The 115,343-nt window shown below is 34.6% G+C and carries 99 protein-coding genes and 1 tRNA gene (2 of these 100 cut by a window edge); 44 read left to right on the top strand and 56 right to left on the bottom strand.

The window, feature by feature from the left end; genetic code table 11:
- The 3 genes in view from leuC to leuB are tightly spaced (at most 7 nt apart) and all read left to right on the top strand, a layout consistent with a single transcriptional unit that may run on beyond the window.
- Nucleotides 1-464, top strand: partial view of a 3-isopropylmalate dehydratase large subunit gene (gene leuC / locus ED556_RS03770; RefSeq protein ID WP_296319489.1) — the end only. The gene continues 919 nt to the left of window position 1, outside the view; only the last 464 of its 1,383 coding nucleotides appear in the window; its start codon lies off the left edge, out of view; it ends in the stop codon at nucleotides 462-464.
- 7 nt (nucleotides 465-471) lie between these two features.
- The gene (gene leuD / locus ED556_RS03765; protein WP_296319487.1) at nucleotides 472-1,053 is read left to right on the top strand and encodes a 3-isopropylmalate dehydratase small subunit; all 582 of its coding nucleotides are present in this window, start codon (nucleotides 472-474) and stop codon (nucleotides 1,051-1,053) included.
- Entirely contained in the window at nucleotides 1,053-2,168 is a 1,116-nt protein-coding gene (gene leuB, locus ED556_RS03760; RefSeq protein ID WP_296319485.1) for a 3-isopropylmalate dehydrogenase, read from the top strand. The genes leuD and leuB overlap by 1 nt, the downstream gene beginning before the upstream one ends.
- 57 nt (nucleotides 2,169-2,225) lie before the next feature.
- Here the strand turns inward: leuB and argH are convergent, their stop codons facing one another.
- From argH to gltB, 18 genes are all read right to left on the bottom strand, one after another.
- Entirely contained in the window at nucleotides 2,226-3,500 is a 1,275-nt protein-coding gene (argH, locus tag ED556_RS03755) for an argininosuccinate lyase (protein WP_296319483.1), read from the bottom strand.
- A 122-nt stretch (nucleotides 3,501-3,622) separates the two neighbouring features.
- The gene (locus ED556_RS03750) at nucleotides 3,623-4,687 is read right to left on the bottom strand and encodes a M20 family metallo-hydrolase (RefSeq protein ID WP_296319480.1); all 1,065 of its coding nucleotides are present in this window, start codon (nucleotides 4,685-4,687) and stop codon (nucleotides 3,623-3,625) included.
- Nucleotides 4,684-5,460, bottom strand: coding sequence for an acetylglutamate kinase (gene argB, locus ED556_RS03745; protein ID WP_296319478.1), 777 nt, complete (start codon nucleotides 5,458-5,460; stop codon nucleotides 4,684-4,686). The genes ED556_RS03750 and argB overlap by 4 nt, the downstream gene beginning before the upstream one ends.
- A gap of 90 nt (nucleotides 5,461-5,550) precedes the next feature.
- Nucleotides 5,551-6,486: an acetylornithine carbamoyltransferase gene (locus ED556_RS03740; protein ID WP_296319476.1), complete on the bottom strand. Its 936-nt coding sequence runs from the start codon at nucleotides 6,484-6,486 to the stop codon at nucleotides 5,551-5,553.
- The gene (locus ED556_RS03735; RefSeq protein ID WP_296319474.1) at nucleotides 6,486-7,613 is read right to left on the bottom strand and encodes an aminotransferase class III-fold pyridoxal phosphate-dependent enzyme; all 1,128 of its coding nucleotides are present in this window, start codon (nucleotides 7,611-7,613) and stop codon (nucleotides 6,486-6,488) included. The genes ED556_RS03740 and ED556_RS03735 overlap by 1 nt, the downstream gene beginning before the upstream one ends.
- Nucleotides 7,610-8,410, bottom strand: a complete 801-nt coding sequence (gene proC, locus ED556_RS03730) for a pyrroline-5-carboxylate reductase (RefSeq protein ID WP_296319472.1) — start codon at nucleotides 8,408-8,410, stop codon at nucleotides 7,610-7,612. Before proC ends, ED556_RS03735 begins: the two co-directional genes overlap by 4 nt.
- A 33-nt stretch (nucleotides 8,411-8,443) precedes the next feature.
- On the bottom strand, nucleotides 8,444-9,421 hold the full coding sequence (gene argC / locus ED556_RS03725) for an N-acetyl-gamma-glutamyl-phosphate reductase (protein ID WP_296319470.1): 978 nt from the start codon (nucleotides 9,419-9,421) through the stop codon (nucleotides 8,444-8,446).
- 1 nt (nucleotide 9,422) lies between these two features.
- Nucleotides 9,423-10,601, bottom strand: a complete 1,179-nt coding sequence (locus ED556_RS03720; protein ID WP_296319468.1) for an argininosuccinate synthase domain-containing protein — start codon at nucleotides 10,599-10,601, stop codon at nucleotides 9,423-9,425.
- The gene (locus tag ED556_RS03715; protein WP_296319466.1) at nucleotides 10,601-11,221 is read right to left on the bottom strand and encodes a GNAT family N-acetyltransferase; all 621 of its coding nucleotides are present in this window, start codon (nucleotides 11,219-11,221) and stop codon (nucleotides 10,601-10,603) included. The genes ED556_RS03720 and ED556_RS03715 overlap by 1 nt, the downstream gene beginning before the upstream one ends.
- Nucleotides 11,222-11,691: 470 nt before the next feature.
- Complete coding sequence (locus ED556_RS03710; protein WP_296319465.1) at nucleotides 11,692-13,284, bottom strand: NADP-dependent glyceraldehyde-3-phosphate dehydrogenase; 1,593 nt, start codon at nucleotides 13,282-13,284, stop codon at nucleotides 11,692-11,694.
- Nucleotides 13,285-13,351: 67 nt separating this feature from the next.
- The gene (gene ilvA, locus ED556_RS03705; protein ID WP_296319463.1) at nucleotides 13,352-14,620 is read right to left on the bottom strand and encodes a threonine ammonia-lyase; all 1,269 of its coding nucleotides are present in this window, start codon (nucleotides 14,618-14,620) and stop codon (nucleotides 13,352-13,354) included.
- Nucleotides 14,621-14,645: 25 nt separating this feature from the next.
- Nucleotides 14,646-14,948, bottom strand: coding sequence for an antibiotic biosynthesis monooxygenase (locus tag ED556_RS03700; protein ID WP_296319461.1), 303 nt, complete (start codon nucleotides 14,946-14,948; stop codon nucleotides 14,646-14,648).
- A 1-nt stretch (nucleotide 14,949) separates the two neighbouring features.
- The gene (gene ilvC / locus ED556_RS03695; protein WP_296319459.1) at nucleotides 14,950-16,449 is read right to left on the bottom strand and encodes a ketol-acid reductoisomerase; all 1,500 of its coding nucleotides are present in this window, start codon (nucleotides 16,447-16,449) and stop codon (nucleotides 14,950-14,952) included.
- 11 nt (nucleotides 16,450-16,460) lie between these two features.
- On the bottom strand, nucleotides 16,461-16,991 hold the full coding sequence (ilvN, locus tag ED556_RS03690) for an acetolactate synthase small subunit (protein WP_296319457.1): 531 nt from the start codon (nucleotides 16,989-16,991) through the stop codon (nucleotides 16,461-16,463).
- Nucleotide 16,992: 1 nt separating this feature from the next.
- Complete coding sequence (gene ilvB / locus ED556_RS03685; protein WP_296319455.1) at nucleotides 16,993-18,729, bottom strand: biosynthetic-type acetolactate synthase large subunit; 1,737 nt, start codon at nucleotides 18,727-18,729, stop codon at nucleotides 16,993-16,995.
- 42 nt (nucleotides 18,730-18,771) lie between these two features.
- The gene (ilvD, locus tag ED556_RS03680) at nucleotides 18,772-20,451 is read right to left on the bottom strand and encodes a dihydroxy-acid dehydratase (RefSeq protein WP_296319453.1); all 1,680 of its coding nucleotides are present in this window, start codon (nucleotides 20,449-20,451) and stop codon (nucleotides 18,772-18,774) included.
- Between the two features lie 210 nt (nucleotides 20,452-20,661).
- Nucleotides 20,662-22,128, bottom strand: a complete 1,467-nt coding sequence (locus ED556_RS03675) for a glutamate synthase subunit beta (RefSeq protein ID WP_296319451.1) — start codon at nucleotides 22,126-22,128, stop codon at nucleotides 20,662-20,664.
- Between the two features lie 2 nt (nucleotides 22,129-22,130).
- A complete protein-coding gene (gltB, locus tag ED556_RS03670; RefSeq protein WP_296319449.1) occupies nucleotides 22,131-26,642 on the bottom strand; it encodes a glutamate synthase large subunit in 4,512 nt (1,503 codons plus the stop codon).
- A gap of 560 nt (nucleotides 26,643-27,202) precedes the next feature.
- On the opposite strand from gltB, the gene ED556_RS03665 reads away from it, so the two are divergent.
- Together ED556_RS03665 and ED556_RS03660 are read left to right on the top strand one after the other, a co-directional pair.
- Complete coding sequence (locus ED556_RS03665) at nucleotides 27,203-28,261, top strand: porin (RefSeq protein WP_296319447.1); 1,059 nt, start codon at nucleotides 27,203-27,205, stop codon at nucleotides 28,259-28,261.
- Nucleotides 28,262-28,284: 23 nt separating this feature from the next.
- The gene (locus ED556_RS03660) at nucleotides 28,285-29,589 is read left to right on the top strand and encodes an ammonium transporter (protein WP_296319445.1); all 1,305 of its coding nucleotides are present in this window, start codon (nucleotides 28,285-28,287) and stop codon (nucleotides 29,587-29,589) included.
- Between the two features lie 98 nt (nucleotides 29,590-29,687).
- On the opposite strand, the gene ED556_RS03655 is transcribed toward ED556_RS03660, so the two are convergent.
- The 7 genes from ED556_RS03655 to ED556_RS03625 all read right to left on the bottom strand — a co-directional run bounded on the left by ED556_RS03655 (nucleotide 29,688) and on the right by ED556_RS03625 (nucleotide 34,227).
- Nucleotides 29,688-30,590 (bottom strand): DUF5777 family beta-barrel protein, encoded by a 903-nt coding sequence (locus tag ED556_RS03655; protein WP_296319443.1) that lies wholly within the window; start codon nucleotides 30,588-30,590, stop codon nucleotides 29,688-29,690.
- Complete coding sequence (locus ED556_RS03650; protein WP_296319441.1) at nucleotides 30,580-31,125, bottom strand: YceI family protein; 546 nt, start codon at nucleotides 31,123-31,125, stop codon at nucleotides 30,580-30,582. Before ED556_RS03650 ends, ED556_RS03655 begins: the two co-directional genes overlap by 11 nt.
- Nucleotides 31,118-31,519, bottom strand: a complete 402-nt coding sequence (locus tag ED556_RS03645) for a hypothetical protein (RefSeq protein WP_296319439.1) — start codon at nucleotides 31,517-31,519, stop codon at nucleotides 31,118-31,120. Before ED556_RS03645 ends, ED556_RS03650 begins: the two co-directional genes overlap by 8 nt.
- A 430-nt stretch (nucleotides 31,520-31,949) precedes the next feature.
- Nucleotides 31,950-32,795, bottom strand: coding sequence for a DUF5777 family beta-barrel protein (locus ED556_RS03640; protein WP_296319436.1), 846 nt, complete (start codon nucleotides 32,793-32,795; stop codon nucleotides 31,950-31,952).
- A 9-nt stretch (nucleotides 32,796-32,804) separates the two neighbouring features.
- Entirely contained in the window at nucleotides 32,805-33,203 is a 399-nt protein-coding gene (locus ED556_RS03635) for a hypothetical protein (RefSeq protein WP_296319435.1), read from the bottom strand.
- Nucleotides 33,200-33,763, bottom strand: a complete 564-nt coding sequence (locus tag ED556_RS03630; protein WP_296319433.1) for a YceI family protein — start codon at nucleotides 33,761-33,763, stop codon at nucleotides 33,200-33,202. Before ED556_RS03630 ends, ED556_RS03635 begins: the two co-directional genes overlap by 4 nt.
- A 26-nt stretch (nucleotides 33,764-33,789) precedes the next feature.
- Nucleotides 33,790-34,227, bottom strand: a complete 438-nt coding sequence (locus ED556_RS03625; RefSeq protein WP_296319431.1) for a hypothetical protein — start codon at nucleotides 34,225-34,227, stop codon at nucleotides 33,790-33,792.
- Nucleotides 34,228-34,593: 366 nt separating this feature from the next.
- On the opposite strand from ED556_RS03625, the gene ED556_RS03620 reads away from it, so the two are divergent.
- Both ED556_RS03620 and ED556_RS03615 read left to right on the top strand, forming a co-directional pair.
- A complete protein-coding gene (locus ED556_RS03620; RefSeq protein ID WP_296319429.1) occupies nucleotides 34,594-35,697 on the top strand; it encodes a LytTR family transcriptional regulator in 1,104 nt (367 codons plus the stop codon).
- 15 nt (nucleotides 35,698-35,712) lie between these two features.
- Complete coding sequence (locus tag ED556_RS03615; RefSeq protein ID WP_296319427.1) at nucleotides 35,713-36,027, top strand: hypothetical protein; 315 nt, start codon at nucleotides 35,713-35,715, stop codon at nucleotides 36,025-36,027.
- 315 nt (nucleotides 36,028-36,342) lie between these two features.
- Here the strand turns inward: ED556_RS03615 and ED556_RS03610 are convergent.
- Both ED556_RS03610 and rseP read right to left on the bottom strand, forming a co-directional pair.
- Nucleotides 36,343-36,416, bottom strand: a tRNA-Asn gene (locus tag ED556_RS03610).
- 94 nt (nucleotides 36,417-36,510) lie between these two features.
- The gene (rseP, locus tag ED556_RS03605) at nucleotides 36,511-37,863 is read right to left on the bottom strand and encodes an RIP metalloprotease RseP (RefSeq protein ID WP_366663737.1); all 1,353 of its coding nucleotides are present in this window, start codon (nucleotides 37,861-37,863) and stop codon (nucleotides 36,511-36,513) included.
- A 162-nt stretch (nucleotides 37,864-38,025) separates the two neighbouring features.
- On the opposite strand from rseP, the gene ED556_RS03600 reads away from it, so the two are divergent.
- From ED556_RS03600 to ED556_RS03585, 4 genes are all read left to right on the top strand, one after another.
- Nucleotides 38,026-38,706, top strand: a complete 681-nt coding sequence (locus ED556_RS03600) for an SCO family protein (RefSeq protein ID WP_296319425.1) — start codon at nucleotides 38,026-38,028, stop codon at nucleotides 38,704-38,706.
- 74 nt (nucleotides 38,707-38,780) lie between these two features.
- Complete coding sequence (locus ED556_RS03595) at nucleotides 38,781-39,017, top strand: FeoA family protein (RefSeq protein WP_296319423.1); 237 nt, start codon at nucleotides 38,781-38,783, stop codon at nucleotides 39,015-39,017.
- Nucleotides 39,010-41,109, top strand: a complete 2,100-nt coding sequence (feoB, locus tag ED556_RS03590; protein ID WP_296319421.1) for a ferrous iron transport protein B — start codon at nucleotides 39,010-39,012, stop codon at nucleotides 41,107-41,109. The genes ED556_RS03595 and feoB overlap by 8 nt, the downstream gene beginning before the upstream one ends.
- Complete coding sequence (locus ED556_RS03585; RefSeq protein WP_296319419.1) at nucleotides 41,109-41,246, top strand: FeoB-associated Cys-rich membrane protein; 138 nt, start codon at nucleotides 41,109-41,111, stop codon at nucleotides 41,244-41,246. The genes feoB and ED556_RS03585 overlap by 1 nt, the downstream gene beginning before the upstream one ends.
- Before the next feature lie 8 nt (nucleotides 41,247-41,254).
- Here the strand turns inward: ED556_RS03585 and ED556_RS03580 are convergent, their stop codons facing one another.
- The 6 genes from ED556_RS03580 to ED556_RS03555 all read right to left on the bottom strand — a co-directional run bounded on the left by ED556_RS03580 (nucleotide 41,255) and on the right by ED556_RS03555 (nucleotide 47,036).
- A complete protein-coding gene (locus ED556_RS03580) occupies nucleotides 41,255-41,692 on the bottom strand; it encodes a hypothetical protein (RefSeq protein WP_296319417.1) in 438 nt (145 codons plus the stop codon).
- Nucleotides 41,693-41,747: 55 nt separating this feature from the next.
- On the bottom strand, nucleotides 41,748-42,569 hold the full coding sequence (locus ED556_RS03575) for a ZIP family metal transporter (protein WP_296319413.1): 822 nt from the start codon (nucleotides 42,567-42,569) through the stop codon (nucleotides 41,748-41,750).
- A gap of 12 nt (nucleotides 42,570-42,581) precedes the next feature.
- A complete protein-coding gene (locus tag ED556_RS03570) occupies nucleotides 42,582-43,250 on the bottom strand; it encodes a metal-dependent transcriptional regulator (protein ID WP_296319411.1) in 669 nt (222 codons plus the stop codon).
- 2 nt (nucleotides 43,251-43,252) lie between these two features.
- On the bottom strand, nucleotides 43,253-43,777 hold the full coding sequence (locus tag ED556_RS03565; RefSeq protein ID WP_296319409.1) for a thioredoxin family protein: 525 nt from the start codon (nucleotides 43,775-43,777) through the stop codon (nucleotides 43,253-43,255).
- Between the two features lie 6 nt (nucleotides 43,778-43,783).
- A complete protein-coding gene (locus ED556_RS03560) occupies nucleotides 43,784-46,138 on the bottom strand; it encodes a TonB-dependent receptor (protein WP_296319407.1) in 2,355 nt (784 codons plus the stop codon).
- A gap of 94 nt (nucleotides 46,139-46,232) precedes the next feature.
- Nucleotides 46,233-47,036: a TerB family tellurite resistance protein gene (locus ED556_RS03555; protein ID WP_296319405.1), complete on the bottom strand. Its 804-nt coding sequence runs from the start codon at nucleotides 47,034-47,036 to the stop codon at nucleotides 46,233-46,235.
- Between the two features lie 190 nt (nucleotides 47,037-47,226).
- Between ED556_RS03555 and ED556_RS03550 the strand changes: the two genes are divergently transcribed.
- The 3 genes from ED556_RS03550 to ED556_RS03540 all read left to right on the top strand — a co-directional run bounded on the left by ED556_RS03550 (nucleotide 47,227) and on the right by ED556_RS03540 (nucleotide 49,088).
- Complete coding sequence (locus ED556_RS03550; RefSeq protein ID WP_296319403.1) at nucleotides 47,227-47,637, top strand: BrxA/BrxB family bacilliredoxin; 411 nt, start codon at nucleotides 47,227-47,229, stop codon at nucleotides 47,635-47,637.
- A 61-nt stretch (nucleotides 47,638-47,698) separates the two neighbouring features.
- On the top strand, nucleotides 47,699-48,433 hold the full coding sequence (locus ED556_RS03545) for a lysophospholipid acyltransferase family protein (protein ID WP_296319401.1): 735 nt from the start codon (nucleotides 47,699-47,701) through the stop codon (nucleotides 48,431-48,433).
- A gap of 4 nt (nucleotides 48,434-48,437) precedes the next feature.
- Nucleotides 48,438-49,088, top strand: coding sequence for an HD domain-containing protein (locus tag ED556_RS03540; RefSeq protein ID WP_296319399.1), 651 nt, complete (start codon nucleotides 48,438-48,440; stop codon nucleotides 49,086-49,088).
- Nucleotides 49,089-49,125: 37 nt separating this feature from the next.
- On the opposite strand, the gene ED556_RS03535 is transcribed toward ED556_RS03540, so the two are convergent.
- From ED556_RS03535 to ED556_RS03480, 12 genes are all read right to left on the bottom strand, one after another.
- Nucleotides 49,126-49,299: a hypothetical protein gene (locus ED556_RS03535; RefSeq protein ID WP_296319398.1), complete on the bottom strand. Its 174-nt coding sequence runs from the start codon at nucleotides 49,297-49,299 to the stop codon at nucleotides 49,126-49,128.
- Nucleotides 49,292-50,170 carry an AraC family transcriptional regulator gene (locus ED556_RS03530; RefSeq protein WP_296319396.1) on the bottom strand — a complete coding sequence of 293 codons (879 nt, stop codon included), beginning with the start codon at nucleotides 50,168-50,170 and terminating at the stop codon, nucleotides 49,292-49,294. The genes ED556_RS03535 and ED556_RS03530 overlap by 8 nt, the downstream gene beginning before the upstream one ends.
- A gap of 369 nt (nucleotides 50,171-50,539) precedes the next feature.
- Nucleotides 50,540-53,908 carry a VCBS repeat-containing protein gene (locus ED556_RS03525; RefSeq protein ID WP_296319393.1) on the bottom strand — a complete coding sequence of 1,123 codons (3,369 nt, stop codon included), beginning with the start codon at nucleotides 53,906-53,908 and terminating at the stop codon, nucleotides 50,540-50,542.
- Between the two features lie 6 nt (nucleotides 53,909-53,914).
- A complete protein-coding gene (locus tag ED556_RS03520) occupies nucleotides 53,915-55,225 on the bottom strand; it encodes a vanadium-dependent haloperoxidase (RefSeq protein WP_296319391.1) in 1,311 nt (436 codons plus the stop codon).
- Nucleotides 55,226-55,289: 64 nt separating this feature from the next.
- Nucleotides 55,290-56,366: a PA0069 family radical SAM protein gene (locus ED556_RS03515; protein ID WP_296319389.1), complete on the bottom strand. Its 1,077-nt coding sequence runs from the start codon at nucleotides 56,364-56,366 to the stop codon at nucleotides 55,290-55,292.
- A gap of 119 nt (nucleotides 56,367-56,485) precedes the next feature.
- The gene (locus ED556_RS03510; RefSeq protein ID WP_296319388.1) at nucleotides 56,486-57,268 is read right to left on the bottom strand and encodes an enoyl-CoA hydratase-related protein; all 783 of its coding nucleotides are present in this window, start codon (nucleotides 57,266-57,268) and stop codon (nucleotides 56,486-56,488) included.
- Between the two features lie 6 nt (nucleotides 57,269-57,274).
- Nucleotides 57,275-58,729 carry a HAMP domain-containing sensor histidine kinase gene (locus ED556_RS03505; protein WP_296319386.1) on the bottom strand — a complete coding sequence of 485 codons (1,455 nt, stop codon included), beginning with the start codon at nucleotides 58,727-58,729 and terminating at the stop codon, nucleotides 57,275-57,277.
- Nucleotides 58,730-58,788: 59 nt separating this feature from the next.
- Complete coding sequence (locus tag ED556_RS03500; protein ID WP_296319384.1) at nucleotides 58,789-59,340, bottom strand: CopD family protein; 552 nt, start codon at nucleotides 59,338-59,340, stop codon at nucleotides 58,789-58,791.
- A gap of 2 nt (nucleotides 59,341-59,342) precedes the next feature.
- Nucleotides 59,343-62,432 carry a glycosyl hydrolase gene (locus ED556_RS03495; RefSeq protein WP_296319382.1) on the bottom strand — a complete coding sequence of 1,030 codons (3,090 nt, stop codon included), beginning with the start codon at nucleotides 62,430-62,432 and terminating at the stop codon, nucleotides 59,343-59,345.
- Between the two features lie 76 nt (nucleotides 62,433-62,508).
- Nucleotides 62,509-63,873 (bottom strand): MATE family efflux transporter, encoded by a 1,365-nt coding sequence (locus ED556_RS03490; protein WP_296319380.1) that lies wholly within the window; start codon nucleotides 63,871-63,873, stop codon nucleotides 62,509-62,511.
- Nucleotides 63,873-64,913, bottom strand: a complete 1,041-nt coding sequence (hemH, locus tag ED556_RS03485; RefSeq protein WP_296319379.1) for a ferrochelatase — start codon at nucleotides 64,911-64,913, stop codon at nucleotides 63,873-63,875. Before hemH ends, ED556_RS03490 begins: the two co-directional genes overlap by 1 nt.
- Before the next feature lie 118 nt (nucleotides 64,914-65,031).
- Nucleotides 65,032-65,931: an AraC family transcriptional regulator gene (locus ED556_RS03480; RefSeq protein WP_296319377.1), complete on the bottom strand. Its 900-nt coding sequence runs from the start codon at nucleotides 65,929-65,931 to the stop codon at nucleotides 65,032-65,034.
- A 212-nt stretch (nucleotides 65,932-66,143) separates the two neighbouring features.
- On the opposite strand from ED556_RS03480, the gene hemA reads away from it, so the two are divergent.
- The 20 genes from hemA (at nucleotide 66,144) to ED556_RS03380 (ending at nucleotide 85,579) form a co-directional block, all read left to right on the top strand.
- Nucleotides 66,144-67,391 (top strand): glutamyl-tRNA reductase, encoded by a 1,248-nt coding sequence (gene hemA, locus ED556_RS03475; protein ID WP_296319375.1) that lies wholly within the window; start codon nucleotides 66,144-66,146, stop codon nucleotides 67,389-67,391.
- Nucleotides 67,384-68,958: a hydroxymethylbilane synthase gene (gene hemC, locus ED556_RS03470; protein ID WP_296319373.1), complete on the top strand. Its 1,575-nt coding sequence runs from the start codon at nucleotides 67,384-67,386 to the stop codon at nucleotides 68,956-68,958. Before hemA ends, hemC begins: the two co-directional genes overlap by 8 nt.
- A 4-nt stretch (nucleotides 68,959-68,962) precedes the next feature.
- On the top strand, nucleotides 68,963-69,988 hold the full coding sequence (gene hemE / locus ED556_RS03465) for a uroporphyrinogen decarboxylase (protein WP_296319371.1): 1,026 nt from the start codon (nucleotides 68,963-68,965) through the stop codon (nucleotides 69,986-69,988).
- A 67-nt stretch (nucleotides 69,989-70,055) separates the two neighbouring features.
- On the top strand, nucleotides 70,056-70,844 hold the full coding sequence (locus ED556_RS03460) for an EI24 domain-containing protein (protein WP_296319369.1): 789 nt from the start codon (nucleotides 70,056-70,058) through the stop codon (nucleotides 70,842-70,844).
- Entirely contained in the window at nucleotides 70,844-71,383 is a 540-nt protein-coding gene (locus tag ED556_RS03455; protein WP_296319366.1) for a GNAT family protein, read from the top strand. Before ED556_RS03460 ends, ED556_RS03455 begins: the two co-directional genes overlap by 1 nt.
- Complete coding sequence (gene hemF, locus ED556_RS03450) at nucleotides 71,373-72,275, top strand: oxygen-dependent coproporphyrinogen oxidase (protein WP_296319364.1); 903 nt, start codon at nucleotides 71,373-71,375, stop codon at nucleotides 72,273-72,275. Before ED556_RS03455 ends, hemF begins: the two co-directional genes overlap by 11 nt.
- A gap of 52 nt (nucleotides 72,276-72,327) precedes the next feature.
- Nucleotides 72,328-73,317 carry a porphobilinogen synthase gene (hemB, locus tag ED556_RS03445; protein WP_296319361.1) on the top strand — a complete coding sequence of 330 codons (990 nt, stop codon included), beginning with the start codon at nucleotides 72,328-72,330 and terminating at the stop codon, nucleotides 73,315-73,317.
- 30 nt (nucleotides 73,318-73,347) lie between these two features.
- Entirely contained in the window at nucleotides 73,348-74,223 is an 876-nt protein-coding gene (locus ED556_RS03440) for a helix-turn-helix domain-containing protein (RefSeq protein WP_296319359.1), read from the top strand.
- Nucleotides 74,224-74,315: 92 nt separating this feature from the next.
- Nucleotides 74,316-75,194 (top strand): nuclear transport factor 2 family protein, encoded by an 879-nt coding sequence (locus ED556_RS03435; protein WP_296319356.1) that lies wholly within the window; start codon nucleotides 74,316-74,318, stop codon nucleotides 75,192-75,194.
- Nucleotides 75,195-75,266: 72 nt separating this feature from the next.
- Complete coding sequence (locus ED556_RS03430; protein ID WP_296319355.1) at nucleotides 75,267-75,566, top strand: hypothetical protein; 300 nt, start codon at nucleotides 75,267-75,269, stop codon at nucleotides 75,564-75,566.
- A gap of 356 nt (nucleotides 75,567-75,922) precedes the next feature.
- Entirely contained in the window at nucleotides 75,923-77,317 is a 1,395-nt protein-coding gene (locus tag ED556_RS03425; protein ID WP_296319353.1) for a HAMP domain-containing sensor histidine kinase, read from the top strand.
- Nucleotides 77,318-77,330: 13 nt separating this feature from the next.
- The gene (locus ED556_RS03420) at nucleotides 77,331-78,017 is read left to right on the top strand and encodes a response regulator transcription factor (protein WP_296319351.1); all 687 of its coding nucleotides are present in this window, start codon (nucleotides 77,331-77,333) and stop codon (nucleotides 78,015-78,017) included.
- A 107-nt stretch (nucleotides 78,018-78,124) separates the two neighbouring features.
- Nucleotides 78,125-78,748, top strand: a complete 624-nt coding sequence (locus ED556_RS03415; RefSeq protein WP_296319349.1) for a hypothetical protein — start codon at nucleotides 78,125-78,127, stop codon at nucleotides 78,746-78,748.
- Between the two features lie 53 nt (nucleotides 78,749-78,801).
- Nucleotides 78,802-79,923 (top strand): hemolysin family protein, encoded by a 1,122-nt coding sequence (locus ED556_RS03410; RefSeq protein ID WP_296319346.1) that lies wholly within the window; start codon nucleotides 78,802-78,804, stop codon nucleotides 79,921-79,923.
- Nucleotides 79,923-80,396, top strand: a complete 474-nt coding sequence (locus tag ED556_RS03405; RefSeq protein WP_296319344.1) for a methylated-DNA--[protein]-cysteine S-methyltransferase — start codon at nucleotides 79,923-79,925, stop codon at nucleotides 80,394-80,396. Before ED556_RS03410 ends, ED556_RS03405 begins: the two co-directional genes overlap by 1 nt.
- Nucleotides 80,396-80,914, top strand: coding sequence for a DUF4442 domain-containing protein (locus tag ED556_RS03400; protein ID WP_296319342.1), 519 nt, complete (start codon nucleotides 80,396-80,398; stop codon nucleotides 80,912-80,914). The genes ED556_RS03405 and ED556_RS03400 overlap by 1 nt, the downstream gene beginning before the upstream one ends.
- A gap of 6 nt (nucleotides 80,915-80,920) precedes the next feature.
- Nucleotides 80,921-82,075 (top strand): serine hydrolase, encoded by a 1,155-nt coding sequence (locus ED556_RS03395; RefSeq protein WP_296319340.1) that lies wholly within the window; start codon nucleotides 80,921-80,923, stop codon nucleotides 82,073-82,075.
- 4 nt (nucleotides 82,076-82,079) lie between these two features.
- Complete coding sequence (locus ED556_RS03390) at nucleotides 82,080-84,500, top strand: penicillin acylase family protein (RefSeq protein ID WP_296319338.1); 2,421 nt, start codon at nucleotides 82,080-82,082, stop codon at nucleotides 84,498-84,500.
- Nucleotides 84,500-84,853: a hypothetical protein gene (locus ED556_RS03385; protein WP_296319335.1), complete on the top strand. Its 354-nt coding sequence runs from the start codon at nucleotides 84,500-84,502 to the stop codon at nucleotides 84,851-84,853. Before ED556_RS03390 ends, ED556_RS03385 begins: the two co-directional genes overlap by 1 nt.
- A gap of 12 nt (nucleotides 84,854-84,865) precedes the next feature.
- Nucleotides 84,866-85,579 carry a 3'-5' exonuclease gene (locus ED556_RS03380; RefSeq protein ID WP_296319333.1) on the top strand — a complete coding sequence of 238 codons (714 nt, stop codon included), beginning with the start codon at nucleotides 84,866-84,868 and terminating at the stop codon, nucleotides 85,577-85,579.
- A gap of 51 nt (nucleotides 85,580-85,630) precedes the next feature.
- Here ED556_RS03380 and ED556_RS03375 read toward each other — a convergent pair whose 3' ends face one another.
- Both ED556_RS03375 and ED556_RS03370 read right to left on the bottom strand, forming a co-directional pair.
- Nucleotides 85,631-90,361, bottom strand: a complete 4,731-nt coding sequence (locus tag ED556_RS03375) for an immunoglobulin-like domain-containing protein (RefSeq protein ID WP_296319330.1) — start codon at nucleotides 90,359-90,361, stop codon at nucleotides 85,631-85,633.
- A 230-nt stretch (nucleotides 90,362-90,591) separates the two neighbouring features.
- Nucleotides 90,592-96,054 (bottom strand): immunoglobulin-like domain-containing protein, encoded by a 5,463-nt coding sequence (locus ED556_RS03370; protein ID WP_296319327.1) that lies wholly within the window; start codon nucleotides 96,052-96,054, stop codon nucleotides 90,592-90,594.
- A gap of 217 nt (nucleotides 96,055-96,271) precedes the next feature.
- On the opposite strand from ED556_RS03370, the gene ED556_RS03365 reads away from it, so the two are divergent.
- The gene (locus ED556_RS03365; RefSeq protein ID WP_296319325.1) at nucleotides 96,272-97,963 is read left to right on the top strand and encodes an ABC transporter ATP-binding protein; all 1,692 of its coding nucleotides are present in this window, start codon (nucleotides 96,272-96,274) and stop codon (nucleotides 97,961-97,963) included.
- A 341-nt stretch (nucleotides 97,964-98,304) separates the two neighbouring features.
- Here the strand turns inward: ED556_RS03365 and ED556_RS03360 are convergent, their stop codons facing one another.
- The 6 genes from ED556_RS03360 to ED556_RS03335 form a co-directional block, all read right to left on the bottom strand.
- Entirely contained in the window at nucleotides 98,305-98,958 is a 654-nt protein-coding gene (locus tag ED556_RS03360; protein ID WP_296319323.1) for a CoA transferase subunit B, read from the bottom strand.
- A gap of 2 nt (nucleotides 98,959-98,960) precedes the next feature.
- Complete coding sequence (locus ED556_RS03355; RefSeq protein ID WP_296319321.1) at nucleotides 98,961-99,662, bottom strand: CoA transferase subunit A; 702 nt, start codon at nucleotides 99,660-99,662, stop codon at nucleotides 98,961-98,963.
- A gap of 109 nt (nucleotides 99,663-99,771) precedes the next feature.
- Nucleotides 99,772-102,126, bottom strand: coding sequence for a transglycosylase domain-containing protein (locus ED556_RS03350; protein ID WP_296319318.1), 2,355 nt, complete (start codon nucleotides 102,124-102,126; stop codon nucleotides 99,772-99,774).
- Nucleotides 102,127-102,128: 2 nt separating this feature from the next.
- Entirely contained in the window at nucleotides 102,129-102,626 is a 498-nt protein-coding gene (locus ED556_RS03345) for a gliding motility lipoprotein GldH (protein WP_296319316.1), read from the bottom strand.
- Nucleotides 102,610-103,794 carry a regulatory iron-sulfur-containing complex subunit RicT gene (ricT, locus tag ED556_RS03340; protein ID WP_296319314.1) on the bottom strand — a complete coding sequence of 395 codons (1,185 nt, stop codon included), beginning with the start codon at nucleotides 103,792-103,794 and terminating at the stop codon, nucleotides 102,610-102,612. Before ricT ends, ED556_RS03345 begins: the two co-directional genes overlap by 17 nt.
- Before the next feature lie 152 nt (nucleotides 103,795-103,946).
- Entirely contained in the window at nucleotides 103,947-105,011 is a 1,065-nt protein-coding gene (locus ED556_RS03335; RefSeq protein ID WP_296319312.1) for a rhodanese-related sulfurtransferase, read from the bottom strand.
- A 434-nt stretch (nucleotides 105,012-105,445) separates the two neighbouring features.
- Between ED556_RS03335 and recA the strand changes: the two genes are divergently transcribed.
- The 4 genes from recA (at nucleotide 105,446) to ED556_RS03315 (ending at nucleotide 109,039) form a co-directional block, all read left to right on the top strand.
- Complete coding sequence (recA, locus tag ED556_RS03330) at nucleotides 105,446-106,453, top strand: recombinase RecA (protein WP_296319310.1); 1,008 nt, start codon at nucleotides 105,446-105,448, stop codon at nucleotides 106,451-106,453.
- A gap of 103 nt (nucleotides 106,454-106,556) precedes the next feature.
- Nucleotides 106,557-106,964 (top strand): hypothetical protein, encoded by a 408-nt coding sequence (locus ED556_RS03325; protein ID WP_296319307.1) that lies wholly within the window; start codon nucleotides 106,557-106,559, stop codon nucleotides 106,962-106,964.
- A gap of 25 nt (nucleotides 106,965-106,989) precedes the next feature.
- Complete coding sequence (locus ED556_RS03320; RefSeq protein WP_296319305.1) at nucleotides 106,990-107,532, top strand: RNA polymerase sigma factor; 543 nt, start codon at nucleotides 106,990-106,992, stop codon at nucleotides 107,530-107,532.
- A 1-nt stretch (nucleotide 107,533) separates the two neighbouring features.
- Nucleotides 107,534-109,039: an outer membrane beta-barrel protein gene (locus ED556_RS03315; RefSeq protein WP_296319303.1), complete on the top strand. Its 1,506-nt coding sequence runs from the start codon at nucleotides 107,534-107,536 to the stop codon at nucleotides 109,037-109,039.
- Nucleotides 109,040-109,136: 97 nt separating this feature from the next.
- On the opposite strand, the gene ED556_RS03310 is transcribed toward ED556_RS03315, so the two are convergent.
- Entirely contained in the window at nucleotides 109,137-109,877 is a 741-nt protein-coding gene (locus ED556_RS03310) for a lysophospholipid acyltransferase family protein (RefSeq protein WP_296319299.1), read from the bottom strand.
- A 113-nt stretch (nucleotides 109,878-109,990) separates the two neighbouring features.
- Here ED556_RS03310 and trpS point away from each other — a divergent pair, with 113 nt between their 5' ends.
- Nucleotides 109,991-110,962: a tryptophan--tRNA ligase gene (trpS, locus tag ED556_RS03305; protein ID WP_296319813.1), complete on the top strand. Its 972-nt coding sequence runs from the start codon at nucleotides 109,991-109,993 to the stop codon at nucleotides 110,960-110,962.
- Between the two features lie 20 nt (nucleotides 110,963-110,982).
- The gene (locus tag ED556_RS03300; protein ID WP_296319297.1) at nucleotides 110,983-111,489 is read left to right on the top strand and encodes a hypothetical protein; all 507 of its coding nucleotides are present in this window, start codon (nucleotides 110,983-110,985) and stop codon (nucleotides 111,487-111,489) included.
- Here the strand turns inward: ED556_RS03300 and dprA are convergent.
- Entirely contained in the window at nucleotides 111,482-112,585 is a 1,104-nt protein-coding gene (gene dprA / locus ED556_RS03295; protein ID WP_296319295.1) for a DNA-processing protein DprA, read from the bottom strand. The genes ED556_RS03300 and dprA overlap by 8 nt on opposite strands.
- Nucleotides 112,586-112,775: 190 nt before the next feature.
- Here dprA and ED556_RS03290 point away from each other — a divergent pair, with 190 nt between their 5' ends.
- From ED556_RS03290 to ED556_RS03280, 3 genes are all read left to right on the top strand, one after another.
- The gene (locus ED556_RS03290; RefSeq protein WP_296319292.1) at nucleotides 112,776-113,714 is read left to right on the top strand and encodes an SPOR domain-containing protein; all 939 of its coding nucleotides are present in this window, start codon (nucleotides 112,776-112,778) and stop codon (nucleotides 113,712-113,714) included.
- A 102-nt stretch (nucleotides 113,715-113,816) separates the two neighbouring features.
- On the top strand, nucleotides 113,817-114,326 hold the full coding sequence (locus ED556_RS03285; protein WP_296319290.1) for an acyl-CoA thioesterase: 510 nt from the start codon (nucleotides 113,817-113,819) through the stop codon (nucleotides 114,324-114,326).
- 58 nt (nucleotides 114,327-114,384) lie between these two features.
- Nucleotides 114,385-114,600, top strand: coding sequence for a DUF6515 family protein (locus ED556_RS03280; protein ID WP_296319288.1), 216 nt, complete (start codon nucleotides 114,385-114,387; stop codon nucleotides 114,598-114,600).
- Here ED556_RS03280 and ED556_RS03275 read toward each other — a convergent pair.
- On the bottom strand, nucleotides 114,597-115,343 hold the 3' portion of the coding sequence (locus ED556_RS03275; RefSeq protein ID WP_296319286.1) for a peptidoglycan DD-metalloendopeptidase family protein. 474 nt of this gene lie beyond the right edge of the window; only the last 747 of its 1,221 coding nucleotides appear in the window; its start codon lies off the right edge, out of view — the gene reads right to left on this strand; the stop codon is at nucleotides 114,597-114,599. The two genes, ED556_RS03280 and ED556_RS03275, sit on opposite strands and share 4 nt — an antisense overlap.

Genomic DNA, 115,343 nt, shown 5'->3' with positions numbered 1-115,343 from the left:
ATAATGATGCTTCTTTCGAAAAGTCATTAGCATATATGAATTTTAAAAAAGGTGAATCTTTAATCGGTAAACCCATAAACTTTGTGTTTATAGGAAGTTGCACCAACTCTAGAATAGAAGATTTTAGACTTGCAGCGAGTTATATCAAAGGAAAGCGAAAGGCTGATAATGTAACTGCTTGGTTAGTTCCAGGATCTCAACAAGTTGCTCATCAAATACAAGAGGAAGGTCTTTTAAGCATTTTTGAAAACTCAGGTTTCGAATTACGTCAGCCAGGATGTTCTGCTTGTTTGGCTATGAATGAAGATAAAATTCCTAGAGATGAATATTGCGTATCTACATCTAACAGAAATTTTGAAGGACGTCAAGGACAAGGCTCTCGAACTATTTTGGCTAGTCCATTAGTAGCAGCAGCCACAGCAATTGAAGGAAAAATAATTGATATTACTAAACATCTAAACTAAGAACAGAATGACACCATTTAAAATAGTAACATCTCGTGCCATTCCACTTCCGGTTGAAAATATTGATACAGACCAAATTATTCCTGCGCGTTTTTTAAAAGCAACAGACAAAAAAGGATTTGGCGATAATTTATTTAGAGATTGGCGCTACGAAAAAAACGGAAGCCCTAATGACTCCTTTGTATTAAATAGTACAAAATATAGAGGTCAAATTTTAATTGCCGGAGACAATTTTGGTTGTGGCTCTAGTCGTGAACATGCAGCTTGGGCTTTAGCGGACTATGGTTTTAAGGTCATTATTTCAAGTTTCTTTGCTGATATTTTTAAAGGCAATGCTTTAAATAATGGCATGTTACCCATACAAGTCTCTGCAGATTTTTTAAAGCGTATTATAACCCATGTTGAAGAGAATCCGATTGCAGAACTTACAGTAAATCTTGAAACGCAAACTTTAGAGACTCCTGTAGGAACAGTAGATTTTGATATTGACCCATATAAAAAACTATGCCTAATTAATGGGTATGACGACATCGAATTTTTAATTAGTAAATCAGATAAAATTAAAGCCTTTGAGGCTCAATTAGACTAATGACATATAATATTGCCATATTACCAGGTGATGGTATCGGACCAGAAGTTACGGCTCAAGCAAAAAAGGCTTTAGAAGCTATAGCAGATATTTACAATCATACTTTTAAGTACAAAGAAGCGCTTATGGGCGCTATTGCCATTGATAAAACTGGCAACCCACTTCCAGAAGAAACACTTGATGCCTGTGAAGCTGCAGATGCCATTTTGTTTGGTGCTATTGGTGACCCTAAATACGATAATGATCCATCTGCTAAAGTAAGACCAGAACAAGGATTACTAAGATTACGTAAATCTCTAGGCTTGTTTTGCAACATTCGTCCTGTAAAAGCTTATGAAGAATTAATTGGTAAGTCACCTTTAAAACGTCATATCATAAGTGGCACTGATATCTCTATTTATAGAGAATTAACAGGAGGAATTTATTTTGGCGAAAAGCATTTAAGTGAAGATGGTCAAGTCGCATCAGATGGTTGTAAATATTCTGTTGAGGAAATTGAGCGCATGGCTCACCTCGCATTTAAAGAAGCCCAAAAGCGAAGAAAAAAACTCACTTTAGTTGATAAGGCCAATGTCCTAGAAACTTCTCGCCTTTGGAGAAAAACAGTAACCGCCATGGGGCCTCAATACCCTGATGTAGAATTAGATTTCTTGTTTGTAGATAATGCAGCTATGCAACTAATTTTAAATCCTAAACAGTTTGATGTTATTTTAACCGAAAATCTTTTTGGCGATATCATCAGTGATGAGGCTAGTGTTATTGGAGGTTCAATAGGTTTACTTGCTTCTGCTTCAATTGGCAAAGACAATGCTTTATTCGAGCCTATTCATGGATCTTTTCCGCAAGGCGCAGGAAAAGATATTGCCAATCCTTTAGCATCTATTTTATCTGCTGCTATGTTACTTAATCATTTAGGGCTTACAGAAGAAGCTGAGGCTATTGAGCGAGCAGTAGAAAAATCGTTAGAATTAGGTATTACTACCCAAGATATTAACCCAGATAACCCATTTAGTACATCTAAAGTTGGAGACTTTATTGCTGATTATATCCTTAATCAAGAAGATAGCAATATCAATTTTACCAACGTGCATATGGGGCAAAGCACAATTATTTAAGTTTATATTTTTATACTTTAATTAGATTGGAAAACACTCACCTTTGTGGGTGTTTTTTTATTTGGGAAATTTATCTCTAATCTTATCCAAACATAAATTTCCTATACTTCCCACATGGGTGTGCGTTTTATTACTATCTGGCTTGTAAGTGTCTTCTTGTACTTGCTGGCCTATTTGTTGGTAAGCATCTCTAAAGCTCATACCTTCCACAACAAGATTGTTGATACTGTCAACTGTAAATAGGTATTTATATTTTTCATCCGTTAAATCCACATCCTTTACAACAACCTGTTTAATGGCATAATTACAGATATCTAAAATGTCCTTTAAATCTTCAAAAGCGCCAATCATGTTCTCCTTTAGTAATTGAAAATCTCTATGATAACCACTTGGTAAATTATTAGTAATAAGTAGCATTTCAGTTGGTAATGCTTGTATTTTGTTGCTTTTGCCTCTAAGGAGCTCAAATACGTCTGGATTCTTTTTATGTGGCATAATACTGCTTCCTGTTGTGAGTGCATCAGGGAAACTAATAAATCCAAAATTTTGACTCATATATAAGCAAACATCCATTGCAAATCTTGCTATTGTATTACTTAAGCTGCTTAATGCATTAGCAATAGCGCGTTCACTTTTTCCTCTACTTAATTGTGCGGCCACTACATTATATTTTAAAGTAGAAAAATCTAGCTCGCTAGTAGTAAAGTCTCGATCGATAGGAAAAGAACTTCCATAACCTGCAGCCGAACCTAGTGGGTTTTGATCTACAATGTTTTTTACGGCATTAAGCACATGCACATCATCAATAAGTAGCTCTGCATACGCCGAAAACCATAATCCAAAAGACGATGGCATAGCAACTTGCAAATGTGTATATCCAGGAAGCAACTTGTCTTTATATGTATCCGATAAATTTAATAAGGTATCGAAAAGCTTCTCTACTTTTGAACCAATTTCCTTTAGCTGGTCTTTATAGTATAATTGCAAAGCCACTAAAACCTGATCATTTCTAGAACGAGCCGTATGTATCTTCTTGCCTACATCACCAAATTGCCTTGTAAGCTCGTATTCTATCTTGGAGTGTACATCTTCAAACTGTGTTTCTATAATAAATGTGCCTTCTTCAATTTCAAGATATAAATCGTTCAAGCCAATTTCTAGCTGTTGTAATTCTTCAGAAGACATTAATCCTATACGTTGAAGCATTTTTGCATGCGCAAGTGATGCTTGTATATCGTACTTTGCAATATGAATGTCTATTTCTCTATCATTACCAACTGTAAATTGTTCAATTTTTTGGTCTATCGAAATGCCTTTGTCCCAGAGTTTCATGTTTACAAATTTTAATTCTTACAATTTAAGAATCAAGATTAAAGACTGCTTCGCTTTTAGAATATAGACATCTGTTCCTTATCACAAAGTCTTGCTTCTTATCTCTTGCTTCTTTTTCTGTCTTATAATACTTTCTCTAATAATTTTATGTAAATTTCGATGCCTTCTTCTATTTCATTTAAATAAATAAATTCATCCGCTGTATGCGAACGCGTGCTGTCTCCTGGCCCTAATTTTAAAGACGGGCAGCTCAATACTGCTTGATCTGATAAGGTTGGTGAACCATAAGTTTCACGACCTAATTCTATACCAGCTTCTACTAATGGATGACTAATAGGAATAGATGACGAGTTGAGTCTTAAACTACGGGCTTTAATACTTGTACAAGGTGATTTTTGTTCTAAAATTTTTGCTATATCCTCATTGGTGTATTTATCATTAACACGTACATCAATTACCAACTCTACTTCAGCAGGTACAGCATTATGTTGCTTGCCAGCATTTATTTGTGTAACTGTCATCTTTACATCGCCTAATACGGGTGATTTTTTTTCAAACTGATAGGTTTTAAACCAATTTAGAACATCAATAGTGTTATAAATAGCATTGTCATTATTGGGATGTGCTGCATGACTTGGTGTGCCTTTTACTTTAGCATCGAATACGACTAAACCTTTTTCGGCAACGGCTAAATTCATTAATGTTGGTTCTCCAACAATAGCTACATCTACCTTTGGAATAACCTTCAACATGCTATTTAATCCATCAGGTCCACTACTCTCTTCTTCAGCTGATGCAACGATTACCAAGTTGTAATCAAGGTTTTTCTTTTTATAAAAATATGTAAAGGTCGCTAATAACGATACCAAACATCCGCCTGCATCGTTGCTGCCTAAACCAAACAATTTACCATCTTCTACAATAGCTTTAAATGGGTCTTTTGTGTAACCATTATTAGGTTTTACCGTATCGTGGTGCGAATTTAAAAGTAGGGTTTGTTTGTTTTTATTAAAATGTTTATTAATAGCCCATACATTATGTTTAGTACGCTTATAAGGAATATTATAACTCACAAACCAGTTTTCTATGAGCTTTGCCGTGTTGTCTTCTTCGGATGAAAACGATGGTGTTTCAATCAGGTTTTTAAGAAGATTTATCGCTTTTTCTGTTAATTCTTTACGGTTCATTTTTTAATTGTTGTGAATTTTAAATTCTTTTGAAATAGCATCTCTGGTTTACCAATACATACCTTAGCAACATGATGCTTTAAAGCATGCATACAATTATCTAATTTAGGCAGCATACCATCAGCTATAACGCCTTCTTCTATTAGCGATTGATACGTATTTGTACTTATAATTTCAATAACTGAATCTTCGTTATTTACATCTTTTAAAACACCTTGTTTTTCAAAACAATAATAAAGCTCAACTTCATAATTCTTTGTAAGACCGATAGCCAATTCTGAAGCAATAGTGTCTGCATTAGTATTAAGCAATTGACCATTACCATCGTGTGTTATGGCACAAAATACAGGAATTATATTACCATTTAATACGATATCAAGGGTTTTTGTGTTTACAGTTTTAACATCGCCTACAAAACCAAAATCTACTTCTTTAACAGGACGTTTATCAGAAATAATTGTATTACCATCTGCTCCTGCAAACCCAATAGCATTACAATTGTTAGCTTGTAAATAAGCAACAATGGTCTTATTGATTTTTCCTGCATAAACCATAGTTATTATATCTAACGTATCAGCATCGGTTATACGTCTTCCATTGATCATTTTTACCTCAACACCTATTTTAGTAGCAAGTTCAGTTGCCAATTTACCACCACCATGCACAAGTACCTTTAGGCCTTCAAGTTTTGAAAATTGCTCTAAAAATTGACGCAAAGCTGCGTCATCATTGATGATGTTTCCGCCTATTTTTATGACTTTAAGTGTTTTCATTTTTTATTTGTCACCTCAAGTGCAGTTGAGAGGATTTTTTAAGTCTCGCTATTTCGACTGTGCTCAATACGACAGCAAGATTTTTAATATTTATAAACTTTTCAATATACTTTTTAATACAATCTGTGCTGAATACGTGCGATTGTTTGCTTGTTCTATAACTATAGAGCTTTCACTATCCAGTACAGCATCTTCTACAACTACATTTCGTCTTACTGGTAGACAATGCATAAACTTAGCATTGCCTAACTTAGTCTTAGTCATCATCCAGCTTGTATCTTGACTTAAAACCTTGCCATAATCCATATAACTACTCCAGTTTTTAACATAAACAAAGTCTGCATCTTTTAGTGCTTCTTCTTGATTATACACTATCGGAACATCTTTTGTTATTTCCGGATTTAGCTCATAACCTTTAGGATGGGTTATACAAAAATCCACATCTAAGTGTTGCATTATTTTTGCAAAGGAATTGGGAACTGCTTGTGGTAATGCTTTTGGATGTGGTGCCCATGACAACACCACTTTGGGTCGCTTTTTGGTTTTAAATTCCTCAATAGTCAAGGCATCTGCCAATCCTTGTAATGGATGTCCAGTGGCGCTTTCCATGCTGATTATTGGTACTGATGCATGAGTCACTAGACTATTGATAATATATTCTGATTCGTCTTTCTGCTTATCCTTTAAACTTGGAAATGCTCTAACTGCAATAACATCTGCATATTGAGATAAGACTTTAGCAGCATCTTTAATGTGCTCGGCTGTATCAAGATTCATAACTGTACCATCTTCAAACTCTAACTTCCAAGCATCACTAACATTTAACACCATGACTTGCATGCCCAAATTTTTTGCAGCTTTTTCTGTGCTTAAGCGCGTACGCAAACTTGCATTGAAAAAAAGCATAATTAGGGTTTTATGCTTACCTAATGTTTCAAATTGAAAAGGGCTTTTCTTCAACGTAATAGCTTCTTGAAGCGTTTGCTGAAGGTTGTCAATGTCGTTTATGCTCGTATACTTTTTCATTACTTCAGTTCTGATTTTAAAGCTTCAATACATAAATCTATATGTTGCTTTTTAATGGTTAAAGGTGGAAGTATTCTTAACAGGTTTGGATTCTTTGAACTTCCTGTGAAAATGTGATGTTTAAAAATGAGAGCTTTACGTAATTCAGCAATCGGGAAATCAAATTCAAGCCCCAACATTAATCCTCTTCCTTTTATAGTTTTAACTTGAGGTATTGACTGTGCTTCTTTAATAAAATAATGAGATATCTCATGAGCATTTTGCATTAAGGCTTCTTGTTTTATCACATCCAAAACTGTAGTCGAAGCAACACATGCCAAGTGATTACCACCAAAAGTAGTACCTAGCAATCCGAAAGACGCTTTAATATTAGGATGAATTAAAATACCACCAACAGGGAAGCCATTACCCATACCTTTTGCCATTGAAATTATATCGGGTGTAATATTATGCTTCTGGAAAGCAAAGAAATCTCCTGTTCTTCCAAAGCCAGATTGCACCTCATCTGCAATAAGTACAGTATTATATTTCTTTGTGAGGTTGTCTAATGCTTTATAAAATTCTGTTGTGCATTCGTCTAATCCACCAACCCCTTGTATGCACTCTATAATAACTGCACATACATCTCCTTTTTGTAATGCTTTTTCAACTGCTACAGTATTACCTAATTCTATTAATTCAACATCTTGTTGTGCATTAATTGGCGCTATTAGTTTTGGATTATCTGTTGCGGCAACGGCAGCTGAAGTCCTACCATGAAATCCATTTTTAAAAGCAATAACCTTAGATTTATTAGTATGAAATGATGCGAGCTTTAATGCATTCTCATTAGCTTCTGCGCCTGAATTACATAAGAATAACTCATAATTAGGACAACCTGACAACTCACCTATTTTGTTTGCTAATTCAGTTTGTAAAGGGTTTTGAATAGAGTTGCTATAAAACCCCATTTTACTTACTTGCTCACTAATATTCTTCACATATTCTGGATGCGAATGACCAATAGAAATTACCGCATGCCCACCATACAAGTCGAGATATTTGATATTGTTTTGGTCATAAACAAATACATCTTCGGCTTTTTCTGGTGTAACATCGAATAACGGATATACATTAAAGAGAGTCATAACTGATTTGTTTTAATGCTATTTATCTTATTAAAAGATGCAACCATACCTTGAATTAAAGACGAGCTTAATCCTTTATGCTCCATTTCATTTAGACCTTCTATAGTGCATCCTTTTGGTGTGGTCACTTTATCTATTTCTTCTTCAGGATGACGTCCGTTAGTAATTAACAAGTTTGCTGCTCCTTGACAGGTGTGCATCGCTAATTCTTGTGCTTCTTTGGCTTCGAAACCTAACTGAATAGCAGCCTGGGTTGTAGCTCTAATTAACCGCATCCAAAAGGCAATACCACTTGCACATACTACTGTTGCAGCCTGCATTAAATCTTCCTGAATTACAATAGAAGTACCTAATCTGTTAAAAATAGCTTCAGCCAATTTTAATCTTTCTTTCCCATTCCTATTACTACAAATACAAGTCATAGATTTACCTACTGCAATTGCTGTATTTGGCATTGCTCTAATAATGTATTTATCTGCTCCTACAATGCCTTCCATTTTGGCGATAGAAAATCCTGTAATTGTAGAAATCAGTACGTGATTTTCGTTTAATAACGGTTCAATCTCATTTAAGATTTTTTCGAGGTGTGAAGGTTGTACCGCAAAAATTATAATATCGGATTGCTTTACAGCTTCTAAATTATCTGAAGTCAGTGTAACACCTTTAAATCCTTCAAACTCTTTAATACTATTAAGATTTCGTTTAGTTAAATACAGTGTAGTAATCGCATTACTTGTTATCAATCCTTTTGCAATTGAACACCCTAAATTTCCTGTACCTATTATGGCTATTTTCATTTTTTAATATTGTTGAATTAGTATTGAGATAACCTAAAAGTAGCTTCCTTTTAATTGCAAACCTTCAGTTTGGTCAAAACCTAGCATGAGGTTCATATTTTGAATGGCTTGCCCTGAAGCACCTTTTAAGAGGTTATCTATTATACTTGTTATTAATAATTTATTATCGTGTTTATGTAAATGAATTATACATTTATTTGTATTAACTACTTGCTTTAAATGCAAAGGTTCTTCAGAAATAAAAGTAAATGCAGCTTCATTATAGTAATTATTAAAAATAGCTTTCGCCTCTTCTATAGAACCCTCAAACTTTGTATATAAGGTTGCAAAAATACCTCTTGAAAAATTCCCTCGATTAGGCATAAAATTGATTTCAGAATTAAAGTCTTGTTGCAATTGATTAACCGTTTGATGAATCTCTCCCAAGTGTTGATGCGTAAATGCTTTATAATACGAAAAGTTATTGTCTCGCCATGTAAAATGAGTGGTCCTAGATAAAGATGTGCCTGCTCCTGTTGCACCAGTAACTGCATTAATATGCACATCACTTTTTAGTAGGCCATTTGCAGCTAATGGCAATAACCCTAATTGTAAAGCAGTTGCAAAACAGCCTGGATTTGCAATATAGTCAGCAGTTTTAATTTTGTCTTTTTGCAATTCAGGCAAACCATAAACAAAGGTTTTACCTTGAAATGTTTCACCTTTTTTAAGCCTAAAATCATTACTTAAGTCTATTATTTTTGTGCTTTCAGAAAAGTTGTGTTTCTCCAAAAATGCTTTGGAATTACCATGGCCCAGGCATAAAAACAACACATCAACTTCTGTATTAATCTTATCTGTAAAAGTCATGTCTAAGGTCCCAACCAAATCTTGATGAATGGCGCTTATTTTATTACCAGCATTAGAGGTACTATACACAAAATCAATAGTAACTTTTGGGTGGTGCGCCAATAATCTTATGAGTTCGCCTGCTGTATAACCTGCGCCTCCAATAATTCCTATGTGTTCCATTTTAGCCATTGACTTGTTGATATATTTTATTCTGATTTCCTAAAATCTTAATGAATCCTTTGGCTTCATCAGCGCTCCAACCTTTATTCATCTCACCGTAACTTCCGAACTTGGCATTCATTAAATCGTGTTCTGAAACGACACCATTTAAAGTAAAATGATATGGTTTTAAGCTCACGATTACATCTCCAGAAACAGTCTCTTGACTACTTTGTAAAAAAGCTTCCATATTTCGCATCACTGGGTCTAGGTATTGCCCTTCATGCAAATGCATACCATAAAAATTAGACATGTAATCCTTGTGCTGTAACTGCCATTTAGTAAGTGTATGCTTTTCTAATAAATGGTGCGCTTTTATAATAACTAGAGCAGCTGCCGCTTCAAAACCAACACGTCCTTTAATACCTACAATGGTATCGCCAACGTGGATGTCTCTGCCTATGGCATAAGCTGAAGCTAAATTGTTAAGTTTTTCAATATTTACTTCTGGGCTGTTGTTTTCACCATTTAAAGCCACTAATTCCCCTTTTAAAAAGGTCAATGTCACCTTGGTTTCTTCAGTTTTACTGAGTTGAGATGGATACGCGTCACTAGGTAAAGCCGAATGAGATGTTAAGGTCTCGTCACCGCCTACACTTGTTCCCCAAAGCCCTTTATTAACGGAGTATTTTGCCTTTTCCCAAGACATATCGATACCATTACTCTTTAAATATTCGATTTCTTCTTGTCTAGATAGTTTATTATCTCGTATTGGCGTAATAATCTCAATCTCTGGTGCTAAAGTTTGAAAAATCATATCAAAACGCACCTGGTCATTTCCTGCACCAGTACTACCGTGAGCAATATAATCTGCGTTAATACTTTTAGCGTATTGTATAATTTCAATAGCTTGTACAATACGCTCTGCACTTACAGATAATGGATAGGTATTATTTTTGAGTACATTACCAAATACCAGATACTTGACTACCTTATTGTAAAAGGTTTTTACAGCATCGATATTCTTATAGGTCGACACACCCATTTTGTATGCATTTGCTTCAATAGTCTTAATCTCTTCTGCTGAAAATCCTCCAGTATTTACGCTTACAGCATGTACATCGTATCCAGCTTTTGAGAGACTAACAGCACAATATGATGTATCTAATCCACCACTATAAGCGATTACTAATTTCTTCATTACTTATCTTTTTTTGAAAATCGTATTTGTTTGATGTTTTTTAATCTTGTCCATACTTTCTTATCGAACTTATGCTTTTGCTTTGACTGTTCTTCTGAAGTATTTGGATCATAGAGCATTCCTGTGCACAAACACATACTTTGATTGGTACGTTGAAGTACATCATAATTCTTACACGTCTGACAGCCATTCCAGAAGGATTCATCATCTGTTAATTCTGAAAATGTCACAGGCTTATAGCCCAAATCGCTATTCATTTTCATTACTGCCAAACCTGTAGTAATACTAAAAACCTTAGCGTCTGGATATTTCGCTCTTGATTGCTCAAAGATGGCTTTCTTAATTTTTTTTGCTAAGCCTTGCCCTCTAAAATCTGGATGCACAATAAGGCCTGAATTGGCAACAAACTTTCCATGGCCCCAAGATTCTATATAGCAAAAACCAGCAAAGATGTCTCCATCAAGTGCAATTACAGCATTGCCTTTTTCCATCTTTTCAATAATGTATCTAGCTTCTCGTTTGGCAATACCAGTACCTCTAACTTTCGCTGCATCGGCAATAGTATCGCAAACTTGTTGCGCATATACGCTATGTGATTTATCTGCAATTACGATTTGCATTATCTTAATTTGTTTTATGATTTTCTGTCAGTATTTAAAACTTCTTTATACTGTGACAGTTGTTTTTTAATTGTGATTACTTTTTTGGAAAAGGAACTGGACTCACCTATAGTTCCGAAAATAGAAACATACCCTTACGGGCGACGCGGAATTCTGCGGCGTACCTGACCTAAGCTAATTATTGAATTAACTGTTGTTTGAAAATTAAATATGAAATGAATAAGGTACATGATTAAAAAAATAAAATTAAGATATAAGGTTTTGCGTCTATGTTGAATTAGCGACGTCGGAAGCGAGTTGTTAACTCGGGGAATACCCTATTTATTTTATTTTCTTTTGTAAACATTAGTGTAAACGTAGCAATTAAATTTTTAACAGCAATAATAAAACCCTTGTTTTGTCTTAAAATTATCATATTCAGAAAAAAACTCTTAAAAAATGAAATTTCTTCACCTTTTATGAGCTTTATCCTAAAGAATATAATCGGTACTTACAAAGTTTGATGCTCTAGAATCAAGCAACTTTTCTAAAATTTCATTGTTATACGCATTATCTTTTGACGCTAAAAATGTCCTAATTGAAAACGAACGCAATGCATCATGCACACTCAATGTTGCCACTGCTGAGTCTTTTCTTCCTGTAAATGGATACACATCTGGTCCACGTTGGCAAGAACTGTTTAAATTAACTCGGCATACTAGATTCACTAAAGTATCGATTAATGGTGCGAGTGTATTTATGTCCTTTCCAAACAAACTTACTTGTTGACCATAATTAGATTCGGCCATATCATCCAAAGGCACATCTATATCAGAAAAAGGAATTACAGGAATTATAGGTCCAAATTGTTCTTCTTCGTACACACGCATATCTTTGGTTACTGGGTACATTAAAGCCGGAAAAATATAATTATCAGTTGTTTCTCCACCTTTTTTATTAATGATTTTTGCGCCTTTTTCTGTGGCGTCATCAATGAGTTCTTGAATGTAAGCTGGTTTATCTGGCTCTGGTAACGGTGTTAGTTTTACACCATCTTCCCATGGATTTCCATACTTTAAAGCATCTAATTTTTCAGAAAAACGTGTATTGAATTCCTCTATAATGTCCTCGTGCACATACAACACTTTTAATGCTGTACAACGTTGCCCATTAAAAGAGGTTGTGCCAGCAATGCACTCACTTATTGCTAAATCTAAATCGGCATCTTTAAGCACAATTGCAGGGTTTTTTGCTTCCAACCCTAAAACCATTCTTAGCCGGTTACTCTTCGGATGCACATCTTGAAGCGCATTTGCAGATTTACTATTTCCTATTAAAGCCAAAACATCAACACGGCCATCTTTCATGATAGGTGTTGCAACTGTTCTTCCTCTACCATAAATAATATTAACTACACCTTTTGGGAAACTATTCTGAAATGCTTCTAATAGTGGTGAAAGCAGCAAAACGCCAAATTTTGCAGGTTTAAAAATGGCTGTATTACCCATAATTAAAGCTGGTATAAGTAATGCAAATGTTTCATTTAAAGGGTAATTATATGGCCCTAAACATAGCACAACACCTAATGGACCTCTTCGTATATGAGCATGTACGCCAGTTTCTTTTTGAAACTTAGCGCTATTGCGATCCATCTGTTTGTAATCTTCGATAGTATCGTATATATAATCTACTGTTCTATCAAATTCCTTTTCAGAATCCGGAAGGTTTTTACCAATTTCCCACATCAACAACTTCACAACCTCATCACGCTTGGTTTTCATCTGTGAGACAAATTTTTCCATGCAAGCAATTCTGTCCGCTACTTTCATTGTTGGCCATAAACCTTGACCTTTATTATACGCATTTACCGCTGCATTAAGTGCATCCAAGGCTTCTTCCTCTCCCAAAGTGGGAATAGTGCCTAATAGTGTTGGTTGGTATTTTTCGGTAGATGAAATTGTAGAAAAAACTTCTGATGTTTTCCCTTTCCAAGGAATCAACTCTCCATCTACTAAATATGTATTTTGATTTAGTGTTTCTTTAATTTGAAATTCCTCAGGAATGTCTACAAAAGTTGAAATCATAATATCTTTTTTATTTAACGTTAAGATACAATTTTAGCTTTATTAATTAGGTTAAGTCTACGTTAAGCTATACTAGAAATTGAAATAAGTCTGGTTTGTCGTTAAGATAATCTCCAAAGAAATTATGCAGCTTCATTTTAGTAATTAAAGGCTCTAAGTCGTTTGGAGATTTTATTTGTAGTCCAACAACAGCCACATCATTTTCGCGGTTTACTTTTTTGGTGTATTCAAAATGAGTAATATCATCTTCAGGACCTAAAATTGTAGTTACAAACTCTCGCAATGCACCAGCGCGTTGCGGGAATTTTATAATAAAATAGTGCTTAAGATTAGCATACAATAAGGCGCGTTCTTTTATTTCTGCGGTTCGGGTAATATCATTATTACTTCCACTAACTACACAAACTACATTCTTATCTTTTATTTTATCGTTATACTGTTCTAGTGCCGATAAACTCAATGCGCCTGCAGGTTCAACAACAATAGCGTCTTTGTTATAAAGATCTAAAATGGTTTGGCATATTTTACCTTCATCAACTGTAAGCACATCATCTAAAGTCTCTTTACAGATATCAAAATTTAAATCACCAACACGCTTTACAGCTGCTCCATCGACAAAATTTTCAATTTTATTTAATGTTGTATTTCTATCATTTTTTATTGATGTAGACATTGATGGAGCACCTTTAGGTTCTACGCCAATTATCTTAGTTTCTGGAGAAAGTGATTTAAAAACACTTGACAACCCGGCACTTAATCCGCCGCCACCTATCGGCACAAAAACATAGTGAATAGGATGACTTTTTATTTGGTCTATTATTTCTAAACCAACCGTAGCTTGGCCTTCAATAACTTTTTCGTCATTAAATGGATGAATAAAGGTTTTGTTTAATCGCTCACATTGTTCCATTGCAGCTTCGTATGCATCATCGAACGTATCACCAGTTAATATTACATCAATATAATCTTCACCAAACATTTTAACCTGTTCTATCTTCTGATTTGGCGTTGGTGAAGGCATAAAAATTGTACCTTTTATTTTTAAAAGTTTACAGGATAACGCTACACCTTGCGCATGATTCCCTGCGCTCGCACAAACAATTTCGTTTTCAATTTGCGAAGGTGATAATGAAGAAATCTTGTTATATGCTCCTCGGATTTTGTATGAGCGTACCTCTTGCAAATCTTCTCGCTTAAAAAAGATATTAGCATTAAACTCTTTTGAGTAACGTGCATTCTTCATCAAAGGTGAAATAGAAGCTACACCTTTAAGTTTTTGGGATGCTTGTTCAACAGCTTTTAATGTTGGCTTATATGTGGTTGTCATATTTTCCATAAATAATCCTCTAAAGAGAAAAGGTTTATATTTTGTAATTAATTATAGTCTCGTAATGTTCAACTATTGGAAATGGCTCATAATAATGATGTAATAATGTTTTCCATTTTTGGTATTCATCAGACGTTCTAAAGTCGATATTATGATTTTCTAGAGTTTCCCAATCAACCAACAAAATATATTTTCGCTCTTCTTCAATACATTTTTTTAAGGTATGTCCTTTGTAACCTTTAATTTTACTTATATAGTTTCCTGCAATTAAAAAATCGGCTTCAAATTGCCTCTCTAAATTTTCTTTTACATTTAATATTGCAACTTCTAACACCATATTAAGCCAAGATAGAATCTTGTACTATAGTAGTTTTAATCACTTTCATGGCAGTCATTGCAGCCCGTAAACGTTGCCCAACAGCTTCAATTGGGTGATTTCTTATGGCGTCATTAATTGCAATCAACTCCACATTATCTACACCATTAGAAGTTGTAAATGGATTGCCAATTACAGATGTGTCTACTGTTTTCATAAAATCTTTAAGAAGTGGTTTGCAAGCATGATCAAACAGATAGCATCCGTACTCAGCTGTATCAGAAATAACTCTGTTCATTTCAAATAACTTCTTTCTTGCAATGGTATTGGCAATAAGTGGTAGCTCGTGTAGTGATTCATAATATGCAGAATCTTCTATTATTCCAGCGCTAACCATAGTTTCAAAAGCTAATTCTACACCAGACTTTACAAACGCCACTAACAATGTGCCTTTATCAAAGTAATCTTGCTCTGAGATATGGTCGGTAGTTAATGCTGTTTTTTCAAATGCAGTTTCACCAGTTGCGGCTCTCCATTGTAATAAGTTTTTATCGTCATTAGCCCAATCTTCCATCATGGTCTTAGAGAAATGCCCTGATATAATATCATCCATATGCTTCTGGAATAATGGACGCATAATTTCTTTTAAGTCTTCTGAAAGTTTATAGGCTTTAATTTTAGCCGGATTAGATAAGCGATCCATCATGTTGGTAATACCACCATGTTTTAGAGCTTCTGTAATGGTTTCCCATCCAAACTGAATAAGTTTGGCAGCATAGGTAGGCTCAATGCCTTCTTCAACCATTTTATCAAAAGACAAAATTGCGCCTGTTTGTAGCAAACCACATAAAATGGTTTGTTCACCCATTAAATCACTCTTAACTTCAGCAATAAAAGACGATTCTAAAACTCCTGCTCTATGTCCACCTGTAGCAACAGCATATGCTTTTGCTTGAGCCCAGCCTTTATTTTCTGGATCATTTTCCGGATGTACTGCAATGAGTGTTGGCACACCAAAACCTCGTTTATATTCTTCTCTAACTTCTGTACCTGGACATTTTGGCGCTACCATGATAACCGTTATATCCTCACGGATTTTTGTGCCTTCTTCAACAATGTTAAAACCATGAGAGTAACTTAAAGTTGCTCCTTTTTTCATTAAAGGCATTACTGTTTTTACAACATTGCTATGTTGCTTATCTGGTGTTAAGTTTAGTACTACATCTGCTTGTGGTATAAGTTGGTTATATGTACCAACTCTAAATCCATGAGTAATAGCATTTTCATAAGATGGTCGTTGTTCATCTATAGCTGCTTGACGTAAAGCATAAGAAATATCTAAGCCAGAATCTCTCATGTTTAAACCTTGATTAAGCCCTTGTGCGCCGCAACCAATAATTACAATTTTCTTTCCTGTTAAAGCCTTTACGCCATCTTTAAATTCTGAAGATTCCATAAAACGGCATTTTCCTAATTGCTCTAATTGTTCTCTTAATGACAATGTGTTGAAATAATTTGACATTTTCTTTTTCTTTAATGTTGAAATGCTTCTAGCATTGTTGATATTTTCATTTCGTCTTTGGTAACCGCAATACGCCCTGAACGGGTAAATTGCATAATTCCAAAAACACTTAATTCTCTATATAATAATTCTATTTCTTGTCGTCTTCCTGATTTTTCTAAAACGAAAAACTCCTTATTTACAGTGACGATTCGTGCATTACTTTCTTTAATAATATTTTGGATTTGTCGCTCTTCGAATAACAAATCAGACTTTATTTTGAATAAGCAAGACTCTTGATAAATCGTTTCTTCATCAGAATGATAATATGCTTTAATAACTTCAACTTGTTTTTCGATCTGACCTATAATTTTCTTTATCTGCTCTTCAGTAACTTTAACAACGATGGTGAATTTAGACACTCCTGCAATTTCAGAAACCGAAGAGTTAATACTTTCGATATTAATATGTCTACGTTGAAAAATTGCCGAAATACGATTCAACAATCCTATATTATTTTCAGTATAAACCGAAACTGTATATATTTTTAGTTCTTTGCTCATCTTATTCTAATCTTATATCTGAAACTGTTGCGCCAGTAGGAATCATAGGAAATACATTATCTTCTTTCTCTACACATACCTCCAAGAAATATGGCTCTTTGCTTTCAATCATTTCTTTTACTGCTTCAGCCAGTTCTTCTCTTTTGGTTACACGTTTTGCATTGAGGAAATAGCCTTTAGCGATAGTTACAAAATCTGGGTTTACTAACTCAGTTGATGCGTAGCGCTTATCAAAAAACAGCTGTTGCCACTGGCGTACCATACCCAGAAAATCATTATTCAATACCACTACTTTTACAGCCGCTTTAGTTTGAAAAATCGTTCCCAATTCTTGAATAGTCATTTGGTAACCACCATCTCCACAAATAGAAATAACTTCACGTTCTGGTGCTGCCATCTTAGCACCAATAGCAGCAGGTAACCCAAAGCCCATTGTACCTAAACCGCCAGAGGTAATATTGCTTTTGGTTTGATTAAACTCAGCATAACGACAAGCTATCATTTGATGCTGTCCTACATCACTAACAATAGCAGCTTCACCTTTGGTTTGTATATTAATCTCTTTTAATACCTCGCCCATGGTTAAACCTTCTTTCGTTGGATGAAGGTCATTTTTAATGACTTTTTCGAACTCTATTTGGTATAAGTCTTTAAACTTTTGATGCCATTCTGAATGCGAATTTTTATCAAGTAAAGGCAATAACTCTGTCAAACTTTCTTTTGCATCTCCTAAAACAGCTACATCAGTTTTAACGTTTTTGTCTACTTCAGCTGGGTCAATTTCAAAATGAACAACTTGTGCTTGTTTAGCATAGGTTGCTAAATTTCCAGTTACACGGTCATCGAATCGCATTCCGATAGCGATTAAAACATCACATTCGTTAGTTAAAACATTAGGTGCATAGTTGCCATGCATTCCAACCATACCAACATTTAGTGGATGAGATGTAGGAATTGCAGAGGCTCCTAAAATGGTCCAAGCAGAAGGTAATCCCGCTTTCTCAATTACCGCTTTAAACTCTTCTTCAGCTTCACCAAGAATTACACCTTGTCCCCAAACTACTAAAGGTTTTTTAGCATTATTAATCAGCTCTGCTGCTGCTTTTAATTGCTCATTATCAACCTTAGGAATTGGTTTGTAGCTTCTTATACCTTCACATTTTTTATATGAAAAGTCAAGTTCTTCGAATTGTGCGTCTTTAGTGATATCTATTAAAACCGGACCTGGACGTCCACTTTTAGCAATATAAAATGCCTTGGCAATAACTTCAGGAATTTCGGATGCCTTCGTAATTTGGTGATTCCATTTGGTGATTGGTGTAGAAATACCAACAATATCTGTTTCTTGAAATGCATCACTACCCAATAAATGTGAGGCTACTTGACCCGTAATACAAACCATTGGCGTACTATCTATCTGTGCATCTGCAATACCCGTTATTAAGTTTGTTGCGCCTGGACCAGAAGTTGCAATAGCAACACCTACTCTACCAGAAATACGCGCATAACCTTGAGCCGCGTGAGTAGCACCTTGTTCATGACGTGTTAATACATGGTGAAGTTTGTCTTGATACTTATAAAGCTCATCATAAACGGGCATTATTGCACCGCCAGGATATCCATAAAGTACATCTACACCTTCAGCAATTAAGCATTTTACAATAGCCTCACTACCTGAGATGCGCTGCGTATTTTCGGCTACGGGTTTGTTCTCTTCTATTGTTTGTGTTTGTTTCATGTTCTCTTGGTTCTCTTGTTGAGATTCCCACTTTCGAGGGAACTAAAATTCATCGGTCACACATCCTTTAGATGCTGATGAAACTGTTTTTGCATATTTATATAAAACACCACGTTCAAATTTTAACTCTGGTGCTTTCCAATTTTGTCTTCTTTCTTGTAACTCTTCCTCAGAAACTTCAACCGAAATAGAGTTAGTTTCTGCATCAATTGTTATTATATCTCCATCCTTAACGAGTGCAATATTTCCGCCTTCTTGAGCTTCAGGTGTTATATGTCCTACCACAAAACCATGTGTCCCTCCAGAAAAGCGACCGTCAGTAATTAATGCCACATCTTTACCTAAACCAGCACCCATAATTGCTGCTGTAGGTTTAAGCATTTCTGGCATTCCTGGCCCACCTTTTGGGCCTTCATAACGAATAACAACCACATCTCCTTTTTCTACCTTTCCGTCTCTTATTCCATCATTAGCAGCGTACTCACCTTCAAAAACTTTGGCTCTGCCTTTAAAGCTTAAGCCTTCTTTTCCAGTAATTTTTGCGACACTACCATCTGTAGCCAAATTGCCATATAACATTCTTAAATGACCAGTAGCTTTTATAGGATTTTCAAGAGGTTTAATAACATCTTGCCCTTCAGTTAAGTCTTCAACGTTTAGTAAATTTTCGGCAAGCGTCTTTCCTGTTACTGTTAAACAATCGCCATGAATCAATCCTTTTTTAAGCAAATATTTGAGTACCGCAGGAATACCACCAACGTTATGCACATCTTCCATGAGGTATTTACCACTGGGTTTTAAGTCTGCTAAGAATGGTGTATTATCACTTATATTTTGAAAATCCTTTAACGTAAACTCTATATCAGCAGCCCTGGCAATAGCTAAAAAGTGAAGCACTGCATTTGTAGAGCCTCCTAAAACAGTTACCAAACGGATAGCATTTTCTAATGACTCTTTAGTGATAATGTCTGAAGGCTTTATATCTTTCTCCAACAGTACTCGCATAGCTTCGCCTGCTTTTACAGACTCTTCCTTTTTTTGATTACTTAATGCTGGGTTAGAAGAATTAAAAGGTAAAGACATACCTAAAGCTTCAATTGCAGATGCCATTGTATTTGCCGTATACATACCGCCACATGCACCAGCACCTGGACATGCTTTTTCAACAATATTCTGGTATTCTACCTCATCCATAGTCCCAGCAACTTTACTTCCCCATGCTTCAAAAGCCGAAACAACATCTAATTTTTTTCCGTTATGACATCCTGAATCTATAGTTCCTCCATAAACTAAAATACTAGGACGATTTAGTCTAATCATTGCCATTAAAGCACCTGGCATATTTTTATCGCAACCAACAACAGTAACCAAACCATCATAACTCATTGCCTGAACAACAGTTTCCATAGAGTCCGCAATAACATCTCTAGATGGCAAAGAATAGCGCATTCCTGGTGTCCCCATAGAAATACCATCACTTACTCCTATAGTATTGAATATTAAGCCTACAACATCTTCATTCTGTGTGCCTTCTTTAACCAGTTTTGCTAAATCATTTAAGTGCATGTTACAAGGATTGCCTTCGTAACCAGTACTTGCAATACCAATAATTGGTTTATAAAAATCCTCTTTAGTTAAGCCAATAGCATGCAACATTGCTTGTGCTGCTGGCTGTGTTGGATCTTGGGTAACTGTCTTGCTATATTTATTTAGTTTATTCATTTTCTACTAATTACATCTAAAGTAATTTTTAGATTTTCTTTAGTAATTATGCTTGAAGAATAATAGTTAAATCCAATCCTGAGAGAGATTTATTAAAATATTGATTATCAGTTTTTTAAGTGTATTTTTATATGATGTTCAAGACTGTTAATTTTTAATAAAAAAGCCTTTCAAAACTATGAAAGGCTAATTATTATTGGGTATTCAAAATTATACTCTTGGCAAATCGCCTTCTTCTTTTAGAGGAAGATTAGAACTTCCCATTAAATAAGCATCAACATGATGTGCTGCTTGCCGGCCTTCAGAAATTGCCCATACAATTAGTGATTGACCACGGCGCATATCGCCAGCAGCAAAGACACCTTTTACATTAGTAGCATAATCTTGTGTAGTTGCTTTTATGTTAGTTCTAAAATCCATTTCTAATCCAAATTGTTCGGCAAGAGTTTTTTCAGAACCCGTAAATCCTAAGGCTAATAATACTAAATCGCAGTCCCATTGTTTTTCTGTTCCTGGAATTTCTTTTAATTGTGGGCGTTCGCCTTCTTTGAAAAGCCACTCAACCTCAACTGTTTTTAATCCGACGAGGTTTCCATTTTTATCTCCTAAAAACTCTTTGGTTGATATACTAAAAAACCGTTCTACACCTTCTTGATGAGACGAAGTTGTTTTTAGCTTCATTGGCCAATATGGCCAAGGTTGGTGCGCTGGTCTACCAACCGTAGGCTTATTTAAAATTTCGAAATTTATGACCTCATTTGCGCCATGTCTATTACTTGTACCGATACAATCTGAACCTGTATCTCCACCACCTATTACAATTACGTTTTTATCCTTTGCAGAAATTATATGCTTAAAATCTACTAAGCCATCAACATGTTGATTATTGAGCTTTAAGAAATCCATCGCCTGATGAATGCCTTTTAAATGATTCCCTTTTATAGGAATTTCGCGCCTTACTGTTGCTCCGCCGCATAAAAGCACGGCATCAAACTCAGCTTTTATGGTTTCTACGCTTACATTTTTTCCAACATTGGCATTGGTTTTAAAGACAATTCCTTCTTCTTCTAATACGTCTAAGCGTCTGTCAATTATTTGTTTTTCTAACTTAAAATCTGGTATGCCGTAACGTAATAATCCACCAACTTTAGCATCTCTTTCAAAAACCGTTACATAATGCCCAGCCCTATTTAGTTGTTGAGCAGCTGCTAGTCCTGCAGGTCCAGAACCTATTATTGCAACTTTTTTGTCTGTTCTTGTTTTGGGTGGTTTTGCTTTAATCCAACCTTCACTAAAAGCTGTTTCCACAATATTTTTTTCAATATTTTCAATAGAAACTGGGTCTTCATTAATACCTAAAACACAAGCTTCTTCGCACGGTGCTGGACATAAGCGCCCAGTAAACTCTGGAAAATTATTAGTAGCATGTAAAATCTCTACTGCTTCTTTCCATCTGCCTTTGTAGACTTTGTCATTAAAATCAGGAATTAAATTTCCTAAGGGACAACCGCTATGGCAAAATGGGATACCACAATCCATGCATCTTGCACCTTGTTCTTGGAGTTTTGATTCTTTTAAAGGAATTGTAAACTCATTATAATTTTTTAAGCGTTTATTGACTTTTTCATAAGCTTCATCAACGCGTTCATATTCCAAAAATCCTGTTACTTTTCCCATAATTATGCGTTTACAATTTTTTCTTGTTCTATTCTAATCAATGCTTGGCGATACTCTTCTGGAAGCACCTTGATGAACTTTGGAAGTTCTTTTTGCCAATTTTCAAGTATGCGTTGAGCTAATGGACTTAAGGTTGCATTATAATGCTTCTCTATAAGATTTTTTAGCTCTAGAATATCTTCCTCAAGGACTACCGACTCGAGATTTAAACCTTCTTTATTACAGTGCTTTTCAAATGTATTATTTGGGTTGTATACATAAGCAATTCCACCGCTCATTCCAGCTCCAAAATTACGACCAACTTCTCCCAGAATCACTGCAACTCCTCCGGTCATATATTCGCACCCATGATCTCCAATACCTTCAACTACTGCTTTTGCTCCAGAATTACGCACACAAAAACGTTCACCAGCTTTACCGTTAATATAAGCTTCGCCAGAAGTAGCACCATACAATGCCACATTACCAATTATGATATTGTCTTCAGGAACTAAAGTTGATTCATCGGGTACTTTTACAACAATCTTTGCTCCCGAAAGTCCTTTACCTAAATAATCGTTTGAATTACCATTAATTACTAAAGACAATCCATTTGTAGCAAAAGCGCCAAAGCTTTGACCAGCCGAACCTGTAAAGTTGATTTTTAATGTGTTTTCTGGTAACCCTTGTGCACCATAGATTTTAGAAATTTCATTACTTAAAATTGCTCCGAAAGCTCTATCCATATTAGTAATGTTACATTCTAAAACTGTTTTTTCCTTTCTGAATAATGCAGGATGTGCTTTACTTATAATTTCAAAATCTAGTGACTTGTCGAGATTATGATCTTGCTTTTCGGTATTGTATAATTTAACATCATCTTCAACTTCAACTTGGTGCAATATTGGTGATAAATCTAAACCTAGTGATTTATAATGTTCAATAGTTTTATTACGATCTAGTTTTTGAACTTGACCAACCATCTCGTTAACTGTTCTAAAACCAAGCTGCGCCATTATTTCTCTTAGCTCTTGAGCTACGAAGTACATGAAGTTAACTACATGCTCAGGCTTACCTTTAAACTTTTTACGTAATTCTGGGTTTTGAGTTGCTATACCAACAGGACATGTGTTTAAATGACACACTCGCATCATTACACAACCTGAAGCTACTAATGGTGCGGTTGCAAAACCAAACTCTTCAGCACCTAACAAACATGCGATAGCAACATCTCGCCCGGTTTTCATTTGGCCGTCACACTCTAATACAACACGATTTCTTAAATCATTCATCACAAGTGTTTGCTGTGCTTCGGCTAGCCCTAATTCCCATGGTAATCCTGCATGCTTCAAGGATGTTAATGGTGAAGCACCTGTACCACCATCATGACCAGAAATAAGAATAACATCACCTTTTGCTTTAGCAACACCAGCAGCGACTGTACCTACGCCAACTTCAGAAACCAATTTCACATTAATTCTTGCTTCACGGTTTGCTGATTTTAAGTCATATATTAATTGTGATAAATCTTCGATAGAATATATATCGTGATGTGGCGGCGGAGAAATAAGTCCTACATAAGGTGTAGAATTTCGTGTCTTAGCTATAGCCTGATTTACCTTTCTTCCAGGTAATTGTCCACCTTCTCCTGGTTTTGCACCTTGAGCCATTTTGATCTGAATCTCTGATGCATTAGTTAAATAATTGGATGTAACACCAAAGCGTCCTGAAGCGACTTGTTTAATCGCAGAGTTTTTCCAATCGCCATTTAAATCTTTATAAAAGCGTTCTTCATCTTCACCACCTTCACCAGAGTTACTTTTACCACCAATACGATTCATGGCTATCGCTAAGTTCTCATGTGCTTCTTTACTAATAGAACCATAAGACATCGCTCCAGTTTTGAAACGCTTAACAATCTCTGTCCAAGGCTCTACTTCATCAATAGGAATTGGGTCGTAATTGGTAAACTCAAACAACCCACGAATAGTCATTAATTGTTTGGTTTGCTCATTAATTAACTCTGAATATTCTTTATATGTTTTATGCTTATTACCTCTTACTGCTTCTTGTAATTTAGCAACACTAAGCGGATTAAATGCGTGCTTTTCGCCATGTCTTCTCCATTTATATTGGCCGCCAAATTCTAAATTTAAATCAGCTTCAACTTTATTTGTTCCGAATGCTTTTTTGTGACGTTTGCATATTTCTCTTTCGATTTCGCGTAATCCAATCCCTTGAATTCTAGTAATTGTATTAGGAAAATAGGTGTTTATCACATTTGTATTCAACCCAACACATTCGAATAATTGAGAGCCACGATAAGAATTAAGCGTAGAAATTCCAATCTTATTCATCACCTTTAGAATACCTTTACCAACGGCTTTGTTATAGTTTTTAATTGCTGGTAAATATTCTAAACCTTCAATCTCTTTACTTTTTACCTGATTAAATACAATCTCATTAACTATATAAGGATTTATTGCGCTTGCGCCATAACCGAATAACAATGCAAAATGATGCACTTCTCTTGGTTCAGCTGACTCAATGATAAGGCTGACTTTTGCGCGCTTCCCTATTTTATACAATTCGTGATTAACATAAGAACACGCAATTAATGCCGGAATAGGTGCCATTTTTTTGTTGACACCTCTATCTGAAAGTATTATAATATTTCCGCCTTTATCAATGGCATCAGAAGCTTGCTTAACCAAATTCTCTAATGCATATTCTAATTGATTTAATCCTTTTCCTACTTCATAAAGCATTGGAATAGTGGTAACTACAAAATCTGGATTTATTGTGTAGTTCTTTATCTTATCCAAATCATGCTTAGAAATAACAGGGTTTTGGATTTTCAGTTTTCGGCATTGGTCTTCATTAATATTAAATAAGTTAGTATCACTTCCTAATGTTAAACTAATGTCAGTTATAAGTTGTTCTCTAATTCCATCTAAAGGTGGATTTGTAACCTGTGCAAATAATTGTTTGAAGTAATTATAGATAAGCTGAGGTTTCTCTGATAACACAGCAATAGGGGTATCATTACCCATAGAACCTATTGGTTCTTTAGCATTTTGAGCCATTGGTAAAATAATGGTTCTTAAATCTTCTTCTGTGTATCCAAAAACAACTTGTCGCTTATATAAAGGATCTTCGTTATGCTTTATTGGACCTTTTTTTGCAGGAATATCTTTAAGGTGTACTAAGTTTTTATCTAACCATTTTTTATAAGGTTGTTTTGAAACAATCGCATCTTTAATTTCATCATCTTTAACTATTCGGCCTTGATTCATATCTACCAAAAACATTTTACCAGGTTCTAATCGCCCATGACTTTCAATGTTTTTTGGATCTATATCAATAACACCTGTTTCTGAGGACATGATAACATATCCATTTTTAGTTACTGAATACCTTGAAGGTCGTAATCCATTTCTATCTAAAACCGCACCTATATAATCTCCATCTGTAAATGGTATTGACGCTGGTCCATCCCAAGGTTCCATAATACACGAATTGTATTCATAGAATGCTTTTTTAGCTTCAGACATGTCAGGGTTTTTTTCCCATGCCTCTGGCACTAACATCATCATAACCTCAGGTAATGAACGCCCAGTCATTAATAATAACTCCACTACCATATCCATTGAAGCTGAATCTGATTTACCGGGTAATATGATTGGGAAAATACTTTTGATGTCTTCTCCAAACCAATCGCTTTGCATTAACTCTTGCCTTGATAATGTTCTAGACACATTTCCTCTTAATGTATTTATTTCACCGTTATGGCACATGTATCTAAATGGTTGCGCCAAATCCCATGTTGGAAAAGTGTTTGTTGAAAATCTTTGATGCACTAATGCTAACCTTGTAACCAAAGTAGGATCTTGAAGATCTTTGTAATACAGTTTAATATCTTCAGGTATTAATAATCCTTTATATATAATCGTCTTGGTAGATAAACTTGGCAAATAAAACCTTGAGCACTCTGATAATTTTGAATTATATATATGGTGTTCTGCTTGTTTTCTGGCTGTGAATAGTTTGAGCTTGAAATCAAAGTCATCTTGCTTCTTATCTTCTTTACCTATAAATACTTGGCTTATAAACGGCTCTGTTTGTGCTGCAATTTCTCCTAGAATATCTGGATCAACAGGCACATCTCTCCATCCAATAATTTCTAATCCTTGACCTTTTATATAATCTTCAAATTTTTCAATACAGTAGTGTCTTTGATTCTGTTTCTGAGGCAGAAACACATTACTTACAGCATACTCTCCAAATTTTGGTAATTGAAAATCACAATGTTCTACGAAGAATTCATGTGGAATATCTATTAAAATACCTGCGCCATCACCTGTTTTACCATCAGCACTAACAGCACCACGATGCTCTAGTTTTTCTAAAATCTCAAGTGCTTTATGAATGATATCATTAGATTTATTTCCTTTTAAGCTACATATAAAACCTGCACCACAATTGTCGTGTTCAAATTCGGGTAAATAAAGTCCTTGTTTTTCTAACATTTTCATCGATTTATACATCTAGATAGCTAGCCAAAGTACAAAGCTTGATAGGTTTGAAAAAATTTATGATTTTTTTTACGAATTTGATATTTTTTCAATCACATAATTTTCAGCTTCACATATTTTGAACGCAAAAATTATGGAGTCAGCAAAATATTTTTAACACTCATAAAAACTTCATCTTAAATCCATTTTTTTATCAGGCTTTAATCACAAATATTGTCGAAACAAAATTTGGAAAATACCAAAGCTACTAACTGATATTTTGCTCCAAAATTGAACTTTTTTCTTCAAAATCTTACCAATTTAAATAAAATAGCAACCTACGATAACGTTATTGTTAATAACTTTTTTTGAATTATTATCAGTCTTTCGTCAAAATCATAAAAAATTATTCAATAAAATTGTTAATACCTCAAAAATAATGCATCGAAAAAATGAAAGCCAAATTTTAAGTATCCAAAAAATATCAAGTTCGTAAAAATGCCCCGATATGGGCAGAAAGTTTTTTCACTTTTATGTCTTTAGATACATTTGACGCCATTAACCAATAACTAATTTACATTATGAAAAGATTAATTTTATGCGCAGGTTTAGCATTAATTTCGATGAATCTCTTTGCACAAGAAGAAACTGAAGAGAAGAAGAAATTTTCATTTAGCGGAAGTGTCGATGGCTACTATAGAACAAACTTTGATGGGCCAAATGACGCTAATCAAATTGCTCCTAATACTTCGTTTGCCAATCAAGCAGGTTTTGCTCTTGGTATGGTTAACTTAATTGGAGAGTATCAAAGTGCCGACGGAAAAGTTGGTGCAGTTGCCGATTTAGTATTCGGCCCTAGAGGTGAAGCAGCAGTATTTAACTCACCTTTTAATTTATCTGGATCTTCTAACATTGTTAACCAGTTATATGTATACTGGAATGTTAGTGAAACAGTAACCTTAACTTTTGGTAACTTCAATACATTTTTAGGTTACGAAGTAATTTCGCCAACTGGTAACTTTAACTATAGTACATCTTATATGTTCTCTTTTGGGCCTTTCTCTCATACTGGCTTAAAAGCAGACTTTGCATTATCTGAAGATTTCTCATTAATGTTGGCTGTAATGAACAGTACTGATTTTACAGAGTTTAACCCAGATGGCAGCTACACTTTTGGAGCTCAATTAGGATATAAGGGACAATTCTTAAACTTCTTATACGGCAACCAAACTGGTGGTACTGATGCTACTTTCCAAGTAGATTATACTGGTGGCTTTGATTTGTCTGATGACTTTTACTTAGGTTTAAATGCAACTTATAATGACACTGATGGTGCAGGTTTTTATGGTGTAGCATTATACCCACAATTAAAGACTTCAGAATCTTTTACTCTTGGATTAAGAGGAGAATATTTTGGAGAAACTGAAGGTGGAGTTGGCGCAATTGGTGCTTATGATATAGATGGTGATGCCAATGTATTTGCGGCAACACTTACTGGAAGTTATGAGCTTGGTGATTTAACAATTAAGCCAGAATTAAGATTAGATTCTGCAAGTGAAGATGGTGCATTTATAGATACTGATTTAGCGCCTTCTAAGAGTTTATCTTCATTTGTATTAGGTGCTATCTATTCATTCTAAAACTAACAAATAACTAAATAATTATGACGAATTTATTTTTATTTCTAAAGACGAACTTCTTGCTCATTCAAGAAGTAGCAACTGCCGAAGATTTAGAAAAAGCTGTCTCTGCCATTAATGGCGATATGGGAATGCTATGGATGTTATTATCCGGTATTTTAGTATTCTTCATGCAGGCTGGATTTACATTAGTAGAATCTGGTATGACACGTTCTAAAAATGCGGTAAACATTGCCATGAAAAACTTACTTGATATCTGTGTAGGTTCCTTAACTTACTGGATTATAGGGTACTCTTTAATGTATGGTGATACATCAAACGGATGGTTCTTTTGGAGTGGATTATTTCAAGGAGAAGGTGCAGATTTATTCTTCCAAACAATGTTTGCAGCTACAGCGGCAACCATTGTATCTGGAGCTATAGCGGGTAGAACAAAATACTCTACATACGTTATTTTCTCTGTAGTAATGACGGCATTAATTTATCCTATTTCTGGTGGATGGCAATGGCAAGGTGAAGGTTGGTTAACTGAACTTGGTTTTATCGACTTTGCTGGTTCTTCTATTGTACACTCTGTTGGTGGATGGGCTGCTCTAGTGGCTGCTATATTAGTGGGTCCACGTATCGGGAAATTTGTAGATGGAAAAGTTATTCCTATTCCTGGTCATAACCAGATACTAGCTACTTTAGGTGTATTTATCCTTTGGTTAGGATGGTTTGGATTTAACGGTGGTTCTCAACTTGCTTGGGGTGGTGCTGACGCTATTGGTGCATCAAATGTTGTATTAATTACAAACATAGCTGCTGCTGCAGGTGGCCTTGGTGCGCTTGTAACTACTTGGATTTGGTACGGTAAGCCTCACTTAGCTCAGACTTTAAATGGTGCACTTGCAGGTTTAGTTAGTATTACAGCAGGTTGTGGTAATATGAGCGATACTGGTGCTGCACTAGCTGGATTACTTGGTGGTATCTTCGTAGTATTCTCAATTGAATTTATAGAAAAGAAACTTAAAGTCGACGATGCCATTGGTGCAGTTTCTGTACATGGTGTAATCGGTGTTTGGGGTACTATTGTTATTGGACTTTGGGGTATTGATGGTGATGCTGGTATTGGTCTATTTAACGGTGGTGGCGCTAAGCAGTTAGGTGTACAGGCATTAGGTGCATTAGCATACGCTGTTTGGGCAGTTGGTTTATCTTGGATTGTATTATTTACACTTAAGAAAACTATAGGTTTACGTGTAAGCAAAGAAGTTGAAGAGAAAGGTCTTGACTTAGCTGAGCACGGAACTATTGCTTACCCAGGTAAGCGCGATAGAGGTGAATAATCATCTCTAATACATAACATTTAAATCCTTTTTGTTCATAATAAAAATCTCTGGGAATTTATTTTCTCAGGGATTTTTTAATTCCCCTAAATAGGATCCTAGTTTTTCAATTTATTATTGAAATGAATGACATAAGTTGCATTAAAACCAAAATGAAGATTTGGATCTTTGAAATTGAAGTTATTACGTGTTTGGGTAATAAAGGTATCTTCAACCATGTTCCTTGTGTTGGTTAACATTAGCTGAATTAATATATCTCCAACTTCCCAATTAACACCTATAGCAAAGGGGTCGAATGTATCGAAAGATTCTACAGGATTGAGTGTTCTGTAATATTCTGAAACAAGGGACATATGCGGCCCTATTTTATAACGTGCACCAAATCCTATAGCAACAAAGTTTTTATTGTCAGAAGCATTAAGACCTAAGCTTTTATGAACGAAGGTCGGTGTGACTTGAAAAGAAAACTTCTTAGAGAATTTTCTAGATATTAATACTTGTGTTGTATATGCAAATCTATCCGATGAGATTGATGCATTATTAGAATATATAGAACCTGAACTACTATTATAACTGGCACCTTGAAAAAGGGTGATATTAAAAGGATTAGTCTTTTGTCCTTTACCCTGAGATACTAATCTATACTTTAAATAACCATCAAAAAGTCCATCGAAAGTAGTACCGCCAACCCCAAAAGACAAACGATCCGTTATACCATATTCCAAAGCTATACGAGTCGTTACCTTATCTGCAACAAAACTCTCAGATCGATCTCCAGGGAAGTTCCAGAAACGTGTAGCAGTAAAAAACTCTAAAACACCTTTAGCTCTAACCTCGGTAGAATGTCCAAAGGCGATTCTGGTCATTTTAAATGCTGGTGTTACGTACCTTGCTGAGTCTTTTTGTTCTTGTTTTAAAATATCTAATAACTCTTGAGAGTTCAATAAGTTAGCACAACCTAACAGTAATACAATTGCGCATATAATAGTCTTAGTTTTCATATGGCTCGTATTCAAATTTAAAGTTAACTTCTATACTTTTAGCGATATTACCTGCTAGTAAAGGTGGAATATTAATATCATAGCTTTTTACTAGGGTTTCGAAGCTTCCAGATACTGAAAAAACACCATTGTTATTAGCTACTTTTACTTTTATCTCTAGTTCTTCTTTTTGACCATGCATTTCAAAAACACCCTTTATGATTTTGGTTTGAATTGTTTTAGAATTAGGGTCAAAATCTAATATATCACCTTCAAATGTAGCTGTCGGATAAATATCTGATTCAATATAACTTTCGTTAAAATGCTCTCGCATGAGTGCTTTTTCAAATACAAATGCATTCATAAGCATACTCACTGCAATAGAATTATTATTAAAATCTATGATGCTTAGCACCTGATTATTTTCAGCTTTAATATTCTCTACTGAAGTGTACGAAAAGAAAGAAACTTGTCCTTGCCTAGCGATTAACTTTTTGCTCTCCTGAGCACTAAGGACACTACAAACAAAAAGGAAAATTATTGTAATTCTACTCATCTGCATCCGTTATTACACAATTATGAACGATGACGTCCTTTAGAGTTCCTACCAAAATACCTTTTATTGCTAATGTATCGCCAACATGAATTGCATTTAATTTTGGCTCTTGGTTTTTTTGCATATCACAAATAACAAGTTCATTATTAGTTCCTTTTATAATAATCGTATTTCTATTATTTAAAGAATTTACATTTTTTACTAAGCCCTCAACCAAGATCACCTCATCTATTAAAGACTGATCAATATTACGAATTGAAGTGTTTTCGTCCAGTATATTAATATGCTGAATTGCCTCATTCTCATTAACCATTTTATCATGATTCTCTGAGCACGAAAACACTATTAAAATAATAATGTAAGCTATTCTTTTTAGGCTTATTAAACGATTCATAATACAACAAATTTAATATTCTTTATTATGGTTTAAAACGATTTATAAATAATCCCCAAAAGAATTAATCATTTCGGGGATTAACAATCAACAAACCAATAAAACTTAACCTCCAATTAATATTAAAATGTCATTGATTGCTTTTAGGACAAAAAAGAGACTAACAGCTGCACAATGATCTTTGATTAGTCATTGTGCGTTCTCCCATTTCGGGATAGCCTAAGTTGGACAATATATTTAAAGCTTCTGACAATTTATTAGCTTCCATAAAGTTGAACGTTATCATGGAATCCTTTGGATAAAGTCTTATATTTTTTAAGTCTTTGACTATTTGTAATTCTTTTTTGATGCATTTTGAGCAGTTTTTACAAAAACTCTGCTGCACCTCTATCTTAGCTATTGACATGATTTTTTATTGATAATTAGTGAATTAGAATACTCTAGATAAGTTAAATCCGAAGAAAATATCTCCGTCAGCCCAATCTCCTGTAGCCTGACCCAAAAATGAATTTGTGTTCATGGGTTGCGCATTAGTAAAATGCAATTGAAAAACGTGTCCACCGGTTTCTAAATCAAACCCTATTGAAAGTGGATTTTTAAAAGGTGATGTGTCTGCTCTATTAAGATGTACGCCGTAATCGAAATTAAAAGACCATCTTTTGGTGAGTTTATGTCTTCCTCCAAAGCCAATAACATATTGTGAGTTATCCTGCTCATTAACATCTACATAATTATCATGAAAGAACGTTGGTATTAATTGTAATGAGAAATTCTTATTAAATTTCTTTGAAATAAGCAATTGTGTGGTATAGCCCAACCTGTTTTTAAACTCTAATCCAGGCAAAATTGCGTCATCAAGAGATGTGTTAATTAATATATTACTAGAACTTACAATTGTAAAAGGGAAACCACCTTTTTTCTCTCTAAATAATCGAATCTTTAGTGAAGACTCGTAAATTTTTCTGAACGAACTTCTAGAAATTCCAACATTTACTGCATCGGAAATTCCGTAAATTAGATTAAGACGTGTTACTGCTTGATCCAAGCCGAAAAAATCTTTTAACCCTGTTTCTAAAGAACCAAATCTGTGAGACACCACAAAATAAAGTTCCTTTTTAGATATCATTTTAGTGGATTCGAAGTTTACAATTTTTAATCCCTTAAAAGCTGCCGTTTTATAGTCTTCTTCCGTTTCAGAATCTATTTCTGAAAATAAATCATCCTGAGCACTTGCTACGAATGGAATCATGAAGATTAATAGATAAATGTATTTCATTGGTGTTGGTTAATTTTTGATTAGTGTTGATTGGTCAATTTTAACAAGTTCTAATAACTCATCATAGCCTACGCACCTGCCTTTTATTTCTAAAGTCTTTCCTTGCGAATATTTACTAACATCTATAGGATTGATAAAGCTAATTTGTGCACCATCATCTAAGACTATTTGGCCATCTTCGATAGAAGTAATTCTCCCTGTTAATTGAACCACTTGATCTAGATAATTAGTAGTAGCTGTACTTTCGTCTGTTTTAAATAGATTCGAAATTTCAGCGGCGCTCATTGCTACTGCCGCTTCTTCTTTAGCTATATCTCTATGCTTAGCATTAAAGACATAGTTGTAAACTGCCAGTGCTGCTATAATTGACAGAAACAGTGCTATAAAAATTAAACGCTTCTTTTTCATTTTGCATCGAGTTTAAAATTTAGCGTCACAATAATTTCATTGGCAATCTTCTTTCTGACGATGCTCGGGATTTCGATATCAAAATCCGCAGGGGTCACCTTGAATGACCCTTGCAAGATTATTGACCCATTAGACTTTTTTGTGTTTAGGGTTGTACGAATTTGCTTTTCTTTTCCACGTAATACAATTTTCCCATCCACAACAACACTAGTGTCACTATCCGATAAGCTCGAATAATTAAAGTCTAACAGTCTCCCTATAAATTTGGCTTTAGGATACGTTTCCGATTCTATATAATTTTCATTAAAATGCTCTTCCATTAAAGAGTTTCTAAATCTAAATCCTTTCATTAATGCTAAAGCAGCTATTTCATTAGTTTCGGTATTTAAAATCATTGTTACCGAGCTATTGGTTGCTTTAACTGGTTCAAAGGCCTCTTCTGAAGCTTCAAATGTTATGATGCCTTGTTTATCGATAAATTTTTGTGCAGATACGGATGACGATATCAGAAGTAATATAGCCACGCAGAACTGCATTAAGTGTATTCTTTTAGTTTTCATATTGATTGTTTTTGTGGTTGAACTTTTTATTCCTCTGGTGTGCCTGCATCAATCCATTCTTGCACTAAATCAATTGTAGCTTGAGGTAATCTACCTGATGGTGGCATTGCACCTGGTGCACCACTTGAAAGATTCATTCTGTTAAATATTGAATTGGCTCTTTGACTTACTTGAGAAAAGGTTACAAATGATGATGGTGCTCCGTTTGTTGGTGGCTGACCATGGCAGGTAGTACATGCTGCGCTCATTATTGGCTGTATATCATCTACATAATTTACCGTAGCTTCATTATCGTCATCATCATCTGTATCATCTCCGTTTGTGTCATCAGATGGGTTTTCTATATCATCAGAATTTAGAAAATCATCTTCGCTATCGTTTGAACAACTAACAAAAATTAATAGCAGTATAATTAACACTATGTAGACTAAATTTTCAATTTTAATTTTCCTTTTAATTTTCATTTTTAATACGTTTTGATTAATACTATGTTTCAAAATTTAAATTAAGTCTGTAGAACTTTTTATTTAATTAACTATTACGTCAAAGGATACTATTATTACGACATGATGAAATCTCTCGAATGTCCTACTCGCTCTATGACAACACAATATTACTACCTGTATTCACGGCACAAAACAAAACTTATGTTAAGCGGAAATAATGAGCTTAAAAGTGAAAAAAAGGACTTGAAAAGGATGCTAAAATTTAGTCTTAAAGGTTATCAACTTCGCATTTTGTTTGATGAGCTTGGAAAAACAATAAGAAAGTACAAATTGAAAAAATGTGATTTTAAAATTTATATATTCGTACTCAAATTTTAGCATCACATGCGAAAAGACAAACTTTATTTACTTACTTTTTTATCACTCTCAATAATATTTTTAATTATCTCTAGTGTTGCGATAAGATACTTTGTTAATGAAGCTGCAGACAAAGTTTTAGAAACCCAATTAGAGTTTAGTAAGCGCGAGGCAAAACAAGTAGCCACGTTAATTGGCAACCAATTAGCAAATAACAACTCTAAGGATGATGTTATAAAAAGCATTCAAAAGAGTCTTGAAAATACAGATTTAGGGTTTGGTTTTATTAGTGTATTTGACTGGTCTGGTAAAATTATTTGTCACCCAGATGTAAAGCTTAGAGGTCAAACTATAAGCTCTAAAAAATCTTTTATCTCGTCCGTAACTGAAGAGATTTCATCAAAAGACTTGTACGAATTAATACAAGATGATAAACAAGATTTAAATTCTGATTACAATGAGAATTCGCAGGTCATCTTTTTATCTCCTGTTACGAATTCTGATTGGATAATTGGAGCGCATGCAAATACAGAAAAAATTTCTCAACATATAAATACCCTTAAAAGCAACTTCAGGAATATTTTGCTAATTATGGGGTTCCTATTTATATTATCTTCAGTTGTGATTGTGCGAGTAATCGGAAGTAATTATGAGAAGAAGTTAGAATTAAAAAATGAAAAGCTTTCCGATGAGATTATTAACTTATCTAAACTTAATAGCGCACTAGATAGTTATCAGAAGCAACTCTCGGATTCTAATGTAATTGAAAATGATGAAGACCTAGATAGTTCGTCAAAAAAACGGATTTTAACCTATTTACGAAACGAGCTTCTACCTGTTTCAACAACTGATATTGCTTACATCTATACCGATACCGGCATCACTTATGTGATTTGTAATGATGGTAAACGCACCGTATCCAACTCAAGTTTAGATGAACTCATCACAAATTTGGACAGCAACTATTTCTTTAGAGCTAACAGACAATTTATCATCGGAATCTCTGCGATAGATAAAATTGTTAAATACGGAAATAGCCAACTTAAAATCCTAATACGTCCTAACTCTGAAGTTGATATTTTAATAAGTAAAAACAAAGCTTCTGAATTTAAAAAATGGCTTAATCTATAACACTAACTTAAAACAATGAAAAAAAGTAAATCTCTATTAGTTACAATATTGGGTATAGCACTACTTACTACCTTATATATGTATAGAAAATATCACAGAGCTCAAGTCAAAGCAGAACAGGAAAAAATTCAAGCGGAACAGGCCGCTGAATTAATGCAATATCAAAGACAGCAAGATAGTATTAAGCGTAAAAAAGAATACGACTCTTTACAGCAGGAAGAGTTAAAGGCGTTCAATAAAAAATTTGATGATGTCAAGGAAAAAAGCAAACAACTCGAGGAAACCATGAAAATGCTTGATAAAGAAATTGAGTCAAAGAAAAAAAATTAACTCATGTAAACCCCCATAAAAAACCATTAATGATATCAATCAATATTCAATACTTTTCAGCCTTTTTGGCCTAAAGACTTTTAGGATATATTTATCTACTACTCCAAATCTAAAAAATAAGTACGCATAATTTGGCCTAGTGTAATAGAATTGATCGTTAAGCCTATACATCCAGACATTAGTATTGCATCCTACATACCGTTTATATGCATTGCACACCATATTCTCAGACTGGGCTCGATTCGACTTCGCTTAGTATAAACTTCTCACCCAGCCATATAAAAAAACCCGATACAATTGTATCGGGTTTTTTTGCTCCTCAGACTGGGCTCGAACCAGTGACCCTCTGATTAACAGTCAGATGCTCTAACCAACTGAGCTACTGAGGAGTGTCTTTTTCGCTTTTAGCGAGCGCAAATATATATTATTTTTTTACCTCTACAAAGCGAGGCTTTAAATTTTTAAATAATTTTTCAATCTCTATTACCCAGTAATCGCCTTAAAAATGTCATTACCATTCGCATACAATACCAAAGCAATTAAAATAAAGAATCCTATGATTTGGGCACGCTCCAAAAATTTCTCACTTGGTTTACGACCAGAAATCATTTCATAAAGTAAAAACATAACATGACCTCCATCTAATGCAGGAATTGGTAATAGGTTAAGCACAGCTAACATCACAGATAAAAAGGCTGTTAACATCCAAAATGCTTGCCAGTTCCATTTTGATGGAAACAATTGGCCGATAGCTGCAAAACCTCCAATTTCTTTTGCCCCTTTCTTAGTAAAAATATATTTAAACTGACCAAGATAATCACTAATTGTCCAGTAACCCATTGATGCCCCTTTTGTAATACTCTGAGCAAATGAAAAATCACGCTGACTTCTGGTTAAAGTATCCGTATTTCTAATAATTAAGCCTAGTTTAGAATCTTCATTTGGTTGAATCTTTAAATCTCTTTCAACACCATTTTGACTAACCTTAATATTGAGAACTGAGTCTTTACGGTTTTTAATTGCATACGCATAATCGGAGTCATAATCAATGTTATACCCATCAATAGATACGATTTGATCACCTAATTTAAAACCAGCCTTTATCGCTGGAAAATCTGGCTGAATAGAATCAACTTTAAATGGTAAGCGTCTGGTAAAGCCTGATCTGTCGCCACTCTCAAAAAGACGTGTTCCTATATCTTCAGGGATAGTAATATCCTTAGTTTCACCATTTGGTCTTAACACTTTTATAGAATTAATTGTTCTAAACATAAGGTTAGAGTTAACACTTCCAACCTCTTCGTAAGGAACACCATCTATGCTTAAAATTTTATCGCCTTGCTCAAAACCAATAGTTTCCATGGTTTTAGAAACTCCTAATCCATACTTTAAGTCGTTATTATCAACATATGTTTCACCCCAAGTATAGATGACAAAAATGTATATAACAAAGGCTAAGAGAAAATTAACCGTTACACCACCTAGCATGATGATGAGACGCTGCCAAGCTGGTTTAGAACGAAATTCCCATGGTTGTGGTGGCTGAGCCATTTGCTCTTTGTCCATACTCTCGTCTATCATTCCGGCTATTTTTACATAACCTCCAAGAGGTAACCATCCAATACCATAAACTGTCTCTCCAATTTTCTTCTTAAACAATGAAAACTTTACATCAAAAAAGAGGTAAAACTTTTCAACTTTAGTTTTAAATAATTTTGCTGGTATAAAATGCCCAAGCTCATGAAGCACTACTAATATCGAAAGTGCTAAAAATAGCTGAGCGGCTTTTATAAAAAAGGTTTCCATATAATCAACTGCGGTAAATTCAGTTGACAAAAGTAACGCTTTAAATAGATTTAGAAAATTATTAAGTTTCTATTCAACAGTTTTTTAACAGCTCGGCTATTAACTTCAAACTTAAACGTTAAATCCTGACAAAAATCATGCATAAAATTTTACTGAAATGTATCTTTGCATAGCTTAAAATTAGTCAGTGATATGTCCTTAATCACATTTTTTAAAGGTTACAAAAAGTTTGGAATCTTCTTTTCTATACTTTGCCTTGTTATTATTGGAGTTATCTACAATACTCTTAACCAAAAGAAGCCCTTACCTATTTGGAATCCTGAAAGGGTTAACGATGAAATGGTAGATGAGAGTATTCGTCATGTTTCTAAATATCATACTATAGCAGATTTTAGTTTAACCAACCAAAATGGTGAAACCATAACACAAGATACTTACAAAGATAAAATCTATGTTGCTGATTTTTTCTTTACGACTTGCCAGACGATTTGCCCAATAATGACGGACCATATGTATCAAATACAACAAGAGTTAATTTCTGATGATGAGGTGATGTTATTATCGCATTCAGTAACTCCTGTGAGAGATAGTGTACCTGTTCTTAAAACCTATGCTAAAGAAAAAGGTGTTATAGACGCTAAATGGAACCTGGTTACGGGTGATAAAAAACAAATATATGAGCTAGCTCGTAAAAGTTATCTCGCAGTAAAGACTCAAGGTAATGGTGATAGATTTGATATGATTCATACCGAGAATTTTTTACTTATTGATAAAAAACGTCAAATACGTGGTTTTTATGACGGTACCCAATCAGAAGATATTGAGCGGCTTTTAGAAGATATCGAAACGCTTAAACACTTTGGAGGTTCTTAAAAATCTGTGAACGATACTCAGTACTATGATTATTTTCAGTTATTTTTGCTTCTTTAAAATAAATCTAAATAAGCGTGCAGCTAACAATTGCTGATTTAAAAAGAGGTCAAAAAGGAATCGTTAAAGACGTATCTTCAAAAGAAATTCCTTTAAAACTATTAGAAATGGGTTGTCTACCTGGCAATCATGTAGAATTGCTTCAAGTTGCGCCTTTTTCTGACCCAATGTATCTTAATATAAACGGCACTCATTTAGCCATTAGAAAAGAAACAGCAAAGCATATTATTATAGAACCATCAACCAATGAGTAAACAGATTAATGTTGCTTTAATAGGAAACCCTAACACTGGTAAGACTTCAGTTTTTAATGCACTTACTGGACTTAATCAAAAAGTTGGTAATTATCCTGGTATAACGGTCGAAAAAAAACAAGGTGTATGCAAATTACCTCGAGGTGTTAAAGCACATATTATTGATTTACCTGGAACGTATAGCTTAAATGCATCCTCACTTGATGAGAGCGTTGTTATTGAGCTCTTATTAAATAAAAATGATAAGGACTATCCGGATGTAGCAGTCGTTGTTACTGATGTTGAAAATCTTAAACGAAACCTTCTACTCTACACGCAAATCAAGGATTTAAAAATACCTACAATTCTTGTCATAAACATGTCTGACCGCATGTCTTACAAGGGTATATCATTAGATATTGATTATTTAGAAACACAACTTGACACAAAGATTGCTCTAATTAGTACGCGTAAAGGAAAAGGTATCGAAGATTTAAAATCTTTGATCATTAATTATAAAACATTATCTATTGAGTCATGTATTGATATAAGAAACATAGACACTAATTATTTTGAAGGTTTAGAGCATGTTTTCCCTAATCAATCCTTATACAAGTTATGGTTAGTAATTACACAAGATGTCAATTTTGGAAAGATTGACAAGAATACGATTAACGACGCCACTAATTTTAAGACAAAATCTGAATCTGATCTTAAACGTTTACAGCAAAAAGAAACGATAAAACGCTATCAGTTTATAAATAACGTTCTTAAAAAAGGACAAACCATAGATCTAAAATCTGCAAAAGATATACGTATACAACTAGATCGAATTTTAACTCATAAAGTTTGGGGTTATCTTATATTCTTAGGTATTCTGCTTTTGATATTTCAAGCTATTTACAGCTGGGCTGAAACACCTATGGATTTTATTGACGCATCGTTTGCAAGTCTAAGCGAGTGGCTTTCGACAAAATTACCTGATGGTGTTTTTACAAATTTAATTACAGAAGGTATTATTCCTGGTCTTGGCGGTATTGTAATATTCATTCCACAAATCGCATTCTTATTTCTATTTATTTCCATTTTAGAAGAAAGTGGCTATATGAGCCGCGTTGTGTTTTTAATGGATAAAATTATGCGCCGATTTGGGTTAAGTGGTAAAAGTGTCGTACCACTTATTTCTGGTACAGCATGTGCGATACCAGCTATTATGGCAACACGAAATATTGAAAGTTGGAAAGAACGTCTTATTACCATTCTTGTAACGCCATTTACTACTTGTGCTGCAAGATTGCCAGTGTATCTAATTATTATCGCATTAATAATTCCTGAAGGAACACTTTTAGGCATTGGTTACAAACCATTAACCTTACTTATAATGTATCTCATAGGTTTTGCTGCTGCGGTTGGATCTGCATACCTACTAAATAAGATAATGAAGATTAGAAGCAAATCTTACTTTGTAGTTGAAATGCCAACATACAAATTACCGCTTTTTAAAAATGTCTTTATAACTGTAGTTGAAAAAACAAAAGCCTTTGTATTTGATGCTGGTAAAATCATTTTAGCCATTTCTATAGTGTTGTGGTTTTTGGCATCTTATGGTCCAGGAGATGATTTTAATAATGCCGAAGCAATAGTCACTGAACAATATGCATCAGTAAATTTAACTCAAGATGAACTTGATGAAAAAATAGCATCACACAAATTAGAGCATTCTTTCATTGGTATCACAGGAAAGGCTATAGAGCCCATAATACAACCTCTTGGCTACGACTGGAAAATTGGTATTGGTATAGTAAGTTCGTTTGCTGCTCGTGAAGTTTTTGTTGGTACTCTTGCTACAATTTATAGCGTTGGTACTGATGATGAAGATACTATTAAAAATCGCATGGCTAAAGAGACCAACCCGTTTATTGGTGGTCCGTTATACAATCTAGCATCCGGAATTTCATTACTTTTGTTTTACGCTTTTGCTATGCAATGCATGAGTACTCTAGCTATTGTAAAGCGTGAAACCAATAGTTGGAAATGGCCAATATTACAGCTAGTAACAATGAGCTCTATTGCTTACTTAATTGCATTAATAGCGTATCAAGTTTTAAAATAATGAATACAGTACTACAAAACATACTAGCCTTTTCAGCCTTAAGTATTGCACTCTTGTTTTTATTTAAAACCTTTGTTTGGTGGCCAAAAAAGAAAGCCAAAAAAGCTTGTGGTGAAACCGATTGTGGATGTCATTAAAGCTATACCTAACGTTCTACAATAGACCTGTATACTAATTCTAAACTGTACAATTCACCACTAATTTCTTTAGGAGATGTAGGATAAGGTGAAAGCGAAAATCCATAGATTTCATAATCCTCTGACTTTAAAACTAGATTATTTTTTTCTACTACTAAACCAGAAGCATCAATAATTACTCTTTGGTCTTTAATAAATTCCCCGTTTTTAAAAATTGAGACTATAATTTCAGCTTCACCTGCTCTAACACACATTACTGTTTTTGGGCAACGCGAGTCCTTAATCACTTCTTTAAATTTAACCTCTACACCATCAAAGTCTATCGCTTCATTTAGACTTACAATTCCTGAAATGCTTGTTGAATCCTTAATTATTTGATTAGGATAGTTCTGAGAAAAGGAAAAGGATACCATACATAGTAAACTTAGTGAAAGTAATTTTTTCATTATTTAAATCTAATTTGATTTAAAGACTTTCATTTTTACTTCATGTGACAAAAAATCATCCAAGTGCTACATCGAGCGTCATCATCACAATAAAGCCACCAATAAATCCAAGAGTAGCAATATCCGTGTACTTATCTCTTTGCGTTTCTGGAATTACTTCTTCGACTACAACAAATATCATAGCACCAGCAGCAAATGCTAAGGCATAAGGTAATATTGGCGTAAAGAATGTTACTGCTAATGCACCTATGACCGCGGCAATAGGCTCAACAATCGCTGATAATTGTCCGTACCAAAAACTTTTGAATTTACTAATGCCTTGACGACGCATTGGCATAGATACTGCTAAGCCTTCAGGGAAATTTTGTATACCAATACCAAGTGCCAAGGCTACGGCACCGCCAATTGTAGCTTCAGGAATACCTGCTGCAACACCGCCAAATAAAACACCAACAGCTAGTCCTTCTGGGATGTTATGTAAAGTAATAGCTAATACAAGTAGGGTTGTTCTGCGCCATGGTGTCTTAACACCTTCTTTTTCATCTTCTCTAAAATTAATATGCAAGTGTGGTAATATTTTGTCTAATCCAAACAAAAACAATGCGCCTAAGGCAAAACCAACTGCTGACGGAATGACTTTTACAAATCCTTCACCTGAACTCATTTCTATTCCTGGAGCCAGTAAACTCCAAAAACTTGCGGCTACCATAACACCACCTGTAAAACCAAGCATGCCATCTAATAAGGCTCGATTCATTCCTTTAAAGAAAAATACTAGCGCTGCACCAGCAGCAGTCAATATCCAAGTAAATAATGACGCATAGAATGCACCTAAAACTGGATCTATTGATTCGAAATATTGTATGATTTCATTCATTTATTGCATTATTTATTGCCCATTATGGGCTTTAACATAAATATTTGAGGTTATAGCCTGAGACATAACCATAGTTTTATCACCTATAACTATTGTCATGGATAAGTCAAATTTTTCCTTATCGATAACTTTTAAAGATGTACCTATGCTTATATTGTGTTTGTCTAAGTATTTTAAAAATTCTGAAGAAGAGTCTATTACGCCTACACATGCATAATTGATATTATTTTGAGCATTAGATAGTATAATTTTTTTGGTCTGCTTTATTTTTCCGTTCGCATTTGGGATTGGATCACCATGTGGGTCATGAGTAGGAAACTCTAAAAACGCATCTAATTCCTTAATAAGCTTTGGTGACTTTATATGCTCTAATTGCTCAGCAACATCATGAACCTCATCCCAGGAAAAGTTTAATTTTTCTACCAAAAACACTTCCCAAAGCCTATGTTTACGAACAATATTTATTGCTGTACGTCGGCCTGTCTCTGTTAATGTAACACCTTTATATTTAATATGTGTTATTAAGTTTTTTTCAGCGAGTTTCTTTAGCATATCTGTAACCGAAGAGGCTTTGGTTTCAATTTTATCTGCTATGGCATTTGTACTTACAACAGTGCTGCCATCTTCACTAAGATGGTAAATAGCCTTAAGGTAGTTTTCTTCTGTAAGTGTTAGTAACATAATTATTCTTTTAAAATTGAAAGCATTTCTTTCGGTGAAATATATCGGTAATAGCGGTTTGTGATTTCAAAATTTTCGTTTAAAATAACTGTAGCGGGTAACTCAAGTGGCTTGTCTTGTCGTCCTGCTAATAGTTCAGGAATTTCATGAAATGCATTGCGTCGTTTACCCCAATTTTTATTAATAAAACGATTACCTCCAAACCTAATCGTATCGTTGGTCTCTACATTAAACCGAACGGCATAATAATCTTCACCTAGCATCTTTTTTATTTCGGGTTTTGAAAAAACAGATTGTTCCATTTTTTTGCAATACACACACCAATCGGCATAAAACTCTATAAGTACCTTTTTAGGTTCCTTTATTAACTCTTGTTCTAGCTCTTCAAATGAAAGCCAATTGACCCTATTATTTTGAGCGAAAGCGCCAAAAGATATTAAAAACATCAATAAAAAACTGCTCAGTTTGATGAGGTTTCGACTACGCTCAACCTGACAGAAATAATTATTTAGCTTTATTAATTTCATTATTTCTTAATGAGATTTTCCTATTTTAATTCCTACAAAAAACGTACGTGGTAATGCTGGTCCATAAACATAATCGGAGTCTCGTGTTGGCCCAATATCAAAATCATCTTGATAACTATTAAACACATTCTTAACTCCAGCATTTAAAGTCACCTCAAAATCGTTAGACACATCAAAATGGGCTTCAGCATTTATATTTAAATCGAAAAACGGGTTACTTTCATTTAATTGTAAAAACCCCGAATCACTAATTACAAAAGGCACTATCATTTCTCCAGTGTAAGTTCCAGTAACTGAAAAGCTATAGGTATCATTAGGCGTGAAATTAGTATTTAGATATCCATAAAAATTTGGGTTTCTGGTAAATTCAGATACACGAATATCGGTTTCATTTGGGTTACTCCCATCAGCTTCAAACAACACTTGTGGCTGATCATATTCTGAACGTTGAAGCGTACCACCTAACTGAAATAACCATTTCTTAGAAGGCGAAACGCCAAACTCAAAATTAGCCCCATAAACCCTTGCTCCTTCGCCATTCCTTACCTCTTCAACTATCGAACCATTAGACAATTGAGCTCCAGTACTTACTAAGGTGAACGGATTATCTAAACTGGTGTAAAATCCTTCAATTAAAACGTTAGTCTGTGTTGTATTAATCTCTTTAGTATAATTCAAAGAACTTGTAAAAGCATTAGAAAATTCAGCTTCTAAATTATTAGACAAGATTACAAATTGAGGCTCGCCTCCAACTGACGAAATGTGTAAATCTTCATTAAACGCTTGCGGTGCTCTAAAACCACGTGCATAACCACCACGGAATTTTAGGTCATCTGTAAACTCATAAGCCAAAGTTAGTCTTGGATTAAGAGTAGTTTGTGAAATATCTACACTACGTTGAATAGCACCTACTGTATAATTTCCGTCTACATTAATATTATCTATACGCGAACCTACCAAAGCTGAAAATTTAGTGTTAGGCTTCCATTCGTATTGGGCATAGATACCAGTTGTATGAACATCCTGGTCTATCAATCGATTATACCCTAAGATAATGTCTTCGGTATTACTAAAGTTATATTCGACTCCAGCAGTAAGAACATCTTTTTTAAATTGTTTTGTAAACTGAAACCCATTTGCTAAGGCCAAATCTTTAGTGATACCATAAGCATTTAATGCTGTTAAACTATCTTGCGCTGTGCGCCCACCTCCAAGGCCGCCATAATAACTATCTCTATCTGTATACTGTACAGAACTATATATAGAATACTGATTTGTGTTTTCTTCATTGCTCAAATCATAACTCAAACCACCCATAATAGTATTGTGGTCAAGCTCTTCGGTAATATCTGTTAAGTGCGGTGGTAAATTCAATCGGTCACCTCCACGTCTGTACTCATTAATAATTGTAGCGTCTAGCGTTAATCGGCTTCTGTCTGTAGGTTTGTAATATAGTTTTGTGCCAAAAGTGGTGTTTTTAAGTTCAACCACTTCAGTAAAACCATCACCATTGGCATCCCACGAGTTTCTATTTCTGTAGATGCCGTAAAACGTAGCGCCACTTTTTAAATCGTCTGATACTAAAGATGCGTTGAAGTTTAAAATTCTATCAGGTGTATCACCATCAATTAAGCCTAAATAACTACCTACTTCCCATGTGTTCAGTACAGGGTCTTTTGTAATTATATTTATAGTACCTGCTATTGCATTAGATCCAAATAATGCTGAACCACCACTCCGTACAATCTCAACACGGTCAATAATTTGGGTTGGAATTTGCTCTAAACCATAGACACTATTTAATGCACTAAATACTGCCCGGCTGTTAACCAAAATTTGAGAGTAGCTTCCATCGAGGCCATTAAGTCTTACCTGAGTAAACCCACAATTTTGGCAATTGGTTTCAACACGTACACCTGGTGAATAGTTAAGGCTCTCCGAAACTGCAATAGCTTGTGTTGCATTTATAAGTTTCTCTCCTAATGTATTCACAACTATAGGTGCTTCTTTTTTATTGACTCTATTACGCGTAGCACTAACTACAACTTCATCGAGCCCTAATAAATCTTCGACAAGAATAATTTGAAGATTGTCTTTATTTGTTTCTGAGATTATAATGGTTTTGTTTTTAACCTTAAGTCCTATTGCAGACGAACTCACCTCATAGGTTCCATATGGAATTTTCAAATTGAATTTTCCGTTGTCATCGGAATAAGCTGTATATAAATTGCCTTCACTTTTAAAGTTGACTGAAGCGAATGCAACAGGCAGATCGGTATTTACAACTACTCCTTTAACCTCAATATTCTGAGCAATTATAGTACTAAATGAAAAGAAAAACAGCAAAATCCTTACAAGCATCTCAATTTTTATTTTTGCAAATATAAATATATTTTTAGATTAGTCTAAAATTAATTTTGTAACGATAAAATAAATTTCAAAAATAGCTCATTTACTATTTAAACCCGCGTTCTTTCTGAATATGCTCGTAAGATTCTTGAACTTGCCTAAATTTCTCTTCAGCACCTTCACGATGTTCTTCTCCAAGATGACTTACGCGATCTGGATGGTATTTCTTAGCCATTTTCCTATAAGCACGTTTGACCTCATCGTCTGAAACACTCTTATCAATTTCTAAAATTTTATACGCATTATCAGTGCTATTATAAAACATAGCTTTAATACTCTCATAGTCTCTACTGCTAATGCCTAAGTATCCAGATATGGTATAAATCTGTTTAATCTCATCTTTGGTAACTAACCCATCTGCTTTAGCAATACCAAACAAAAAATGTAACAATTGCAAACGTGACGCATGATCCATCATTTGCTTAATCTGCATGCATACTTTACGTGTTGATATATTTTGTTTAGCGATTCCTTTAAATAATCGAAATGCTTTGTTCGCACGGTCTTTGCCGTACATGTTAGTAAACTGCTGGCGTACAAAGTCGAGTTCGCGTTGGTCTTGCTTTCCATCCGCCTTTATGACAACCGATGCTAAAATGAGTAAACTCACCTCAAAATCTCCTGAACGTGTTTGTGCTCTTCGCTCTTGTTGTCTTTTTCTTTGATATGTAGGGCGTTGCTGATATGGGTTTCGCTTTTTACTTTTGGTTTTACTTCCCTGACGCTCGCCTAACAGTGGTGTATCCGCAGCATTATCAATAATACTGCCTAAAGCCATACCAATTATTGCCCCGATTGGACCTCCAAAAGACCATCCAATTGCCGCACCTATCCATTTTGAAAAACTCATCTATCTATTATTTGTAATCAATATCAAATATACTATATGTTAGTAGATTATTTTTTGTTTTTGTTACTATTGAAAAACGCGATAGCGCCATTTATTCTAACTACTATATACTGATTGTTAACGTATAAATTTGCGTATCTTTGCTGTCCGAGAAATTCGGAATAAAAAGTGTTAATTAAAAAAGAATTATATGTATCCAGCAGAATTAGTAAAACCTATGCGTGAGGATTTAACAAACGTTGGTTTTGAAGAACTACATACTACAGAAGCTGTGGATAATGCTATTGCAAAAGAAGGAACAACGCTTGTTGTTGTAAATTCGGTTTGTGGCTGTGCTGCAGCAAATGCAAGACCTGGTGCTCGTATGAGTCTAGACAATGCAAAAAAGCCAAGTAACCTTGTTACTGTATTTGCAGGTGTAGATAGAGAAGCAACAGACAAAGCGAGAGAATATATGGTGCCATTTCCACCAAGTTCTCCAAGTATGGCGTTATTTAAAGATGGTGAGTTAGTGCACATGCTAGAGCGTCATCATATCGAAGGTCGTCCTGCAGAATTAATTGCAGAAAACCTTATGGACGCATACAATGAGCATTGCTAGTTGTTTAAAGTATTCTAAATAAAAAACCACGATTAACATCGTGGTTTTTTATTTTTACAGCATGATTAAAATTCTAGCTTATCTACTGACGATTATTTATTTCCTGTTTTTTGGATTAACACTAGTTGTTTTTCATCCAATCCAATGGTTTAGTCATAATCTTTTTGGCTACAAAGCGCATAAAATAAGTGTGGATTGGATGCAATTTTTTTTAATGCGTAGTCTTAACATCTTAGGCACACGCTTTAGTTTTAATAATCCGCATAAAATTGCTACTGGTCGACCTGTAATCATAGTCTCCAATCATCAGAGCATGTACGATATTCCGCCATTGATTTGGTATTTGCGTAAACATCATGTAAAATTTGTGAGTAAAAAGGAACTAGGGAAAGGTATACCTAGCATTTCGTACAACCTTAGACATGGTGGCTCGGTTCTTATAGATAGAAAAGACGCAAAACAAGCGCTTAAAGCTATTGAAGATTTTGCTAAGCGAATAGTAGAGAATAATTGGGCTGCAGTAATTTTTCCTGAAGGCACACGTAGTAGAGATGGCAACCCAAAACCCTTTAAAACTAATGGTCTTTTAACCATGTTTAAGCATGCACCAAATGCTATTATTCTTCCAGTGACTGTAAACAACTCATGGAAAACACTTAAATACGGAAAGTTCCCAATGGGGCTTGGTGCACACATAAAATTTACCGTACATAAACCATTGGAATTGTCAGATTTTGAAGATAAAACCTTACTCATCAATGACATTGAAGCGACTATAAAAACAGCAATTATTTAGTATTATGGACTCAGTTATAGAAAAAACAATTGCTTTTGTTAAGACTGAACTTAAGAATGCTGAAGGCGGTCATGATTGGTTTCATACGGAACGTGTTTATAAAAATGCCATACTTATTTCCAAACACGAAAATGTTAATACAACCATTGTTTCATTAGCTTCCTTGCTTCATGATATTGCTGATTCTAAGTTTCATGATGGTGATGAAACTATCGGTCCAAAAAAAGCTCGAGAATTTTTATTCAATGAAAATGTAGATTCTAAAATCATTGAGCACGTAGTTTCCATTATAGAAAACATATCATTTAAAAACGCATTAGAAAATGGAGTGAAATTTACTTCAAAAGAGTTAGAAGTTGTTCAAGATGCTGATAGATTAGATGCTATAGGAGCAATTGGTATTGCAAGATGTTTTAACTATGGAGGTTTTAAAAACAGAGCATTATACAATCCTGAAATAGAACCAAACCTTAGTATGACTAAAGAAGAATACAAAACTTCAGAAGCACCTACAATTAACCATTTTTACGAGAAGCTACTATTGCTTAAAGACCAAATGAATACTATTTCTGGTAAAAAAATCGCTGCGCAAAGACATGTGTTTATGGAGCGGTATTTGAATCAATTTTTTGCAGAGTGGAATGGAGAAAAATGACTGTATTATAGATGCTAAAAAACCCTATTTGAATCTTCTAGTTTTCTTTTGCTACCTCTAGTGCTGTCATCTTGTTTTCAATAATATTCAACTCTTCACCGTAATGGATAATATCTTCTGCTGTCAGTTCAGAACTTGAATTAACAGTGTCCAAAATCTCTTTCTGTTTTACTGAATAATACTCTATTGCAATTTCTATTTTATCATTCATACTTCACCATTGATTTAAGTTCTTTTCTATATTTTGAAGCGCTTTTGCCTGTAAACTCTTTGAATAGCCTATTGAAATGCGAAAAATTATTAAAACCGCACTCAAAACAAATATTTGTTATGCTTAATTGACTTTCTGAAAGGAGTTTTGTTGCATGCACTATTCTAAATTCATTAACTAATTTGGTAAAGGTTTTACCCGTAACTTTTTTAAAATATCTACAAAACGCAGGTATGGACATACTTACTTTTTCAGAGATTTCACTTAAACTAATATGCTCTTTAAAGTTCTCGTTTATGTGTTTATAAATAATATTAATTTTAGCATTGTCCTGTGGTTCGGTTTCAAAGACAAACCCATCGGCGTTTAATATTTTATAATCGCTAGTTTTAGCTAAAGCGTTTAAAATATCTAGCACTGCTAAGATCCTCTCAAAACCCGATTTATCTGCCAACTGTTCTATTTTATATCCTAATTTATCCTTTACTGTTCTTCCAAAAAGCACACCCATTTTTGACCGCTCAAAAAGTTGATTAATAGCAGTCATTTCAGGGATGTCAAAAAAACTTACTCCCAAAAAATCTGGCTTAAACTGTATTATTGTTTCTGTTCCGTTTAGTGTTAATCGATCTACAAAACCATAATGCGGAAGGTTAGACCCCAAAAGCAATAGCTGGCTGTTGTTAAAGTAGGACAGATGATTACCTATATGCCGTTTGCCTTTTCCTTTATTGACGTAAACTAACTCTAATTCTGGATGAAAGTGCCAGAACGGTTTGTTCTCACCTATGTAAGTCTCGTGTTTATTAACATGAATAGAACTACCAAACTCAGGAGTAATCTTTTCTAAAAGTGGCTTCCGATTTTTCACAGTTGTAACAAAATTAAGTCTCAGTTCTATGAAATATGTGTGCGAAATTATCAAAAATGTATACAAAATTATCTAAAACACATCTAAAAGTTAACTTAATTGGTAATTTTAAATAGTTTTAGACAGCTCAATTACGATAATATCCTATCAAAATTAGTCAATATAGTATCCATTTTGTGTGTTTACCTGGGCGATATTTGCATTGTAAAACAAAAATAAATGCTATGAAAAAGATTATTTTGTTATTACTGCTTAGCCCTATTCTATGTATTGTCTTTGTTTTAGTAAGTCCTTTCTATTTACTACACAACATTATAGACAGCAGAAAACAGACACTTATAATAGGAGATGGAAATTAGCAGATAGATTTTACTCGTTAATAATTTCAATTAAGCTTGCTGGTGCATTATTTCTAATCACTAATACGTGTGGTTTGTTATTTACACTAATCTTCTTAATGTGCTGAACATTGCCTCCTATTTTTAGACCACTATCAGACGGAGAAATAGCGTTGAGATTACCGTCACCAGTATTTAAAAGCGTTGTACCAATTGATGCATCATATCTTCCATATTCAGCATCTGTTCCATAGAAATTTCCACCAGTAATTACATCTAAGTTTCCATCATTATTTAGGTCGTGAAATATCGCATCATTTAGCACTGACACCTGGGTTTCTTGAGGCAAATTTTGGCTTGTAAAAGATGCGCCAGAATTATTTATAAATATTGAATGTTGAAAATGATTTGCCTTTAAAAGCTTTACATCTTTAAGCTCTTCGGGTGTAAAAATATCTGTCATTGTAGCATTAGCATAAGGTGCATAACGTGTAAACCGTTTTTTAAGCATTACCATCTGGTCTAACATTCGATCACGATTATGAAGCGGATAACTAACACCTTCAATATAAGTAGTAATTACGGCGTCCATACTACCATTACCATCAAAGTCCTTGTAATATAATTGCGTAGGCTCGCTATCCGTAGCTTTAAAAATACTATTAAGCCCCAAGTTGCCTGCCAAAATATCTTTAAAACCATCGCCATTAATATCAGCAATACTAATGGCGTTCCACCAACCAATTTTTTCGTCTAATCCGTAATCTTTGGTCTTATTCACATAAGTGCCATTTTCAAATTTGAATATAGAAACTGGCATCCATTCTCCAGCAACTATTAATTCGTTAATCCCGTCATTATCTATGTCTCCAAACTCAGCATCAGTCACCATGCCAACCGACGATATTGTCCTTGCCCATTGGGAAGTTACGTCTTTGAACATGCCATTTTCATTTTTTAAAATATAGCTTCTTGGCGTTTGTGGATAACGCCCAGGAACAACCCTTGAACCAATAAATACATCTTCTTGACCATCACCATCAATATCATGTATTTTTATCACAGAACCACTCGTGTAGATTTCTGGTAATGCATTTCGTATTCGGGTAAAATTTCCTTTCCCATCACCCAAATAGAGTCGATCTAGGTAAGTTTGAGCGTTAGCTCTGTTTTCATTTCCTCCACTAACAACATACAAATCTATATTACCATCTTTGTTGGCATCAAAAAACTCTGCATCCGTGTCTTCATGAGTTTTGTCAATCTCAAAGCTTTGCAAATATTTGTAGTCGAATGAGCCTGAAGTATTTTGTAAAAACAGTTTTCCAGGAAAATCTTTTGCTCCGCCAAGATATACATCGTCTAATCCATCACCATTAACATCGGCAATTGTAACAGCAGGACCTTCTTCACTATACTTATGATGTAGTAAGGGTTCACGCTTAAAATCTATAAACTCATTTTCAGTATGGGAAAATCCTTTACCTAAAACATCTGTTTTATCTTCGAAATAAAGATTCTTTTCGGTTTCAGCAATATAGTTTGAAGTGGGTTTATAGTCTAATAAAATTGTTGTGTTTAATTCAGGGGTTTCGATGATTTGTGTTTTTTTATCTGGCCAGATAATTTCTAATTTTTCAGCAACTAACCCCTTTTTAATTCCATAGTGTAATTTATGATGAGAAGATGATAAGAACCCTCTAGTAGGATTATACACTTCTGTTAAAACAGTTCCATTTGACAACGTTAGTTTACCAATTGTACCAGTGGCTATTTTATTTTTTTGAAATTGGAAACCAACAGATATAAAATTATTCTCGGCTATTTGCTTCCCGTTATTTTTCATGATAAACGGAGATTCATTAATATTATTAACCACAAGGTCTAAGTAACCATCATTATTTAAATCTACATATGCAGAGCCATTTGAAAATGTAGGTTTACCACTATCCCAATTTTCAGAATAGTCTTTGAAATTATTATTGCCTTCATTCTTAAATAAAAACGCTGTTACGGGTTCACTTGGTATTTCTTCAACCCACTGTTTAAGCGTTATCTGTTTTAGATTTAGTTTTTTCTGAAGCTCATCCATTCTATACCTAGCATAATCCTTATTAGTGATATCACGCATATATCCGTTTGTGATGTGTACATCCTTTAGTCCGTCGTTATTAAAATCGGCCAAAAGTACAGACCAACTCCACTCAGTTTGTGCAACATTATTTAAAAAAGAAAAATCTGAGAACGTTTCATTACCATTATTAATATTAAGAATGTTTGCTGCATATTGTGCACCGTAGTTATGACTCACCATTTTTTCAAACTTGTCATAATTTTGCATCATTATCATCATTTTACGACGATAATTTTTATTTGGTGCCATGTCTAAGGTTAATAAATCCTGATATCCATTATTATTTAAATCGGCAAAATCTGATCCCATCGAAGAAAATGAAGTATGACTAAAGTAGCTTTCTATTTCATCCTCAAACCTATTATTTCCTTTATTAATGAGCAATCTATCTGGTTTAGCATAATCATTGCAGACATATATATCTGGTTTAAAATCGTTGTTAAAATCTCCTATGACAGCACTTAAACTAAATGCATCATTTAAGATTCCTGCTTTTTGTGATTGGTCCGTGAATTTGTCGCCATTATTAATATACAAACGATTAGAGAGATACGTAAAATCTTTGGGAATAGCAGGTACTATTTCACCTTTTTCATTTTTTTCAAGTAAAATGGTGTTTGCTTCTTTAAGGTTATAAGAATGATTAAGTACATATACATCTAAGTCATTGTCCCCATCAGAATCAAAGAAATACGCCTGAACAGAATATCTAGAATCCGCCAAACCTAACACTTCCCCTTTTTCAGTAAAAGTTTCGTCGCCATTATTAATATACACTAAGTTCTTTCGATTTTCTATTTTGGGAGCGGTGGATTTGCAAACATAGATATCCAAAAAACCATCGTTATTAATGTCTGCCATCGTTACGCCTGTTTTAAAGCCTTCACCTCCATTTACATTAGCAGATTCTGTAATATCTTTAAATTTAAAATCACCCAAATTTAAATAGAGCTTATTACTAACCGTATTTCCTGAAAAATAAATGTCATCTAAACCATCGTTATTGATGTCTCCAATTGCAACACCACCACCATTATACATATACTCATAAAGAATAATGTTAAAATTGTCTTTCTCGACAAGTTGATTATTAAAATCTATGTTTGTAACTGATGGATCTAAATATGAAAATAATGTTGGCCCATTATATTTCGAATTTTCAGATTCAGCGCTTTCATTTTCAATCGGTGTTTTTTCTGAATCATTTTTACAAGTGAAAAAGATTAAAATAACAGCTAAAAAACTCAAGTATTTTATAATCTTCATATGATTTTATAATAATTTCTTTAAAATTAGGTTGGCAATCCCACGACCTTGCCTAGCGCCTTCTTCAACACCTTGCATGTAATGAATACCGCCGTAAAAACGACTCAAATTCACTTGGTTTGCAGCAGCTCTAAAAGATTTAAATGTACGTTCTTCTAACCCAAAACGCAATTGTGTATTGTCTGTAAACTCATAATTATCACCAAATATAAACGTTAAGATTTCTGCTGCAGAGGCTGATGTTGCACTGTGTCCACTTGTATATTCTGGGAAAGGCGGTGTTTGTAAAACTGGTGTCCACTCTACATCAACGTTTTCTTGAATAAAGGTTACGGGACGCACCAAATCTGTTTTATATTTTACATGCCACGCCGCGATAATAGCATCAAACATTGCCATTGAGGTTAATGTATATGCCTTAGACGTCTTAAAATAATTAGCGTCTTCTTTTCTAGTTATTTGATTAACAATATTTAACCAATGGCCCGGTGGTGTAAACTTATGAATTGTGGTTACCATATGACCTTTATGTACAGTCATAATAGGATTACAATCCCAAAACCAAGCTATCTTCTGTTTTTCTTCAGTTGTATTTTTAGATTCTTGGTATACTTCATCTACCATCTTATAGAATTCTGAATCCTTATCTGTGCTATACTCAGGTAATGGTTTGTAGTCAAATACGTTAGCACTATCTATTACTATTGGTCTAATCTTGTCCCAATGCGGTTCTAAGCCTGGTAAATAATCTGGTGGTGTTTCTCTCCAGTTTTCGGGTTTTTTAGTGCTTGTAAATCGAGGATAGGTTCTTGTTTCGATATACATATCTTTATCCACCCAGATTGCTAATTCGTTCGAGACTTTATCGGCATATGCTTGTGAGTTTTTAATAACTGCCTCAGACAATCCTAATTGTGTTGCTCTAATTCGTAATGTATCTGCCAATTGCTCAAAAAACTGCTCAGAATAAATAAGCTTCTTTCCAATATTAGAAAATGCTAATAATGCCGACAACTCAGGGTTAACATTATCTTCTATTGACATATTAAATTTCTCTAATCCATTGACTTTATTCGTAATATTAATAAGACTGTCCTGACGCAAACTTTGTAAAGTTGTATAATGTGCTAAATGAGAATAGGCATAAATACGACTAGCAACAGGTGGTGAGAAAGCATCTTCCATTACAGCTTCTAGCAAAACAGTATTCGCATAGTTTAAGTCTGAAGTAGTAAAAACAATTGCATTAGATTTTATTGCTTCTTTACAAGAAACCATAAAAAGTAATGTTAATATTATCGTGAATCTTGGTTTCATAAGTTAGAAATTAGAGTATTAAATATACTCAAATCTCTATAATATTCAAGTCTTATACCAATCCTTACGAAAACAGTTTTAACTGACCGTCTTTGTATTGCTCGTGCAATGTAGTGTTAAGTTTTGGCATTGATTTATGCTTAAAGTATTTAAGTCTTGCCAGTCGCACCGTATCATTTATTTGCTGAGCAATATGTCCTTCGCCTCTCATCCTAACACCAAATCTACTTTCGTAAAGTGTACCACCATGGCATTCTTCGATTTGATGTAATACCTTATCTGCTCTATCTGGCATTGTTTTTTTAATCCAATCTGTGAAAATTTCACCAATCGCTCCATTTAATCTTACTATTGTATGTGCTATACTCAAGGCGCCTAAATCGGACACTTTCTTGGCTAAAGGTAATATCTCGTGGCTATTAATTGATGGAATAATAGGTGCTATCATCACATTTACCGGTATACCATTTTCAGTTAGCGCTTTTACAGTCTCTAATCGCTTTTTAATAGATGCTGTTCTTGGTTCTACAATGCGCCTTGTGTCTTCTGATAATGATGTAATAGATACATTAACTGCTATTAAATTGTCTTTTGCTAATTCTTTGAGTAAATCTAAGTCTCTAAGAATTAAACTATTCTTTGTTATGATACCTGTTGGGTGTTTGTATTTTAAAAACACTTCTAAACATTGTCTGGTTAGTTGAAACTTATTTTCCGCTGGTTGATAACAATCTGTATTACCAGACATGACAATAGGATGTGCTGTCCAGCTTTTCTTTTTGAGGTGTTTTTCAAGTAGTTTCGGTGCATCCTTTTTTACAAGAATTTTTCGTTCAAAATCTAAGCCAGCACTGTAGCCCCAATATTCGTGACTGTTGCGCGCATAACAATAAACACAGCCATGTTCGCAGCCTTGATACATATTCATGGAATAGGCCATACCAACATCTGGACTCGTTACTTTATTGACTATGGTTTTTGGAAAAACATTGAGATACTGTGTTTTGTTTTTATCAGCTACTTCACCTTCTACTCTGCAATATTCTAAAAAATCATCACGCATTTCGTACGACAATTCGAAAAAACGATTGTGTACATTGCGTTGCGCACCACGACCTTTTATAGCAAAATTTTGACCCATATTTATCTTAAAACCCAAAAGAGATGGACCTATAAAATTAAATGTAATTTGCTCTTGAAATTGTTAATTTCTTAAAAGGTTTTGAACAAATTTTGTGAGAAATTTACGCGTAAAATATTCTACTTCCCCGGAAAATTTGCTTTCCGCTTTTCTAAGAAAGCTGTAGTGCCCTCTTTAAAGTCTTCTGTACCAAAACAATTGCCAAAGGCTTCAATTTCTTTTTCATAACCATTAACACCATCTTTAAAGTTTGCATTAATAGCACTTATAGCTTGAGAAATGGCAACAGAAGAGTTGCGCATTATTTTTTGCGCTATACCAATACAAAAATTGGCCAACTCATCTTGTTCTACAACATGATTTACTAATCCATAGTTTAAAGCCTGATTGGCATCAATCATACCAGCAGTCATAACCATTTCCATAGCTCTGCCCTTACCAACCAATTGAGGTAGGCGCTGTGTACCGCCATAACCAGGAATTACACCAAGTGATACTTCTGGTAATCCCATTTTAGCATTATTACTAGCTATTCTAAAATGACAAGCCATTGCTAATTCTAATCCGCCACCTAAAGCAAAGCCATTAACTGCTGCAATAACTGGTGTACCTAAATTTTCGATATAATCGAATAATATTTTTTGTCCGACTTGTGCTAATTCTGCACCTCGTTTTACATCATAATCCGAAAATTCACTGATGTCTGCTCCAGCTACAAAAGCTTTATTGCCGCTGCCCGTTAATATAATTACTTTGACATCTTTATCCTGTTTTGCCTTAGTTAAGGCATTGTGCAGTTCGTTTATAGTGCTTTTATTCAAAGCATTTAATTTTTCAGGTCTATTAACTGTAATTATTGTAATTCCGTTAGAATATTCCGAAAGGATGTTTTGGTATGACATAGTCTTTTATTGTTTAGGAAAAGTCACCGTAAAGATAGTACCTTTTCCGTATTCTGAAGTAAACATAATGCTACCATTGTAAGTTTCAACAATGTTTTTTACCATGGCTAGACCTAATCCCATTCCGCTAGTTTTGGTGGTGAATTTTGGCTCAAAAACTTTTGGTTTATTTTCGTCAGTTATACCTGTACCATTGTCAGAAACCGTAATATTTACATTCTCGTTATTCGTAAAAACTTTTACCTCGATTTTAGGATTTTCAACTTCGTCTGTAATAGCTTGGATACCATTTTTAACTAAGTTAGTTACTACACGTATAAGCTGAGTTCTATCAAAATTAGCAATGATTTCCTTCTCATCAGACTCAAAAGATATATAGTGTTCATTAAAAATATCAAGGGCTAATTTTACAATTTGCACTACATTAAGTTGTTCGTTTTGTTGTGCAGGCATTTTTGCAAAATTTGAAAATGCCGAAGCTATAGAACTCATCATATCTATTTGCTGAATAAGCGTATTGCTATACTCACTAACTTTTTGGTCTATATTTGGGTCTTCAGGGTCGAACTTACGTTGAAAACTCTGCACACTCAATCGCATTGGCGTTAGCGGATTTTTTATTTCGTGAGCTACTTGTTTTGCCATTTCACGCCAGGCTTGTTCGCGCTCACTTCTTGCCAATTGCACGGCACTTTCTTCGAGCTCATCAATCATGCTATTATACGATTTAACAAGTGCAGCAATTTCTTCGCTAGAAGATTCTATTTGTATCTTTTTATTACGTTTTTCTAGTCTAGTTTCATTCATTTTGTCACTTATGGTTTTAAGTGATTTTGTTATGTATTTTGAAATGAAATAGGCAAATACAATCGCCGCTAAAATCATTGCCAAATACGCAAAACTTAATCGTAATAAAAACTCTTTGAGTTCGCGATCAAAAATGTCATCATCTTGAAGATATGGCACATTAAGTATAGCTATGTTTTTAAATTTCTCATCTGTTATAAACGAATATGACGACTGAAAAACTTTACCGTTAGTTTCGTTTTTAATAACGTAACGGTGTTCTACTGTGTTAGATATTTGATTTAAAACCTCAGCACTTAGACATTGGTCTAATGTATCTCTTTGAAGCGTAGCTTTTGAAGAGGTTAATAATTGTCCGTCTAAATCGTATAAATTAATCTGAAGCCCATGAATGTTAGCAATACTGAAGATTTCATCTTTAAAAATAAACGGGATTTTTTCAGTAATTACTTCAAAAGATGTTTCGTCAAGTACATGATCTATACTTCTTCGTATGGCAGATTCTTTACGCTCTAAACGCTCGCGGTGATAGTCTCTTGCCTCTTCATGATATTGATATATTGTAACTGCAGCGATTAATATCGAAGCTAATAATACCAGTAGTATCATTGCAATAAAAATCCTTGAACGTAATGAGAGTTTTTTTAGTTTCATTAAAAATTAATCCGCACTAATTGCTCATCAATATAACAATAATCGCTCCAAAATGTAGTTTAGGCATCTGGGTTTTTTGCTCTTATGTTTTTGTAGATTCTAAAGCCTAACATTAGTAGTACTGCTAAAACAAAAATCCCTATAACTCCAAAAATCCAATTAAGTGCATTTTTAAGCACCACCAGAAAAACAACAGCGAATAAAATAAATGTTGCGCCTTCATTCCAAATACGCATAAAATTGGATGACTTTTTTACAATATCTTTCTGTAATTGTTTGTAGTATATATGAGTTTTTATTTGATAAATAATAAGAAGCAAAACAAAAGTAAGCTTCACGTGCATCCATGCGTCAGTGAGATAAAATGGTCTTATATAAACAAGAATAATTGCAAATAATGTCGCCAAAATACTTGATGGCCATGTGATTATAAACCATAAGCGCTTAGCCATTAATTTAAGTTGTTTGCCTAAAATTTCCTTTTCTGGCGACGGCTTATGATAGGCTTCTATTTGATATACAAATAACCTAGGTATATAAAATAATCCTGCAAACCAAGTTACCACAAAAATGAGATGTAGTGACTTAAAATAATAATAGTATTCTGCCATTATTAATCTTCAACAAATAAATAGTTTAACTGCTTGGTGTTAAAAGCATCATTAAATGCTTTAACCTCATCACTAATAATAGTATCAAATAGTTTTAGCTGTTCTTCAATCTTACCTGTTAGTTCATCTTTTACTGCAATATCTTGAGCAGTTGGTGCAAAATCACCCATACGAACAAGTGAGTTTAGATGTCCAAGTTTGTTAGTTAAGCGGATTGGGAAATTTAATGGGTCTTGTCCACTTCTGTTCTTTGTCTGATACAATGCCTTTTCAATTTCTGAAAGTTGTTCTTGTAATGCCTTAGCTTTCGCAGTTAAATCTTTTACATCTTCATCGTCTTTATATTGCTTCTGAAATGCTCCAAGCTGTTTATTAACAGCCCTGATTTTTTTAATCGACTTATGCGCCTTATCCATTGTTTTATTCACGTCTTTAATAAAAGCAAACTGATTTTGCATATCTGCTAAAGTGCTTTCTGCTCTTGGATCAGCAACGACAGTAAAAGTTTGAGATTGGGTTTCGTCATTGACCTTTAATTCAACTTTATATTCTCCAGGAACAGCTCTAGGTCCATCTAAGCTAGCCCACCACAAAATCATTCCTTTTAATCGTTCAGCGCCGTCATACGTCATATTCCAAACAAATTGATTAGCTCCTTTTTTTACTTTGAGTTTGTTCTTTTTGTCTTTTGTAGAAAAAGTTTTGATTGTATCACCCTTTTTATCAAAATAAGTTAGCGATACCTTATCATCTTCTTTATAGTCTTTTAAGTTGAAATATGTAATGACACCATTAGGATGATTAGTCCCAGTAGTTTTACTTCCTTTTCTACTGCCACCTCGCATTCTATACGTGTCTTTTGGTTTAAAGAGAATATTTTTTTGATTTAAATCAGAATTGTACAATTGATGTAACACTGTTAAATCATCAATAATCCAAAGGCTTCGCCCTTGAGTGGCAACGATAAGATTATTGTCTTTTAATGCTAAATCTGTAATTGGTACAATTGGAAGGTTCAACTGAAATGGTTTCCAATTTTTACCATCATTAAACGAAATATACATTCCGGTTTCGGTACCTGCATATAGTAACCCTTTCTTTTTGGGATCTTCTCGAAGTACTCTAGTAAAATGCTCATTGTTAATACCATTTGTGATTTTTGTCCAGCTCTTTCCGTAATCGGTAGTTTTATATAAATAAGGTGCAAAGTCACCAGTTTTATATTTTGTTCCAGCTACATAACAAGTCCCTTCATCAAATGCACTTGGCTCTATGCTATTAATCATCATCCATTCTGGCATTCCTTTAGGCGTAACATTTTCCCAGTTCTGACCTCCATCTTTAGAGACATGCACTAAGCCATCATCACTACCTACCCAAAGTAAACCTTCTTTTAGTGGTGATTCTTGGGCTGCAAAAATGGTACAATAGTATTCGACTGAAGTATTGTCTTGTGTTATTGGTCCTCCAGAAGATTTTAGTTTTTCTGGGTCATTGCGTGTTAAATCTGGGCTAATAATCTCCCAAGATTGGCCTTCGTTTTCGGTAACATGAACATGCTGAGAAAAGGTATATAATCTATCCGGATTATGCTTAGAAAAAATTATAGGAAAATTCCACTGAAAACGATATTTCATACCTTCTGCCCCATGACCCATTGGGTTATCTGGCCAGACATTAATGGCACGCACAGTTCCTGTTCTATGATTTACTCTGGTTAAAAACCCATCATAACTTCCTCCATATACAATGTCATTGTCTTCTGGGTCAATAGCTATATGTGCAGATTCACCACCAGCTGTGCTTTCCCAATCGTCTTCGCTGATTGAAAAACCATCTGTCCTGTGTGGAATTCTGATTGTAGAATTATCTTGTTGAGCGACATAAATTCGATATGGAAAGTCATTATCGGTAGTGACACGATAAAACTGTGAAGTCGGTTGATTACGATAGGTACTCCATGTTTCGCCACCATCATAAGTTACTTGTGCTCCACCATCATCACCAATAATAATTCGATTAGGATTCTCTGGAGCTATCCATAAATCGTGATGATCTCCATGAGGCGCTCGGTAGTTCCCAAATGTTTTTCCTCCATCAGTACTTTTATGATAACTTACATTTAAGACATAAACAGTATTAATATCTTTAGTATCAGCATAAACACGTGTATAATACCATGCACGTTGTCTTAGCTTTCTTTCGCTATTAACTTGTGTCCAAGTTTCACCGCCATTATCACTGCGGTATAAACCACCTTTATCTTTATTCTCAACAATAGCCCAAATACGTTGGTTATTTACAGGAGAAACTGTAACCCCAATAATACCTAGAATACCTTCAGGGAAACCTTTAGATGTTGAAATTTCTGTCCAAGTTTCACCACTATCTGTACTTTTCCATAATGCTGAACCTTCACCACCTGAACTTAAACTGTATGGTGTACGTTGAATTCTCCAAGTAGATGCATATAAAATTCGAGGGTTTGTAGGATCAATAATTAAGTCTACTACACCTGCATTTGCATTGGCAAACAAAGTTTTTTTCCATGTTTTTCCACCATCAGTACTTTTGTATACACCACGTTCTTCAGTTGGCTTATATATATTACCCATAACACCAGCATAAACTATATTATGATTAGTTGGATGAATGGCTATTCTAGGAATATGTCTAGATTTAGATAATCCCGATGCAGTCCATGTTTTTCCGGCATCAACACTCTTCCACATACCGTAACCTGATGATACATTTCCTCTAACCGTTTTTTCACCACCACCAACATAAATAACATTTGGATCGCTTTTAGAAACAGCGATTGATCCTATACTACCACCAAAATAACCATCAGAGATATTTTCCCATTGGCGGCCGCCAGTGGTTGTTTTCCAAATACCACCACCTGTAGCTCCAAAGTAAAATAGGTTTGGTTGATTTGGCACACCAGTTACTGCTGCACTTCGCCCACCTCTAAATGGACCTACGAGTCTATATTCTAGACCTTCATAATGAGATTCGTCAAAGTTTTGAGAAGAAATATCTATTGATAAAAACGACAGTAGTACAACTGCTAAAAAAGTGAATAAACGCATGAGAATTAAGGGTTAGTTTAGATTTTAAAAATAAAGAATATTAATTAGAAGTTCTGAAATATTGCCAATTTTAACTTTAGGTTTTAGCTTCATTTATTATTGAAGTATTTAGTTGGTTTGTAGCTTTTTTCAAAAAATAATACGTAACAATAGTGGCCAGTACATCTGCAATAGGAAATGACAACCAAATTCCCATTTCTTCAAAAAATATTGGTAAAATATAAATCAATGGTATGAAGAAAATTGCCTGACGAGTTAACGTTAGTATTAATGCCGGTAAAGCTTTCCCAATAGCCTGAAAATATGCTGCACCTATAAGTTGAAGCGCTAAAACAGGAATTGCTGCAAACGCTAATCGCATATTAGATGGTGTAATGTCTTGTACTGCTTTATCTGTGGTAAACCATTGTGTAATAAACTCCGGAAAAACCATTAAGATTATGAAGATGATCCCTGCAAGTAATGTTGCGTATTTAATGGCTGTGAAAATCACTTCTTTCACTCTGGCATATTGCTCGGCGCCGTAATTATATCCAGCAATTGGTATAAAACCTTGGGTAATTCCAAAAACAGGGAATAACGCAAACATTGACATACGCCCAACAATAGCGTATGCAGTTACTGAAGTTTCTCCGCCATATTTGTATAGAGCATTATTAACTAATAAGAATGTGATGCTTACTACTGCTTGTCTTGATAGTGTTACAAAGCCTAAAGAGCCAATCTCTGAAACAATTGGTTTGCTTAAACCAAAATGCGAGACGTTAATCTTCAGTTCTGAATTTTTAGACAAAAAATACCATAATATAAATATAAAGGATACTATATATGAGCCTGTTGTTGCCCATGCAGCACCAGACATTCCCCAACCTAATACATTAATAAAAATGTAGTCGAAAAGTAAGTTGCCAACTGATGGTATTAACATGGCATACATGGCAAATTTTGGTTTGCCTTCTGCCCTAATAACATTATTACCCATCATTACGAATCCTAGAATCGGAACACCATAAAGAATAATTTCGTAATAGATTTTTGCAGGCTCAAAGATGTTTCCTTTTCCTCCAAAAGCCGGGATAAGCTCATCTACAAAGTACAATCCAAAAATGGCAAATGTGATAGTAAACAGAAAGGTAAGCGTAATTTGGTTACCAAATGTTTTTAACGCCTTTTCTAAATTATTAGCTCCTAAAGCACGTGATATAATCGAAGAACCACCAACACCAATTGCCATACCTAATGCCGCAATAAAAAAGGAAACTGGCAAGACTACATTTATTGCAGCTATAGCAATTGAACCAATCCAATTTCCTACAAAAATTGTATCCACTAAAATGTTTAATGACATCACTAAGATGCCAATAGATGCAGGTATAGATTGCTTAATTAAAAGTTTAGAAATAGGCTCGGTTCCTAAATCTTGCGACGTCACTTTTGCCATTAAGCTATGACTTTTTCCGGCGTTTTAGCCCATTCTTCTATAATGTTTACTAATACTTGAGCAAAATCATCACGGTCATTCAGGCATGGTATAACTGTAAATTCTTCTCCACCAACTTCGTGAAAAATTTCTTCACCTTCCATCGCAATTTCTTCTAATGTTTCAAGGCAATCACTAACAAAAGCAGGTGTTACAATTGCCATTTTTTTAATTCCGTCTTTACCCATTCTCTCTATAGTTCTATCCGTATATGGTTTAAGCCATGGATCAAAACCAAGTCTAGATTGGAATGTCGTTGAATAGCTGTTGTTTTTTAACTTTAATTTTTTGGCAACATTAATGGTTGTGATTTCACATTGATGGCGGTAACAAAACTCATGTTGCTCGCTTCCTTTTTTAAAGCAACATTTACCATTCATTTTACAGTTACCTTTAGTGATATCGCTTTTACGAATATGACGCTCAGGCACGCCATGATAACTAAATAATATATGTTCGTAATCCAAACCATCTAACTGTTCTGCAATACTATCCGAAAGCGCATTGATGTAATCTTCTCTATTGTAAAAAGCAGGCGTTTTTGTGATCTTTATATTCGGAAAATGTTCCGATACCAATTCGTCTATTTTTACATCAATAGTCTCAGTAGTTGCCATCGCAAATTGTGGATATAGAGGTATGGTCTTAATCTCTTTACAGCCCTGATCAACCAACTCTTGTAAGCCTTTTTTAAGGGTTAAGCTACCGTAGCGCATTGCTAATGCTACTGGATAGTTTACCTTTTCTTTAACTTTATTCTGAAGACGTTCTGATAGTACAATTAATGGCGAACCTTCTTCCCACCAAATCTTTTTATAAGCCTTAGCTGAAGCTTTTGGTCTTGTGTTTAAGATAATGCCCTTTACTAATAGTGTACGTGCCCAAAGTGGTACATCGATAACACGCTCGTCCATTAAAAATTCACCTAAATAACGTTTTACATCTTTAGGTTCTGGTGTATCTGGCGAACCTAAATTGACTAGTAATATTCCTTTTTTCATAGCTTGCCTGAATGTTTCAGGATATTTATTTTCTTTTTCTGAGTAAAAATACAATTCAAATAATCAACTATATAAGATCTATTATAGACAAAATTTATAGTATTATTTTGATTGCCTTCTACACTGTTTTCTGAATGTATTTTTTTGGCGTTGTGCCATACTTCTTCTTAAATGCAGCAATAAAATGACTTGCTGTACTATAACCTACTTTTAAGCCAACCTCATTCACATTATGACGCCCTGATTCTAATAATTTTCGGGCAACCTCCATTTTGTAATCGAATAAAAATCCAAAAACAGTATCTCCATAAATTTGCTTAAACCCTTCTTTAAGTTTTTTAAGGCTCAATCCTATTTCGTCAGATAACTCTTGTAATGTGGGCGGCTCAGCCATCTTAGCAATAATAATATCTTTGGCTTGCCTTAGCTTTGCAATGTTTTGTTCATCGACCAAAAATGGACATTGTTCAATATCTGCATCCTCACTTCTATTAAAAAAGAGACTTAACAGTTCGTACGATTTTCCTTTAAAATAAAGTGACTTTATAGAATTATTTAGGTTAAAGTTTATCATCTGATTTAACACCACAGCCATTGACGGAATAATATTTCCGTCTTTATAATACTTTTTATCTCTATTATCATCCGATAAAAATGTAACATATGAAGCATCTTGTGAGAAAAGACGATGAAACTTTTCGATAGAAATAATCACAGATATCAACCAACAATTTGGTCTTACTTCCAGATGAATTGGTAAATCTCGTTGTGGATTGTACAACAACAATGATTTATCTTGGTGTATAGGTAAATGGTATGTGCCCTGATTAAAAACAAATGTAGCCTCGCCTTTTAAGCAAAAGTGGAACTGTATATAAGTGCTATTAATCTCTCGCTCAATAGTTACAATATTATCAGACTCGTTTTTGTACATAAGCACAAAAAAGCCATCTTCTAAAAGTGTTTCTTCAAAAGAACCTTCAGCGACATTTTTTGAGAGTCTATTTTCGAATTTCATTTTGTTGTTATTTAGAATCGTTCTAAACAAAAATCATCAAACTACCTGATTTTCCTGCAAAAATAAGGTATTTACTATATTTTCATCAAAAATAAACTTAAAAAACTTGAAACGATACTTTAAGTTCTTTTAGCGTTATTTTTATGATAGCTTGCTAATTATTTTTGTCGACATAAAATTATTTTGGCAAACTCGAATCTATTAATACGCTAGTGCTACAAAAAACTAAACACTTTTACGCTATTGGTCTCAGCTACAAAAAGGCTGACGCTGAAATTCGTGGTCATTTTAGTTTAAGTGATTCTTCTAAAAATTTAGTCTTAGAACAAGCTAAACAAACCGGCATTGATAGCTTACTATTAATATCTACTTGTAATCGTACGGAACTCTACGGATTTGCTGAGCACCCATATCAGCTTATTCACTTGCTTTGTGAAAACACTAAAGGAACAGTTGAAGAATTTCAAAAAGTAGCCTACGTTCAAAAGAATAGTGACGCCATAAACCATATGTTTAAAGTTGGTTCAGGGTTAGATAGCCAGATACTTGGTGATTTTGAAATTATCAGTCAAATCAAAGCCAGTGCAAAACGTTCTAAAAGAATAGGTTTACTAGATTCTTATTTAGACAGACTCGTAAACTCTGTAATTAGAGCGAGTAAACGCATAAAAACTGAAACGGAATTATCTTCGGGTGCTACGTCTGTGTCATTTGCTTCGGTACAATACATTTTGAATAATGTCAGTGATATTTCAGAAAAGAATATTCTGTTATTCGGAACAGGGAAAATTGGCAGAAACACTTGTGAGAATCTTGTTAAGCACACTAACAACTCTCATATTACGCTAATTAATAGAACAAAAACTAAGGCTGAAGCTGTTGCTGGTAAATTTAATCTTCTTGTAAAAAATTATGAAGATTTAGAAGATGAGTTGAACAGTTCAGATATCATCATTGTTGCTACTGGAGCTGAAAACCCAACTGTATATAAGTCATTGATTTCTAACAATAGTAAAAAGTTAATACTTGATTTATCTATTCCTAAAAATGTGAATGAAAATGTGACTGAGTTAGATAATGTAACTTTAGTACACATGGATGATTTAGCCAAAATCACTGATGACACATTAGAAAAACGTAAAGCTTTTGTTCCGGCTGCTGAAGCAATTATTACTGAGGTTATGGCTGAGTTTAATTCTTGGTTAGATACCTTAAAGTTTGTACCAACAATTCAAGCTATAAAGCATAAGCTTACTGATTTAAAAAATTCCGAATTCACTTCTCATAGAAAAAAAATCGAAGATTTTAATGAGGAACAAGCCGAACTCGTGACTAACAATTTAATTCAGAAAATCACTAATCAGTTTGCACATCATTTAAGAGAAGATTCTAATACTTCGGATGAGAGTTTAGAGCTCATCAAAAAAATATTTCAGTTAGAAACCAACACTAATGTCTAGAATAATTAGAATTGGCACACGCGATAGTCAACTCGCAATGTGGCAAGCTAAAACCGTACAATCACAACTTGAACATTTAGGGCATAAAACCAAAATAATCCCAGTTAAATCTACTGGAGATATTGTTTTAGACAAACCACTTTATGAGTTAGGTATTACAGGTATTTTTACCAAAACTCTAGATATTGCAATGCTTAATGGCGATATTGATATCGCAGTACATTCCTTAAAAGATGTACCTACGCTCTTACCAAAAGGCATTGTACAAGCTGCTGTTTTAAAACGTGGTAATATTAACGACACTCTTGTTTACAAAAACAATGAAGAGTTTCTTTCTGCTAAAGATGCGATAATCGCTACTGGCAGTCTTAGACGTCGTGCGCAATGGTTAAACCGCTACCCAACACATACCATCACTAACCTAAGAGGTAATGTAAATTCTAGACTAGAAAAGCTAGAAAACAACAATTGGAACGGTGCTATTTTTGCTGCTGCCGGATTGGGTAGATTAGGAATTAAACCAAAAAATGCCATTAACTTACATTGGATGATTCCTGCACCAGCACAAGGTGCAGTTATGGTAGCTGCGCTTGATGACGATGATGAGGTTAAAAATATCTGCTCGGAGATTAACCATAGAGATACTGAAATCTGCACCAGTATAGAACGTGAGTTTTTGAATCGACTCGAAGGTGGATGCACAGCTCCTATTGGTGCTATTGCGTTTATCAAAGACGAAGAAGTTAATTTTAAAGGTATTCTATTAAGTAAAGATGGTACTCGTAAAATTGAAGTCTCTAAAGTAACACCTTTAGGTAAACATGAAGATTTAGCAAAGTTTTGTGCTGATTATATTATTGGTAAAGGCGGAAAAACATTAATAGACCAACTGCAACGAAGCGACAAAAAAACTAATATCTATTCTACCAAAAAACTTACAGGCGACCAATTGCTATTGTTTCATAATGATGTGGTATGTCATAGTTCAGATGCTATCAAGATTAGTCTAAATCGCATCCCAAAGTCGGTTGTAAAATCTGAAATTAAAAATGTTATCATTACCAGTAAGAATGGTGTTGAAGCCCTTTTAACAAACTTTTCCGTTTCGGAATTACAGTTCAAAAATATCTATTGTGTTGGTCGAAGAACCAAAAAAATGATTGAAAACCGTATTGGCAAAGTAAAACATATGGCGTCTAACGCCAAGAAGCTTGCTGAATACTTAGTAGAATATATTGAAGGAGTTGAGGTTACTTATTTCTGTAGTGATTTAAGGTTAGATGATATTCCAAAAATTCTTTCAGATAACAATATTACAGTGAATGAGGTTGAAGCCTACCAAACTAAGTTTGATGCTGATAAGATTGAAGATAATTTAGATGGAACACTGTTTTATAGTCCATCGACTGTAGAAAGTTTTGTGAAACAAAATGCTACTGAAGGAATAGCATTTTGTATTGGTGAAACTACAGCTAAAGCTGCAAAACAATACTTTGATGATGTGAGAGTTGCCAAAGTACCAACTGTAGAAAGTGTAATTGAACTTGTTAATGAATACTACATTTAAAAGTATGATAAAAAACGACTTATTTCTTCGGGCATTAAAAGGCGAAACTGTTGAGCGCCCACCAGTATGGATGATGCGTCAAGCCGGGCGATACCTACCGGAGTTTATGGAAATAAAAAAGAAGTACGACTTCTTTACACGATGCCAAACACCAGAGTTAGCAAGTGAAATAACTGTGCAGCCTATTCGCCGTTATGGCATGGATGCTGCGATTCTGTTTAGTGATATATTGGTAATTCCTCAAGCCATGAATATTGAGGTGCAAATGAAACCTAATTTTGGACCTTATTTACCTCATCCGGTTCGTTCTCAAAAAGATGTTGACAATGTTATAGTCCCAGATGTTACTATCGAGCTCGACTATGTATACCAAGCTATAAAAGCAACAAAAGAAAAACTTAATGATGATATTCCTTTAATAGGTTTTGCAGGTTCTCCATGGACAATTTTGTGTTATTGCGTACAAGGTCAAGGCAGTAAAAACTTCGATAAAGCCAAACAATTCTGTTTTACAAATCCAGTAGCTGCTCATGAGTTACTTCAAAAAATAACAGATACGACTATTGCTTATCTTAAAGAAAAAGTAAACGCTGGCTGTAATGCTGTACAAGTATTCGATTCTTGGGGTGGCATGTTATCGCCTGTAGATTATCAAGAATTCTCGTGGCAATATATTCAGCAAATAATTGATGCATTAAAAGATGATGCTCCTGTAATTGCTTTTGGAAAAGGGTGTTGGTTTGCATTAGGTGAAATGGCTAAATCAGGTGCTTCTGCTTTAGGTGTAGATTGGACATGTTCTGCACGTAATGCACGTTACTTAACTGGAGGAAACATTACATTACAAGGTAATTTTGATCCAACACGGCTGTATTCACCACCATCTGAGATTAAGAAAATGGTACACCAGATGATCAGTGATTTCGGAAAAGATAAATACATTGTAAATTTAGGACATGGTATTTTACCAGACATACCTTTAGAAAATGCTAAAGCGTTTATAGATGCTGTTAAAGAATATAAAGCTTAGCTTTATAACTTTTGTAACACTGACTTAATTAATACGTCTTGTTTTTGGATAGTATAAACAAAACGAAATGATTCAAAATATATTTAAAGGATTACAAGTGTATTCAGGAGCTTATGGGCTTATTTCCAAACTTAAATTATGGAAATACTTTGTAATTCCTATGATTATAAGTTTGGTGGTATTTATTTTAATCTTTGCTGCCGCTTATGGGCTTTCAGATAATTTAGGTGCTTGGATCGCTAATATTTGGCCATGGGAATTTGGCAAAGAAACCTTTACTGCCATCTCTACATTTATTAGTGGAGTTGTGATTTTAGCATTAGGCATTATTGTCTATAAGCATGTTATAATGGCTTTGTCGTCTCCATTTATGAGCCCGGTTTCCGAAAAAATTGAAGCCTATTATACAGGAAAACCTGCCGAAAATTATACCAATACTACATTTACTAAACAATTGATTCGCAGTATAAGAATTGGTATACGAAACTTAGCAAAAGAGCTGATTTATACGCTTCCAATTTTACTGCTAAAGTTTATACCTATAGTAAACATATTTTCTACGGCCTTACTCTTTTTAGTACAAGCTTATTATGCAGGTGTGTCAAATATGGACTATACACTTGAGCGTCATTTTACATATCGCGAAAGCATTGCTTTTATTAAAAAGCATCGTGGTTTGGCAATAGGAAATGGTATTGGATTTTTGCTTTTACTATTAGTTCCTGTTATCGGTGTAATATTGGTTTTACCTCTCAGTGTCACCTCAGCATCTATAATTGCAGTTGATTTATTATTTGATGATGACGAAGGTGAAGATATTGGCTTTGTACCTTTTGAAGTAATAGAAAATAGATAATGATTGCTAAATTCGATGGTTTTGAAATAAGCCCAGTGCACGATGGCGACGCTTGGAAAATATGCAATTTGGTAGTTGCCAACGAAGACCGCTTTAAACGCTTCTTTCCTGTGACCTTGGAGAAAAATCAAACACCAACTTTATCGCAATACTTTGTGCAAGACAAAGTGAAACAATTTCAGAATAAAGAAGAATTTCTATTTACTTTAAAACAATCTGAAACTAGAAAATTAGCTGGACTGATTTATCTCAAAGAATTAGATTGGGATAAAAAGCAAGGCGAATTTGCGTATTGTATTGATTATAATTTTAAAGGACAAGGTTTAACTTCAAAATCTATAAAAGCACTTTCAGGGTATGCGTTTAATGAATTAGGATTAAAGACACTTCAGATTATTGCTCACAAAACAAACATAAGCAGTATCAAAGTTGCAGAAAAAAATGGATTTCAATGGGCAAAAACCTTGCCTGAAGCATATTCACCTCCAGGAGAAAACGCTTTAGATATGGAACTTTTTGAATTATACAATGAAAGATAAGTTTTACGCATACATCCAAAATCTTCAAGACCAAATTACTTCAAAACTTGAAGAGATTGATGGCCTGGAACGGTTTCAAGAAGATATATGGAAACGCCCAGAAGGTGGCGGCGGACGCACAAGAGTTATAGAAAATGGACGCGTTTTTGAAAAAGGAGGCGTTAATATTTCTGCTGTTCATGGGAAACTGCCAGTTACAATGCAGCAACATTTTGGTGTTACAGATGCAGATTTTTTTGCTTGCGGTTTAAGCTTAGTCTTACATCCAAAAAATCCTATGGTACCAACAGTGCATGCCAACTGGCGTTACTTCGAAATGTACGACTCCAAAGGTAATATTGCAGATCAGTGGTTTGGTGGTGGTCAAGACTTAACACCCTATTATTTGTTTGAGGAAGATGCCAAGCACTTTCATCAAGTTTGTAAAAAAGCTTGTGATAATCATAATTCCAATTTCTACCAGAAATATAAAGCGCGCTGCGATGAGTATTTCTATAATTCGCACCGAAATGAAGCCCGTGGCTTAGGTGGTTTATTTTTTGATTATTGCAAAAAAACTGATGATATGAGTATGGAAAACTGGTTTAACTTTGTAACTGAAGTTGGAGATAGTTTCCTCGAGGCATATGTCCCAATAGTTGAACGGCGCAAAGATATACAATATTCTGAAGCACAACGTAATTGGCAAGAAATACGCAGAGGACGATATGTTGAGTTTAATCTAGTCCATGACAAAGGCACTTTGTTTGGTCTTAAAACCAATGGTAGAATAGAAAGTATCCTTATGAGTTTGCCGCCACATGTGCAATGGGCTTATAATCATCACCCTGAAAAAGGTAGTGAAGAAGAAAAATTAATTAACGTATTACAAAACCCTATTGATTGGGCGTAAAGTTGAAGTTCACAACTTATAACTTTGTACTTTTAACTTATAACTTTGAAACATGTTTCCAATAAGAAGAAATAGACGATTAAGAACAAATGAAGCTATTAGAGGATTAGTTCGCGAAACTATAATCACACCTAACGACTTTTTAGTCCCACTTTTTGTGGTTGAAGGAAAAGGCATAAAAGAAGAGATTGCATCAATGCCAAATTACTATCGTTATAGTTTAGACTTATTGGTTGAAGAAGTAAAAACGTTATGGAATTTAGGTCTCAAATCTGTTTTACTATTCGTAAAGGTGGACGATAATTTAAAGGATAATAAAGGTACAGAAGCACTAAACCAAAATGGTTTGATGCAACGCGCTATAAAAACGGTTAAAGATACATGCCCAGATATGTTGGTAATGACCGATGTGGCATTAGATCCGTTTTCATCTTATGGCCATGACGGCATTGTCGAAAGTGGCAAAATCATAAACGATGCTACTGTTGAAGTTTTAGCCGAAATGAGTATTTCTCATGCTGAAGCTGGAGCAAATTTTGTTGCACCTAGTGATATGATGGATGGCCGTATTATTGGTATTCGTGAAGGATTAGACCAATCCAACTTTTTAGATGTTGGGATTATGAGTTATTCTGCTAAATATGCTTCTGCTTTTTATGGCCCGTTTAGAGATGCTTTAGATTCTGCTCCTGTTGATATGGCTAATGTACCAAAAGACAAAAAAACCTACCAAATGGACTTTGCAAATAGAGATGAAGCCATTAGGGAAACTGAAATGGATATTAACGAAGGTGCTGACATTGTTATGGTAAAACCAGGTTTGAGTTATTTGGATATTGTTCGAGATATCCGTAACAGTTTCGAAATTCCTATTGCGGTTTATCAAGTTTCGGGTGAGTATGCAATGCTCAAAGCAGCTGCGGAAAAAGGATGGTTAGACCATGATGCAGTTATGCTAGAACAAATTACATCAATAAAGCGTGCTGGTGCTGATATTATTGCAAGTTATTTTGCTAAAGATGTAGTTAAGTTATTACCATAAAGTTTCAATACAAACCTACTCGATAATCGAGTGAAAAAAGACATACCTCATATTGCGTTTCAACCTGGAGAAAAAGAAAACTTCGGTCTTGATATTATACCAATTGGTAAAATAAAAAGTCTTAAAGATAATTTCAACCATAATCCAGAGCAGCCTCATCAAATTAAATTTTATAATTTAATCTTCTTCACTGAAGGAGAAGGCCGACACTTTATAGATTTTAATTGGTTTCCTGTTCAAGAAAACACACTTATTTACCTTACTAAAGACCAAGTTAATGCCTTTGATTTTTCTTCAGATTTAAAAGGCTATTGTATGCTTTTCACTGAAGATTATTTTGTAAACAGTTTTTTGCATCTACCGGAAGATTTTGTGTTCCGGTTGTTTAATCCTCAATTATTTTCTCCAATCCTGCAAATCCCAAAACAATCAGATTTTAATAGCTATTTCAAGCTATTATTAAATGAGTTTAATCAAACCAATGGTTTTAATCAAAAGACCATTCTTGAGTCGCTTTTTGTAATTCTTGTCTCAAAAGCTGAATATTACAAGCAGCATCAAACGTTTCATATTAAAGATTCATCTCAAATTCAATTGTTTCAAAAGTTTACCAAACTACTAGAAGATAATTTTCACAAAACTAGAAGTGCCAACTTTTATGCTAACCAACTAGGTATAACTTATAAGCATCTTAATACCATTTCAAAAGCGTTAGTTAATAAAACAGCCAAACATGTTATTGATGATTATGTCATTCTACAAGCCAAACGTAACCTTATTAATTCTTCTATAAAAAGTACACAATTGGCATATAAGTTGGGTTTTGAAGATGCTACCAACTTTACAAAATACTTCAAGAAAAATACAGGTTTAACCCCAAAATCATTCAAAAACACACTTAAATAAATATTTAGGTTCGATTTTAACCATTTTTATTCTGGTTTTCATCTTTTAATAATTCTTGTGCTACTTCATCTTTGTACCAAACAAATAATAGTATGAAGAAAACGCTAACCATAGTTGTAATTGCACTTTTAATTACTGCATGCAACTCAAAACAAAAAGAAACAAAAGAAGAAATACAAACAGAACCTATGGAAACAACTAAAGAATTATCTAAAAAAGAAAAAGCTTCAGCTTTACTAACAAGTTTAGAAACAGGTGATAAAACACCTATTTCATATATCAATCCTAACAAATACATACAGCATAACCTAGCGGTTGGAGATGGCTTAGCTGGTTTTGGCGAGGTTATGAAAAATGCACCTGAAGGCGGATTTAAAGCAAAAGTTGTGCGCTCTTTTGAAGATGGAAATTATGCGTTTACGCATACCATTTATGACTTCTTTGGACCAAAAGTAGGGTTTGATATTCTCAGGTTTGAAGATGGAAAAATCGTTGAGCATTGGGACAACTTAGCAGAACTAACACCAGCAAACCCAAGTGGTCATACACAAACAGACGGTTCAACTGAAATTAAAGATTTAGATAAAACAGAAGTCAATAAAACACTAGTTAACGCCTTTGTAAATACAATTTTAGTTAATGGCGAGTTTGACAAAATGGCTAACTATTTTGATGGTGACAACTATATTCAGCATAACTCGATGATTGGTGACGGTTTATCTGGTTTAGGCAAAGCTCTAGAAGAAATGGCAAAAAATGGTGTAACTATGGTTTACGATAAGGTGCATAAAGTACTTGGAGAAGGCAACTTTGTATTAGTTGTTAGTGAAGGAAAATTTGCAGGACAACACACATCATTTTACGATTTGTTTAGAGTTGAAAATGATAAAATAGCAGAACATTGGGATATTATTGAAACTATTGCTCCTGAAGACACTTGGAAAAACACCAATGGTAAATTCAATTTTTAACCCATCATGAAAAAGATACTTTTTATCCTTTTATGTATTGGTTTGTTGAGCTGCTCTCAAAAACCTGAAATAATGAAACCATACGTTATAGAAATCACGACATTTAAGTATAAAGCCACAGTAAATGCTCATAACTTCTGGAAAGAAGATGCCAAAATTCAAGACATATATACTAGTAAACAACCTGGTTATATAAGTAGAGAAAGTGGCTACTCTGAAGAAACAAATGAAGTTTTAGTAGTTGTAAAATGGGAAACCATGACAGATGCAGATGCCTCTATGAAAAAATTTATGAGCGATGCTTCAGTCGTAGATTTTGCAAATATGATTAATGCTTCTACACTGAAAATGGCTAGATATAATGTAAAGTAGAATTACTTAAATTGATTGCATTAAAAGCAGTTTGGCACACGTACTGAGCTGCTTTTTTGCTGTATTAACATTACATCTCGCTAGGTTAATGCTAGGTTAACCTTAGCGATTTTCTTTTTTGTGTTAGTGCTTCACTATAGATTTGTGGTATCAATAAATCAAAAATCGAATAGTTATGAGAACATTAGACAACAATCAGATTACGGAAAGAGACCACAGAACTAAAGCGTACAATTGGAATTCAAAAAGACGTTACAGGTAATGGGTCTGAGTAACAAAACAGAGTTTATAACTTTCATCAATCAAAACAATCAATAACCATTAAACTCTGTTTTGTTTTTTAACTTGCTGTTTTTATGAAGAAAAAAATCAACCTTTTAATTATTGCCTCCATACTTGGATTAATTGCACTTTCTATTATTCAAGGGTATCTCATTAACAACACGTATAAGTTAAAAAAGGATGTATTTGTTACAGAAACAAAACGCTCAATCTCTCAAATCGATGATTTCTCACCTAAATTAGATTCTTTATCAGATTTTTGGCAAGAAAACTTCATCAATAAAGTTGTTGACTATAAGTTTGGTGCTGCTGATAAAACTGAGGTTATTAATAGTCTTAAGTTTGTTATCGACTCTATAAATGATACTTACAAATCAGAATACCAAAAAGCATTAGCGGAAAATAATATTCCTTATGGAATTAAATTCCACAAAAAAGTAAAGGCGATTATCATCACAGATTCTATTGCAACAGATACACTTTTTAATATTTTAAAAACATCTAAAAACATTGTTTTAGGCAACCGTATTTCTGAAGAAAATAGTATTGGGATAAGCACAACGAATTGGGAAACCGAACATACATCTACACGAAACATTAACGGAGAAAATAAATCTGTAGCCTTTATTCTTACATTTCAAACCAAAGATGAAATGGATATTGAAGGTTGGAAGCATATTGTTTTAAAGCAGATGTCAAGCCTTTTATTACTTTCTTTATTCATCTTCGCCTTAGTTATCGGATTACTGTATTATTCGATTAAGAGTCTAATTACCCAAAAGAAAATTGCAGATATTAAAACTGATTTTGTAAACAACATTACCCATGAGTTAAAAACACCTTTAGCCACATTAACCCTAGCTACAAAAATGCTCAAAAATGATGAGCTCAAACAACAACCTCAGCACATTAATAATACTGTTAGTACTATCGAGCGCCAAAACAAACGTTTGCAAAAACTCATAGATCAAGTGATGGATAATAGTTTGGGTTATCGAGAGATTGAACTCAACAAAGAATCTGTAAATACTGAAGACTATATCAATACGGTTCTAGATGATTTCTTGTTATCAGTGAAGTCTAAAAAAGTAAACTTGACTCGAAATTTTTCTGTCGTTCAACAATCTATACATATTGATAAATTCTATATCACTACTGCCATTTTAAACATACTCGAAAATGCGGTAAAATATTCTGGAGATGAAGTAAATATTAGGTGTGATATTAAAAGTGATAGTGAGTTGAAAATTAGTATTATGGATGATGGTGTAGGCATTTCACAAACTAACTTAAAGCAAATTTTTGATAAATTTTACAGAGCAGGCAACAAGGAAATACATAACGTTAAAGGTCTTGGTTTAGGTTTGTATTATACCAATCAAATTATTAAAGCGCACAACGGAAAAATTGAAGTAAAAAGTAAAGAACATAAAGGGTCGACCTTTATATTAACACTTCCTTTTAAATAAAAAGTCTATACCTATGAAGCATATTTTACTAGCTGAAGACGACTTAGATTTTGGAAACATCTTAAAGCAATATTTAGAAATTTCTGGATATAAAATCACATGGGCTAAAGATGGCAAAGAAGCTCTAGAATTATTTAAAAAAGACGCTTATAACATCTGTGTTTTTGATGTTATGATGCCAAAAATGGATGGCTTTACCTTGGCAGAACATATTATTGAAATTAATCCTGAAATGCCATTTATATTCCTTACGGCACGTAAACTAAAAGAAGATAAAATTAAAGGCCTTAAACTTGGCGCTGATGATTATGTTGTAAAACCTTTTGAAGCTGAGGAGTTAGTCTTAAGGCTCAATAATATTCTAAAACGTACCGAAAAAGCATCTAATCAGTTACAAGAAACCGAGAAGCTTCAGATAGGTAACTATAATCTAGACTCAAAACGCCTAGAGTTAACTTGTGGTGATTACAAAAAGCAATTGACACAAAAAGAAGGCGAGTTGATTACGTTTCTTTTCAATCATAAAAATCAATTACTTAAGCGTGAAGACATCTTAAATGCCGTATGGAAAAATGATGATTTTTTCTCTGGAAGAAGTATGGATGTTTTTATTAGTAGACTTCGTAAATACTTTAAACTAGACACTTCTATACGTATAGAAAGCATACGAAATGTAGGCCTAGAGTTTAAGGTAGGTTAATGCACTTTACCACTTAGGTTAATGATGGGTTAACGGTTCCGTTTTTCTTTTTTGATACTTCTCCGCTACATACATTTGTATCATAATCATTTAAAAATCGGACAATTATGAATTTTTCAAAAACAAAACAACGCGTAGAACGTATTAGAATTACAAACCCTAAAAAAGGTATTTATTTTACCGCTATAGCATTACTATTTGTTATGCTATCATCAAATGCACAAAGTGCTCCGGAACCACCTTTACCGCCAGAAACTCCAAAAACTACAACAAGCAAATCGTATTCAGTATCCATTGAAAATGATGACGATGAAGCGACTAATAGTTCTGTGTCAATTTCACAGTCTGATGATGCCTATAAGTTTAGAGCGAGTTACCACAAATCGAAAAATGAAGGTGTAAAAAAATTACTGCTTGAGAAACTAGGTAAAAAAGGACTAAAAGTAAGTGGCAGCACCTATACCTGGTCTGATAACTCTGGCGGCGATGACGTGTTTGAGTGCAAACTTACAAATGGTCGTTTACGTATGTACTTAGACTTGGATTACGCATCAGATACATTCTCAAATAAGATTAAAATTCTGGGGCAAGATTTAAAATACTTTATATCTGGTTCAAGCAAAGAAAAGGAAGATGCTAAAAAGTTGGCTAGAGCCCAACGTGAATTGGAACGTGCCCAACGCGACTTAGAAAGAGCCAAAAGAGATTTAGAACGCTCAAAAGAGAATTAAAAACCATAGATTAAGGAATATTCTATAAATTAGCCATTAAATAAAATTATTTAATGGCTTTACTCGTTTTTTACGCGCTTATTTCAATATTCTTTTCGTTTTTATGCTCCATTTTAGAAGCCGTTCTTTTAAGTATTACACCAACGTTTCTTAATCTGAAGAAAAAAGAAGGTAAAGCTTACGCTAATGATTTAGAAATTCTAAAGAAAGATGTAGACAGACCACTTATCGCCATCCTAACACTTAATACTATTGCACATACTGTAGGCGCAATATTAGTTGGTGTGCAAGCAAAAGTCGCTTATGCAGAAATATATGGCTCTCAGACACGTTCAGTTTTTGGAATTGAATTTACCGAGGATATTATGGTTGGTGTTGTCTCCACAATTATGACTATTCTAATCCTTGTTGCCTCAGAAATTATCCCTAAAACTATTGGTGCAACATATTGGAAAAAGCTAGCCAATTTTACCACAAAAGCGCTCAACATACTCATATTTGTATGTAAATGGACAGGCCTACTGTGGGTGTTACAATTATTCACCAAACTCTTTGGAAAAGGTGCTCATGGCGAAAGTGTATTGAGCCGTGAAGATTTTTCTGCGATGGCGCAAATAGCCGAAGACGAAGGTGTGTTTGAAGAATCTGAAAGTAAGGTTATTAAAAACTTACTCACGTTTAAAGATGTTCAGGCTAAGGATATTATGACGCCTCGTACCGTTATGAAAACCGAAGACGAAACCACAAATGTTGAAACCTTTTTTAATGCCAATTCAAATATTAGATTTTCAAGAATTCCCGTATATACAGGTAATTCGGATAATATTACAGGACTAGTTCTTAAGGATGATGTTTTCAAAGAAATGGCTTTCGGAAATGGTGAAAAGTTACTGTCAGAATTAAAAAGAAATATTATCATAATAAATCGCAGTCTACCAATCCCTAAACTTTTTGAACAATTAGTAGAAAGCCGAAACCATATGGCACTTGTGGTAGATGAATATGGTTCGGTAAGTGGTTTGGTAACTATGGAAGATGTTATAGAAACACTTCTTGGTCTCGAGATTATGGACGAAAGTGATAATGTATCTGACTTACAAATGCTTGCTCGTAAAAGTTGGGAAACAAGAGCAAAACGTCTTGGTATCATTGAAGAAGATAATTCCGATAAATAATGCAGTCTTGTACCATTGAAACACCTATAGGATATGCCAAAATTAGCGGTGATGAAAATGGCATTTCGTCAGTGACCATAATGGACAACGATGAAAAACCAACTGATCCAATTCCAGAACACTTATTAGATTGTGTTACTCAGTTAAAAGAATACTTCTCAAATAATTTAAAAGCTTTCGATTTAAAATTAAATCCAAACGGTACTGATTTTCAGAAAAAAGTTTGGCAACAATTACAACAAATCCCTTATGGCAAAACCTATTCTTATCTCGAATTGAGTAAACAATTAGGTGACCCCAAAGCAATACGCGCTGTGGCTAATGCAAATGGTAAAAATCCTTTATGGATAATTGTACCTTGCCATCGTGTTATTGGTACAGATGGAAGTTTAACAGGTTACGCTGGTGGATTGTACCGAAAACAATGGTTACTTAATCATGAAAGCGAATACAAACAACAAACTTTGTTTTAATGTATAAATCTGGCTCTGCTTTTTTAAGGAGGTTTATGAAACCTTCAACGATTTACAAATACTTGTTTAATTGGTCACCAATGTACAGCCGTAGTACTGCCAAACTTATAGAAGTAAGTGAAGATTTACACTATGTAAAAATTAGAATGAAACTCAACTGGAAGAATCGCAATTATGCGGGTTCTATTTTTGGTGGAAGCATGCTTTCTGCAACCGACCCGATTTATATGGTGCAATTAATACAAATTCTTGGTGATGATTATGTGGTTTGGGATAAATCTGTAGAAGCGCGATACAAGAAACCTGCCAAATCAACTATTTTTGGTGAGTTTGTTTTTACAAAAGATGAGATCAAAACTATAAAACAAGATGTGTCAAAAGCAAATGAAATCGATATTATAAAAACGATGAGCCTCATTGACGAAAAACAGAATATAATCGCTACTTTTAAGAAAACACTTTATATAGCTGATAAGACGTTCTACAAGGAAAAACTTAAGACGCGCAAATCAAAATAACATAAAATGAAATTCCTAAAAAAACTCTTCAAGTTTCTAATTGTCTTTTTTGGTTTATTGGTGGCTGTCCTTTACATCACCGATACCGATTATTTACTAAAAGCTGTTAGAACCATCTATTTTAGAGGTCATACTACGGCATACTTAGAAGATTATAAGCATTTCGATAATCAACCAATTGCTGCAAGCGATAATCCACAACCATGGGCAAATCATAAAGCTTACAATACAGCAAAAACTACTGACCGACTAGCTAAGGCCAATAAAGATTGGGGTACAGTTGCTTATGTGATCATAAAAAATGATAGCATTTGGTTTGAAGAATACTATGATGGTTTTGAAGAAGATTCTAAATCCAATTCATTTTCTATGGCAAAAAGTTATGTGTCTGGCCTTATGGGAAAAGCCATAATGGAAGGTCACATTAAGAGTTTAAATCAACCTGTTTGCGATTTTCTACCTGCCTTTTGTGACGGCAATGCTGCTAAAATGACCGTTGGTGATCTGAGCAGTATGGCATCAGGTACCAATTGGGACGAAGCCTATTATTCGCCATTATCAATTACTACACGTGCTTATTTTGATGATGACTTAGCAAAGGTAATGAACGGCTTAAAAGTTGTTGATGAGCCAGGTACAGCGTTTAAATATGCAAGCGGCGATACTCAAATGCTTGCCATGGTCATTGAAGCTGCTACAGGAAAAAAATTATATGACTATTTTGAAGAAAGTTTTTGGAAACCCTTAGGAAGCGAAAGCGATGTGCTTTGGCAAGTAGATAGTGAAGGCCATGATCTAGTAAAAGCCTATTGTTGCATTGCTGGTAACGCCAAAGATTTTGCACGTTTTGGAAAACTTTACAAAGACTTTGGCAAGTGGAATGGAAAGCAGATTTTGGATTCTGCATTTGTAGTTAAATCTATAAGGCCACGTTTCCCAGTTAGCCCAGAATATGGATATGGTTGGTGGTTAAAGGATGTTAATGGTAAAAACTTCAAAATGATGCGTGGACATTTGGGGCAATATGTTATTATTCAGCCAGAAGATAATGTTATTATTGTACGGCTTGGCCATCAAAAATCTCCTGATGCAGGTATTGGAGCTTTCACCAGTGATATTACTTTATATATAGAAGAAGCTTATAAAATGATGAATAATTAGAAATATGAAATACTTAAAACTACTACTATCTTTCGTTCTAACAGCAGCAGTATTTTATGCTCTAAATACGAAGCTGGGCAGTATTCCTCCAGTCGGAAAATTTTTAGCACCTAACCAAGGGGTTTGGCAAAATGAAGGTGATGAGGTTATTTCTGGAGAGGTGAATATTCCTGAACTTTCAGATGAGGTTAAGGTCCATTACGACAAACATATGATTCCGCATATTTTTGCGGAAAATGACAAAGACTTATATAAAGCTCAAGGGTATATAACTGCAAAACATCGGCTTTGGCAAATGGAGTTTCAAACCTATGCCGCTGCTGGTCGTTTATCTGAAGTCTTTGGTGAAGGTGCTTTAAACTATGACCGAAGTCAACGTCGTAACGGAATGCTATTTGGTGCAGAAAATAGTATGGAAGTTGTAAAAAAAGACCCTGAAGCCCTAGCGCTACTAGAATCATATGCTGCTGGAGTTAACGCATACATTAACACGCTTACTCCTGAAAACTATCCTGTAGAATACAAACTACTCGATTACAAACCTGAACCATGGACCGCAGAAAAAACAATGCACTTACTAATGTATATGACGGACATGCTTTGTGGTCGCGATTACGATTTAGAATTCACAAATACCTTACAAAAGTTTGGTAAAGAACGTTTTGACCTCCTATTTCCTGACTTTTTTGATGTTGTTGACCCTGTTATTCCGAAAGAAACTGATTGGAGTTTTATAGACACAGAAATCACAAAATTACCTGAAAGTGAGATGGCAACAGATTCTATTTCAGTTTCAGAAATTATGGATAAACCTAATCCAAGAAATGGAAGTAATAATTGGGCAGTAGCTCCAAAAAAATCTACTACAGGTAATGCTATTTTAGCCAATGACCCGCATCTAGGTCTTAATCTTCCAAGCATTTGGTTTGTAATGCAACTTTCCACTCCAGACCATAGTGTTTATGGTGCAACACTTCCGGGTGCGATGGGCGTTATTATTGGCTATAATAAGGATATAGCTTGGGGTGTTACAAACGCTACTCGCGATGTTAAGGATTGGTATAAAATAGAATTTGAAAACAACAAACGAGACACCTACAGACACGATGGGCAGTGGAAAAAAACCAGAGTTAGGTTAGAAGAAATAAAGATTAAAGGAAAAGAATCCTTTATCGATTCTGTAATATATACGCATCATGGTCCTGTTAGCTACGACAAAAATTTCAGGAGTGATGATGAGTTAAAAGGTTATGCCATGAAATGGGCTGGACATATGGGACATAATTTTACCGACTTGTTTTACAAGCTAAATCGAGCAAAAAATTATGAAGATTATGTCAATGCTACCAAAAATCATGTAGCACCTGCGCAGAACTTTATATTCGCTTCTAAAACAGGAGATATTGCACTTTGGATTCAGGGTAAATTTCCTAATAAGTGGAAAGGTCAAGGTAAGTTTTTACTAGATGGAAGTAATCCAGATCACGATTGGCAAAGTTTTATACCTTCAGAATTTAATGCGCATTCGAAAAACCCCGAGCGTGGTTTTCTGAGTTCAGCAAATCAGCATCCTACTGATTCTATGTACCCGTTTTATGTGTTTAACGATGGCTATGAAACCTATAGAAATAGGATAATTAATAACTTTTTTAAGTCAAAAGAAAAGTTTGGTATTGAAGATTTTAAAGCCCTTCAAAACAATAATTATAACCTAAAAGCTAGTGAACTATTACCCACAATGCTCAAGAATTTAGATGTTTCAAAACTAAACGATGAAGAAAAAGACATGTTGGATGTTTTAAAGAACTGGAATTTTGACAATTCAATAGAACAAAAAGCGCCGAGTATCTTTAGAAAATGGAATAGAGAGCTCTATACCTTATTATGGGATGAATTTGATGTTGAAGATGAAAGCTTAAAATGGCCTTTTACATACCAATACATTTATATGGTTAATAATTATCCTGAAGATGATTTTATGGATATAGTTGGCACGCCAGAAAAGGAGACTGCTAAAGATCTGTTCTTACTATCATTTAAAGAAACCGTAAAAAATTTAAAACTATGGGAAGCAGAAAAGGGAGATTATAACTGGCAGAATTATAAAAACTCTTATGTTGGACATTTACTGCAAGCTTTACCGGCGTTTTCTAGAACCAACATTCCTATTGGTGGAGATGGTAGCTCTGTAAACGCAATGACAAGCAATCATGGTCCATCCTGGCGAATGATAGTAGAAATGGGCGATACACCAAAAGCATTTGGGATTTATCCCGGTGGTCAATCTGGAAATCCAGGAAGTAAATACTACGATAATTTTATAGATGATTGGGCCAAAGGCAATTACTTTCAGATTGAATTTATGCAGTCTGAAAACGATGACGCGTCTATAATTTCTACCCAAACTTTAACACCAAGTAACTAATGAAAAAGAATAGTCTCAATTTTATTATAACAATTATATTGGCATTTTTACTATCTCAAGTTTTACCATGGTGGTCTGTGATGGTTGCTAGTTTTATTTCAGCTTTACTAATCTCTCTCAACAAATCAGCTGTGTTTTTTATTCCATTTTTAGCAGTATTAGTTTTTTGGACGGTGCATGCCTTTATTCTAGGAAATGCTAATGATTTTATTTTAGCAAAAAAAATAGCCGTATTATTATCTTTAGGTGGTAATCCTTATGTATTAGTGCTAGTTACAGGAATAGTTGGTGGCTTAGCTGCTGGTGTTTCTGCTCTATTTGGAAAACAACTTTCGCTTGTATTTAAATCTTAATCTAAATCTTTCATGATTTCTAAATTGAATCTAGAAAACATTCTATTTCTTGATATTGAAACTGTACCTGAAACCGAACAATTTTCTGAATTAGACGCTGCTAAACAATTACTTTGGGATCATAAATCTCAATACCAAAGACGCGATGAATTTACTGCTGAGGAATTCTATAATCGTGCAGGTATATGGGCAGAGTTCGGGAAAATAATCTGTATTTCTGTAGGTTATTTTAATATTGAAGGTGATATCCGTCATTTTAGAGTTACATCTTTCTACGGTGATGAGGTTAAAATTCTAAAAGACTTTAAAAGTTTACTCATCTCACATTTTAGTCAAACCAAACATCTACTATGTGCTCACAATGGTAAAGAGTTTGATTTTCCATATATCGCAAGACGAATGATTATTCATAATATTGAATTGCCATATAAACTAAATTTATTTGGTAAAAAACCTTGGGAAGTTCCACATCTAGACACGCTTGAGCTATGGAAGTTTGGCGATTATAAAACCTATACATCGTTAAAATTATTAACCCATGTATTAGGTATTCCATCTCCAAAAGATGATATAGACGGTAGCGATGTATATAATGTCTATTACAAAGAAAATAATTTAGATCGTATCATTAATTATTGCGAAAAAGATACTATTGCCGTTGCGCAAATATTATTGCGCCTTAGAGGTGATGAACTTCTAAATGAAACTGAAATAAAGCACATATAAAAAAGCCCAGATTTAAAATCTGGGCTTCCTTTTTTAACCAATATTCATTTATTAATTTTTAATAAACTTCTTTGTAATAATCTCGTCTCCATCATTTACTTTGATGAAGTACATACCTTTGTTAAGATTACTAACATTAATTATACCTTCAGATTTACCTGTAGATACTGTTTTACCTTGAATATCTACAATAGAATAACTAAACTCGTCTTCTAAGTAAGGTATACTAACATTAATAGTACCTCCTGTAGCTGGATTTGGATATAATCTTATATCAGTCTCAGTAATTTCAACACTATCTCTGTAGCCTACAATATCTAGTTTATCGTTATTCCCTTTTGATGAGCCAGAAATACCAGTGATTGTAACTTGATCAATAAATATCTGATCTTGATTACCTGAAGCATCATTTTGGAATCTAAATCCAGAATTTACAGCAAAATTATATTGGGCTGGTGTAATTGTAACTGTAGCATTATAAAATGTATTATTGTCAATATCAACACCTCTAGTCCACGTTTGTACGGTACTCCAAGTAGAACCATCAAAGAATCTTAACCAGAAATCCTCACCATTCTCCATACTAAACACATAGAAGTAGAAGTCCACTTCTACAGAAGTAAACGATGTGACATCAATATTTGACAAGGTCATTGAAGAAGCAACACCAGAATTATCTCGAATTCTTATAGAGAAATTACCTTCAAATGAGTTTGCAGAGTTAACTCTAGCACAATCACTTCCACCGTCAATCCAGCCGTCAAAACCAGTTTCGAAGAAACCTTCATTTAAAATCACATTAGACGTACTACATGGTGCACAGAAAGAACCACCACAATCTACGCCGGTTTCATCTCCATTTTGAATACCATCAGAACACGTTGGAGCAGCTGGCTCTTCTAATCTAATGTTATCAATGGCTATATCAGCTTGCCATGTGCTACCTACAAATCTGTTAAATCTCAATTGAATACTACTTCCTGTGTAAGCAGATAAATCTATATCTACTGATAGCCACTGGTTACCTTGATTTCCAGTTTGGTTCCATAAGCTTGTCCAAGATGCGCCTTCATCGTCACTTACTTCTAAGTCTATTGAACCCATATCTGCAGCTCCAAACATATGATAATTAAAGCTAAAACTAGGAGTAGATAATCCTGACAAATCAAAACAAGGTGACGTAATAATTGCACGTTTATTAGGATAACCTGTACCATTTACTGAAGCTTCTACATAAATATAATTGCTGCCTTCGATGGCACTCGACGGACCTGTATTGTTGGATGGCGTTCCATTCGCGTCAACTAACCAATCTAAATCATCAGCGCTTGATTGGGTCCATGCACCTATTCCACCTTCAAAACCTTCTGAATACGGGAATGTTGTTATACCGCCAGAACATCCATTTGACGGTTCTGAAACATTAACAGTTCGTGTCACTTGAGTTGCTGCATTACCAGCTGCATCGCTAACATTGTATGTTACAACATAAGTACCAGCAACGCCTGTATTTACAATGTCACCACCTATAACAATGTTTGCCGAAATATCACCATCTATATTATCAGAAGCTGTTGCACCTTGCTCCGTGTATGTATCACCTACGGTTAAGTTTATTGTAGATGCGCCAATTAATGTAATTACCGGTGCTGTTGTATCTGGATTTACATTAACGGTTCGTGTTACTTGAGTAGCTGCATTACCTGCAGCATCACTAACATTATATGTCACAATATAAGTGCCTGCAATACTTGTATTCACAGTATCGCCACCTACTACAATATTAGCTGAAATATCGCCATCTACATTATCTGTGGCTGTTGCTCCTAGCTCGTTATAAGTATCTCCAATATTAAGGTTTACTGTAGATGAGCCATTTAACGTAATAACAGGTGCTGTAGTATCTGCATTTACATTAACGGTTCGTGTTACTTCTGTTGCCGCATTACCAGCAGCATCACTAACATTATAAGTTACAACATAAGTGCCAGCCACATTAGTATTCACTGTATCACCACCAATAACAATATTTGCAGAAATGTCGCCATCTACATTATCTGTAGCCGTAGCACCTTGCTCGTTATATGTTTGGCCTAAGTCCAGATTCACCGTTGATGATCCGTTCAAAGTTATAACTGGAGGTGTTGTATCTGGTCCTGAACCTTCTATTATAATAGTATAATCTTCAACCTCACCATAAGTGAATGAATCACATGGACCAACATTAGCATTGTAGCTTAATGTTACTCTCATTCTTGTTGCTGCTTCAGTTGCGCCTGCTGGCACAGTAAATGATCCCGATACCGGTGTTGCTTGCGTTGGTGTTTGTGTAAATACTTGTTCGCCTGCATCTGTGAAATCACCATCTCGGTTATAATCTATCCATACGGAATAGCCTTCATTATATAAAGTCCCTGTCCATGTAGGCGTAATAGTTACGGTATACTGAGTTTCTTTGGTTAAAGTTGTTGATATACTGGTAAAGTCAGAGTAGAACTGAGCTCCTGATGAATTATCAATTGTATTTAATTGCACTCGACTAATAAATTCATCATTAACATTAGAACTTTGAGAACTACAATAATTCAATTGTACGTCTAAGGTCGTAAAAACAATGGAACTACTATAAGAAGACGTGCTACTATCTGGACATCTGCTTCGAACTTGAGCTTCATACTCGGTTAAAGCTGATAAACCTGTAACAGAACTGGAGATTCCGTTTACAGCAATGGTTGTCCAGGTAGACGTTCCTGTTTGTCTGTATCTTAAATCGTAGGAAGCACCTGGAACTGCATCCCAAGATAAGGTTGCCGAGTCATCTGTAATAGCTGAAGCCGATAACCCTGTTGGTGTAGTTGCATTACAATTAACTTGTCCTGCAATTGTAAAATTGCTATTAGAAATATCGAAGAATACATTACCATTACCCTTAACCATAATTCTATTCTGATTACCTTGGTTATTAGGAACTAATATATCATGCGAACCATCATTTGGTACATTAGAAGCTAGTGCAATTGGGTAAGTATCACCACCATCAGTAGATAAGAAAATATCTACAGTTGAAGCATTAACACCATTACCTGTGGTCCCAGCCACATCCCATGTAACTGTCTGGGTTGTACCCGCATTCCAGGTCACGTTTGTATTTGGTGAATTAACAACAAAAGGTCCCGCTGTACCATTAACCGTTATTACAACATCATCACTATTATTAGTTGCACCACCTGCTCTATTGTCTCTAACAGTTAACCTAAAGTTTAATGTTCTTGCAACATTTGGTACTGCTTCCCATTGCCATGAGGTTGCTCCTGTTTTTACAGTTGACAAACGAGGGAAATATCTTTTATTATCTGTTGTAGGGTTAAATGATCTAAATGCAACACCTGTTGTGGCAGTTGTACTTGGGTAAGTTGTGGCTGCATTATTTTCATCTGCTTGTTCCCAACAATATGTCAATACATCTCCAGGATCTGCATCAGAAGCAGTACCTTCCAAAACAAAAGGTGTTCCTCTTGGAATTGTGTAATTAGGACCTGCATTTACAGTAGGTACTGCATTACCTGTATTTGTATTAGTTTGACAACTTGTAGTCTTAACATAATTTGTTACTTGCTGTATTGAAAACCAGTGAAAATATGGGTCACTATTCTGTTGCACATCTGTTGCTCCTGTAATACCTGCATAACCCATAATAGTGGTTCCACTTCCAGGTTCGAAATGTGCATTGGTTCCTTCATTTCTAAAAGAAAATGTATGGTTACCACCAAACTGGTGTCCTAACTCATGGGCCACATAATCTACATCGAATGGATCACCTTCTGGAGTTGAACGCGATGTAAATGCACTACCTTTTTGTCCGTTAACACATACACAACCGATACAACCTGCATTTCCATTATCTGAAGCTCTAGCAAATAAATGACCTACATCGTAATTAGCTTCACCTATTATACTTGTTAATGTACTTTGTACTTGACTATTAAAGCTACCATTAGAATATGGATCTGTACTAGCATTAGTATAAATAACATCATCAGTATTAGCAATTAATACCATTGTTACGTTAAAGTCATTCTCAAAAATACCATTAACTCTTGTCATTGTAGTATTAATAGCCGCCAGAGCCAATGCTTTTGTCCCACCATGATAACTAGTATACTCACCAGTTGTAGAAACTGCTAATCTATAAGTACGTAATGTACCATCATCAGCATTTCTTAAGTTAGAGCTATCTCCATTAATAAGCGAGTTTGCTTGGGCAGTAACCTCACATTCAAAACTATCTTGTTCTGGTTGCTTATCTTGTCTTTTATACACTGCATATTGGGATAGGTCATTTGTATAAGGCTCAATAAATGAAGCCGGTTTATCTGACGATAAGCGCATACTTTGAAGACCTAAAGGAGAAACACTGAAACGTATTCTGTCTGCAGGATCATCAACGCCTTGACCAGCATAAGATTTAATTCCAGGATACCTAGCAGCCAATTCTGGATGCATCACTGATGCTTCTACGATTCTAAAGCGTTCAAACTGTCCTTCTTCATTAGGAAATGATACAATGACATTAGATTGTCCACTAAATTCTCCTCTCTTGGGAGCTTGAGATAATAGCGATTTTAAACTGTTAAGGTTTAAAGAATACACTTCGTTTTTTGGAAGATTTTTTCTGCTCTCTTTAACATCAAAAGAGTTGGCTGTTTGTTTTTGCCAAAGGGAATTTTGTGCAAAAGCAAAACTCACACTTAAAGCAAAAACGATAAGTAAAATTTTTCTCATGGATTGATAGTTTTTGTTAAAATTCATCATCAAATTATCAAAAAAATATTAATCTATTAAGTTTTAAAACTACGTTTTTTCCAAATTGTTAATAACTAAATTCGATTACGGTTTTCCCGTAGTATGATTGACGAAAAGTCCTACGTGTTTTTACTTAACTTATTGTTTTTCAAATAAAAAAAGTCCAGATGTATACCTGGACTTTTCCTATTAACGAAGTTATTTTTGAATTATTTCTTCATCAGTTTTTGCATTTTACTAAATCCATTAGAGCTTATAATGTTTATCATATAAACCCCATCGTTAAGTCCTGAAATATTGATCTGTTTTTCTGACGAATTAGTATCAACAGACCATCTTGACTCTTGTACTACTTTACCTGTAAGATCATAAATTCTCATTGTAATATCAACAGGGCCATTTTGAGTATCTAATCCTAAACTAACATTGACATTTGCACCTGCTGGATTTGGATAAAACTTAACTGAATTTTCAATAGTTTGAATATCATCAGCCAAATCAATGATTACTTCATCTACTTTAGTTGATACTGAACTGCTTAGATTAACATTATCAATAGCAATATCAGCTTGCCAAGTACCTCCGGTAAGTCTATTAAATCGTAGCTGTATACTATTACCAACATATGATGATAAATCTACATTCTGTGATAACCACTGATTCCCTTGATTACCTGTCTGACTCCATAATGTTGTCCATGATCCGCCATTATCATTACTTGCTTCTAATGCTATACTTCCCATATCGTTACTACCAAACATATGGTAATTGAATGAGAACGAAGCACTCGATTGTGATGATAAATCATAACATGGAGAGGTAATAATTGCTCGCTTATTAGGGTAGCCTGTACCATTCCCTGAGGCCTCTACATAAATGTAGTTACTACCTTGTACCGCACTAGATGGTCCTGTGCCGTTCGATGGCGTACCATTAGCGTCAACTGTCCAATTTAAATCATCTGCATTTGACTGAGACCAATCTCCTATCGAACCTTCAAAACCTTGTGTATAAGGATACGATGTAATACCTCCGGAACATGATGGTGTAGTTACGACACCATCCGTTAAGCTAATGTCATCAATGGCAACATCAGCTTGCCATGTGCCTCCAGTAAGTCTATTAAATCGTAACTGGATACCACTTCCAATATATGCTGCTAAATCTATATTAACAGTCAACCATTGGTTACCTTGGTTGCCTGTTTGACTCCATAAACTTGTCCAAGATGCACCTTCGTCATCACTTACCTCTAAGCTTACTGAACCAGCATTTGTAGAACCAAACATATGATAATTGAATGAGAATGTTGCCTCAGATACTGAAGATAAATCGAAACAAGGAGATGTTATAATTGCGCGCTTATTAGGGAAACCTGTACCGTTTCCTGAAGCTTCTACATAAATATAGTTACTACCTTGCACTGCACTAGATGGTCCGGTATTATTTGATGGTGTTCCATTCGCATCAACTGTCCAGTTTAAATCATCAGCACTTGACTGTGTCCATGCTCCAATTCCACTTTCAAATCCTTCAGAATAAGGGAATGTAGAGATTCCTCCTGAACAACCATTTGCAACTTCATTGACATTTACTGTTCGTGTCACCTGCGTTGCAGCATTTCCTGCTGCATCACTTACATTATACGTTACAACATATGTGCCTGCTACGTTTGTGTTTACTGTATCACCACCTATAACAATATTAGCTGTGATGTTGCCATCTATATTATCAGTTGCCGTTGCACCTTGTTCTGTGTATGTATCTCCTACTGTTAAGTTAATTGTAGACGAACCATTCAAGCTGATCACTGGTGCTGTAGTATCTGGATTAACGGTCACTGTTCTTGTAACTTGTGTTGCCGCGTTTCCTGCAGCGTCACTTACATTATATGTAACAATATAGGTTCCAGCCACATTTGTATTTACTGTGTCGCCACCTATAACAATATTTGCTGAAATATCGCCATCTACATTATCTGTAGCAGTTGCTCCCTGTTCGGTATATGTTTGACCTAAATCTAAAGTTATATTTGACGACCCATTCAAGGTGATCACTGGTGCGGTTGTGTCTGCATTTACATTAACTGTTCTTGTGACTTGTGCTGCAGCATTTCCTGCTGCGTCACTTACATTATATGTAACGACATAAGTACCTGCTAAACTTGTATTCACTGTATCACCACCAATTACGATATTAGCAGTGATATCACCATCTACATTATCTGTAGCTGTTGCACCAAGTTCTGTATAACTCTCTCCGACATTTAAATTAATTGTCGATGCGCCATTTAATGTAATTACTGGTGCAGTGGTATCTGGCGCGCCTCCACCAACTAAACTAATATCATCTATTGCAACATCACTTCTCCAGCTAGAACCTGTTGTACCAACAAATCGTAAGGTAATAGATTGACCTAGATACGATGCTAAATCAACAGATACAGGATTCCATTGGTTACCTTGATCTCCTGATAAACTCCATATCGATACCCATGATGCACCTTCATTTGTAGATACCTCTAAGGACAAGGATCCTATATTAGCTCCATACATATGGTTTTGGAAATTAAAACTAGCTTGAGTTTCACTAGTTAAATCAAAACATGGACTCACCAATATAGCTGTTGCATTTGGTCCTATTTGACCTGGGCTATTATTAGTTGATGCTTCTAAGAACATATAGAACGCACCATCTACAGCCGAGCTTGGTCCAGTCGTATTTGATGGCGTACTACCGCTATTTCTAACCCAGTTACCATCATCACCTCCAGCTTGTGTCCATCCATCACCTGATTCGAAGCTTTCAGTGTAAGGAAATGTAGAAATTCCTCCCGAACAACCGCTAGATGCTTCATTAACATTTACTGTTCGTGTAACTTGTGTTGCTGCATTCCCTGCTGCATCACTAACATTATATGTTACAACATAAGTGCCAGCCACGTTTGTGTTTACTGTATCACCACCAATCACGATATTAGCTGTGATATCACCATCTACATTATCTGTAGCTGTTGCACCTTGCTCAGTATATGTATCACCTACTGTTAAATTAACTGTAGCTGAGCCGTTTAATGTAATTACAGGTGGTGTTGTATCTGGACCTCCAGCATTTGCTGTAAATGTCCCTGTAAAAACACCTCTACCATATGTTGACGCTATAATCTGATTGTTGTTATCATCTCCATTAACTGCCCAATAATCAAATGATGTAACACTTGCATCACTCATTCCATTATAAGCTTGAGTCCAATTTGGGTTTGCATCATTAAAGTTTGATGTAGACCAAACTCCAAGTTGAGTCGCAAGGATTGCTTCATCTCTATCTAATGGATTCTGCAACATATCTCTGACAGGTAAATTTGGTAAATCACCTTCTTTACTTACCCATGTAGAACCTCCATTTGATGTTGCCCAAACACTAGTTACCCCGTAATTGTGAATAGTGACAAAAATATCATTAGCTGTAGCTCCATATCGTATTGATGATACCGAACCCACAAAAGGTGTAGAAATACTTGTCCAAGTTGCACTATTGTTATTTACATTACTTAATCGAATTAAGTTTCCGTTTTTTAAACCTACATACCATACATTGTTTGCAAATGGTGACGCTCTAAAAGCTGAAGGTTCTGCAGTTAATAAACTATTCGTTAAACTTCCACTAGAGTTTGAAGCCACATTAATAGATTTAATTGCATTTTGAGTATTGTTAGAGTTATTAGTTAGTAATCTATTTGCATCACTATCATAATCCATTTGGTTTACAAAATCTCCACGAGATTGGTCATTAGATAAGGTTGTTGCACCACCTTGACGACGACCCAGTCCATTCCAAGGTAGGTTAAACCTATAGATAACATTAGCAACAAATGTTGCAATCATATACTGACCATCTTTATCCACAAACGTATAGAAACCATCACCATCAGATAGTTCTTCAGAACCATTAATTCCTGGAGAAGCATTTGCATTTCTGAACGCTTGTGAGCCGTTGTCTTGAGCACCGGCGGTAAAAATAACATTAGTAGTCCCTGTTCCATTTGGTCCTATTCCTGCCTTTACATATTGCGTAACATTATAATTGTTATTTCTAACGCCAATTGCTGATGAACTATTAGATGCCGAAGATAAATTTGATGAATAATAAATACCACCATCAGTTCCAAATACTGCTTGGTTTGCGTTACCTGGTCTAAAGGTCATGGCATGTTGATCTGCATGAACCAAAGGAACATTTAAGGTGTTTAATCCAGGATTATTAGACCATTTAGAAATTTGGGTCCATGAACCTGCTGCGTTTGTTGATCTGAATATATCAATCCCACCTACATACAAAATGTTATCATTTGTAGGATCAACTTCAATCATTAAGTCATAAAATGCTTGACCTCTACAAAAATCATTCGCAGGAATTCCCTGGTCTGCATCATTTGGTAAGGCTCTTTCTGTTGTACTAGCAAACGCATTTGTTGTTCTATAAATATGAACTGGCGCACTTACACCTTGTGTTAATGCATACATAGTATTTGCATTGCTAGAGGAAACAGCAATTTCAACTCTATTAGAATCCGGTAATGGTGAACCAGCAGCCTCTGTCCAAGTACTTCCGTTTGTAGTACTAAAAACACGTCCACCTCCTGGGCCACCTAATCCTGGTGTAGTAATTGTACCCATCCAAAGTCTATTATCAGCACCTATTTCAAAGTCATTAGGAATTACGGGATAAGCCGTTCCTGAAAAATCAAATTGAAGGTTTGGTGTTTCTATTCTACTCCAAGTCGCACCATCATTTGTTGAACGGTATAAACCAGCGGTTTGTAATCCTAACCAGTTCGTTGGACTACTAGATGCACCATATACATGAGCTCCTACTGCTACAAATAATTCTGTATTACCATTGTTGTCCCAAGCAATAACATCATTCACATAAAAAATTCCTGATAAGAATAAATTAGATGCATTAAAATCAAAAGTCCCAGGACCAGCTGGTGGAATATTAACTGATGTCCATGTAGTACCACCATCATTTGTTACATAAACGCCATTACCTACTACGTCACCAGCAGTATATTGTTCACCGGTACCAACGTACCAACGATTAGAGTTATTTGGGTCGACAGTGATCGAAGTCACAGATAAGTTCCCTGGTACATTTACGACACGCTCCCATTGAGAACCAGAGCTAGTGATATTTGTATTTCTCCATAAGCCACCACTAACACCACCAGCATAAACAGTGTTATTAGACGTGTCATTAGGGTCGAATAAAATTGCTCTTGTTCGGCCACCTATGTCATTTGGGCCACGTTCGTCCCAGTCATTACCTGCTTCTCCAGGACTTCTTTCTAGCGAACGTTGCTGAACTAATTGTTCTCTTAACACGGTTAATTCTCCATCATCAAGCTGTCCCGTAGAAGGATTTACAGTAAGTTCCCACATTTGTTCGAAATAACGATTAGGAGGAAGACCTTCTTTTTTTCGTTTCTTTTTATCCCAAGTCAATGTTTCCTTAAATGGGGAATTGGCAACAACTTCTGCATGAGCAGCTCTTTGCTCTTCGAGAGTTAATTCAGAATTTTTCTTTTCGTTTTTGGTCAATAGCAAAATAGCGCTAACAGCAATTAACAGAATAGTTAATGTGCTAGCGATGTAGCGTAATTTTTTAATCATTGTTGTAAAATGGGTTTAGGTTAGTGCTGAAAATTCAACATCTCAAAATATTAAAAAAATGTTAAGAAACAACTTTTACTAAAACGTTTTCGATGAACTGCACATGATGAAAAATTTCTTACGGTTTTTCCATAATGCATTTGAAGAAAATACTTACTTGTCAAAAAATTTCATGATATAAACTTAAAATCAATACTTAAATTTTTATATTTAATTAATGTCTAAATCTTCATTATTAAGCGTCAAAAGTCTGAGCATCAGCTTTAGGTTAGAAAAGGATAATTTAAAAGTAATTGATAACATTTCTTTTAATCTGGATTCAAATGAAATTCTTGGTATTGTAGGCGAATCAGGTTCGGGGAAATCAGTGTCTTCTCTTGCTATTCTTGGGTTGTTACCAAAAGGCATTTCGGAGATTTCTTCAGGCGCAGTAATTTTTGAAGGTAACGATTTATTGAGCGCTACTCAAGAAACCATGCGATCTGTAAGAGGTAATGAGATTGCCATGATTTTTCAAGAACCAATGAGCTCTTTAAATCCTACTATGACTTGTGGAAAACAAGTTGAAGAGTTAATTAACAAGAATGAATCATTATCAAAGACGGAATTAAAAAAAGAGGTGCTTTCATTATTTGAAAAAGTAAAGCTTCCTAATCCAGAACGCGTTTATAAAGCTTATCCTCATGAAATTTCGGGTGGTCAGAAACAACGCGTTATGATAGCTATGGCTATTTCGTGCAAGCCTAAACTTCTTATCGCTGATGAACCCACTACTGCGCTAGATGTAACAGTTCAAAAAGAAATAATAGAATTACTGAAAGAGCTTCAGGCAGAAACAAAAATGAGTATGATTTTTATTTCTCACGACTTAGCTCTTGTTTCCGAAATTGCCGATAAGGTTATTGTAATGTACAAAGGCGAAATTGTTGAGCAAGGTGAAGTTCATCAAATTTTTAAAAACCCTAATCACACATATACTAAAGCATTATTTAACTCAAGACCATCTGTAGAATTTAGGCTGAAACAATTACCTACAGTAAAAGATTATATAAACGACACTATAAATACTGAAGTCATAACTAGTAGTGAGCGTAAAAAAAGACATGTCTCACTTTACAAACAGTCCCCTTTGCTAGAGGTTATAGATTTAGAAAAAGTTTACTTATCAAGTCAAGGAATGTTTAAGCCAAAAGTTCCTTTTAAAGCGGTAAACAAAGTAAGCTTTAAAATATATGAAGGTGAAACTCTTGGTCTTGTTGGTGAATCTGGTTGTGGTAAATCTACATTAGGAAATGCAATTCTTCAATTAGATAAAGCAACATCAGGTATTCTAAAATATAAAGGTAAAGACATCACTAACTTAAAAAAGCAAGAACTTCGAAAATTAAGAAAAGACATACAGATAATTTTTCAAGATCCATTTGCTTCTCTTAATCCTAGATTAACTGTTGGAAAAACAATTATGGAACCTATGAAGGTTCATAATATTAAAACTACTAATGACGAACGTAAGGCTCAGGCCATAGATATATTAAACGGTGTAGGTTTAAGTGAAAATGATTTTAACAAATACCCGCACCAATTCTCAGGAGGTCAACGTCAACGTGTTGGTATTGCCCGAACTATTGCTTTAAAACCAAAACTAATTGTTTGTGATGAATCTGTTTCTGCGTTAGATATATCTGTGCAAGCTCAAGTGTTAAACTTGTTAAACAACTTAAAAGAAAAATTTGGGTTTACCTATATTTTTATTTCTCATGATCTGGCAGTAGTAAAATATATGGCCGATCAATTAATGGTTATGAATAAAGGAGAAATTGTAGAATTAGGAGAAGCAGATATTGTGTACAAGAACCCTGAAAAGGATTATACTAAGAAGCTTATTAGTGCAATTCCTAAAGGGTTATAAGAAGAAAATCTTTTTGGTTAAGTAAAATACGCCCGAGATAAGCTTGAGCGTATTTTTAAGTTTTGTAGGTTTTTCTTCAAAAGTAGGTTCTGGTAGATTTGATTTTGTTTTCATAAGTAGAAATTTATGATAGATTTGGAGCAAATCATAAATTAAGTTTATGGTAAATTTGGTTAACTTGGTTATTTTGATTTGGGATTGCTAATATGGTATTAATATTTCAATAATAACGACAAAATACACTATTAATCGATGAAATGCACTAAATTTTAACATTTGTCTGATTTTTAGTATAAAAAAATCGCCGTTTTGGCGATTTCATTTTTCAAACTAAAGTGAATCTATAATGTCATTTCAGGGATTTCTCCATCAATAATAAGGTGACCTTCAGTTGCATTTTTAATATCTTCAACAGTAACTCCTGGTGCTCTTTCTAAAAGTTTAAATCCCTTATCAGTAATTTCAACAACTGCCAAATTAGTAACAATCTTTTTTACACAGCCAACACCTGTTAATGGCAAAGTACACGACTTAAGCAATTTAGACTCGCCTCTTTTATTTGTATGCATCATAGCCACAATAATATTTTCGGCACTAGCGACTAAGTCCATAGCACCACCCATGCCTTTAACCATTTTACCTGGAATTTTCCAATTCGCAATGTCTCCATTTTCTGCTACTTCCATAGCTCCTAATATTGTTAAATCGACATGTTGACCACGAATCATTGAAAAACTTGTAGCAGAATCAAAAAAACTTGCTCCTGGTAATGTAGTTATAGTTTGTTTACCAGCGTTGATTATATCAGCGTCTTCTTCACCTTCAAAAGGAAAAGGTCCCATTCCTAATACACCATTTTCACTCTGAAACTCAACTTCAATATCATCTCTCACAAAGTTTGCAACAAGTGTAGGTATTCCAATTCCAAGATTTACGTAGTATCCATCTTTGACTTCTTTAGCAATACGCTTTGCAATTCCGTTTTTATCTAGCATAATTAAGCTCTTTGTCTTACTGTTCTTTGTTCAATTCGTTTCTCATATTTTTCACCTTTAAAAATACGCTGCACAAATATTCCTGGAATATGAATTTGATTTGGGTCTAATTCTCCAACTGGCACTAACTCTTCTACCTCAGCAACAGTAATTTTAGCAGCTCCGCACATGTTAGCATTAAAATTTCTTGCGGTACCTTTAAATATTAAATTGCCTGCTTCGTCACCTTTCCAAGCTTTTACAAATGCAAAGTCGGCTTTTGGCGCATATTCTAAAACATGCATTTTGCCATCAAACTCTCTGGTCTCTTTGCCTTCTGCGACTTCAGTTCCATAACCAGCTGGTGTATAAAACGCCGGAAAACCAGCTTGCGCTGCACGACAACGTTCTGCTAAAGTACCTTGAGGAATAAGTTCTACTTCTAATTCGCCACTTAACATCTGTCGTTCAAACTCATCATTTTCACCCACATAAGATGAGGTCATTTTTTTTATTTGCTTTCCTTGTAACAAAAGTCCAAGGCCAAAGTCATCAACTCCAGCATTATTTGAAATACATGATAGGTTTTTTACCCCTAATTTTACCAAATGGGAAATGGCATTTTCAGGAATTCCGCTTAGTCCAAAACCACCAAACATACAGGTCATACCATCTTGAACACCTTCAAGAGCAGCACTAACATCCACTACTGTTTTATTAATCATATTCTATAGATTATCTACAGGTGTAAATTACAAAAGATTAGTCAAAGTAGCTATTACCTAGCCAATAAAAGTAAGTGAAATAATCACGTTAAAACGTAAGAAAAAAGTGTTAGAAGTCTAAATCTAAATCTTCATCAGAATCCTTGTTGTTTGTTGATTTTCCATCATCCATAACTTTACTACAATCAGTATTAATAGATAAATCCGAAGGCTCTTCAAAATCAGCTTTAGAAACATTTAATGTTTTGTCGCCATAACATGCTTTCATGTAAAGTCCCCAAATAGGTAATGCCATAGAGGCACCTTGTCCGTATGTGATACTTTTAAAATGTGCCGCTCTATCTTCGCCTCCTACCCAAACACCAGTTACTAAATTTGGTACCATGCCCATAAACCACCCATCTGACTGATTTTGTGTAGTTCCTGTTTTTCCAGCAATAGGATTAGTGAGTTCGTACGGATAACCTGTTAGCATTTGTTTCGTAAACTTTTGATTGACACGCCAAGTATCTGTAAGTCTCTTACCTGATCCTGATTGTACAACACCTTGCATAAGATTAACCGTTACATAGGCGACCTCTTCACTTAAAACGTCTTTACTTTCTGGTTGAAACTGATACAATACTGTTCCGTTTTTATCTTCGATACGTGTCACTAATACAGGTTTATTATAAACTCCTTTATTTGCAAAAGTCGAGTACGCAGCAACCATTTCGTATACACTAATATCTGGTGTGCCTAAAGCAATAGCTGGTACAGGAAGTATCTCTTGTTCTACACCTAATTTTTCAGCCATCTCTACCACTGGTTGTGGACCAATTTCATTCATTAAACGTGCTGTTATGGTATTGGTTGAGCTCGCCAGTGCAGCTTTTAAAGTTTGAAACCCATCATATTTACCATCGGAGTTTTTGGTGGTCCAAGGTTCAGGGTTACCAAATTTATTGGCTTCAATTGTAATTGGTGTTCTTGGCAAAGAGTCACAAGGAGATACTTGTAACTGATCTATGGCTGTAGCATAAACAAATGGCTTAAATGTAGAACCCACTTGACGTTTACCTTGCTTAACCATATCGTACTTAAAGTGCTTGTAGTTCATACCGCCAACCCATGCCTTTACATGCCCTGTTTTCGGATCCATTGACATCATCGCTGGACGCAAAAAAGATTTGTAATAACGCATTGAGTCTATGGGCTTCATCGTTGTATCTATCTCAGTGAATTTTCCATCTTCCCAAGCAAAAACTTCCATTTGTGTAGGTTTGTTGAAAGAAGCTATAATTTCTTTATCCGATTTGCCTAGATCATTTTTCATGTGTCGCCATCTTTCACTTCGACGCATACCAACATCCATTAAACTCTTAATTTCACTTTGATCGAGTTCCAAAAATGGTGCGGTTGGATTTTGCTTAGGCGTATTTTGACGATCAAATTCAGCTTGCAATTTTGGCATATGTTGAGCAACAGCATTTTCAGCATATTGTTGCATTCGAGAATCTATGGTAGTATATATTTTCAAGCCATCATTATAAAGGTTATATTTTTCTCCATCTGGTCTTGGATTTTTAGAAATCCAATCTTTCATAAATTCAGCTAAGTACGCTCTAAAATATGTTGCCAGTCCTTCACGATGAGATTCTGGTGAATAATTTAAGTCAAGTTCTGTTTGTTGTAAAGAGTCTTTAACAGCATCAGTAATAAAGTCGTATTTAGCCATCTGCGCTAAAACAACATTTCGTCTATTTCTTGTACCTATTGGATTACGATGTGGTCTTGGATTGTACAATGATGAATTTTTAAACATCCCTACTAACATTGCTGATTCTTTAATGTCTAAATCATTTGGTTCTTTTCCAAAGTAAATACGCGCCGCAGAGCGAATACCGTCAGCATTATTACCAAAATCATAAATATTAAAATACATAGCTATGATTTCTTCTTTGGTATATTGACGCTCCAAACGTGTAGCAATAACCCATTCTTGTGCTTTTTGCAGAATCGCATTGGTGGTACTATTTTTATCCCTAACACCAATAAAAAGTTGTCGTGCTAACTGCTGTGTAATGGTACTTGCACCACCTTTCTTTCCTAAATAGGCAAATGCTCTCAGTGTACCAATAGCGTCAATACCAGAATGGTCATAAAACCTAATATCTTCGGTTGCAACAAGGGCATCAACTAAATGTTTTGGTAAATCATTATAACCTATAGGTGTTCGATTATCTTCAAAATAAAACTTCGATAAAGTTTTATTATCTGAAGAGATCACTTCTGAAGCTAAGTTTGTTCGAGGGTTTTCTAATACAGTATGGTCTGGCATTTCGCCATATAATCCCCAGGAAGCTAATAAAAACAAAAGAATTACTGCAACTATGCCTCCTAAGAATGCCATCCAAAACCAACGAATGTATTTTGAAAAATTTAATGCGCTAACTGACGCTTTTTTTGCTCGTTTTTTTGCCATAGCTAATTCTTTTCTACTCTAAAGCCAACTTCGGTTACGCCTTCCAATGTCTCAACACCATCAACATCTCCAAATTTACGCATAGCTTGTTGAATTTCAACTGTATAAGTCCCCTTTTCTTTAAACATAAAGGGCGCTTTATACCCTTTATACCAGAGTTTATTTTCTTTAACATCTGTAAAACCAGTACCTAGCAGCTTACCATCTGGTGCGGCCATTTTATATTCTAATGTGTCTATAAATGTTTTACCATTAGGGTATTGTAAGCTTGTTATGAGGAATAGATTGTTGTACTGATAATCATTATTATTCCTGAGATTGACATACAAGTTATATGCATTTAATGTGTCTGGTGCATCAAATGTAAAGGACATTACATCATCTTTATGCCAGTTATTAGGTAACGAATTATACGCATCAAAAACCGATTTAGAATCGCAGGAAACAATAAGAACTGTAAGTATACAACTAATCGTAAAGGCCTTAATTTTTGCTGGCATTATTCTTTGGGTTTCGATTTTTAGATCTATTTCGATTTCTCCTCTTGTTATTTTTACGTTTGTTTTTGCGTTTTGGATTATCAAAACGTGTTAAACTGTCTTGACCAACAACGTTTTCAAACTCAACTTTAGTGTCTTCTTGATGCTCTGCGGCATATTCTTCAAGGCTAGTAACTTTTTTTCCTTTTTTATTTATGGAAATTATCTCGTTGGCTTGATCAACCGATATAACATGCCAATTCATCCATTCACCTTCATAAGCATACCACATTAATCCTTTAAAAATGTCTGTCTTTTGACAAACAGCTATTCCTTTTTCCGTTTGGAGTTTTGTGTCGTTCTTAGGAAAGTCTTTTAAGGCATCTAAATACGAATCCAGCTCATAATTAAGGCAGCATTTAAGCTTACCACATTGCCCTGCTAGTTTTAATGGATTGAGTGATAATTGTTGGTACCTAGCCGCAGATGTACTCACCGATCTAAAATCTGTTAACCAAGTTGAGCAACATAGTTCTCTACCACAAGAACCAATGCCTCCAAGTCTAGCAGCTTCTTGCCTAAACCCTACTTGACGCATTTCGATTCGAGTTCTAAACTCTCGAGCAAATACTTTTATAAGCTCTCTAAAATCTACACGCTCTTCAGCTGTATAATAGAATGTGGCTTTGCTACCATCTCCTTGAAACTCAATGTCAGAGATTTTCATTTTAAGATTTAAGTCAATGGCAAATTGTCTGGCTTTAACCTTCATCGGTTCTTCTTTATCTCTTGAAGATGACCAGATGTCAATATCCTTTTGAGAGGCTTTTCGGTATATTTTAAGAACCTTTTCACCGTCTTCAATATCAACGTTCTTTCGCTTCATCTGAACGCGAACCAGTTCTCCCGTAAGTGTTACCATACCAACATCATGACCAGACTTAGCTTGTGTGGCCACAATATCTCCTATACTTAACGTAAGATTTTCGGTGTTTTTATAGTATTGCTTTCTGCCATTTTTAAAACGGACTTCAACACCTAAAAAGGGTTCTTGGCCGTTTGGAAGCGACATATTGGCCAGCCAGTCAAAAACAGTGAGCTTATTACAGCTATCAGTGCCGCAAGTGCCATTGTTTTTACATCCTTTTGGTTGGCCATCTTTAGCAGTTGAACAACTGTTACAAGCCATAAAATGAGTTATATATATTTCAGAAAACTAAAGAATTCTGAAAAGAAGGATTCATAAATCTTTGAGTTGTAAATATAAAACTAATTACCGACTTAAAACAACTTCAAAAAATAAGGCTAAAAAAAGCTCCAATGTTACATTGGAGCTTAGAATTATTTCTTGAGAGTCTCGAAAATATTCCTCAAATCTTTTTTAAAAGGCAGGTGGTCTGCTCGACCCTTTTTAAAGATATCGTTACTATTTCCTTGACCTCTGCGTAATGCTTTTTGTTCTTCGTATGGTAGTTCTATAATTTCCATACAAGATGTTGAGCAACAATTATTCATTTTCTCTTTACAGCTATCACATTGAATAAATAATAAGTGACAGGCTTCATTAGCACAATTGGTGTGCATATCAGCTGGTTCTCCACATTGGTGACACTGTGCGATAACATCATCGGATATACGTTCTGAACGACGTTGATCAAATACAAAGTTTTTACCTATAAATTTATTTTCTAATCCTTCAGCCTCAATTTGACGCACATAATTAATAATTCCGCCTTCAAGTTGAAATACATTTTTAAAACCTTTGTGCTTATAGTATGCACTAGCTTTTTCACAACGAATCCCACCAGTACAATACATGACTAAGTTTTTATCTTCTTTATGCGCTCTTAAATCCTCTTCAATTAAATCTAATGACTCTCTAAAGGTGTCTACATCTGGTGTAATGGCATTTTTAAAATGTCCGATTTCACTTTCGTAATGATTACGCATGTCTACCAACACTGTATTTGGGTCATCAATTAAATCATTAAATCTCTCTGCGTTAACATGAGTTCCTTTGTCAGTAACATCGAATGTATCATCATCTAATCCATCGGCAACAATTTTTTTGCGGACTTTCACCTTGAGTTTAAGAAAGGCATAATTATCATGCTCAATAGCAATGTTAAGTCTTACGTTTTCTAGAAAAACAATAGAATCTAGATGGTTTTTAAAAGCTTCAAAATTATCTGCAGGAACAGATAGTTGTGCATTAATACCCTCATTAGCAACATAAATTCGACCTAACACGTCGAGTTCGTTCCATTTAATAAATAGGTGATTTCTTAATAATTTTGGGTTACCAATCTTGGCGTATTTGTAGAAAGAGATAGTAAGCCGTTCTTTCCCAGCTTGTTCTATAAGTTCTGCTCTTTCTTTAGCACTTAAGTTATTGTACAGTTGCATGCTATACTAATTTTTAAGGTTAAAGATGTTCTCGTAAATCGCAATTTCTGTCTTACAATTTTACTGTAAGACGTCTATTTTATTGTGCAAATGTACATTTTTAAATAAAAAAAGCACTTCAATTTATATCAAAGTGCTTTTTTGGACTAACTCGCTATTCATATTATTTTTTATTAACCAATACGATAACGAGCTAACCATCTTCGGCTTTATAATAACTATTTGCATTGATAGTCATTGTTGCGCCTAAAGTTTTACGAAGAATAATTTTTATAAAAAACTTCATTTAACCTAAAACTTTAAGTTTTCATAGCAATTTTTCCCTTTTTCATTTAGTAGATGTAAAAAGTGTAAAATGGTTGCGTCACAAAATTGTAATCTCATAAAAGAAGTGCTATTTTAGCCTAAAGAATAACAGAGAAAATTTAGATTAAATGAGTAGTGAAAAAGATGCAAAATTAAAAGCATTAAAATTAACCTTAGATAAGCTTGATAAAGCCTATGGTAAAGGCACAGTGATGAAAATGAGCGATCAAGCAATTGAAGATGTTGATGCCATATCTTCAGGATCACTTGGATTGGATATAGCGCTAGGCGTTGGTGGATACCCTAGAGGTAGAGTAATAGAAATATATGGTCCAGAATCTTCTGGTAAAACCACCTTAACATTACATGCTATTGCTGAAGCTCAAAAAGCTGGAGGTATTGCTGCATTTATAGATGCGGAACATGCCTTTGATCGTTTTTATGCTGAAAAGCTTGGTGTTGATTTAGAAAATTTAATCATCTCTCAACCTGATCATGGTGAGCAAGCTCTAGAAATAGCAGATAATTTAGTCCGCTCAGGAGCCATTGATATTATTGTTGTAGACTCGGTGGCGGCTCTTACACCAAAAAGTGAAATTGAAGGTGAAATGGGTGACTCTAAAATGGGTTTGCATGCGCGACTCATGTCTCAAGCCTTAAGAAAACTTACAGCATCGATTAGTAAAACTAATTGCACAATGATTTTTATCAATCAATTACGTGAGAAAATCGGTGTAATGTTTGGAAACCCTGAAACTACAACAGGTGGGAATGCCCTTAAGTTTTATGCTTCTGTTAGATTAGATATTCGCCGTTCAACTCAAATAAAAGATAGTAATGGAACAGTAATGGGCAATAAGACTAGAGTAAAAGTGGTTAAAAATAAGGTGGCACCACCATTTAAAACTGCAGAATTCGATATTATGTATGGTGAAGGCGTTTCAAAAGTTGGTGAAGTGCTGGATATTGCTGTTGAACACGATATTGTCAAGAAAAGTGGTTCTTGGTTTAGTTATGATGACACAAAATTAGGACAAGGTAGAGACGCCGTAAAATCACTTATAAAAGACAATCCAGAATTAATGGATGAGCTCGAAGATAAAGTAAGGGCTTCGGTCGATGAAAAAGGCGCATAACTTAAAATCCTGAGAAAATTCAGGATTTTTTTGTTTTTAGACGCAACCTTTTTAGACTTTTTGCATCTTGCTAAAAGCAAGCTATAATTTTAAATTAAAAAAAATGAAGAAAGTACTTTTATTTTTTGTCTTAACCTCAGTACTATCTTGTGATATTGGTGGTGATGACGTGGTAAATTTTACGAGTGAATTAATGTCGATAGAAAGTGTTGATATACCTGATGAATTTACATTTGGTCAAACACATGAAATTACCGTGAATTATACGCGTCCTAATGGATGCTATGAATTCTTTAATTTCATTTTTCAACCTGATGGTAATACAAGAACTGTTGCTGTGGTAGATAACATTTTCTTAGATGAAGTATGTACTCAGGTTCCGGAAAGTGCATCAGTGTCTTTCAATTTTGAAGTATTTAGTACTGATACATACATATTTCAATTTTATCAAGGCAGTGATCCTGCAGGGGATGATATCTACTTAATAGTTGAAGTGCCTGTTGTTCAATAATAAAGTTAACTAAACCAATCAAAATGTGAGTTTAAACGAACTCATAAATAAATGTGTAAAAAAAGATGCTAGTGCGCAAAGTCAACTGTATAAGCAATTTGCAAGTAAGTTATTTTCGCTTTGCCTCAAGTATTCTAAAAATTACGTAGAAGCAGAAGACAATCTGCAAGATACGTTTGTCACTATTTTTAATAAAATAGAACAGTATAAAGAAAAAGGTTCTTTTGAAGGTTGGATAAAGCGTATTGCTATTAATACAGCACTACAACGTTACAGACAAGTCGGCGTGTTTGATATTGTTGACGAAAACGCCATAGAAGATGTAACAGTAGAAATTAATAATGATGATGTAGACTTAGATTTTCTACTTCAAATTATTCAAGAATTACCAGATCGATATAGATTAGTATTTAACCTATATGTCTTAGACGGTTTTTCTCATAATGAGATTTCTGCGATGCTTAAAATATCATCTGGAACCTCAAAATCTAATCTTGCACGTGCACGATTGATTTTGAAACAAAAAATTGAAGATTATAAAGCGAATTTAAATTCGCAATCATTATAATATGAGCGATAAAAAACATATCGATCGACTTTTTCAAGAGAAGTTTAAGGACTTCGATGTTATGCCTAATGATAATGTTTGGGAAAACATAGAAGCTAGAATTCAGAAAAAGAAGAAAAAACGAAGAGTAATTCCAATCTGGTGGCAGCTAGGTGGAGTTGCAGCTGCGCTTATTCTATTATTTGCTATAATAAACCCTACAATTGGAAATAATAATAATGACACACCAATTGTAGTCGATACTGAGCACGATAGTAACTCTGAGAAGAGCTCTTCTACAAAAGATGATCCTAATACGGTTGACATAAATAAAGAAAATACTGATTTGGTTATAGACAACTCTTCGGATGCTAATGATAGCTCATCTGAACCGAAAACAAATGCCGTTGGTGGAACTACACAACCATTCTCTTCTCCAAATAACAATAGAGACAGAGCCGTTGTTAGTGAAAACATATCTCAGAAACCAAATACTACGAACTCTAATGCTTTAAATAATTTACCTAAATCAGTAGATGATACGTATTCAAATGCAGTCGTAAAGTCTAATGAAAATGATAGAGACAAATCTCAAGAGCAACTAATTAAATCAAAATCAGAACTTGATAAACTTATTAAATCTTCCTCTGAAGTAAATACTGTTGTAAAAAACACTAGTGATACTGATAATACCGATGATGCCACTACTGAAGAGGTTAATAAAGAAGAAGAGAACAAACAAACTATAGAAGAAGCTATTGCTGAAGCTAAAGAACTAAGTGAAAAAGAAAAGAAACTTCGCCGGTGGAGCGTTGCACCTAATGTTGCACCGGTTTACTTTAGTTCTTTAGGTGAAGGGTCATCAATAGACCCTCAATTTAATAACAATAATACCAATAGCGATATTTCTATGAGTTATGGTATAAAAGGAAGTTATGCTATAAACAAAAGATTAAAAATTAAAGCTGGAATCAACCGGGTGAATTTTAATAATATAACTGAAAATGTTATTGCTTTAGCAGACAATAGCTTTTCATCAACTGCTTCTTCCGCAGGACGGCTTGAAAATGTAAGACTCAATAACGAAATAGATCACTCATCTGTAACCCTGTTAAGTCAACCAAATATAAATAGCAATTCTGCGTCTGTTGCGGTTAAAACAATAGCCACTGGAAATTTAGAGCAACGTTTCGGGTTTATTGAAGTTCCACTTGAGGTTGAATATAGACTGGTTGATAAAAAGTTAGGAGTAAATGTTAGTGGTGGTTTCAGTACTTTATTTTTAAATGAGAATGAGATTTTTGCCGACATTAATGGACAAAGTACAAGTATAGGGGAAGCAAATAACCTTAACGACACTAGTTTTAGTGCAAACTTTGGTGTAGGTGTCGATTATAGTTTAACCGATAAAATAAATATAAATCTTGAACCAAAGTTCAAGTATCAATTAAATACATTCAATAATACCTCTGGTGATTTTAGGCCATTTTTTATTGGTGTATATACAGGCTTAAGTTTTAAGTTTTAGGTTTTTTTAGTTAGTAGATAGTTATTGTAAACTCAATTAAGCAATGATGACAATAACTATAAAAAAGTCACCCGGTGGTTTGGGTGACTTTTTTTATTTAAGCTTTAGCGTTTGTTATTAAATCATTCAAAATTAGTTCTCTCACTTTAGTGTTTAAGTCCTTGGTGTCTTCTATTTGAAGCCCATCTGTTGATATGAATTTATGGACCATAGCTCGCATTTGTCCTGGTCCGCCACTAAAAAAGGTGAAAGGGAATCGTTTTTTATTGTCGTAAAATGTCATTGGAACAATAGGGATTTGCTGGTTAATCGCCATTCTAAAAGCGCCATCTTTAAATTCGTCTAAAACAATGGACTCTTCTGGAACACCACCTTCAGGAAAAATACAAATACTTAACCCTTGATTTAGTCTTCGCTTTGCTCTTAAAAAAACAGCTTGTCGGCTCTTAGCACTGCTCCTGTCAACTAAAATGCATGTTCTCTTATACAAAAACCCAAACAATGGAATTTTAGCTAATTCCTTTTTACCCACAAATACAAAAGGATTTTTTACTACCGCCAGCATTAACATTATATCTGTCATTGAGGTATGGTTAGCTACAAACATATAGCTCGCTTTTGGGTCCGGTATTTGTTCTCGAACTATTTTGTAATTAAAGCCCATGCCAATAAGTATAAATTTTGCCCAGAACCGAGCCAGCTTAAAAAAGTGTTTATACCACTGTTCTCTAGAAATAGAAATTATTAAAATAGGTAGAAGCGCTACTATTGGCAATGCCACCAAAATGTAAAACCATATGCGGTATAAAATCCAGAATATATACTTAAATAATTTCATGGTTTCAAAACTAGACAAATAAATTAAATAGTATAATAGAAAAAATTACCTTTGTTTTTGATTTTTGAGTTAAGTTTAATTTAATGAGACTTCCATTGTTGTGGAAGGTTAATATGGCTAGAATACTAACTGGAATACAAAGCACAGGCACTCCTCATTTGGGTAATATATTAGGTGCTATTTTACCTGCAATAGAAAAAGCTAAAAACGATAACAATGACTCTTATTTATTTATTGCAGATTTACACTCTTTAACGCAAATTAAAGATGCAGAAACCTTACGTCGAAACACCTATTCTACTGCCGCTACTTGGTTGGCTTTTGGCTTAGATATTAATAAGACTGTTTTTTATAGGCAAAGTGACGTGCCTCAGGTGACCGAATTGTCCTGGTATCTAAGTTGTTTTTATCCTTATCAACGTCTAACGCTAGCTCATAGCTTCAAAGATAAAGCAGACCGTTTAGATGATGTTAATGGTGGCTTATTTACTTATCCAATGCTTATGGCTGCGGATATTTTATTGTATGATGCAGAAATAATTCCTGTTGGTAAAGACCAAGAACAACATATTGAAATGACTCGGGATGTTGCCTCACGCTTTCATGCTAAAATGGGTGGTGAAACCTTTGTAATACCAAAAGCGGATGTGCAAAAAGAAACCATGCTTATACCTGGTACTGATGGCTTAAAAATGAGCAAAAGTAAAGGCAATATTATCGATGTCTTTCTGCCTGAGAAAAAGTTGCGTAAGCAAGTTATGTCTATACAGACAGATAGTACACCTCTAGAAGAGCCTAAAGACTGGGCAACTTGTAATTGTTTTGCACTTTATAATATCTTAGCGGATGAAGAGGCTGTATCACAAATGAAAATTAATTACGAAAAAGGTGGTTATGGTTATGGGCATGCTAAGCAGGCTTTATATGAGCTTATTATTGAGCGTTTTGCAGAACCGCGCGAACGCTATGATTATTATATGGCTAACCTCAACGAAGTAGATGCGGCACTTTCTGTTGGTGCTGAAAAAGCTAAAAACGTTGCAAATAACGTTCTTAATCGTGTAAGAGATAAAGTAGGATATTAATTCATTTAAACACATAAAAAATGATAGGGCTTTTAGTACAAATAATTACATTTCCAGGAATAATTTTCGACCAATTTTCAAATAAACTTGCTTGTGATTTACTTGAAGTTAAAGTACACGAAGTTAAATATCTTCAATCTGAAGCACCAATTTCATATATAATTCATGATATCCCTGAGAGCTACTTTAAAATATTCTCACTTTCGATAATTCCTTTTATGATTTCTACACTAACTGCTATTTTATTGTTTACAATAGGTTATTCTTTTGGTGAAGAAAGTATTATATTTTTCATTTTTTGCTGGCTAGGTATTTCTGTTGCAGCGCATGCGTTCCCTAATAAAAAAAATGGAAGCTTGCTATGGCAAAAAAGTATTTCAGAGGTTAAGGCTGGTAATTATATTGCATTATTAGGTTTTCCTCTTGTAGTTATTATATACTTAGCACAAATTTTGCATTATGTATGGCTTGATATAATCTATGGTTTCATCTTATTGATGCTTGTTGTTGAACCTTTTTTTAAATAGCTTCAAACCACTTCCCAGGTAAAGGTCTAACAACACCTTTTAATTCCATATTTAAAAGCAGGCCAGCTAATTTATAGCTTGGTAAGTTACAGTTTGTTGCAATATTATCTAGTAGTTGCTTATCATTGTCCCTCAGGTAATTGTATATAAGCTTTTCATCCGACTCTAAGTCTATAAAAAGCTTTTTCTGGGTTATTGGCTTTTTTAAGTCCTCGAGTTGCCAGTTTAATAAGTATGGTATATCAATAGGATTAGATAATAAATGCGCTTGATTAGCTTTGATCAAGTTATTACAACCTATGCTTTGGCTATCGGTGGTCCTACCTGGAACAGCAAACACATCTCTATTATAAGAATTGGCAATATCTGCAGTAACTAAACTTCCTCCTTTTTCAGCTGACTCAATGACAATGGTAGCCTCACTCAATCCAGCTATAATTCTATTGCGCTTTAAAAAATTCTTTCTATCAAAACTGTCAGAACTCCAAAAATCTGTAAAAAAGCCTCCATGTTTTTCAATAGCACCCATGTACTTTTTATGAACTTTAGGATAAACCTGATTCAATCCATGAGCTAAACAACCAATAGTTTGCAGATTATTTTTCACAGCGGCCTTATGGGCTGTAATATCAGTTCCGTAGGCAAATCCTGAAACTATAACAGGGTTATATGTTGATAGCTCTTCAATTAGTCTTTCGCAGAAAGCAACACCGCTTGTCGTTATTTTTCGCGTACCAACAATACTTATGATTCTCTTGTTTTTTATATTAATATTCCCTTTCTGAAATAAAAGTATTGGACCATCGATACAATGCTTTAATCGTTCAGGGTAATTTGTGTCTGTAAAGTAGCTATAGCCTAGATTATTATCATTAATAAATTGCAACTCTTTTTCTGCTTCTTCAAAATTGTTCTTATCAAATAAACCTTCGATAGTTATTGATCCAATACCGTCTATCTTGAGTAAATTACTTTTCTTCTCTTTAAAAACAGCTTCAGCACTTCCGCAATAAGCAATAAGTTTTTTAGCAGTGGTTGCTCCAATTTTAGGCACATGTTGTAGGGCCAATATGGGTATTAGTAGGTCTTTGGTCATTGGTCTAAGAGTAAACACTAAAAATAGTGTTTTTTTAAGATGTTAATAAATAGATTGGGCTTTGTGTTTGTGGAATACAAAAATTTCTAAATTTGTTTTACTCGATAATCGAGAATAGGCATTTTGTGTAAACATATTTAATGCCTTAGTTTTTAGTTAATGATTTATCACATCTTCATTACTCTTTGATATGCAATTAGAGACTTACATCAGTGACTTATTATATAGATACGACTGTGTCACGGTACCTGAGTTTGGTGCTTTTTTGACAAATAGAGTATCTGCTAAAATCCATGAGTCCACACATACATTTTATCCGCCAAAAAAAGTGTTGTCCTTTAATGAGCAATTACAAAGTAATGATGGTCTTTTAGCTAATTATATTGCCGATGTAGAGAAGATTCCGTATTTGGTTGCTGTTGAAAAAGTTGCAAAGCAAGTAAGAGCAATTAAGTCTTACTTGGTTGAAGGCGAGACGATTTCTTTTCAAAATATTGGTGATCTGTTATTAAATGTTGAAGGTAGAATAGTATTTAACCCATCTTATCATATCAATTACCTCACAGATGCATTTGGACTATCGCACTTTAATGCCGACAAGGTTACACGTGAAGTTTACAAAGAAGATGTTATTGCTATTGAAGAAAAAGCACCTATTGTGCTTACGCCTGAAAAACGCTCAAGCAATTGGTTAAGATATGCCGCTGCTGCAGTAATTATCATAGGGCTTAGTGGTCTTGGCGCAGGTAAGTACTATACCAGCACTGTAAATGAGCATAATCAAATTGCACAAGAGAAGGCTAATGCACAAGTAGAGTCTAAAATTCAAGAAGCTACATTTTTTATTTCAAACCCATTGCCTGCTGCTACATTGTCTATAGAAAAACAGTCAGGTAATTATCATATTGTTGCTGGTGCATTTAGAGTTGAAGCTAACTCTGATAAAAAAGTTAACCAACTTAAAGCTTTAGGATATAAAGCGCGTAAAATTGGAGTTAATCGATATGGTCTACATGAAGTTGTTTATGCTAGTTTTGAATCTAGAGCCGATGCACAGCGCGAGTTATATCGCATACGTAGAGATAACAACAAAGACGCTTGGTTGCTAGTTAAAGACCTAGAAAACTAGTTATAGTTAAGTCTTTTGTTTCTTATCTATTCTCTCTTTTTTAATTTACCTTTGCAGTAAACAAATTCTGGATTACACTAGAATATAATGCTTTGAATTTTTATGCAAGCAAGAACTGCATTTCAGTCTAAAACTATTGTCACTGACCTTGTTTTACCAAGTGAAACTAACCCCATAAACAATTTATTTGGTGGTGAATTACTCGCTCGAATGGATCGTGCAGCAAGTATTGCTGCTAGGCGTCACTCTAGACGTATCGTTGTTACCGCTTCTGTTAATCATGTGGCTTTTAATCGTGCGATACCACTTGGTAGTGTTGTAACTATAGAGGCAAAAGTATCTCGTGCGTTTACATCATCTATGGAAGTATACATGGATGTATGGATTGAAGACAGAGAATCTGGTGAATGTATTAAAGCAAACGAAGCTATCTATACTTTTGTGGCCGTAGACGAAACCGGTAGACCCGTAAAAATCCCTGAATTAATACCAGAAACAGAGTTAGAAAAAGAGCGTTATGAAGCCGCTTTAAGACGCAAGCAACTAAGTCTTGTTTTAGCTGGTAAACTTAGTCCAGAAGACGCTACGGAATTAAAAGCTTTGTTTGAGTAATTAAACCATTTTCATATTATCAAGTCTTACTCATTGTTAACCCTTAAATCTATTAACGATGAGAAATTTAGTTATTTTATTAGGTCTTATTTTCTTTTTAAGTTTTAATTCTTGTGCAAGACGCGTAGTTGTAAGACAACCTGCAAATGTTACAGTAGTAAAAAAATTACCTAGAAATTATAAAGTAGTTAGAATTAATGGTAAGCGTTATTATACATGGAATGGAAAACGTTACCGTAAAACAAGAAATGGTTACGTTATAGTAAATATCTAGTTTTTAGATAACCAATATTCTGGGTTTTGAGTTGCATCATTTTTATAAACTCGAAACCCAAGTAATGTTTCTCCTGTTTTTTTGTTAGTAAACGCTTCTCCAATAACTTGACCTGTTTTTACTTTTTCACCAGGTTTAACATTAATCTTCGCCATATTCATATAAACAGTAGTATAATCACCGTGAGTTATTAATATAACTGGATTGCTGTTTTTAATAAGCTGTATTCTTAAGACTTCTCCATTAAAAACGGCCTTTACTTTTGCATTTTTATCTGTGGCTATATAAATACTCTTATAATTATTCTTTACAGACTTATCTGTAATAGAGCGTTGTAAGCCATATCTACTTTTTATCACACCTCTATCTACTGGCCATCTTAAATTGCCTTTATTAGCTGCAAAGCTTGCGGCTAAAGCTTTCCCTGCTGGTGTTAATACAAATTTGCCTGTCGATGTGGTTTTCCCTGCTTTTTTATTAGATGATGCTATCGCTTCGCGTATCAATCTATTGATTTCCCTATCAATTCTATCTGCCTCCTGACGCTTACGACGTATTTCAGCGCTGTGCTTCTTAATATCTTTTCGGATTAATGCCATAAGCGCTTTCTGAGACTTAATTTCTACTTCTAGGGCTTGTTTTGCTTTTCTGTTTTCTGCAATTAGTTGCTTCTTGTTTTCTTTTTGCTCAGACAATTCTAGATTTAGTTCTTGAAGTCGCTGCGTTTTAAGCTTTATATCTTC

It is taken from the genome of Winogradskyella sp. (assembly GCF_003712105.1).
Taxonomy (GTDB): domain Bacteria; phylum Bacteroidota; class Bacteroidia; order Flavobacteriales; family Flavobacteriaceae; genus Winogradskyella.
This window is presented reverse-complemented; position numbering and strand designations above follow the sequence as displayed.

Coding starts and splice junctions, on each gene's coding strand:
- leuD (WP_296319487.1), top strand. CDS start 472: ATGACACCATTTAAAATAGTAACATCTCGTGCCATTCCACTTCCGGTT.
- leuB (WP_296319485.1), top strand. CDS start 1,053: ATGACATATAATATTGCCATATTACCAGGTGATGGTATCGGACCAGAA.
- argH (WP_296319483.1), bottom strand. CDS start 3,500: ATGAAACTCTGGGACAAAGGCATTTCGATAGACCAAAAAATTGAACAA.
- ED556_RS03750 (WP_296319480.1), bottom strand. CDS start 4,687: ATGAACCGTAAAGAATTAACAGAAAAAGCGATAAATCTTCTTAAAAAC.
- argB (WP_296319478.1), bottom strand. CDS start 5,460: ATGAAAACACTTAAAGTCATAAAAATAGGCGGAAACATCATCAATGAT.
- ED556_RS03740 (WP_296319476.1), bottom strand. CDS start 6,486: ATGAAAAAGTATACGAGCATAAACGACATTGACAACCTTCAGCAAACG.
- ED556_RS03735 (WP_296319474.1), bottom strand. CDS start 7,613: ATGACTCTCTTTAATGTATATCCGTTATTCGATGTTACACCAGAAAAA.
- proC (WP_296319472.1), bottom strand. CDS start 8,410: ATGAAAATAGCCATAATAGGTACAGGAAATTTAGGGTGTTCAATTGCA.
- argC (WP_296319470.1), bottom strand. CDS start 9,421: ATGGAACACATAGGAATTATTGGAGGCGCAGGTTATACAGCAGGCGAA.
- ED556_RS03720 (WP_296319468.1), bottom strand. CDS start 10,601: ATGAAGAAATTAGTAATCGCTTATAGTGGTGGATTAGATACATCATAT.
- ED556_RS03715 (WP_296319466.1), bottom strand. CDS start 11,221: ATGCAAATCGTAATTGCAGATAAATCACATAGCGTATATGCGCAACAA.
- ED556_RS03710 (WP_296319465.1), bottom strand. CDS start 13,284: ATGATTTCAACTTTTGTAGACATTCCTGAGGAATTTCAAATTAAAGAA.
- ilvA (WP_296319463.1), bottom strand. CDS start 14,620: ATGGAAAATATGACAACCACATATAAGCCAACATTAAAAGCTGTTGAA.
- ED556_RS03700 (WP_296319461.1), bottom strand. CDS start 14,948: ATGGTGTTAGAAGTTGCAATATTAAATGTAAAAGAAAATTTAGAGAGG.
- ilvC (WP_296319459.1), bottom strand. CDS start 16,449: ATGTCAAATTATTTCAACACATTGTCATTAAGAGAACAATTAGAGCAA.
- ilvN (WP_296319457.1), bottom strand. CDS start 16,991: ATGAGCAAAGAACTAAAAATATATACAGTTTCGGTTTATACTGAAAAT.
- ilvB (WP_296319455.1), bottom strand. CDS start 18,729: ATGAAACAAACACAAACAATAGAAGAGAACAAACCCGTAGCCGAAAAT.
- ilvD (WP_296319453.1), bottom strand. CDS start 20,451: ATGAATAAACTAAATAAATATAGCAAGACAGTTACCCAAGATCCAACA.
- ED556_RS03675 (WP_296319451.1), bottom strand. CDS start 22,128: ATGGGAAAAGTAACAGGATTTTTGGAATATGAACGCGTTGATGAAGCT.
- gltB (WP_296319449.1), bottom strand. CDS start 26,642: ATGAAAATGTTAGAAAAACAAGGACTTTATTTACCCGAATTTGAACAC.
- ED556_RS03665 (WP_296319447.1), top strand. CDS start 27,203: ATGAAAAGATTAATTTTATGCGCAGGTTTAGCATTAATTTCGATGAAT.
- ED556_RS03660 (WP_296319445.1), top strand. CDS start 28,285: ATGACGAATTTATTTTTATTTCTAAAGACGAACTTCTTGCTCATTCAA.
- ED556_RS03655 (WP_296319443.1), bottom strand. CDS start 30,590: ATGAAAACTAAGACTATTATATGCGCAATTGTATTACTGTTAGGTTGT.
- ED556_RS03650 (WP_296319441.1), bottom strand. CDS start 31,125: ATGAGTAGAATTACAATAATTTTCCTTTTTGTTTGTAGTGTCCTTAGT.
- ED556_RS03645 (WP_296319439.1), bottom strand. CDS start 31,519: ATGAATCGTTTAATAAGCCTAAAAAGAATAGCTTACATTATTATTTTA.
- ED556_RS03640 (WP_296319436.1), bottom strand. CDS start 32,795: ATGAAATACATTTATCTATTAATCTTCATGATTCCATTCGTAGCAAGT.
- ED556_RS03635 (WP_296319435.1), bottom strand. CDS start 33,203: ATGAAAAAGAAGCGTTTAATTTTTATAGCACTGTTTCTGTCAATTATA.
- ED556_RS03630 (WP_296319433.1), bottom strand. CDS start 33,763: ATGAAAACTAAAAGAATACACTTAATGCAGTTCTGCGTGGCTATATTA.
- ED556_RS03625 (WP_296319431.1), bottom strand. CDS start 34,227: ATGAAAATTAAAAGGAAAATTAAAATTGAAAATTTAGTCTACATAGTG.
- ED556_RS03620 (WP_296319429.1), top strand. CDS start 34,594: ATGCGAAAAGACAAACTTTATTTACTTACTTTTTTATCACTCTCAATA.
- ED556_RS03615 (WP_296319427.1), top strand. CDS start 35,713: ATGAAAAAAAGTAAATCTCTATTAGTTACAATATTGGGTATAGCACTA.
- ED556_RS03600 (WP_296319425.1), top strand. CDS start 38,026: ATGTCCTTAATCACATTTTTTAAAGGTTACAAAAAGTTTGGAATCTTC.
- feoB (WP_296319421.1), top strand. CDS start 39,010: ATGAGTAAACAGATTAATGTTGCTTTAATAGGAAACCCTAACACTGGT.
- ED556_RS03585 (WP_296319419.1), top strand. CDS start 41,109: ATGAATACAGTACTACAAAACATACTAGCCTTTTCAGCCTTAAGTATT.
- ED556_RS03580 (WP_296319417.1), bottom strand. CDS start 41,692: ATGAAAAAATTACTTTCACTAAGTTTACTATGTATGGTATCCTTTTCC.
- ED556_RS03575 (WP_296319413.1), bottom strand. CDS start 42,569: ATGAATGAAATCATACAATATTTCGAATCAATAGATCCAGTTTTAGGT.
- ED556_RS03570 (WP_296319411.1), bottom strand. CDS start 43,250: ATGTTACTAACACTTACAGAAGAAAACTACCTTAAGGCTATTTACCAT.
- ED556_RS03565 (WP_296319409.1), bottom strand. CDS start 43,777: ATGAAATTAATAAAGCTAAATAATTATTTCTGTCAGGTTGAGCGTAGT.
- ED556_RS03560 (WP_296319407.1), bottom strand. CDS start 46,138: ATGCTTGTAAGGATTTTGCTGTTTTTCTTTTCATTTAGTACTATAATT.
- ED556_RS03555 (WP_296319405.1), bottom strand. CDS start 47,036: ATGAGTTTTTCAAAATGGATAGGTGCGGCAATTGGATGGTCTTTTGGA.
- ED556_RS03550 (WP_296319403.1), top strand. CDS start 47,227: ATGTATCCAGCAGAATTAGTAAAACCTATGCGTGAGGATTTAACAAAC.
- ED556_RS03545 (WP_296319401.1), top strand. CDS start 47,699: ATGATTAAAATTCTAGCTTATCTACTGACGATTATTTATTTCCTGTTT.
- ED556_RS03540 (WP_296319399.1), top strand. CDS start 48,438: ATGGACTCAGTTATAGAAAAAACAATTGCTTTTGTTAAGACTGAACTT.
- ED556_RS03535 (WP_296319398.1), bottom strand. CDS start 49,299: ATGAATGATAAAATAGAAATTGCAATAGAGTATTATTCAGTAAAACAG.
- ED556_RS03525 (WP_296319393.1), bottom strand. CDS start 53,908: ATGAAGATTATAAAATACTTGAGTTTTTTAGCTGTTATTTTAATCTTT.
- ED556_RS03520 (WP_296319391.1), bottom strand. CDS start 55,225: ATGAAACCAAGATTCACGATAATATTAACATTACTTTTTATGGTTTCT.
- ED556_RS03515 (WP_296319389.1), bottom strand. CDS start 56,366: ATGGGTCAAAATTTTGCTATAAAAGGTCGTGGTGCGCAACGCAATGTA.
- ED556_RS03510 (WP_296319388.1), bottom strand. CDS start 57,268: ATGTCATACCAAAACATCCTTTCGGAATATTCTAACGGAATTACAATA.
- ED556_RS03505 (WP_296319386.1), bottom strand. CDS start 58,729: ATGAAACTAAAAAAACTCTCATTACGTTCAAGGATTTTTATTGCAATG.
- ED556_RS03500 (WP_296319384.1), bottom strand. CDS start 59,340: ATGGCAGAATACTATTATTATTTTAAGTCACTACATCTCATTTTTGTG.
- ED556_RS03495 (WP_296319382.1), bottom strand. CDS start 62,432: ATGCGTTTATTCACTTTTTTAGCAGTTGTACTACTGTCGTTTTTATCA.
- ED556_RS03490 (WP_296319380.1), bottom strand. CDS start 63,873: ATGGCAAAAGTGACGTCGCAAGATTTAGGAACCGAGCCTATTTCTAAA.
- hemH (WP_296319379.1), bottom strand. CDS start 64,913: ATGAAAAAAGGAATATTACTAGTCAATTTAGGTTCGCCAGATACACCA.
- ED556_RS03480 (WP_296319377.1), bottom strand. CDS start 65,931: ATGAAATTCGAAAATAGACTCTCAAAAAATGTCGCTGAAGGTTCTTTT.
- hemC (WP_296319373.1), top strand. CDS start 67,384: ATGTCTAGAATAATTAGAATTGGCACACGCGATAGTCAACTCGCAATG.
- hemE (WP_296319371.1), top strand. CDS start 68,963: ATGATAAAAAACGACTTATTTCTTCGGGCATTAAAAGGCGAAACTGTT.
- ED556_RS03460 (WP_296319369.1), top strand. CDS start 70,056: ATGATTCAAAATATATTTAAAGGATTACAAGTGTATTCAGGAGCTTAT.
- ED556_RS03455 (WP_296319366.1), top strand. CDS start 70,844: ATGATTGCTAAATTCGATGGTTTTGAAATAAGCCCAGTGCACGATGGC.
- hemF (WP_296319364.1), top strand. CDS start 71,373: ATGAAAGATAAGTTTTACGCATACATCCAAAATCTTCAAGACCAAATT.
- hemB (WP_296319361.1), top strand. CDS start 72,328: ATGTTTCCAATAAGAAGAAATAGACGATTAAGAACAAATGAAGCTATT.
- ED556_RS03435 (WP_296319356.1), top strand. CDS start 74,316: ATGAAGAAAACGCTAACCATAGTTGTAATTGCACTTTTAATTACTGCA.
- ED556_RS03430 (WP_296319355.1), top strand. CDS start 75,267: ATGAAACCATACGTTATAGAAATCACGACATTTAAGTATAAAGCCACA.
- ED556_RS03425 (WP_296319353.1), top strand. CDS start 75,923: ATGAAGAAAAAAATCAACCTTTTAATTATTGCCTCCATACTTGGATTA.
- ED556_RS03420 (WP_296319351.1), top strand. CDS start 77,331: ATGAAGCATATTTTACTAGCTGAAGACGACTTAGATTTTGGAAACATC.
- ED556_RS03415 (WP_296319349.1), top strand. CDS start 78,125: ATGAATTTTTCAAAAACAAAACAACGCGTAGAACGTATTAGAATTACA.
- ED556_RS03410 (WP_296319346.1), top strand. CDS start 78,802: ATGGCTTTACTCGTTTTTTACGCGCTTATTTCAATATTCTTTTCGTTT.
- ED556_RS03405 (WP_296319344.1), top strand. CDS start 79,923: ATGCAGTCTTGTACCATTGAAACACCTATAGGATATGCCAAAATTAGC.
- ED556_RS03400 (WP_296319342.1), top strand. CDS start 80,396: ATGTATAAATCTGGCTCTGCTTTTTTAAGGAGGTTTATGAAACCTTCA.
- ED556_RS03395 (WP_296319340.1), top strand. CDS start 80,921: ATGAAATTCCTAAAAAAACTCTTCAAGTTTCTAATTGTCTTTTTTGGT.
- ED556_RS03390 (WP_296319338.1), top strand. CDS start 82,080: ATGAAATACTTAAAACTACTACTATCTTTCGTTCTAACAGCAGCAGTA.
- ED556_RS03385 (WP_296319335.1), top strand. CDS start 84,500: ATGAAAAAGAATAGTCTCAATTTTATTATAACAATTATATTGGCATTT.
- ED556_RS03380 (WP_296319333.1), top strand. CDS start 84,866: ATGATTTCTAAATTGAATCTAGAAAACATTCTATTTCTTGATATTGAA.
- ED556_RS03375 (WP_296319330.1), bottom strand. CDS start 90,361: ATGAGAAAAATTTTACTTATCGTTTTTGCTTTAAGTGTGAGTTTTGCT.
- ED556_RS03370 (WP_296319327.1), bottom strand. CDS start 96,054: ATGATTAAAAAATTACGCTACATCGCTAGCACATTAACTATTCTGTTA.
- ED556_RS03365 (WP_296319325.1), top strand. CDS start 96,272: ATGTCTAAATCTTCATTATTAAGCGTCAAAAGTCTGAGCATCAGCTTT.
- ED556_RS03360 (WP_296319323.1), bottom strand. CDS start 98,958: ATGCTAGATAAAAACGGAATTGCAAAGCGTATTGCTAAAGAAGTCAAA.
- ED556_RS03355 (WP_296319321.1), bottom strand. CDS start 99,662: ATGATTAATAAAACAGTAGTGGATGTTAGTGCTGCTCTTGAAGGTGTT.
- ED556_RS03350 (WP_296319318.1), bottom strand. CDS start 102,126: ATGGCAAAAAAACGAGCAAAAAAAGCGTCAGTTAGCGCATTAAATTTT.
- ED556_RS03345 (WP_296319316.1), bottom strand. CDS start 102,626: ATGCCAGCAAAAATTAAGGCCTTTACGATTAGTTGTATACTTACAGTT.
- ricT (WP_296319314.1), bottom strand. CDS start 103,794: ATGGCTTGTAACAGTTGTTCAACTGCTAAAGATGGCCAACCAAAAGGA.
- ED556_RS03335 (WP_296319312.1), bottom strand. CDS start 105,011: ATGCAACTGTACAATAACTTAAGTGCTAAAGAAAGAGCAGAACTTATA.
- recA (WP_296319310.1), top strand. CDS start 105,446: ATGAGTAGTGAAAAAGATGCAAAATTAAAAGCATTAAAATTAACCTTA.
- ED556_RS03325 (WP_296319307.1), top strand. CDS start 106,557: ATGAAGAAAGTACTTTTATTTTTTGTCTTAACCTCAGTACTATCTTGT.
- ED556_RS03315 (WP_296319303.1), top strand. CDS start 107,534: ATGAGCGATAAAAAACATATCGATCGACTTTTTCAAGAGAAGTTTAAG.
- ED556_RS03310 (WP_296319299.1), bottom strand. CDS start 109,877: ATGAAATTATTTAAGTATATATTCTGGATTTTATACCGCATATGGTTT.
- trpS (WP_296319813.1), top strand. CDS start 109,991: ATGGCTAGAATACTAACTGGAATACAAAGCACAGGCACTCCTCATTTG.
- ED556_RS03300 (WP_296319297.1), top strand. CDS start 110,983: ATGATAGGGCTTTTAGTACAAATAATTACATTTCCAGGAATAATTTTC.
- dprA (WP_296319295.1), bottom strand. CDS start 112,585: ATGACCAAAGACCTACTAATACCCATATTGGCCCTACAACATGTGCCT.
- ED556_RS03290 (WP_296319292.1), top strand. CDS start 112,776: ATGCAATTAGAGACTTACATCAGTGACTTATTATATAGATACGACTGT.
- ED556_RS03285 (WP_296319290.1), top strand. CDS start 113,817: ATGCAAGCAAGAACTGCATTTCAGTCTAAAACTATTGTCACTGACCTT.
- ED556_RS03280 (WP_296319288.1), top strand. CDS start 114,385: ATGAGAAATTTAGTTATTTTATTAGGTCTTATTTTCTTTTTAAGTTTT.